The sequence below is a fragment of the Bradyrhizobium sp. Crot121 genome, assembly GCF_059512385.1.
Map to the genome: position 1 here is coordinate 1 of NZ_JCAMOR010000026.1, position 109,902 is coordinate 109,902.

Below are 109,902 nucleotides of genomic sequence, written 5' to 3' on the forward strand. Positions count from 1 at the left end.
GGTCCGTGAAAGGCCAGCATGCGCATGTTCCAGGCTTGGCATGCGAGCCGATCTGCGTCCTTGCGCGCCTTGGCCGCCTGCTCGGCAGCGGAGCGCACGGATGCGCCGTAGATGCTCTCGCGTGCTTGGTGCCCATGACATGAAAAATGCGCTGTGGGGTTCGCTGCGGCAAGCCGCTAGGGCTCGCGGCTGGCAGCATCACAAGCAACTAACGAGGTGTGCTCCGGCGATGGCCGTGAACGAAGTCCGAACGGGGGTTTGCCAACTCGGAGGCTGGAATTGTCGACCGTCAGCGCCGCGAACGGACCGAGAATAAGCTAAGTTGTTGATGATGTTTCGATTTGTGGTGAGCGCGGAGGGACTCGAACCCTCGACCCCATGATTAAAAGTTAGGGGTGTGCACACAAGCCAACTATTTCCAAACATGCATTTTCTGAGCAGGTCGCCAGAAAGCACAGCGATATCAGGCTTTTCTCGGCTTTCCCTGCGTTGCCGTACCTTTCCTTGCGTTTTCTCTCCGGTGTGTGCATAGAGTGTGCATGGTGACCACGTAACGAATCTGTGTGCACGGGGCAGATCATGCAAGCCAAGATAACCAAGACGAATGTTGACCGGCTGACGAAGGGGCAAATCCTCGCAGACAAAGAGGTGAGGGGGTTCGTTGCCCGCAAGCTCGACAGCGGCGCCGTGACGTTCGGGTATCGGTACCGGGACAAGATGACCGGCAAGCAGCGCTGGCTGGGCTTGGGGCTGCACGGGAGTATCACGGCCGAGCAGGCGCGCACCCTGGCCAAGAAGGCCGCAGGCGAGGTCGCCGATAAGCGCGATCCGGTCGCCGAGCAGGAAGATGCAAGGGCGGAAGCCAAAAAGGCAGTGCAGGCCGCAATTAACACGGTCGATGCTGTGCTGGATGCATTCGAAAAGGACCACGTCGACGGCCTGCGCAGCGGCGATCAGGTGAAGCAGGCATTCACGAACCACGTTCGCCCGCGGATTGGGGAAAGGTCGATTTACGACCTCAAGCGGAGCGACATCACCAGCATGCTCAACGCGGTGAAGGAAGAGGCCGGCCCGGTGATGGCCGACAGGGTGTTGGCCCATGTCCGCAAGGCGTTCAATTGGCAGATGACGCAGGACAACGAATTTAATTCCCCGATCGTGCGTGGCATGGCCAAGACCAAGCCGAAGGACAGGGCGCGGAAGCGCACCTTATCCGACGACGAGATCCGCGACATCTGGAAGGCGCTGGACGAGTGGGAGGGGCCGGCCTGCTATCCCCGGTTCGTAAAGTCGCTGCTGGTCGCCATGACCCGTCGCAATGAGTCCGCCAGATTGCACACCGAGGAATTGGAGGGCGACCTGTGGACGATACCTGCGAGCCGGTACAAAAATAAGCGGGATCACGTCATCCCGATTACGCCCACAATGCGCGCCCTGATCGATTGGAAACCCGCCGGCAGGCGCAATTCATGGTTTGTGTTCTCGACCACTGACGGCGAAAAGGCGTTCAGCGGGTTCAGCAAGGCCAAGAAGGAACTGAATAAGCTCATTGCCAAGATCAGGAAAGCCGAACGCCGGCCGGCCATGAAGCAGTGGCAGTTGCACGACCTGCGCCGCACCGGACGAAGCCTGATGAGCCGCGCCAAGGTCGACGCCGACCACGCCGAGCGTTGCATGGGGCATGTTATCGGCGGTGTGCGCGAGACCTATGACAGATACGAATATCTGGACGAGAAGCGCGCGGCGTTCGAGGCGCTGGCCGGCATGCTGGAGATGATCCTAAAGCCACCAGGCCAGACGAGCGCGGCGGAACTGGATGGCGGTAAGTCCGTCGACTCGCTTTGAGGAGAGTCGGCTAGCAAATTTTGCCTGCAGGGATCGCCGATTTACGCATTTGAGGCGCAAATATAAAAAATAAAAATGACGGGATCTTCCTTGTCGATTTTCGAGTATCTGGCCTATCTCCCTCCATCACCGCGACAATCGCGGAAACTGGAGGACGGGGAATGCATCTGAAAGTCTCTGAGGCGGCCGAACACCTTCGGTTGTCCCAATCAACTCTAAACAAGCTGCGCTGCCACGGCGGTGGTCCCACCTATTTCAAGCTGGGGCGTACGATCGTCTATTCACGGGCTGACCTTGATGCCTGGATGTTGTCTCGGCGTCGGGCTTCCACCGCTGTTGCGGCCAATGACAACACCGACAAGCAGGAGGCTGCGCGATGGAAACGGATAACAATGTGCCGAAACGGCACCTTATTAGCCGTTTGAGCAAGATGCAGAAGGACATCCTGGCTCACCTAGCCGCGGCACCGCAGCCTACCCCATCTCCACGTGGAGACGGCATGCTTATTGGTCACCTGTCGCGAACGGGCGACATCATCGACGCGCTCGGTCGAGAGAGAACGCCATCGAACTACGCCGCAGTATCGAAGGCCCTAGACCGGCTTAACAAGCGCGGACTGATTAATGCCCATCGCGCGCAATGTTGCTTGGTCGGCAAGGGCTATCGTTACGCCGTAAATCCAGATGCGCATGTGTTTGTGCAAGCCGCCTAGACTACCAGCACGATCGGCCCTTTCTGCCGAGTGCACACTGAAACCTCGTAAGAGGAACCACCCTTGAAAATCCTCGACATCAGACCGTCGCCTCCAGGCGAACGGAAGACACTTGCGCGGTTCGATCTTGAACTGACGCCCGAACTGCGAATGTACGACCTACGGCTTGTCCAGACTGAAAGCGGTCGTCGCCTTACGTACTCGCAGAATGCCGGCGGGAAGCGCACGGCAACCTTCGTCGGCACCTTGGCCGATGAAGTTACACAACTCGCAAGCAATGCATTGATGGGGGCTTGAACGCCAATGACCGCGCTCGCCGCAGCTAAGATTACCGACAATACCGATCCGATCCGCACGCACTGCGAAATGCTCCACGGCCTGGCCGAAGGCGTCGACGGCATTTTCGTTGTGTCTGTGTTTAACGCAAATCTTCCCAACGACAAGGGCACTATAACCCACCACAGGGTGGGTGACGTCGAATCCATGGTCGACGCTATAGCCGCTCATAGCGGCACGCCTGGCGCAAACCCCTACGTCGGCACGCACTTGATGAAACGCAGCCTTCCTCGGGGCAAGCGCGGCGGAAGAGAAGACATTCTGGCCGTGCTCGGTCTGCCGGCCGATATGGACAACGACACGGGTAAAGCCGGCGAACTGCCGCTTGAGCCCAGCTACATCGTAGAGACCTCTCCGGGCAACCAGCAACCAGTTTGGCTTTTCGATCAGCCCTTGACCGCGACCGAGGCCGCGCCGCTAGCTGCTGCTTTGCAGCGCGCGACAGGCTCGGATCATGGCACCAAAGATGTCGACCACGTCTGGCGCATCCCAGGGACGCTGAACTGGCCGAACGCCGCAAAACTCAAGCGTGGCCGACCCGCCGAGCCTGCGTCAGTGCGCTACCTGCAGGAATGGGATGGCGAACTGATCAAAGTGGACGACCTTCGCAAGGCGCTGGCGCCTTGGGCTTCATCACCCGCGACCGAGGCGAAGCCCATCGAGATTGGCGAACTACCCGATATTGCCGGAATCGTGGCGTCGGAAAAGCTGGCGGCGATGCTTGCCGCCAACGATGTTGGCAACCGTTCTGACTATGCGGCAGCGGTCGTCGAGCAGATGGCCTTCGACGGTCACAGTGCTGAGGCCTCCTGCGCGCTCTTCATGTCGGCGTCAGGCAATTGGTTTGCGCGCTATAGCTCCGAAGAACGCGCCCGCAAGGACTTTGCGCGTCTCTGGGGCAAGTACGGTGCGAGACACGCGGAGATGCATCGAACTGGAGCAGCGCTTGCGTCGTCACTGACGGCAGCCAATGACAATGTGCCTCCGGTAGATCTTTGGCAGCGTCGTGCACACCCGCCGCTCCCTGTGGGATTGCTGCCCCCTGTAATTGAGGAGTTCGCTCTGGCCCAGGGCGAACTAATGGGTGTCGATCCCGGTGGCCTCGCAGCTGCGGCGCTGGCGGTCTGTGCAGCCGCGATTCCCGACTCCATCAAGCTGAAAGTTAAGCGCCACGATCCACACTGGACGGAGTCCGCTCGGATTTGGGTTGCTCCAATAGGGGACCCATCAACGAAGAAGAGTCCTATGATATCAGCCGCAGCGGCGCCGCTGAAGCGGCTCGATCGCGACTTGTTCCGTGCCCATGAGGAAGCGAAAAGAAAGTACGAAGCCTTGCCGCCAGCCGAAAGAAAGGACGCGGCTCCTCCAAGGCATGCCCGACTCCGGCTTGAGGACACAACGATTGAGGCGGCTCAGGAGGTCCTCAAGGACAGCCCTGATGGTGTTCTGTGCCTGCAGGACGAGCTGTCTGGTTGGTTTGGATCAATGGACAAATACAGTTCCGGCCGAGGCGCGGCGAAGGATCGAGGGTTTTGGTTGCAGGCATATAATGGAGGGCCATACACGGTGAACCGCATCGGGCGCGGCGCCGTGCTGATTGAAAATCTGTCTGTCTCGCTCTTGGGCGGAATTCAGCCCGAGCCGATCCGCGCCCTAGCTGCCGAGGCACATGATGACGGTTTGCTGCAGAGGCTATTTCCCATCGTCCTCGGCGCCGCTGGCGCTGGCGCAGACAAGCCCATGCCAGATGCCGCCGCCGCGTATGACGCGATGGTGGCCCGCCTGACGCGCTTACGCAGGCCCACCGGAGACGGTACGCTTAGCAGTTACGTTGAGGTGCCGTTGCAGTTCGACGATGCCGCGCAGGATCTGCGTAGCTCGCTAGCGCAGAAATACTTCGAAATGCAGTGCGCCTGGGAGGCGGTGAATAAGAAACTTGCTTCGCACCTCGGGAAATATGATGGCTTGTTCGCCCGTCTTTGCATCGTGTTTCACTGCATTGAGAGCGAGGGCGCTCGACCCGCATCTGTAATCAAAGAAGACACTGCCAAACGGGCCGCGGCCTTCCTGGAGAAATTCCTCTTTCCGCACGCCGTTGCGTTCTATGTCGACATCCTCGGTCTCTCGGATCGGCATGACATGGTGCTAGCCGCGGCTGGATTTATTCTGGCGCACAAGCTGAATACCATTTCGGTGCGAGACGTTAGGCGCGGTGACCGCATAATGCGTGGAATGGACGTAGAGCGGGCACAGGCTGTTCTCGAGCAGCTAGACGCCTTTGGCTGGCTGGAACCGATGCAGACGGGCCGACGCGACTCCATGACGTGGCAGGTGCTGCCATCGGTCCACAAGCTGTTCGCTGACCGGGCCGAGGCCGAAAAGGCACGCCGTGAAGAGGTTCGCCGGATTATCTCCGGATCATTGCAGAACGAATAGCAACTGGCCGCAACTGGCCCTTGCGCGCGCGTCACATAGAGCAGATTCCGCCCCTTTCTATCTTCAAGGGACATTTCCAATCTTATTGACTCGCGCGCGCAAGGGACTCTCGCGGCCACTTCACAAAAGGAACGATCATGATTGATATCGACACGATTGAGGATGCCGATGAGTGCGACGGGGAGTCGTTGCACGCTTACGGTCGCGACCAAACAACTGGGCAATGGCAGTGGCAATGGGTGCCTGTCGAGGTGCTGATGGAAGCGGGTCGGAGCGACCTGGTGCCATGGCTGCAGACGTAGGGCACGGGGCCATGCAAAAGCGTACGGCATACCCGTCGACGACGGGCCGCATCGAGTAACGATGCTTTTCCATGACAAAAAAACCAATCGGGGTGGGGCCATTCCGAAGTTGCCAGCCCACCCCGTGCCTACCGGTGCTGGCCCTCGAACAAGCGCGATTGGTGCCCCGGTTCAACTAGTTGCGACCTATCTGCAACCACACGACGACCTATCAACCACTTCATTTCAAAGGATCTAGATCATTGACTCACGTTGTTCCCAAACATCTATCAACGCCCACGCGGCGCTGGATTAAGCAAATTCTTGGGGATTTTGACCTCGAAAGCTTTCATTTTCGCCTGCTGGTGAAGGCTGGTGAGGCCTGGGATCGAAGCGAACAGGCGCGCGAGCAGCTTGCGTCTGACGGCATCACCGTGCCCGACCGTTACGGCGTCTTGAAGGCGCATCCGGCCATTGCCATCGAGCGCGATAGTCGGCTGGCCTTCGCCAGGTTGCTCCGAGAGCTTGCGTTGGACGCCGCAGCGCCAGATAGCCGCCCGCCCCGGACGGCTGACTATGGGAGCCGCCGCTGATGCCGGTTCGCAAGCGGAAGGACAGGCGCAAGCAGGCTGCTGGTCTCGATGAATGGGAGACCGCCTTGGAGGCGGGCTTCGATTTATTCGGCGATCTCGCGGACGCTGGCGTTCAGACCGACGCCTATGGCCGCCCCGATCCTGAGGATGCGCGCCAGGCGTGGCAAAGGTTCGGGATGGAGATCATGCAACGTCCTCGTCACCCACTACTTGGACCTCCATGGGGACTCACCGAGTTCGGGGAACCGTGATGCCCGCAAGATTAAAGCGAGATAAGCGGCGCCGTTCAGCGCACATAACCCCCGAGGCGGTCCAGTTGTTCCGGCAAGGCCACGACATGCTGCGCGGGCCACATGACCCGTACGAACTCCGCGATCTAAAGGTTGCGCTTGCCGCAGCGCTCGGCCGTTCGAAGTTTGCTGCCAGCCCACTAGAACACGAGCCACGGTCGTTAATCGGTGGTGACCGCGAGGCGATGGAGGTCGTCTTAGAGCTGCAGGCGCAGCTGTTGGCGGCGATAGGCGAGGCGCGGATGCCATAAGGTGCCGGGGCCATCCGAACTGGCCGCGAAACGATCGCGGAAAACCAGCCCGGAACTCACCGGTAATTTTTTTGATATCGCCTGATTATCGAAATCAAAAAGGCCCTTGAAAATAGGGATCGGCGGCGAAAGCCGTACTAGCCAGATAGAGCCGCATAAGTGGCCAGCACACGTCACGTCACGAGGACCAACAATGCATCACGACAACGACAATTCGCCGCGCAAAACCATCGCGGCCATTCCGCTCGCCATTCGCCTATACCGCCAGAAGCGACCTGATGACCTAGCGCGCCTCGTCCGCTACGGCACCGTAGTCACAGTGCCGTCCTGGCTGAGTGCGGAGGGCGGCATGCCGGAGGCCGGCAAGCCACTGGCCGACCGCGTAGTGGAGTTACGCCCGAGTCCGGACGAATTGATGATGATAGCCGCGCGAGACGCCATCGAGGCCCGGACCACGATTGGGCCGATTACGCGCGCGGAACACACTGCCGCCGTGAAGCGTAACGTGCGGTGTGACTCTAAGGGCGTAATCACCGAATGGCGCGCCAGCAACGGCCGGTGGATGCCGGTTGCGGAGTTATTTCGGCAGCCAAAGGGCAAGCGGCGAAAGAGTGAGTCTGAGCGCCAGGATGATAACGAGCGGCACCTTGCTATCCCGGCGACGGGCGCATTCCCGGCGCGGTCAGGCTATGTGGAGCGGAACAGCGAAGGCGAAGATTACCGGCGTCAACGCGCCGCCCGCTGGGCGGAGACCTTGTGCGCCTGCAACGATAACCGGCGCCAAGAGATTGACCGCATGGGCTTGGGCGGCCGGCACACATTTGATGAGGCATGGGTTAATGCTGGTTTGCCGCCAGCATGTCGGATTCCCCGCTACACGACCGTGATCGCCCATGGAGCGGAATTCCTGGCATATCGCGTTCACTCTAACCCGCGCGCGATGCAGGGTGGAGTGGAGGGCGGCCACGACCTCGTCGAGCGGCAAATCGTCGAGACGATCGACGCGCCGCGTATCGATTCCACCTTGGGCGAGCACGGCAAGGTGTTGGACCTGAGCATTGCCGGCAAGACGGCGCGCGAGATTGCCCGCGATCTTGGCTGGGGCGATACGAAGCAGGCAGAGCGCAACGCTGTGGCCGCACAAGATAGAGCATTGCATGCACTGGCGAGCCTGGAAGAAAAGCTAGCCGCCTGACGTCCCTGGTATGGGGTGTTGGGCCGTATTTACTTGTAGGGATGCGCTGATCCCGACGTGACGAGCGACTTGAGAACGGGCTTCGGCCCGCTCTCTTTTTTCGGCAGCCTGCGGCTTCGGCCCGCTCTCTTTTATCATCTCAAAAAATCTGGATTTTCAAATTGAACAAGCGTTCCGCTGTTCGAGTCGTTGCGACGCGCTCGGGCTTGGCGTCAGTCGCACAGGCGGCCTGGTTCAGGCCGTGAGCGAGGCCGGTCTTTTGCCCTTCTATGCCGGCAAACACATTCGGCACCTATCACACCGCGAACTCGGCCGCGTGCTGTTGGCCGCGCTCACCGATCACGGTCCGGTTCACGAGGCGGGCAATCGCGTTCGCACCTTCGAGGCGCTGGAGGGTAGCGGAATCCAATTCGGGGATTTTTGTGAGAGCTTGATCTCCAGCCAAATCAATCCGGTGGGCATCCTCAGCGTCGCGATACAAAGCGCACCCGAGCCAGCCTGCACGGTCAGCACTTCGGCGACGCGACTGACATTCGGAGAGCCGGCAGGCGACACCGCGAGCGGGCGGGTTATTTCGGGTGACGTGTTGCGGGCAATCATCGAGGATTTTTCCGCATGAGTTGGGGAAAATTAGCGCGATGGAATGCCGAAAAAGCGTTTGGCTTTGTTGAGTTTGACTATCCTCCGGGGGAGGATGTCTTCTGCCACGCCGCCGTACTGCAGCGGGCCGGCATAGAACCAAGGGTTGGGACGCACCTCGAATTCGAGGTCGAGGAAAAAAACGGCAAGCCACGCGTCCGATGGGCGAAGCGGCTAAAGACCTGGAAAGACCCCGTCGAGACCGAAGATACCGCCGACCAGATGGTAAAACTGACGGGATCCATTGCGCATCTTAACGAAGAGAAGGGATTTTTGTTCGTCTCGCGCGATGACCAGCCTGGCGTGCGCGTCTATTGCAAATACAGCGTTTTGCGCCGCGCTGGCGTGCCTGCAGAAGTCGGGCAGCGCGTTGTTTTTGAAATCGGCGAGCGTGGCGGTCGGCCGTGCGTCGTCGCAATCGAAGTAGCCCCCAGACTGACCTAGCGCTGACCTATCGGTCATCGTCTTCCACCCACCAACCACCACTGCGCCACATGCGGCGCACCTAGGAGTAATTACAATTGGCCAAGGTTAAATCAGAACCACTATCCCAGATTGAGCGCGTTAGAGCCGTTCATCAAAAATATGCGGCACTGCTAGAAAAACAGCGTGAGCTTCTAGAGCGACAGGCCGCCGCACAAGCGGAAGCGAAACCGCTCAACGAACAAGAGCGGCGCACGATGCTGTCATGGATCACGCAATCGCCAAAACACAAACCGAAACCGGTTGTCCGGCATGAGGGCGCTGTTGCGTTGGTTGGCGAATTGTTGAGCCCGCAAGCACCGGAGGAGATTGATCCGCCGCCGCCCCGTCCTTCGTGGACCGGAGAGCAGCGACACCGCGAACTTGGTGCTGAACTCGAGTCGATTGCTGCTGCAATTGAATTGCTTCGACCGGAGATCACAAAGGCCCGCCGCGAGTACTCCAAACTGGTCTGGGCTCAGCGGGGTGGAGACTACAAGGCACTTGCTGAGAGAATCGCGGATGCAGCGCAGCGCCTCGGCGGTGCGTTGATGGAGCATCATGAATTCATCGACCGCTGCAGAAACGACGGCGTTGATTGGCGCTATCATAAGCCGGTCGACGTGAAGCCGCTCGGCAACATCGATGAGCCGCACAATCCATTGCGAGCGCTGATCGAAAGTTGCCGCGAGCAACAGGGCGTCGGTTCGCTGCCCGCGTGGCGGCTGCCGGCGAATATCGATTTAATTTCCTAAGGATTGAGTAATGACCAAAAAAGCTAAAGCAAAGACAGTGAACGAAACGCGCGCAGAGATGCGCGGCATGCTCAAGAAACTGGACGAGGTGTGTCGCGCCGATGTGCGCAAACACGCCGAAAAGAAGAAGCCAGCCAGCCGCAGCGCGCGCCTTCGGCAGGCAGAGAAAGAAGTGAAGGCCGCGAAGCCGCGTGACGCAAGGTTGGTTTGGAAAGAAATGGATCGGTAGCGTCGCGTCGGTGTTCCTTTCGGCCGGCGTGACAAGGTGGACACCGTAGGGGAACGCGGTGTCCACCACCAACATACTGAGATTTTAGAAATGAAATTTGGAACTTTACAGCGCATCGTCGCAGACGATGGCATTGGCAGGCTATGGCTTGTCGACCGTGATGGCGGCGCATTCAGCGTGTCGATGAAAATCCTACGCGATGCAGGCGTCGTGCACCCGTCAGTTGGCGACGCATTTGAATTCTTGGCTGCGAGGGACGGCTCGGCCGTGCAGCTACGAAAGGTTGCCGCGTGATTCCGGTTCCGAACTACGAAGCGGAATTCGCCGTTCACGACGGCTCCGGACGCAAGGCTTGGCGTCCGTGCACCGTTGTTGGTGTTTCAGTGGGCGAGGCGTTTAACCACCAGTTCGTGGTGATCATCCGGGGTCCAACCGAATATGTCGACACTGTTGACGAAGTTCGGCGGCGGCTACCGTCAGCCGAGCCGATCGGTTGACCGGGGAGGGGTGTTGCCACGGCCACCCTTAGAAACTGTCGCAACTTGCGACGGTTTGGCTAGGCCATGTACGCGCAGCGATGAGCGCATCTATTCCACCAACAAGGAATCCTATGACAAAACACAGCAAAGATGTGCCTGATGGCGCACGCCCACAGTCGCTTTCATTCCGCGAAGCAAAAGCGCGCCTTAAGGCCATGATCGCTGAAGCGAAAGAAAACGACGAAAGTCGCAAACGATATTTCGGTTTCTTCCAGACTAGTGATGGGGATCTATAAAGTTGACCGCAATCAATTCTTACTCCACCGGCACCGTCTCCGTCGCCAATGGCGACACGGTTATCGTCGGCAGCAGCACGATCTGGTCTGCAGCCAATGCGCGCGCAGGCGACGTCATTATCGTCGACGATTTGCCAGCCGTTGAAATCAAGGACGTGAGCGACACGACGCACCTCACGCTATGGTCGCCGTGGACTGGCGGCGCCAAGAGCGGTGTCAACTACAAGATCATCCAAAAATCGCCGCTGCGATTTGCCGGAGCCGATGCGATGGCGTCGGTCTCAAAGATGGTCGCCGCCCTCAACACTGACGGCTTCTATGTGTTCGTTGCGCCCGACCTGACCGAGCCGGATCCTTCGCTTGGTGAAGAGGACCAATTTGCGTTGCAGGTCAGCACCGGAAAACTGTGGCTCAAGACCGGCGGCGTGTGGGTGTTTCAGGGAGTCTATAAGGGCTTCAGCATAAAGGGGCCGTGGAGCGCGGCGACGGCCTATCAGGTCGGCGACGTCGTTTCTCTTGCTGGCACGTCGTATGTTGCGCTGCTGGCTAATACGAACCAGACGCCGCCGAATGCGACCTATTGGGATGTGTTGGCAGCGAAGGGCGACAAGGGAGACACCGGCGACACTGGCCCAGGCTATGGGGGCACGTCGGCGACGTCGAACGCGATTGGCACGGGTTCGAAGACTCTCGCAATAGGCACTGGTTACGCCTATCAACTCGGCGATTACGTGCGAGCCAAAAGCGCAGCCAATGGCGCGAACTTCATGGAGGGGTTCGTTCTCGCCTACACAGGTGGAAGTATTACCATCGGTGTCATCAAGACCGGCGGTTCTGGTACAATTTCAGACTGGAATGTTTCACTAGCTGGTGCGCCTGGAACTGGCGACCTGCTTTCGACGAACAATCTATCGGACCTGGCCAACAAAGCGACAGCACGTCTAAATCTTGCTCTCGCGGTTTATGTCGCCGATCGATCCGCATTGAAGGCACTAGACACCACAAAAGACACGGTGGCTTATCTGACCGAGCCCGGCCGTCAAGGTTTGTTCGTTTGGCGCTCTGGTGATTATTCGGGGCAGGTAACCAACGACCCGAATGAGGGCGTTTACATCAAGGCTACTGCGGTTGTCGCGACCTCTGGCGCATGGGTGCGCGACGGCGCGTGGCAAACTGATGGCGTAGATCCTCGCTGGTTCGGCGCGAAGTTCGATTGGAACGGCACGACCGGGACTGATGACAGTGCGGCAATTCAGGCGTGGGTTAATTTTCTGGTTGCCTCTGGCGCACCGGGGGCTGTGCCGGGGCTCACATCTCGCATCAATGCCACGGTTAATATTACCGCTCCAGTGTACTTCGCCGGCAATCCGCTGAAATCCGAGTTTCGCATCACCAATAATGGTGCTGGATTCAACATTACATCGCAGACCGTCACGCTGAAAGGCTTCCGGGTTACTGGCGACGATGATGCAGCCAAGACGGCTCAGGATGGCATCAAGATTAATGGCGTCAATCTTGTTGAGATGGACGGCATCACGTTCACCAACTGCTATAACAGCATCAATGCTAATGGCGTTGCCTTCTGGATGAACTTTAAAAGGGTGCGCTGGTTCGACTGCATCAACGCGCACATGGTCGCAACGGCTCCCGTAGTCGGGCCTGGATTTACTGTAACCGTCGATAACTGCGAAATGATACCGTCTAAGGGGAACTACGGATTTCTTTGGACTGGAGCCGGGTCCGCGCAGTTTAACCTTATGTTGGCGAGTCCAGCTAATCTGGCCTTCAACACATTGCGCATCATTTCGATTGCGTCTCAGGCTGGCGAATTCCGCTTCACGAATAGCGTATTCGAAGGGTCCGCTCAATCGTGCGTGTCGATCGAGGGAGACGTCAACAACAAGATCAACAACGTCTTCTTCACGTCATGCTACTTCAACCAGAATAACGCCAGCGGCGGCGCTATCAACGTAGCGTTTGCGAACAGGCTGCATCTCACGGACTGCTACCTCGGTGGTTTCGGGTACGGCGTGAACGTTTTGTCAACTGGTGGCCTTACCAACTCAACGATCAAGGGTGGCTTTGCCATCTGCGTGAAGGCCGCCGTCAATGCTGGTTCTGGATCTACGATTTCCGGGCTTGACGTGATGTCATTGGATGCCAGCGCTTGCGGTGGAAGTCTGATTGACCTTTCCGCAGCCTTGACGGCACTTAACATCACGGTTAGTTCGCCAAACCCCGGACCGAACACCAGCCCGGTATTGATGCCATCCGGGCAAGGGGGAAATTGCCGCGTCATTGGCAATCTTGGCGGTAAGAACAAGTACCATCAGTCCGGGAACTTCTCCATCGCCCTTAACGGCTCCACCAGCCTTGTTGTCATCCCGCATAGCCTTGTGACAACGCCAGGCTATTTCAATGCGCAGAACAGTTCATTTCTGGGCGGCACGGCTGCTATACGTGAGGTAACTGCGACATCCTCCGTTGTGAACGTGCAACTAACTGCCGCGCCGGCGGCTGGAACATATACGTTTTGCTGGGAGGCGAGGGTTTAAGCGTGCAGCCTGAAAATTCCTCTCGTCCTGTCCTCTCGGCAATAGTCGTTGTCAAGCAGTGGATCGCAGTGAAGGCCGTATGTGTCGGCAAGGCTGGTGATGGCAACAGCGTTAGGCAGGAGGAAATTGCTGATGCCGGCTAAGCCGACAGTGCTCTTTCCTTGTGGAGCGGACGTTGGGAATAGATCGCTTGCCGCCTCCCATATCGGGGCTTGGGACTCAATGTTGGTGAGGTGGCTTTCAAGGAAGATCGAACCGCCTGAAGAGAGCAGGCTTTTCAGAAGGCTCATACAGGAAAATACGTTCTCGACGTGATAGATCACGCCAAAGAAAATGATTACGTCGAACTTCTTTCCGAAGTCGTATGTTCTGAAATCAGCCGTTACGATCTCTATCGGAACGGACCACTGACCGGACAGATACTTAAGATTCTCGGGCCATGTGCCCCAGTTCGCGTCAATCGCTGTGACGTTCGCCCCGCGTTTTGCAGCCGCAACGCTAAAAAATCCGTCATTGGCTCCGATGTCTAGAACATTCGCGCCGTTGAGATTTACGCGATCGAGCTGCGCCGCGTCCCACATCTTGAATTGACGGTCAATGTCTTGATGTGTGCCCTTAATTCTCTGTCCTGATGGAAGCGGGGCGCTGTGCCACCACATCTTTCCGTTCGGGCTTGACAATAAGTCTGTATGTCTGCGGTCGAAAAAATCGTTCTTGTCGCCCCTGCCAACGAGGCTTTTCACCATGCTCGATGCTATTGACCGCACGACTTGCCTCCCATTCCAACCTCCAATTCCGGTCGAAGATATCCGCCACAACCATCCCGAGCAAGCGCAAGAAGTGGCACTAAAGCCACAGTTGCCGGCTTTTCCCGCCCTCAATGCCCGCTACCGGGTAACGCGTGCGGCCGAGACGTAGGATTTTCGGGCTGGGGTGCGGCTTCATCCACCAGCGAGGTACCGGATAGCTGCGAACGCGCCGACCGCCACGAAGGCGGTCACGGAGAGTGAAAATAGGAGTCGCATGGAAAAAGCTTTCAATCTGTTTCCGGGCCGCGCCCCGGCGATCAATCGCAATGCCGCGTCCGTCGCGGATCTGAAGGAATCTAGTGTGCCTGCCGCTTGGCCTTGATCGTTTTCTGCTGCCGGTGAGCCTTGAATTGAGCCAGTATCCGTTGAGGGTCCAGTTTTTCCGCTTGCCTAATTTGCTCCCTCAACCACTCCAACTCAGCAAGCTGTTCGCGTAGATCGGCCGACTGCTGCAAAAACGCACGTGTTAGCTTGGAAGTCCGGTCACTGTGCCGCATTTCTGAAATCCCCCCACTAGCAATAAACCGGCATTCTAGACGGTGGGCTGGGTCGGCCGGAGGTAGAGTGAAACCGCTCGCGAGGGGCACGCGCCGGGCGTTAAAAAATCAGCGCCCGCCAATCCATGCCCGCCTTTTCGCAAGCCTCGCGAATAGAAGGAAGTGCGCTCAATATCCCGACCGATGTATCTGGGCAGCGATGACATCGGGTTCGGCCGGCCGGTTCGTGTATCCGAAGGTCGGAGTGGCTTGAGGTAATGGAGCGCCTTCAGGCGCCTCGATAAGGCTTCGGTTTTAGATTCTTGTGCTCGGGCGATGAGGCGCCGGAAAGATACGCATGCCAACCACAGTCATGACAAACAAGGACGTTGCACCTGCCCGGGTTCCAGATCTGTGGCTGCAAGATAGACTTGAATGCGCCCAGATAGCAGCTTGGACAAAGGTAATGCTTTGGATCTCCGTTCTCCACGCCTTCTTTGAGCGAGTAGGCCGTAACTCCGGGAGCGATCTCGCAAAGTTGGTATCGCTCCTTATCTGCGTCCCATGCTTTAAGACGAGCCACTTCTGCTTCCAACGAGCTTACCGTCTTTAGAAGCTCCGATTGAGCCGACAATCCGTCGAGTATTTCTCTCTGAAGTTCAATAATGGCTCGATCTCGGACCGTCGTCTCATGCATGTTGGCGAGTGCCCGCGTCATATCGAACGCGGTCTTCAATGAACTCAGACCTGCGATTGTTTCTGCTACCACCATCGCGCCCCTCCCGCTGGTTGATGAAATGATCTTTGGTATCACAGGGCGAGTGAGTCAAGCCGCCGCCGTGCTTGCTACGAAAACTGTCATTGATCTCTCTTGAGCTTTCTCTTGCCCCAGTGGTGATCCTTGCGCGCTGGATTGAACTGTCGGACGTGGCCGCGGTTCAAAGCCCGCATGACCTTAGGCGATGGTCGGCACTCCATACGAAAACGGCGGGAGTCCGTCAGGACGATACCGCACGAGATTGGCCAGGTTTCTTTCAACAAACGGATCGCCGGTCTTCGCAAGAATCCAATTCTTCGCTCCATCTATTATAGTCTGGCAGAATCTCAGCACGTCTAAGTGAAGTATCCTTCCAGCAAGGCGCAGATCCATCGCGCTCATCCCACCGAACGATACGTCGTCGGTAACGGTCATAATTACATCATGTGCTTTGATTGGCGATTCCGGCCCGAGGAAGATCACTCGGTTGAATTTTGATTTGGGGTGTCCGAAGTGTCCCTGATGCAATACGCCACCGCGTAGCCGAGCTAGATCCGCACCCTCTAGGCTCGCAAATCTTAGGTTTGCGTCACACCAAGCGGTGTATTTGTCAACGGTGCCCCATATCGGTTTGTCGGGATCGCACTCCAAGCAGGCGCAAACGTCTGGCACCGACAGTGCGACCGCGATTGCAACATAGTAGAGTTTTGCATCAAGCGCTCGTTCGATCTCATGCAAAATGGCTGCTAACTCGGGACGCAACTGATCCACTCTCCATGATCCATCTCTCGCGAGGACGAGCCAGCCAAATACGGATTGCTTGACGTCAACGCCGCCGTCGTCTCCGCTCACCACCAATCCCCCCAGCCGCTGAATGGCTCCGTCTGAAGGTAGCTAGAGACCCGCGTGAACGAAAGCGCCCTTTTGGAGGGGCGCCGCCGTTCATGGCTCGTTCGGCCATTGTGATGCACCTCCCACCCTCACGTGGAGCGGGAGAGACGAGCGTCAACGCTTCGCGAGCCGCACCCCGGGCCCACCTTCGACCAACTGGCCGTCGCCCAAAAAGATGATGCCGTCCTCGCTAAGCGCCGCTTCTATGGCTCTTAATGTCGACGCCTTCGGGTCGGCGTTTCCGCGTTCAATGTTATTGAGGCCCGTGGTGGATATGCCTGCTCTTTCGGCTAGCTTGGATTGCGTTTTGCCGAGGAGGGCGCGGCCGGCGCGAATTTGTTCTGCTGTGATCATGTGGAAAACATAGCGTCTGATTGAATTTTTTTCAACTGCGCTTGATCTCCGTTCGAATCGTGGTAAATTCAAGTTCAGTTGAGGAATTTTCAAGCGGAGCAAACAATGCCCAACGTCTCGACCCAATTCGACGCCGCCTGCCTGACCACCAACGGCGCAACTACGCGCGAACTTATTGCAATCCATGACATCGCCCGCGCGCTGGCCGATGTGCTGACTGGGCTGGCCCAGGCCCCCCGCTGTAGCGGACCAGCCGCCGCATGGACGGCCAGCGTGCTGGATGGCCTCTACGATGCACAGAACGCGACTGCCGCTGCGCTGCTGACACGCACAGATGAAGGGCCTATGCGCGCGGTTGCGCTGGCACGAAGCCTAGAATGGGCTATGGAGCGCGAGGACTCGGAGGCGCTGCTTAGGGTGGTTCAGGATGTCGCCTCCCGGCCGGGGGCGGCGGCTTAGGCTTGCGGCGCAGCCCGCCTCACTCGCTGGGGCGGGCCGTTTCTTTGCGGTGTGCATAGAGTGTGCACGACCGGATTTTGAGCTTGATTTTGGATGCTTGAATTTCGGGCTAAGTGCTTGATTTTGCTTGGTGAGCGCGGAGGGACTCGAACCCTCGACCCCATGATTAAAAGTCACGTGCTCTACCGCCTGAGCTACGCGCTCACTTCCTGGAGGTAACGACGTTCTAAACCGTCACCCCGTTCCAGCTCTTGTCTGACCATGATCCCCGGAAACCGACTCCCGCCTTTCCGGATCATGCTCCAGCCCGCGCTGTGTAGGGGGCGGGGGCCGACGGGTCAATAGCGCAGAGGGCGGCAAATGCGTGGTCGTGCGGGCCCGGGATTGCCCTGAGATAGCTGGCGGTTAGTCCCGCTTCATCAAGCCCGGCCGCGAAATCAATCCACGGCCGGATAGCGCCTCAGTTGGCGTCGCGGCGGATTTCGGAGGCGGCCTGCTGGGAAGGAGCGGCGATCGTGGGCATGGCGACCGGGCGCAGACCGATCAGTTCCGCGGTACGGATGGCGCTGTTGCGCCAGAACGAGAACGAGTTGATGCGCGAATTCTCCAGGATCGCGATCGCGACCGCTGCGAGGAAAGGCAGGCTCTGCAGCACCAGCACGCCGGCGAAGATGTAGATCTCGCGGACCTGCTTGAAGCCGTTGGTGGCGATGAGGACCGCGGCGCCGACCAAGAGGAGGACGCCGATCACCGCTTCCCAGAACGCCTGGAATTCGATCGACATCCGCGAAAGGCCGCCCTTGGAGGTGCGGGCGAACGCCAGGTGCTCGGTGATCAGTCCCTGCGCCACGGCGCGCGACACCGTCCATTGCACGCTCATCGCCGCGATCATGGCGCCCAGCATCTGGCCGGCCTTCACCTTTACCCGCATCCGGTACAGCGCCACGAAATGCACGAGCGAGACGACGAAGGAGGCGATGATCGGCAACGTCAGGATCTTGTCGGGGATGGCGATGTCGGCAAAGGCGACGATCGGCACCCAGATCAGGTTGAGGATCGCGACCAAGACGCCGAGGCTCTCGGCGCCCAGCCAGTTCAGCCAGCCCAGCGAAAATTCCCGGCGCTGGTTGGACGAGAGCCGGCTCGCACCGGGCAGGAAGCGCCGCCAGTGCTTTTTCACGATCTGGAAGCCGCCATAGGCCCAGCGGTGTCGCTGCTTCTTGAAGGCCTCGTAGGTGTCGGGCAGCAGGCCTTCGCCGTAGCGCTGGTTGGTGTAATGCGTCAGCCAGCCGCGCTCGATGATGGCAAGCCCGAGATCGGTATCCTCGCAGATGGTGTCGCTGGACCAGCCGCCGGCCATGTCCATCGCGGCGCGGCGGATCAGGCACATCGTGCCATGCACGATGATGGCGTTGTGTTCGTTGCGCTGGACCATGCCGATGTCGAAGAAGCCGGCATATTCGCCGTTCATGATGTAGTGCATCAGCGAGCGGTCGCCGTCGCGATGCTCCTGCGGCGCCTGCACCAGGCCGACCCGCGGGTCGGCGAAGACGGGCACGAGGTCCTTCAGCCAGTCCGGATGCACGACATAGTCGGCATCGATGATGCCGATGATCTCAGCGTCCGCCGCGGTGCGGTCCATGGCGATGCGCAAGGCGCCGGCCTTGAAGCCCTGGACCTTCTCGGCATTGATGAATTTGAAGCGCTCGCCGAGCGCGCGGCAATGATCCTGGATCGGCTGCCAGAACGCGGGATCTGGCGTGTTGTTGATGATGCAGACGCATTCGAAATTGGGGTAGTCGAGCCGCGACACAGCATCGAGCGTCTGCTTCAGCATCTCCACCGGCTCGTAATAAGCCGGGATGTGGATTGAAACCTTGGGGAAGGTGACCTGCTCGCCGATCGTGGCGGGCGCCACCGCTGCGCTCTTCTGGATCAGGCGCCGGGGACCGCGGCCGAAGGCGACATCGGCGATCTCCTCGATCCGCGCCATCGCGATCAGGATCAGCGGGACGAGAAGGATCAGGCCGAGCGTCATCGCGAATGCCGAGCCGAACACGAAATAGTGCCCGGCCCAATAGGCGAAGACGGTCGCGACCCATGCGCCGACGCCGTTGGCGGCAGCCGAGAGTATTAGAGCCTGCATCACCGTCGGGCGTCCCAGGCGCAGGATCGGCAGCGACACCAGGATGCCGACGAGGAGGGCGATTACCGCGAGCTTCCAGTAGTTCTCGTTCACGATCGGCCCGGTCCAGGCGAATTTCGGCTCGCGGGACGCATTCAGGATGCCCCAGTACGGGCCGACGCCGCCTTCGAAGAATTTCCAGGGCTGATCGATCGCCTCGACGATGTTGTAGTCCATGCCGATGGCTTCGGCGCGGGTGACGAAATTGCGCAGCACCGAGGCCTGCTCGAACGGGCCGGGCTCCGCATTCCGGAGATTGTAGCCCGCACTCGGCCAGCCGAATTCGGCGATCACGATGCGCTTGCCCGGGAACTGGTCGCGCAAGAGCTGGAACATGGCGACCGCCTGGTCGACGGCCTGTTGGGCGGTGAAGTTCTCCCAGTAGGGCAGGACGTGGGCGGCGATGAAATCGACGGAATTGGCGAGCTGCGGATTGTCACGCCAGATGTTCCAGATTTCGCCTGTGGTGACGGGGACATTGACCGATTTCTTGACGCGCTTGATCATCTCGATCAGGTCGTCGATCTTCTGCTCGCCGCGGTAGATCACTTCGTTTCCGACGACGACGCCGATCACGTTGCTGTTGCGCCGGGCGAGGTTAATCGCGGCGTCGATCTCGCGCTCGTTGCGCTCGGAATTCTTGTCGATCCAGGCGCCGACCATGACCTTCAGGCCGAATTCGGCGGCGATCGGCGGAACCAGTTCAACGCCGCCCGTCGACGAGTACAGGCGGATCGCGCGCGTCATCGTCGACAGCTTCTTCAGGTCGGCGCGAATCTTTTCGGCTTGCGGGATATTGTCGACGTCGGGATGTGCGCTGCCATCGAACGGCGCATAGGAGACGCTCGGCAGCATGCCGCGGAAGTCAGGAGCCTGCTGCTTTTCCTGCAGAAGGCCCCAGAGCGCGGCATGCACGGCGGTGACAAGCAACAGAACGGCGGCGACAGCGCGCATCGCGGCTAAACCATACGGGGCTGCTATGAAAGGAGAAAGCGAACCCGTCCCCTAGGTTCGACCGACATGGCGGTAAACTGCAAGATAATCCTGCCACGCGATTCCACAACTGATATGACCGCATGGCGTTTTGAGGGCGCCACGCAGCTCAAATGACGGAAGTCGCGTTCGTTCCAAAGTCGAAGGCGGTTATTTCGCGGCCGGCGACGGCGAGGCCGTCGGCGCTGGAGAAGGTGAGGCGGCAGGTGCCGGCGCAGCGTTGCCAGCCGTGGCGGGCGGCGCTTGCGGGTTGGGCGCTGCCGCAGCGGCTGCGGCCGCCGGAGGCTGGGCGCCGGGGTTGATCCAGCAAGCGTGGATGCGGCCATCGAGGCTGCGCGGCACCTTGTCGTCGATCGTGGCGCCAAACCGGGTCAGGCAGCGGAAGGTCGCCTGCACATGGCCGCCGGGGCAGCCGAAACGATCGTAAAGGTCAAGGTGGCGGAAGGCGGTGTCGAGGTCATCAAGCCACATCAGCCGCACCACGCGCCGGCCGAGCCAGACGCATTCCGGGTTTCCGGCGGGGCCGTTGATCGCCTGCGTGGCCTCGACGAATTCGTCGGTCTTGCGCTGATTGTCCTTGGTGACGTCGGACGGAGCGTTTCCCTGCTTCGACTGCTCCTGCGGATTCGGCGTGCCGCTTTGGGAGAAAGCGGCACCGGTACCGATCAGAAGCGCGAGGCCGGCAGTGGCGAAATGGCGCAAGACCGCGATTTTGAACTGAAGCACCCGTCCACCCATACCTTCCCCGATCGATTTCCCGCCCAACAAATCATCTCGAACGGCCATGGCGTAATGCCGTCCAAATAGGTCTCCAGTGCGGCGGAGACGCTGGCGGAATCCCATGACCGGTATTTCAGATTTTGTCCAGCAAAGTCACAACTTTATCGCAACAGCGCAAAACTGTCGCAGGACAACCTTGCTATTGCCCGACTCGTGCTCTTGGCAGACGGTGCATGACCGGCTAATCGACGGTCCCCCGGAGGATGGAACCGATTTCTCTTCGTACGCCACTGGCGCTTCTCCTGATATCGCTGGGTTTGATTGCGGCCGTGTGGTGGTGGCTCGCCACGCCGATTACGCTTGCGCGCGCGCCGATCGACCCCAATGCAAAGCTGCAATGCGTCTCCTATGCGCCGTTCCGCGATACGCAGACGCCGCTGATCCCCACCACGCATATTTCGGCCGACCAGATCGCCCAGGATCTGGCTGATCTCGCCAAGGTCACCGAGTGTGTGCGCACCTATTCGATCGAGAACGGGCTCGACCAGGTGCCGGGCCTCGCGGCGAAGGTCGGGCTGAAAGTCATCCAGGGCATCTGGCTCGGCAGCGACCGGATCAAGAACCAGACCCAGATCGCGGTCGCGGTCGGGCTCGCCAAGCAATATCCGGGTGTGATCACGGCGCTGGTCGTCGGTAACGAAGTGCTGCTGCGCGGGGAGATGACGACCGCGGATCTCGCCGCCTATGTCCGCGCGGTGAAGGCCCAGGTCCAGGTGCCCGTGACCTACGCCGACGTCTGGGAATTCTGGCTGCGCAACCGCGAGGTCTATGACGCCGTCGATTTCGTCACCATTCATATCCTGCCTTACTGGGAAGACATGCCGGTGCGGGCGAAATTCGCCGCCGCCCATGTCGATGCCATCCGTAAGCGCATGGCGGTGGCATTCCCGAACAAGGAGATCCTGATCGGCGAGACGGGCTGGCCGAGCATGGGCAGGATGCGCGAGGGGGCGCTGCCATCGCGCACCAACCAGGCGCGGATCGTCTCGGAAATCCTCGATCTCGCCAAGCGCGAGGGTTTCCGCGTCAACCTGATCGAGGCCTATGACCAGCCCTGGAAGCGCCAGCTCGAGGGTACGGTCGGCGGCTATTGGGGCCTGTTCGACTCCGTCAATCGCGTGGTGAAGTACCCGCCCGGAGTCGCCATCAGCAATTACCCGCTTTGGAAATGGTACATGGGCGCTGGCCTTGGGCTGGGCTTCGTCACCTTCCTCGTGGCCTGGCTGGCGGTCCGGCGGCGGCCATGGGCGCCGCGGATCATGTCCTGGATCGCGGTTGGCGTCTCCGCAACCAGCGCCGGGATCCTGCTCGGGGTTGCCATCGACAAGATGATCTATGAGAGCTACGGGACCGGCGGCTGGGTGCAATGGGGGACGCTGCTTGCGGCAGCCATCCTCGCGCCGATCCTGTCGGCTCACGCGCTGATGGAGGGCAAGTCGCTGCCGACCTTCCTCGAACTGCTCGGACCGCGCCAGTACCGGCACGGCACCTTGCTCACAGCGCTGCTCGGCCTGTCGCTGATCGTGACGACCGTGATCGGGGCAGAAACCGCACTCGGCTTCACCTTCGACCCGCGCTACAAGGACTTTCCGTTCGCCTCGCTCACCATGGCGGTGGTGCCGTTTGCGCTGCTGATGCTGCTCAACCGGCCGCAGGAAGGGGTAAGGCCGATCGCGGAGGCCGTGTTCGCCGGCCTTCTGCTGGTTGCGGCCGGCTATACCTTCCTCAACGAGGGTACCGACAACTGGCAGTCGGTCTGGACCTGCGCGATGTATGTGTTGCTGGCGCTTACGCTGTGGCGGGCGCGGGTCGCGCAAAGCCCAAAATGAGCAGGCCGATCGCGATCCCCGACAGCGCGACATTGTAGAGCACGATCCCGAACCCCGCCGCGATCAGCCCGCCGGTCATCAGGACGATCGACGGCCGCAGCACGTGCAGTGTCGCGATCACGAGCGCGACGATGCCGAACACCGAGTTCCGGAACAGGGTCGTCGCCAGCGCGCGCACCTTGCAGTTCATGGTCTGCAGGCCCGCATCGCAGGCGAGCGCGACAGTTGAGAATTCGATCACGAGATAGCGCACGTAAAGTGCGTAACCGACGGTGAGGAAACCGACGATCAGCAGGAACTGCACCTGATAGGGCGTAAGGCGAAACGGGGTCTTTGTCATCGCGCGAATATGGTCGGGAAAGGGGACGAGGACAAGCCGCTTCGGGCGGTATGAAAGCGAGTGAAAATGTCGCCGCAACGTCTTGCGGTCACGCCATTATTGCTCCTTGCGACCGAACATTGAGGTGATCGCCGAGACTGCGGAAGGCGGCTCCGGCTTCTTCGGCGGCTCCTCGACCACCACTGGAGCTGCCGCTCGTTTCGGTGCCGCGTGCCGGCGTGGTGCGGGCTTGTTGGGAGTCGTCGCCGTCGGCTCCGGCTCGTCCTTGAGCGTCAGGCGCTGGCCGTCGAAAACAGCGGTCTCGCAAGGGCGGCCGTTCTCGGCGAGCACCGCGCAGATTTTCGCCGCGGCCCCGGCGTCGCGCAGCGGGCCGGCAACCAGGCGAAGCTGCATGCCGAGCCCGTTGGCGCCTTCCTTGATGACGATGATCGGGCGCAGGTTGAACAGTGGAGCGTTCGAGCGCGATTTCAACAGGCCTCGCCACAACGCGCGCAGCCCCGGCACCGTATTGGCGGTGCCGAGATCGACCCCGAATTCGGTATGCTGCACCTCGGCTTTCGGCGCGCCGGCGTCCTCTTTCGCTTTCTCCGCGTCACCAGCGGCAGGTGCCGCGGCGACCACCTCGGGCATGGGGCTGGCGGTGACCGTAGCAGCGGGCATGGCCGACTCGACTTGCTTGCTCGCGGCAGGAACGGGCGGTCCGATTATCGACGCCGCGCCGACGAGCGGCATCGCGGGGAGCGACGCTGCCGCGGCATCGGCCGCGTCCGGATTGCTGGCTGGCACGGGGGCGGCGGGTGCCGTGTTGGCAGCAACGACCGGCGGTTTCTCCACGGGCGGCTTCTCGCTCGCAGCGGCCAGTGGCTTGTCCGAAGCCAGCACCGGGGGCTTTTCGGCGGCTGGTTTCTCGGGCGCGGTTGGAGCGGGTGTCGTTGCCGCGACTGGGGCCACGACCGGAGCCGGGGCATGATGCGCTGCCGGCTCCTGCACCCACGCGGGATATGGCGAGGGGGCGGACTGTGGTGCAGCCGCCGTGCTCTGCTTCGCGATCGTGCCGGTAACCGAATCCAGTCCTTGCTCCAGCACGGTGACGCGGGTGTAGAGCCGGTCGCGGTCCGAATTGAGCGTCTCGATCGCGGACGCAAGCCGCCGCGCCTCGTTCTGGTTCTCCTTGGCGAGCATCTGGATCTGCTGCGCCTGCCGCGCCACCTCCGCGGCGGCACCCTGGTCGCGCCGCCACCCGAGCGAGGACTGGTTGGCGAGGACCGCGAGCGTGACGGCGCCGACCGCGGCAAAACCCCAGGAGCCGAGCCGCCACAGCGTGCGGCGGTCGAATTCGTCTTCCTCGGCAAGCAGGCCTGTAAACAAACCGCCGGTGCTTTCCGCGCCGAGATCGCCTGCCAGATTGTCAGGATCTTTGGCCAAAACCCCTTTGGCCCTCCTCAAGGCCCGCCGAATCACGCCGCAAAGATTAACAGGAAATGCGCGGGGAACCTGATCCGTAGCCAACCCGGAAGGCGAATAGGTTTCCTCGCCCGGGGAAACCAATTAAGACGGCTTGGCGCGATCCGCGGACAATATTTGAGGGTTTTGATGACTGCTCGATCCAGCCTGACGGTGGTGCTCGCGGCCGGCGAGGGCACGCGCATGCGATCCTCGCTGCCGAAGGTCCTGCATCCCGTCGCCGGAGAGTCGCTGTTGTCCCATGTGCTGCGTGCCGCGCCGAATGGCACAGGCGCTTCGCTGGCAGTGGTGGTCGGGCCGGACCATCAGGCGGTCGCGGATGAGACGCGGCGGGTCCGTTCTGACGCCAGTACCTTCGTGCAGCGCGAGCGGCTCGGCACGGCCCATGCGGTGCTGGCGGCGCGCGAGGCGATCGCTGATGGAGCCAACGATCTCCTGATCGCGTTCGGCGACACGCCACTGATATCGGCGGAGACCTTCGAGCGACTGCGCGCGCCGCTGAAGAATGGCGCCGCGCTCGCGGTGCTCGGCTTCCGCGCCGCCGATCCCACCGGCTACGGCCGGCTGGTGGTCGAGAACGGCAGGCTCGTTGCGATCCGCGAGCAGGCCGACGCCAGCGCCGAGGAACGCAAGATCACGCTGTGCAATGCCGGCGTGATGGCGTTCGACGGGCGCAAAGCGCTCGGCATCCTCGATGAGATCGGCAATGCCAATGCCAAGGGCGAATATTACCTGACCGATGCCGTCGCCATCGTACGTGAAAAAGGATTGGAGGCCGTCGTGATCGAGACCAGCGAAGACGAAGTGCGCGGCATCAACACCAAGGCGCAGCTTGCGGAAGCCGAAGCGGTGCTGCAGGCGCGGTTGCGCAAGGCTGCGATGGAGGCCGGCGTGACGCTGATCGCGCCGGAGACCGTCTATCTCGCCGCCGACACCAAATTCGGCCGTGACGTCACCATCGAGCCCTTCGTGGTGATCGGCCCCGGCGTGAGCATCGGCGATGGCGCGGTGATCCACTCCTTCTCGCACATCGTCGAGGCCACGATCGGCAACAAGGTCTCGATCGGTCCCTATGCGCGGCTGCGGCCCGGCACCTCGCTCGGCGACGGCTCGCGGATCGGCAATTTCGTGGAGACCAAGGCTGCGATCCTGGAGGCGGGCGTCAAGGTCAATCATCTCTCTTACGTTGGCGACGCCCATGTCGGCGCCAACTCCAATCTCGGTGCCGGCACCATCACTTGCAATTATGACGGCTTCCTCAAGCACAAGACCCTGATCGGCAAGGGCGCCTTCATCGGCACCAATTCCTCGCTGGTCGCGCCCGTGAAGATCGGTGCCGGCGCCTATATCGGCTCGGGCTCCGTCATCACCAAGGACGTGCCCGACGATGCGATGGCCGTCGAACGCAGCCCGCAATCCGTCCGCGAAGGCGGCGCTGCGCGCTATCGTGAGATCAAGATGAAAGCGAAGGCCGCGAAGGGAAGCTGACGCCGTAGATTGCTTGTCCCGTAGGATGGGCAGAGCGGAAGCGAAACCCATCGCTCTACCCATCCTACGATGTCGTGCTCTCTTTCGACGGAATGACTGCGGCGGTTTGTGGCGATAGGAAGGGGCAGGTTGGATCCGTCTGCCGCACCCGTTAATCTTCCCTTTAACACTGTCTCAATCCGCAATAATTATTGAGTTTGTTGGTACCCGCGTTTCCCGTTAAGGGAGCGTGTCGTCGGTTTGGCAAATTTTCGGCGATTTGGGGATTTTGATCCGCATGTGCGGCATTATCGGCATTCTCGGACGGGCACCGGTTGCGGAGCAGCTGGTCGATTCGCTCAAGCGACTTGAATATCGCGGCTACGATTCCGCTGGTGTCGCCACGCTGGAGGGCGACCATCTGGTGCGGCGGCGCGCGGAAGGAAAATTGAAGAACCTGGAAGCGCGTTTGCACGCCGAGCCGCTCGATGGTCACACCGGCATCGGGCATACGCGCTGGGCGACGCATGGCCGGCCGACCGAGGGCAATGCGCATCCGCATGCGACGGACAACGTCGCTGTCGTCCACAACGGCATCATCGAGAATTTTCGCGAATTGCGCCAGGAGCTCGAGAAGCAGGGCGCGAAATTCTCCAGCGAAACTGACACCGAGGTCGTCGCCCATCTCGTCAACTCCTACCTCCTGAAGGGCTATTCGCCGCAGGACGCGGTGAAGGCGTCGCTGCCGCAGCTCCGCGGCGCGTTCGCGCTGGCGTTCCTGTTCAACGGCCACAATGACCTCCTGATCGGCGCCCGCAAAGGTTCGCCGCTCGCGGTCGGGCATGGCGACGGCGAAATGTATCTGGGATCGGACGCGATCGCGCTGGCGCCGTTCACCGATACGATCAGCTATCTCGAGGACGGCGACTGGGTGGTGCTGTCGCGCGAGGTCGGCGTGATCTATGACGAGCATGGCGCGGTCGCCAACCGCGAGGTGCTGAAGTCAGGCGCATCGGCATTCCTGGTCGATAAGGCCAACTACCGCCACTTCATGGCCAAGGAAATCCACGAGCAACCGGAAGTGGTTGGCCACACTCTCGCCCGCTATATCGACATGGCGACCGAGCGGGTCACGTTGCCGGTCAAGCTGCCGTTCGATTTCAAGGATATCCAGCGCGTCTCGATCACCGCCTGCGGCACCGCGAACTATGCGGGCTATGTCGGGAAATATTGGCTGGAGCGGTTCTCGCGCCTGCCGGTCGAGATCGATATCGCGTCCGAATTCCGCTACCGCGAGGCGCCTTTGCGGAAAGGCGATCTTGCGATCTTCATCTCGCAATCCGGCGAGACTGCCGACACGCTGGCCGCGTTGCGTTACGCGAAAGAGCAGGGCGCGCATACGGTTTCGGTGGTGAACGTGCCGACCTCGACGATCGCGCGCGAGAGCGAGACCGTGCTGCAGACGCTGGCCGGTCCCGAGATCGGTGTCGCCTCGACCAAGGCCTTCACCTGCCAGCTCATGGTGCTGGCATCGCTCGCGGTCGCCGCCGGCAAGGCGCGCGGCGAACTGTCGGATGCGGACGAGGCCCGGCTCGTACACGGCCTCGTCGAGGTTCCCCGATTGATCGCGGCGGCGCTGACCACGGAGCCGCAGATCGAGAAGCTCGCGCGCGAGATCTCCAAATCGCACGATGTGCTCTATCTCGGCCGCGGCACCAGCTATCCGCTCGCGCTCGAGGGTGCGCTGAAGCTGAAGGAGATTTCCTACATCCACGCCGAGGGCTATGCCGCCGGCGAGCTCAAGCACGGGCCGATCGCGCTGATCGACGAGAACATGCCGGTCGTGGTGATCGCGCCTTTCGACAAGGTGTTCGAGAAGACCGTCTCCAACATGCAGGAAGTGGCCGCCCGCGGCGGCAACATCATCCTGATGACCGATGCCAAGGGGGCGGCGGAGGCGACCGTCGATTCCCTGGTCACGATCGTGCTACCGGACATGGCGGCGGCCTTTACGCCGATAGTCTATGCCGTTCCGGTGCAGCTCCTCGCCTATCATACCGCAGTGGTCATGGGCACGGACGTCGACCAGCCGCGCAACCTTGCGAAGTCGGTTACGGTCGAATAGCCGCAACCGCCCGGATTACGTTGGCCCTTCAAAAACCTGCTAGGATGGCTTAGCTGGGAGATTCTGGCTGCGCCCTGCGACCTGGAACCATAATGAGCCCCGAGAATCCGCCTCCGATCCCGCCCCCGGGCGAACACTCGCCAGACGGCCCGCGCGGCCTGATGGCCCGCTTTCGAAACTATTTCCTGACCGGGCTGATCGTCACGGGGCCAGTGGCGATCACCCTCTATCTGACCTGGTGGTTCGTGACCTGGGTCGACGGCCTGGTGCGACCGTTCGTGCCTTCGGCCTATCGCCCTGAAACCTACCTGCCATTCGGCGTGCCCGGTTCCGGGCTGGTCGTCGCGGTGATCGCGCTGACGCTGCTCGGTTTCCTTACCGCGAATTTGATCGGACGGACGCTGGTCGATCTCGGCGAGCGACTGCTGGGGCGGATTCCGGCGGTGCGCGCGATCTATCGCGGCCTCAAGCAGGTGTTCGAGACGCTGTTCTCGGGCAACGGATCGAGCTTCCGCCGCGTCGGCCTGGTCGAATTTCCCTCGCCGGGCATGTGGTCGATTGTCCTGATCTCGCAATCGCCGAGCGCGAACATCGCGGCGAGTCTGCCGGGCGAGGAGGAACACATCTCGGTGTTCCTGCCATGCTCGCCGAACCCGACCACCGGCTTTTTCTTCTACGTGCCGAAGAGCAAGATCATCGAAGTCGAGCTGAGCGCCGAGGATGCCGCGACATTGATCATGTCCGCCGGCGTCGTCCAGCCGGGCTCCGGCGATGCAAAGCGCGTCGCCGCGCTGGCCGGTGTCGCCAATGCCGCCCGCATCGCCAACTCCGCCTCCACGCTGCAGCCGAAGCCCGCGCCCGCGAAAGTGGAATAGGGCTCTCCCGATTTTGAAGGTGAGGCGAACTCGTGCTCGCCTTCGGATCGTTCTACAAATGCGGTCTCGCAAAAACCTTCAGGATCCATCATGTCCAATACGATCGCGATCCTCGCGCCGGGTGCCATGGGCAGCGCGGTGGCGCAACGCCTGGCCGAACACGGCGCCCGCGTCCTGACCTCACTTCACGGCCGGAGCGAAGCGAGCGCCAAACGCGCGGCGGCCGCCGGCATGATGGCGGCCGACGACGCTGATATCGCCGCTGCCGACATCATCTTGTCGATCGTGCCGCCCGGCGAGGCGATCGCGCTGGCCGAGCAGTTGGCGGCCAATATCGCGAAACACCGAACGAGACCTGTCGTCGTCGATTGCAATGCCGTCAATGTCGAGACGGTGCAGAAGGTTGGCGAAATCATCGCCGCTTCCGGCGCGCGCTTCGTCGATGGTGGCATCATCGGCCTGCCGCCGAAGCCGGGCTCGGCTGGACCGGCGTTCTACGTCTCGGGCGAACATGCGCAGGACCTCGCAGTGCTCAAGCAATTCGGTCTCGACTTGCGCATCGTCGAAGGGCCGGTCGGCGCTGCTTCCGCGCTCAAGATGTCGTATGCGGGCATCAACAAGGGCCTGACGGCCGTCGGCGCCGCCATGGTGCTGGCGGCCACGCGCGCGGGCGCCGCGGACGCGTTGCGCGACGAACTGGCACTCAGCCAGCCGCACATTTTGGCGCGGATCGGGAATGCGCTGCCCGATATGGTGCCGAAGGCGTATCGCTGGGTCGCCGAGATGCGCGAGATCGCCGCTTTCCTCGGCCCGGATCATCCCGCCAGTCTCGCCTATGAGGGATTCGCGCGGCTGTTCGAGCACATCGCTGCGGATGCGAGCGGCGCGGGCGAGGACGTCGCGAAGCTGCGGGCGTTCGCCGAGAGCTGCAAGGCGAAGAATAGCTAAAAAGCTACCACCGTCATTGCGAGGAGCGAAGCGACGAAGCAATCCATTGTCACCGCGTGCGTGGAGGCATGGATTGCTTCGCCGCGCTCGCGATGACGGGGTAAGAGCCAGTCAGATCAACGTGTCGTACAAATCTTTCCAATCCGGGTTCACAGCTTCAATCAGGGCGATCTTCTTCGCGCGGCTGCCGGCCTTGATCTGTTTTTCGCGCGCGATGGCGTCGAGCATGGTGTCGTGGAGTTCGTACCAGACCAGCACCTTGCAGCCGTATTTCGCCGTAAAGCCTTCTACGAGTCCTTCGCGATGCTCAAAGGCCCTCTTCGGCAGATACGATGTCACACCCGCATAGAGCGTTCCATGACGCTTGTTTGCGACGATGTACACGCACGGCTGCTTCATTCGTTCGCCCTCCACAACGCAAACTTACACCGTCATAGCGAGGAGCGAAAGCGACGAAGCAATCCATTGGCTTTCGAGAGCGCGGAAAGGTGGATTGCTTCGCTTGCGCTCGCAATGACGGCGGTTGGGGTTGCGCGGTCCTGCTGCCACAAACACCGTCATTGCGAGGAGCGAAGCGACGAAGCAATCCACGTCTCCGCTTGCCGTACCATGGATTGCTTCCCTGCGCTCGCAATGACGGGGAAGAACGTCACCCCGCGCCGATCAGGGGGATCGCTTCGTCACGTTCGAACAGGTAGAGCAGGCAGCGCAAGGCGTCGCCGCGCTCGCCTTTCAGCTTCGGATTGTCCTTCATAATGTGTAGCGCTTCGTCGCGGGCCTGCGCGATGAGCTGGCCGTGCACCTCAGGGCGCGCGATGCGGTAGCCTGGAAGGCCGCTTTGGCGGATGCCGAGCACGTCGCCTTCGCCGCGCAGCTTCAGGTCTTCCTCGGCGATACGGAAGCCGTCGGTGGTTTCGCGGATCGCTTTAAGCCGCGCTTTTGCGATTTCGCCGAGCGGCTCCTGGTAGAGCAGCAGGCAGGTTGACGCCTCCGAGCCGCGCCCGATCCGGCCGCGAAGCTGGTGCAGTTGCGCAAGTCCAAAACGCTCTGCGTTCTCGATCACCATGATGGTCGCCGCCGGTACGTCGACGCCAACCTCGACGACCGTGGTGGCGACCAGCAGCGTGATCTCATGCGCGGCGAACTGCGCCATCACGGCGTCCTTCTCCGCGCCCTTCATCTGGCCGTGGACGAGGCCGACACTGTCGCCGAAACGCTTCTGCAGGCTCTCGAACCGCTTCGTCGCGTTGGTCAGGTGTTCGGTGCCTTCGGCTTCGGATTCCTCCACCAGCGGGCAGATCCAGTAGACCAGCTTGCCCGCCGTCAGCGCGCGGCCGACGGCGTCGATGACGTCGCTGATGCGGCTCGCCGGCACGGCGCGGGTATCGATCGGCTGGCGGCCGGCCGGTTTTTCTCGCAATTCGGAGATGTCCATGTCGCCGAAATAGGTGAGCACCAGCGTGCGCGGGATGGGCGTGGCGCTCAGCACCAACACGTCCACCGCTTCGCCTTTCGATGTCAGCGCCAGCCGCTCGCGCACGCCGAAGCGATGCTGCTCATCGACGATCGCAAGCGCCAGCGACTTGAAGATCACGTCGTCCTGGATCAGCGCATGTGTGCCGACCAAAAGATCGATCCCGCCGGCCTCGAGCCTGGCCAGCAATTCGCGCCGCTCCTTGCCCTTCTCGCGGCCGGTGAGGATCGCGACACGAAGACCGGCGCGCTCCGCAAGCGGGGCGATGGTCTTGATGTGCTGCCGCGCCAGGATTTCGGTCGGCGCCATCAGCGCGGCCTGCTTGCCGACTTCGGCGACGGCCGCGGCCGCGAGCAGCGCCACCACGGTCTTGCCGGACCCGACGTCGCCCTGCAGCAGGCGCAGCATGCGCACCGGCTGGCGCAGATCTTCTGCAATCGCCGCCATAGCGGAGCGTTGCGAAGCCGTCAGTGCATAGGGCAGCGCGTCGATGATCTTGTTGCGCAGATGGCCGTCGCCTGCATTGCGGTCGCCGGCAGGCCGGCGGAGTTGGGCGCGGATCAGCGCCAGCGCCAATTGCCCGGCGAGCAGCTCGTCGAAGGCAAGGCGCGACCAGAACGGGCCGTCAGGCAGGATGTCGGTGAGCTCGACCGGCACATGGACACGCTGCAGCGCTTCCGCGATCGGCGGAAAGCTGCAGCGGCGCAGCACCTCGGGCCTGATCCACTCCGGCAATGCAGGAAGCTTCTGCAATGCCTGCGCGGTCGCGCGCCGCAGTGAGCCGATCGCAAGTCCCTCGGTCAGCGGATAAACCGGATCGATGCCGGAGAGTTTTGCAAAACCTTCTTCGTCGACGACGCGGTCGGGATGCACGATCTGCGGGATGCCGTCGTACATCTGCAAGGTGCCGGAGACATAGCGCTTGGTTCCGACGGGAAGCAGCTTCTCGACATAGCCCGGCTGGGCGCGGAAGAAGGTGAGCACCACATCGGCGGTGTCGTCGCTGGCATAGACGAGATAGGGCGCACGCGAACTGCGCGGCGGGGCCGGGCGATGGCGGTCGATCGTGACCTCAAGCGTCACCATCGTGCCCGGAACCGCGTCGCGGATCTTCGGCCGCGCGCGGCGGTCGATCACGCTTGCGGGCAGATGCAGCAACAGATCGACCAGCCGCGGCGTCTCGCTGCGGTCGAGCAGATAGCGGAGCAGCTTGTCCTGCTTCGGCCCGACGCCTGACAGGCTCGTGACCGGCGCAAACAGGGGATTGAGCAGAGCAGGGCGCATTCAGGTCTTTCGTCGTGCGAGACGCGTCATGCGCGGACTTGATCCGCGCATCCATCTTCAAGAGAGGATGGATTGCCGGGTCAAGCCCGGCAATGACGGGAGGCGTTGATAATTGGGAACAAGAAGGGCTGACATCGGTCATCCCAGTCGCTATATCACCCCCGCCCGGCACGTCCGGGCTTTTGGCGTTTGGATGGATTTGGCGACATGACGGGAACGACACGGTCGAGCGGCGGGCTCGACGACCGCCGCAAGCGGCTATTGTTTCGCTGCTGGCATCGTGGCACCCGCGAGATGGACCTCATCCTCGGCCGCTTTGCGGACGCCGAAATCGGCAACCTCTCGGAGGCCGAACTGTCCGAACTGGAGCATCTGCTCGAGGTGCCCGATCCCGACCTCTATGCCGCGCTGATCGGCGACAGGCCGCTTGACGAGGCAGGGGCGCTGTTTGCCCGCATCAAGGCGTTTCGCGCGGTGGAACACGACACATGAAACCACAAGCCAAATCGCCCGCCGCGCTGCTGGCCCCCGGGCGCGCGGTGACCTTTGCCAATGTCGCGGAGGGGGCCGAGGGGCTCATCATCGCCGATCTCGCGCGCGCGATCGCGGCGAAGCCGAAGCGGCCGGCGGTCAGCCTTGCCGTGGTCTGCCGCGACGGGGCGCGGATGCAGCAGCTTGCCCGCGCACTGGAATTCTTCGCGCCCGATCTTGCCGTGATGCAGTTCCCGGCCTGGGACTGCCAGCCCTATGACCGTGTCTCGCCGCATGGTGGCGTCCTGGCGCAGCGCCTGACCACGCTGGCACGACTGTCGCGGCTCGCCGGCAGCGACAAGCCTCTGATCGTGCTGACCACCGTGAACGCCATCGTGCAGCGGGTGCCGGCGCGCGAGGTGGTGGCGGCGCAGGCGCTGTCGGTCGCGCCGGGCCATGTCGTGCCGATGGACTCGATCGTCGCCTGGCTTGAGCACAATGGCTATACGCGCTCCTCCACCGTGCGCGAGCCCGGCGAATATGCGGTGCGCGGCGGCATCCTCGACCTGTTTCCGGCCGGGCTCGAGCAGCCCGTGCGCTTCGATTTCTTCGGCGATTCCCTGGAATCGATCCGCACCTTCGATGCCGAGACCCAGCGTACGCTCCTGGACATGCGCGGGCTCGATCTGGTTCCGGTCTCGGAATTCCAGCTCACCACGGAAACCATCCGTCGCTTCCGGATGGGCTATGTCGCCGCCTTCGGCGCGCCGGAGCGCGACGATGCGCTGTATGAAGCCGTCACCGAAGGCCGCCGCCATCCCGGCATGGAGCACTGGCTGCCGCTGTTCCAGGAGCGGATGGACACGCTGCTCGACTATCTCGACGGCGCGCCGATCGCGATCGAGCCGCAGGGCGAGGACGCCGCGCGCGAGCGCTTCAAGCAGATTGTCGACTACTATGACGCGCGGCGCGAGGCGATGGAGCATCCCGGTCGCGGCGCGATCTACAAGCCCCTGCCGCCGGACCAGCTCTATCTCACCGAGGCAGAATGGACGCAGCGCCTGAACGATGGCGCACTGGCGCGGCTGACGCCGTTTGCCGTGCCCGAAGGCAGCACGGAGGTGTTCGACGCCGGCGCGCGGCAGGGCCGCAACTTCGCGCCGGAGCGCGCCGATACCTCCATCAACGTGTTCCAGGCCGTCGCCGCCCATGTGCAGGCCCTGCAGGCGCAGCGCAAGAAGGTGGTGATTGCGTTGTGGAGCGAGGGCTCGCGCGACCGCATGGGCTCGATGCTTCAGGACCACAAGCTCCACAATGTCACCAACGTCAACACCTGGCGCATGGTGCAGGCGACGCCGCGCAACGAGGCAATGCTCGCTGTGCTCGGCATGGAATCGGGCTTCGAGACCGACGATGTCGCCGTCATCAGCGAGCAGGATATCCTGGGCGACCGCCTGGTGCGGCCGCGCAAGGCGCATCGCAAGCTCGACAACTTCATCTCGGAGGTCACGAGCCTGTCGGCCGGCGATCTCGTCGTCCATGTCGAGCACGGCATCGGCCGCTTCGTCGGCCTGCAGACGCTGGAGGTCGGGGGCGCGCCGCATGACTGTCTCGAGCTGCATTATGCGGCGGAGACAAAACTGTTTCTGCCGGTCGAGAACATCGAGCTGCTGTCGCGCTACGGCTCCGACAGCGCCAATGTCGAATTGGATCGTCTCGGCGGCACCGGCTGGCAGGCGCGCAAGGCGAAACTGAAGAACCGCATCCGCGAGATCGCGGGCGAATTGATCAAGATCGCGGCCGAGCGCATGCTGCATGAAGCGCCGAAGATGCCGGTGCAGCCGCATGTCTATGACGAGTTCTGCGCGCGCTTCCCCTATGAGGAGACCGAGGACCAGCTCGGCGCGATCAACTCGACGCTGAAGGACCTCGAGAGCGGCCGCCCCATGGACCGGCTGATCTGCGGCGATGTCGGCTTCGGCAAGACCGAAGTGGCGCTGCGCGCGGCATTTGCGGTCGCGCTCGACGGCAAGCAGGTTGCGGTGGTGGTGCCGACCACGCTGCTCGCGCGCCAGCACAGCAAGACCTTTGCCGAGCGCTTCCGCGGCTTCCCGGTCAATGTCGCGCAGGCCTCGCGGCTGATCCCGACAAAGGAGCTGACGCAGGTCAAGAAGGGGCTCACTGACGGCAGCGTCGATGTCGTCGTCGGCACCCATGCGCTGCTCGGCAAGTCGATCAAGTTCAAGGACCTGGGCCTTTTGATCGTCGACGAGGAACAGCATTTCGGCGTCGGCCACAAGGAGCGGCTGAAGCAGCTCCGGGCGCAGGTGCATGTGCTGACGCTGTCCGCGACGCCGATCCCGCGCACGCTGCAGCTTGCACTGACCGGCGTGCGCGAGCTCTCGATCATTGCCTCGCCCCCGGTCGACCGGCTCGCGGTGCGCACCTTCGTCGCGCCGCATGATCCCTTGATGATTCGCGAGGCGCTGCTTCGCGAGCGTTATCGCGGCGGACAGGCGTTCTATGTGGTGCCGCGGATCGAGGATCTCGCTGGTGTCAAGGACTTCCTCGACAAGAACGTGCCGGAGATGAAGGTCGCGGTGGCGCACGGCCAGATGCCGCCGACCGTGATCGAGGACATCATGTCGGCGTTCTACGACGGCAAATACGACATCCTGCTGTCGACCACGATCGTCGAGTCAGGGCTCGATATCCCCAATGCCAACACGCTGATCGTGCATCGCGCCGACATGTTCGGCCTTGCCCAGCTCTATCAGCTCCGCGGCCGCGTCGGTCGCTCGAAGCTGCGGGCCTATGCGCTGTTCACGCTGCCGGCGCAGCAGAAGATCACGGCGCAGGCCGAACGGCGGCTCAAGGTGCTGCAGTCGCTGGAGACGCTGGGCGCGGGCTTCCAGCTCGCTTCCCACGACCTCGACATCCGTGGCGCCGGCAATCTGCTCGGCGAGGAGCAATCCGGTCACATCAAGGAAGTCGGCTTCGAACTCTATCAATCGATGCTGGAGGAGGCGATCGTCAACCTCAAAGCCGGCGTCGCCGAGCCTGCCGCCGACCGCTGGTCGCCGCAGATCACGATCGGCATGCCCGTGCTCATTCCGGAGGATTACGTCAACGATCTTTCGGTGCGGCTGTCGCTGTACCGGCGGCTCGCCGATCTCGACACCGAAGAGGAGATCGACAATTTCGCAGTCGAGATGCGCGACCGCTTCGGCGTGCTGCCCGACGAGGTGCGCTATCTGTTCAAGGTCGCCACCATCAAGGCCTATTGCCGCCGCGCCAATGTCGAGAAGGTCGATGCCGGCCCGAAGGGCGCCGTGATCTCGTTCCGCGACAATGCCTTTGCCCAGCCGGACCGCCTGGTTGCCTTCATCCGCCAGCATGGCCAAGCCGCCAAGGTGCGGCCCGACATGAAGGTCGTGTTCTTCCAGGAATGGAAGACTCCGGAGGAACGGCTTGCAGGGACAACGGAAATCCTGCGGCAACTTGCCAATCTCGCCGAGAACAAGAAGGCGGCGTAAGCTTGCCTTCCCGTCCGCGGGATGCCGGTCGCGCAGCGCGGCCGATCCCGAGCTTTTGAGACAATAGCTGGCTGTTAATATTACTGCTTAACTACCAGTTAAGTATGCGTTGGCGGCACGAAAGCGCATGGCCTAGCGTGCGCCGAGTGCGGCTCCGTAATTGGCGAGTTGGTGCGTACCATGAGCTATCGAATCTGTGGCGCGTTGATCGCGTCTGTTGGCGCAGCAGCGCTTCTGTTCGCTGCGAATGATGCATCCGCGAGGTCGGGAGGAGCAGCGCGCGCCGGGGTTGCTTCGGCGCCGTCGGTTGTGCGCGGGCACGTTGGTCCTGCGTTCCGGCCGCATCGGCGAGGCTTTGTCGGTGGCTTCTGGCCGGGCACAGCAGGCTATTTCGATGCGCCAGCGGTCGGCGAAGGCATCGCCGGCATGCCGCAATCGCAATCTGTCTCGGGCGACTTCCGCAACACCTACACCTATGACGTCCCCTGGGACTGGGCCCATCGCTATCCGCCAATGGTTGAACCTTCCGATCGACCCTATGTCTCGAGCTGTCCCTCGGAGAGCGTGACGGTCCCCGGACGGCGCGGCGGTGAGCACACCGTCAACATCACGCGCTGCTACTGACCAAGAAGCTTACGGCTGCGCCTGGCTGCCCCACGCATCGAGGCCGAGTTTCCAGAGCGGCGGCAGATCGGCGAAAGGCGGTGTGGTGTGTGCGATGACGATGGCCGCACGGCGGCTGTCCGAGTCGATCTTGCTGTTGATCGCCTTGACGTGCGCGTTGATCGTGGCGACGCCCTGGCTCGCGTGATGGAACTCGGAAAAGCTCACAACTTCCGCGTCGATCAGGCGAATGATGCTCGTGAACGGCACGCTAGGCGGCGCGTTCAGATCGGGCTCGGACTCGGAAAGGCGAATGATCTCGGCGTCGAGATCATTGTCCCTGTTGTCCATGGGATTCTGCGTTGCAGTTTCTGGTTGAGATTGAATCTATTTTGCGCGCAGTTTGCAGCAATCGGGAACCCGATCTGTTGCAGCAAAGCCTCGCTCGTTTTCCTTATCGCTCACAGCGACGCCTGTATACCCCTTCGGGTAGTGGTCAGATCGTGATTCATCTAAGACTGTTCGCAACGCATCCGCGTGCGTCGTTTCGCTCGGTGTCATCGAGGAGCAAGCGCAAGTATGAACGTTGCTGTACTCCAATGTCGCGAACTCTCTCGTGAACATCGGCTTCGGCAATGGGCAAGTCGCAGCACAGATTGATGTGATCAGAAATCGTGCGGGTGGTTTCGCGACAACAGAGACGTGCGCGGAAAATTGGTAGTGGGTCGTGGGGGCTGCAATGACGTGGAAATGTTCGGACCGCCAGTCGCGGGGCCACGATTGTCATCGCCGGCACGTTCGGCGCGTCATGCGCGTCGGTTCCACCGCTTTTTGTGTGGTTGTCGGCTTCACCATGGCGGCGTGGGCTGACGGAGGTCAGGGCGGCGCCGGGTTCGGCTGGACCCCTGGGGGTGGCGGCGCTGGTTACACCGGGAATCCAGGCCATAGCGTACGTGCTGATTCGCTCGCTGGCGGCGGCGGCGGCGGCGCGGGGGGCGGTAACGGCGGTAGCGCGTTCAGCGGTCTCCCTGGTGGCACCGGAGGTACGGCGAGCGATCCGAACGGTCACGATGGACAGAGCGACTTCTTCGGGGGCAGCGGCGGCGGCGGCGGGTACAATGGCAACGGTGCCGGCACGGCAGTCTTGACCAACACTGGAACGATGATCGGCGGCCGAGGCGGCAAGGGTGGCGACGGCAATCTGGCGACGACGGGCGCGGGCGGCGGCGGCGGCGGGGCAGGTGGCTATGGTGCCGTGATCACCGGCAGCGGCGCCAGCAGCAATAGCGGGACCATCACCGGTGGCAATGGCGGCGACGGTGGCAAGTCGGGAAGGTACGGTGGCCCCCCGTATCCTGACACCGGCGGCGGTGGCGGCGGCGGCGGTGTGGGCGTTCAATTCAGTGCCACAGGCGCCAGCTTCACCAACACTGGAGGAATTGCTGGTGGCATCGGCGGGATGGCCGGAGCAGCCGTCGGCGCTGGAGGGGGCGGCGTCGGAGGCACTGGCGGTGCCGGCCTTGTCGGGGCCGCGCTTTCGGTTATCAACACCGGAAACATCGCCGGCGGTACCGGCGGCAGCGGCGCCGTGGGATATGGCGGCGTCCTGGCTCCCGCTGGGAGCGGCGGCGCTGGCGTGTCTCTGAGTGCCGCCTCGTCGCTCGACAACCGCGGCATCATTCGCGGCGGTCTCGGAGGCGGCAGCGGTGGGGCGGGGGGCAGTGGTGGCGGAGCCGGTGCCATTCTGTCGGGTTCATCCCTCAGCAACACAGGATCGATCATCGGGGGAGATGGCGGGAGCGGCGGCACCCTTGGCGGCGGCGCCGGCATCGTCGGCACGGATGCCACTGTCATCAACAACGGCACGATTTCAGGCGGCTTGTCCAACGACGGCGTGACACGTGCCAATGCTCTCACGTTTCTTGGTGGGGCAAACACACTCATCTTCGGCAGTTCGACGCCGGGCCTGACCGGCAATATTGCAATCCAGGCCGGCACGCTGACGTTTGACCAGTCGTCGGACATGACGCTCAGCAATGTGATCACCGGAGGCGGTGCTCTCATCAAGGCCGGTTTGAAGACCCTGGTTCTCAACGGCCAGAGCACCTACACCGGCCCAACCACCGTCAATGCCGGCAAGCTCGTGGTCGGCGATGACAACCACGCCGGCGCGAGCCTCGCCAGCACCGTCGCTGTGAACGGCGGCGGCACGCTCGGCGGCATCGGTACCATCGGTGGCCTCGCTGTTGCGAATGGCGGCGCCGTCGCGCCCGGCAATTCGATCGGCACCCTGAACGTCGCCGGCAATGTCAGCTTCGCGGCGGGCTCGATCTACCAAGTCGAGACCAATGCGGCCGGCCAATCCGATCGGATTGTCGCTACCGGGACCGCAAGCCTCACGGGGGGCACCGTGCTGGCGCTGGCGCAGAGCGGAATCTTTTCGCCGCAGACAGCCTACACCATCCTCACCGCGAACGGCGGCGTCACCGGCACGTTTGCGGATGTCAGCAGCAGCCTCATCTTCCTGACGCCGACTTTGAGCTACGGTGCCAACGACGTATTCCTGAGATTCGCCCGCAGCAGCACCGCATTCCCCGACGTCGCGGAGACCCCAAACCAGCGCGCGGCGGCCGGCGGCTTGCAGGAGAGTTCACTGACCAGCCCGCTGGTGATTGCCGTGCTCAACCAGAGTGCGGCCGGCGCGCGGCAGGCGTTCGATGCGCTGTCGGGCGAAGTGCATGCCAGCGCGCAGACCGCAATGATCGACGACGCCCGCTATCTGCGCGAGGCCGTGCTCGGACGGTTGCGGCAGGCTTCATTCACCGGCGACGCGGGGCCGATGGCCGCGCTCACCTCCGGAGGCCCGCAGTTGGCCGCATCGGCCAGTCCTGCGCTCGCCTATGCGGAGGTGGGCAAATCGGCTTTCCCGATGAAAGCGCCGCCCGCAGTGCCCGCAGTGCTTCCCGAGACGGCGGTCTGGGCGCAGGGCGTCGGCGCCTGGGGCCGGCTCGACGGCAACGGCAATGCCGCTGGCATGACGCGCGATCTTGCCGGCTTCTTCAGCGGCGTCGATCATCGCTTCGCTCCCAACTGGATCGTGGGCATCGCCGGCGGCTACACCAGTTCAACCGTCCGCGTCAGCGACCGGACGAGTTCCGCTGATGTCGAGACCGCCCATCTCGCCGGTTATGTCGGTGCGACCTACGGTGCGCTCAGCCTGCGCGGCGGTGCGGCGGCAAGCTTCAGCACGCTCGATACCAGCCGTTCGATCGTCTTCCCGAACTTCTTCGACACCGCGCGCGCCCGCTACGACGCCACCACGGCGCAGGTGTTCGGCGAGGTGGGTTATGGGCTGACCGTCGGACAGGTTGCGCTCGAACCGTTTGCGGGGCTCGCCTGGGTCCATCTCGACACCAACAGTTTCAATGAGACCGGCGGTAGCGGCATCGCCGCGTTGCTCGGCTCCGGCACCAAGGAAGACGTCGGCTACTCGACGCTCGGCGCGCGCATCGCCACCAGCTTCCGGCTGACGAACGGCATGTCGCTGACGCCGCGCGCCTCGGTGGCGTGGCAGTACGCGCTCGGTGATGTCACCCCGACGGCGGCGCTGGCGTTCCAGAGCACGGGCGCGAACTTCATGGTCGCGGGCGTGCCGCTCGCGCGCAACGCGGCGCTGGTCGAAGGCGGGCTCGACCTGCGGGTCATGCCGCAAGCCAGCGTCGGCATCTCCTATGTCGGCCAGCTCGCGGACCGCGTGCAGGATCATTCGGTCAAGGGCAGCTTCTCCTGGAGATTCTAGAGCCCGATCCGGAAAAGTAGAAACCGGCTTTCCCTCGCGACAACGCGAAGCGTTCGCGCGGAGATCATGATCTAGGAGCGCACTAGCAGAGGCGCGACGCAAACCCCACCACACGCGACGAGTGTCGTGCGGGGAACTTCGGCGTGGCGGCAGCCAGGGCAGCGCTCTCCACCCCGAAGGTTCCTGCCGCAACCATAAGAGCGCGATCACGATCAGCGGCGCATAGCGGTGGCGCTTCTGGCGCAATCCTATGTCCTCGGAGGTAAGGGTCCGTTTCGGAGACAACACGGAGATCATCCATGTCTCAGGCTGAACACTTCGATATCGTCATCCTCGGCAGCGGTCAGGGCGGCAAGCAGCTCGCATGGCATCTTGGCCGTTCCGGCAAGAAAGTCGCCGTGGTCGAGCGCCGCTGGGTCGGCGGCTCCTGCCCGGCAGTCGCCTGTCTCCCGTCGAAGAATGAAATCTGGAGTGCGCGGGTCGCTCACCTCGTGCGGAACGCTGCGCATTTCGGGACACTGACTGGCGCCGTCAAGACCGATATGGGCAAGATGCGCGCTCGCAAACAGGGCATGGTCGACCGCGAGATCGCATTCCACCTGAACGCCTACAAGGAGAGCGGCGCAGAACTCATCATGGGCAGCGGCCACTTCGTGGGTCCGAAGACCCTTCAGGTAGCGTTGAACGATGGGGGTACCCGCTTGCTCGCGGGTGACGAGGTTGTCCTCAATGTTGGTACGCACGCAGCCATTCCTGAGATCGCCGGTCTCAAGGCCGCGCGTGCGCTCACTCACATTGAAGCGCTTGAGGTCGACTATTTGCCGTCGCACCTGATCGTGCTCGGGGGCGGCTATGTCGGCGTCGAGATGGCGCAGGGCTTCCGCCGGTTCGGCAGCCGGGTGACGATCATCGAGCCAGGTCGCCAGCTCATGGGACGGGAAGATGCCGATGCGGCCGAAGAGATTCAGCGCATTCTGAGCGGTGAGGGGATTGACGTGTTGCTGAACGCCCAGCCCGTCAGTGTCCATGGTGTTTCCGGCGATACGGTCTCGGTGAGCGTGCGCACCCCCAAGGGTGAAGAGAAGATCGAAGGCAGCGACTTGCTTGTGGCGGTTGGCCGCGTCGCCAACACTGCCGGCATCGGGCTCGATGAAGCTGGAATAGAACTCGATGCCCGCGGCTTCATTCGTGTCAACGAGCGCCTGCAAACGACCGCGCCCGGTGTCTGGGCGATCGGCGAATGCTGCGGCAGCCCCCAGTTCACGCATGTCTCGATCGATGACTTCAGAATTGTAAGGGACAACATGGCCGGCGGCAGCCGCAGGACCGACGATCGCCTCATTCCCTATGTCGTGTTCACCGATCCGCCGCTCGCACGTGTCGGCCTCTCCGAGCAGGAAGCCAAGCGGCAGGGTATCCCTGCGCGTGTCGCGAAGCTGCCGATGAGTCATGTCCTGCGCACGGGGGCAACCGACGAGACCGATGGCTTCATGAAGGTGGTCGTCAGCGCGAATGACGACCGTGTCCTCGGCTTCTCAATGATCGGTTCCGAGGCCGGCGAGGTCATGGCCGTCATCCAGACCGCAATGCTCGCCGGCTTGCCGTACCCAAAGTTGCGTGATGCCGTCATCGCCCATCTCACCATCGCGGAAGGATTGGGGCCGCTATTCGCAAACGTGCCGCCGCGGTCTTGATCGGACGACGCGGGCGCTCCTTGCGCCGCTATGATGCCGCGCGGTGCGCCTCGTCGTGTAGCCGCGCGAGCAGCGATCTTGCCGTGTCGTTCGACAGCAGCGTAGCGACGCTCACGCTGGGATCGGAACGCATATCGTGCGTGCCATGGCTGGTGTGGCGCATGACGCTGGACAGGCGACGCGCGATGGCATGGGCGTTGCGCAAGTCGGCGCCCGCGAATACGACGATGACCGATCCGTCTTCCTGGGCCGCGCCGAAATCCATCTGGCGCATCAGGCGGCTGATAATGCGCGCGCCGTCGAATTGCGCGCGGGGATGGTCGGGATCGAAGGCGAAGCGCGCCACACTCAACGCGCCGCCGTGCTCGGTGGCCTGATAGACGGCGGTGGCGAAATCGCGCTCAAAGGCAATGCGGGTGAGCAGGCCAGTGCGCGCATCGATCAGGCCCTCGGCGTCGATCGCGCGCAACGTCCGGCTCAAATGCACTTCGAATGCGTGCTGGCGCACCAAGGGCAGAGCGATCGCGGCGACGTCGGCCGGCTCGCGGGCAACCAGCTCGAGATGGGGCAGTTCGTAGCTGGGGGCAAGCCCGTCCGGCGTTACCACGACCGGCAGATTGCGGAAGCGGGCGTCTTCGGCAAGCACCGTCAGGAAGGCATCGATCACACGCAGCGTAAAGCCTTCGCCGAGAACGATGCCATCGACGTCGCGAGAATTGAGATGCTTGGCGGCCGCCTCGATGCTGAGCGCGCCGACCACGCCGCAACGCTCGCCGAGCACAACCGAGAGCGCCGGGTAGGCGCCGCCGCGGCCAATCAAGAGCACGGTCGCGTCGCGGCTGGTGTCGATATCCGACAGCAGGATCGGCGAGGGCGGTACCAGGCGCCGCATCACGGTCGAATGCAGCGAGCGGATGCGCAGCACCGCGTTCAGACGCGCGACCAGGCGGCTGGGATGCTTCTCGGCATGAAAGAACGGAATGGCATTGTCGGGCAATGCCGCTTCGGGATTGACGGCGATCAGCGGCAGATAGGGCTGGCGTGGCGCGATCATCGCTGCCAATTCGGCAAGTCCCGCCTCATCTCTGCTCGAGGCAGCGGCGATCACGGCGGCTGGCTGTACCTGGGTGACGGCGCGCGCGGCGTCAGTCCATGTGGTCTCGATCACCGGAAACAGCCTGCTCTCATCGAGCGCGCGCGCAAAGGCTGGCCGACCCGTGGTCGAGGCAATCAGGATCGGGCCTTGCTGGGGCATTCGGCAACTCGGATCGGGCGGAAGCGTTGGCTGCGATGCTAGTTGCCGCCGCTTAATGCAGCGTCAACGTTAGTTCATGATCCGATTTGACGGAATCGGATCATGAACTCATCTCCTTGTTTGAGCATGATCTTTTCGGAAAACCGGTTTCCACTTTTCCGGATCATGCTCTAACGCGGGGTTTGCTCAGATGCCGCCGGTCCGATCGCGAAAGGCTTCGACCATCAATGGATTGAGGCCGAGTTCTGTCATGGCGTTGCGGGCGCGCGCATTGTCCTGGGCGCGCCCTGCGAGGCGATGGCCGGCGAGGCGGTCGGGCAGAGCGGTGAGCAACGCGCCCTGGCCGAGTCGGCGCGACCATTCCTGCAGGTCGTTGGCGAGGAAGCGGTAGCCACCAACCGCCATGATGCCGGACGGAGGCGCGGTGATATTGATGGCGCCGGTCGAACGGTCGAGCCGCGCTGCATATTCAGTGTCGACGTAGTCGCGGGGGGGCGGCGTTATCAACGTGTCGTTCGGCACTTGCGGCGGTGCGTAGGCTGCGGCGGGCACCATCGGCCCACGCAGGCCAAGCGTACCCGTTGGCGTCAGCAGGATCTCGCCGGCAATGGAGGAGCCCGGAAGCTCGCGCGGCGCGCCATGCGGACCCGGTTTGATCGGCGCTGGCGAACCGTCCTCGGCGGTCCGGCGCGCGCCAAACAGGCCGGCTTCTCCGAACAGATAGACGTCCGTCAGCGTCGCGCGCTGCGCGGTCCAGGACGCGCCGGCGGCGACCTGTTCGGGCGCCCGCCACAGCCCGATCACGTTGCGCACGCTCGGCATGTTGACGTCGAGGTCAAGTTCAGCCAGCCGCAGCGCCAGAGGCGCAGGCGTAATCAGCGTGTCGCAGGCATGGTCGTTGATCTGGGTCCGCAGCACCTCTTCATCGAAGGGGTGGTGCAGCACCAAAGTGCCGCCGGTGAGCAGCCAGACCGCAAGCGAAGAAGCCAGGCCAGCGAAGGACATCGGGGTAAAAGTTGACATGATGGTTGCGCCCTGCGGCACGTCGCTTTCCAGCGACATCGCAAGTCCGCCGGCGATCACGGCGAAATGGGCGCGCGGTACCGGACGGAAGCCATCGGCGGTCACATCGAAGGAGATCAGCGAGGCCTTGCGGCCGTCCTGGATCACCGCCCGCGTGGTCCAGGATTCCCGCAGGATAGCTTGGTCGAGCGACGCCATGCCTTCAGGCAGGTCGCTGCCGAAACCGCAGACATGGCGGATCGAGAACGCTTCCGCCGCCGCGTTCATCGCGAAGTCGGCGTAGATGACGCCGTCGATCCGGCTCGTCGTCACGATTGCCCGCGCGGCGGTGCGGTTCAATGCCGCGGTCAGTTCGGCGTGCCGCCAAAGCAGCGGCATCGGCGCGACCACCAGGCCGCAGCGATGGGCCGCCAGCACCGTCAGCGCGAATTCGACCGTGTTCGGCAATTGCACGGCCAGCACGGAATTGGCCGGCAATCCCGCTTCAATGAAATGCGCCGCTAGCGCCGAGATCGCGCGGTCGGCTTGCGCATAGGTCAGCCGCTTGCGCGTCTGGCCGGTGATGCGCTGCTTGTTGAGCGGATCGACCAGCGCCAGTGCGTCCGGCTGCCGCGCCAGCACGCGCTTGAACAGGGAATCAAGAGTGGGCGAAGCGGGCTGGGTCACGGGTTCAACGTCGGTTGCATCAACTTCGGTTGCATTACTTGGCCTGCGGCTACTTCGGTTGCGGCTCTGGCTTCTGCCACCAGGTCTCCGGCAGGTAGCCGGTCAGGGCAGTGCTCTCTGGTCGTTCTATCCGATTCCAGCGCGCGATCCATTGCTCCGCGATGTTAAACAGGGGAATTGCGTAGAAGCCGGACATCAGCGTGCGGTCCAGCCCCCGCACCGCCGAGACGAAGGCGGCCTGCTCCCGCGCCTCCAGCAGTGCGGCGATCAGGGCGTCGATCGCCGGATCCTTGGCGCCCATGTAATTCCGGGTGCCCGGGATATCGGCGGCCTGGCTGCCCCAATAGAACGACTGCTCGTTGCCGGGCGACAGCGATTGATCCCAGCGGTTCTGGAGCATGTCGAACTCGTAGCCGAGCCGGCGCTGGTCGAACTGGACCGGATCGACCGCGCGCACCCGCGCCTCGATGCCGGCACGCTTGAGGTCGCGCTGGTAGGCGAGCGCGATCCGCTCCTGGTCGCGGGTCGTCACCAGGATCTCGAATGCAAACGGCGCCTTGGTCGCGCGGTTGCGCAAGACGGTGCCGTTGAGCTCGTAGCCGGCCTCCGACAGCAATGCGAGTGCGCTACGCAGCGCGGTGCGATCGCGGCCTGAGCCGTCACTGACCGGCAGGTGATAACTGCCGTCGAGAATGTCGGGCACAATATGCGCGTTCGCCTGCTGCAGCAATTCTCGTTCGCGCTCGTCGGCAGGGCGGCCATAGGCGGACAGTTCCGAGCCGGCGAAGAAGCTGCCGCTGCGGGCATAGAGGCCGAAGAAGTAGTTGCGGTTGATCCATTCGAAATCGAACAGGAGCGTCAGCGCCTTGCGCACGCGGACGTCTGCAAATAGCGGACGGCGGGTGTTGAACACCAGGTATTCGGAAGGTTGCGGCGTTCCGGTCTTGATGGTGTGGCGGATCACCTCGCCGTTGCGGGCCGCGGGGAAATCATAGCCGTCATGCCAGCGCAGCGGCTCGGCCTCGACGCGGAAATCGTAGAGCCCGCGCTTGAAGGCTTCGAACTGGCCGTTGGCCTCGCGGTAGAAATCGAGCCTGATCTCGTCGAAATTGTAGAGGCCGCGATTGATCGGAAGGTCGCGGCCCCAATAATCCGGATTGCGCACCAGCGTGACGCTCGCGCCCGGCTTCACCGCGCCGACGCGATAGGGGCCGGAGCCGATCGGTCCCGTCAGTGTTGTGTCCTCGAAGGTCGCCGGATCGACCGCGTGTTTCGGCAACACCGGCATCAAGCCGAGAATCAGCGGCAGTTCGCGGTCGTTGGCGCCTGTGAGATCGAAGCGCACCGTGAGCGGATCGGGGGAATCGGCTTTCGCGACTTTCGCATAATATTGCCGGTGGTTGGGACGGCCGTGATCGCGCAGGAGCTCCCAGGAGAACAGCACGTCTTCGGCCGTGACGGGCTTGCCGTCGGAGAAGCGGGCGTGGGGATCGAGATGGAAGGTAACGTAGCTTCTCGCATCGTCGGTCTCGACGGTCTTGGCGAGCAGGCCGTAGAGCGTGAACGGCTCGTTGTTGCCGCGCGCCAGCAGGCTCTCGACGACGAAGCCCCTGATCTGCTGCACCGCGAGACCACGAACGATCAGCGGGTTGAGGCTGTCGAACGTCCCGAGAATGCCCCAGGTCAGTCGGCCGCCCTTGCGCGCGTCGGGATTGGCGTAGGGCATATGGGTGAAATCGGCCGGCAATGCCGGCGCGCCGTGCATCGCGATCGCATAACTTTCCGCCGCCTGCGCCGGGCTGGTCCCGACCAGCGCGAGCACCATGGCAAAACCCAGCGCGGCGAGGGCGCCACGCCCAGATGCAACCCAAGAAACGCGCGGAGCAACGCGTCGGTCTGATTCGCGAAATCTCACGGAACGAGCTTTACCACAGGACCCTGCAACTCGCCGTGACGTTGGGGCAAACCTGTTTGCCGGCATTGATCTTTTCGTCTGCCGCTGTATTGAAGGCGTGCAATTGAACAAGGCGGCAACGCCTGTCACGTATCCGCCTCAATTGACTAGGAGACAGCCGCCCCAAACGGCTAGGTGTCGGTGCCTGCAGCGGTTTCGGGCGCCGCCGTTGAGAAAGGGTTTTCCGCAATGAATTTCCGTATCTTGGCCGCGTCGGCCCGGCCGCGTGGGCGAATTTTCGCCGCCTTGGCAGCGACGGCCCTGTCCGCGGCCGTGCTTGTTCCCGAGGCCGGAGCTCAGCAGCCGGCGGCTCCCGCCGCGCCAGCGGCACCGAAGGCTGCTCCCAAGGCGGCGCCGAAGGCTGCCCCCAAGGCGCCCGCGCCGGCGGCCCAAGGTCAGCCGCCCGCCCAGGGCGCTCCGACCGCGCAAGCCCAGCCGCAGCAGCCGCCGCCCCAGGATCAGCAGGTTCAGCTCATCTACGCGCCCTGGACCAAGTTCTGCCTCAAGGGCCAGGATGCCAACGCCAAGCAAGTCTGCTTCACGGGCAAGGACGGCCGTATCGAGTCCGGCCAGCCGGTGATCGCCGCCGTGATCATCGAGCCCGAGGGTGAGCCGAAGAAGATCCTGCGCGTCACGCTCCCGCTCGGCATGCAGCTCGTGCACGGCACCCGCATCATCGTCGACAACAACCCGCCGCAGCAGGCGCCCTATGTGATCTGCTTCGCCAATGGCTGCATGTCGGACTATGAGGCAACCCCCGATCTGCTCAACAGCCTGAAGAAGGGCCAGAACCTGGTGGTGCAGGCGATCAACGCCAACGGCGCGCCGCTGACGCTGCCGCTGCCGCTCGTCAACGAATTCGCCAAAGCCTATGACGGTCCGCCGACCGACCCGAAGGTGTTCGAGGAAAACCAGAAGAAGCTGCAGGAAGAGCTGCAGAAGCGCGCGGAAGAGGCCCGCAAGAAGCTTGAGGCCAATCCGCCGGCGACGGGCGTCTCCAGCCCGCCCCCCGCGAAGTAACAGCGGGAAGCTTCCCGATACGTCAAAGGCGCTCCGGCAGGAGCGCCTTTTTTGCTACGGGAACGATCTGATCCGCGCCGCCGCGATGCAGCATCCGTGTCGCGTGCGAGCTAATTCAGCGAAGGATTGCGCGGACGGTAGCCGCCGGACTTGTCTTGGATAAATATCTCGGCCACTTGGGAGTGCCGGACCGGTTCGCCGGAATTGTCCGGCAGCAAGTTCTGTTCGGATACGTAGGCGACGTATTCGGTCTCGGCGTTTTCGGCGAGCAGGTGATAGAAGGGCTGATCCTTGTGCGGCCGCACCTCTTCCGGGATCGACAGCCACCACTCCTCGGTGTTGTTGAACTCCGGATCGATGTCGAAGATCACCCCCCGGAAGGAAAACACCCGGTGGCGGACGATCTGCCCAATCTGGAACTTAGCGGTACGCGCTTTTATCATAGCTCGTCGATAGACCATGATGGCGGCGGATGCTAGGGGCAAGCGCGCGAATTAACCTTTCGCCTCCTGCCGGATTTTCCAGCATTTCCCTTGGAAAATCCCCAAAAAGACGCCTTCCGTGGTCGATATCCTCAATCTTGCGCTGCCTTACTTCGGGCTGATCTTCATCGGTTTCGCCTGCGGCAAGGCCAAGGGTCTGCCCGAGTCCGGGCTCGCCTGGATGAATTTCTTCCTACTCTACGTCTCGCTGCCGGCGCTTCTATTCGGCATCATGTCGAAGACGCCGTTCTCGGAACTCAACAATCCGCCGTTCCTGGTGGCGACCACGCTCGGAACGATGATCGCCTTCTTCCTGGCGATGCTGGTCGCCAAGCTCCTGGGGCGGCTGTCGCTGCGCGAGGCGACGCTCGCGGGGCTCTCCGGCGCTTATGGCAACATCGGCTATATGGGGCCGGGTCTGGCGCTCGCGGTGTTGGGGCCGAAGGCTGCAGCGCCGACCGCGCTGATCTTCTGCTGTGACAGCATCTTCCTGTTCTCGATCGTGCCGCTCTTGATCGAACTGACGGACCGCGAGCATCCCTCGCTGTTGCACGCGCTGGGGGTGACGGCGCGCCAGATCGTGCTGAACCCGCTGATCATGGCGGCGTGCTTCGGCGCACTTGCCGCGGCCCTGCACCTGCGTTTTCCGGTTGCGCTGGATAATACGCTCTTGTTCCTGCAGAACGCGGCGGCGCCGGTGGCGCTGTTCGTGCTCGGCGTCACCGTCGCGCTGCGGCCGCTCGATCGGATTCCGTGGGATGTGCCGGGCGTGATCGCCGTCAAGCTTCTGGTCCATCCGCTGCTCGCGTTCGGCTTGATGCTGGCGTTCGGTCCCTTCGCTCAGCCTTGGGCTGCGACCGCGGTGCTGATGGCCTCATTGCCGCCGGCGCTCAACGTGTTCGTGATCGCGCGGCAGAACGACACCTGGGTCAAGCCGGCGTCAGTCGCCGTGCTGGTCGGCACCTTTGCCTCTGTCGTGACGCTGACCAGCGTAATGTGGGTGCTGCAGACGGGAAGGCTAAGCTCTCCCTAAAGAGCTTCAGCTCACGCGCCGCCAAGACGGCGCGAGTCCCTCGCGCATGGCGAGCCGCCGCAGCGGGCCTATCGATCCGATCAGGTGCAGGCCAGTGGCGCGGATCGACTGCATCGGGAGGAAATCGCTCAGCAGCGAGCGGTTGGCGAGATCGATGACGAAGGTCCGGCTCATGATATCGCCGCGCCGGGCCGACTGGTAGCGCGCCAATACCTGCGGCGAGCCGGGGTCCTCGCCATGCGCGAGCGCTTCGCCGGCGAGCCTGGCGATATCGGCTGCGTCCCGCAGCCCGAGGTTGAGGCCCTGCGCGCCGATCGGCGGCACCACATGGGCGGACTCGCCGACCAGCGCGACCCGGTTCCTGGCAAACTGCCTGGGCTGTTCGATCGCCAGAGGAAACAGATTGCGCCCCGGCTCGACCTCGACGCGGCCGAAAATCGAATGCGATTGCTTCTCGGCGGCGTCAGACAGTTCCGCATCGGAGAGCGCCTTCAGCCGCTCGGCTTCCGCGGCCGAGGAAACCCAGACCACGCTGCAGCGGTTGCCGGGCAGGGGCACGAACACGACGGGGCCGTGCTGTGTGTGGAATTCGGTCGAGATGTTCTTGTGCGGGCGCGAGTGGGCGATGTTGAAGGTGAGGGCCGACTGCTTCAAGTCGCGGCGGCTGATTTCGATGCCGGCCGCCTCGCGCGACTGCGACTGCCGGCCGTCGGCTCCGACCACCAGCCGCGCCGTCAGCGGCTCGCCGCGGCCGGTCCGGATCGTGACCATGGTGTCTTCCGGATTGATGATCTCGGCTTCGTCGTCGATGCGGGTCAGACCAGGCAGTTCGGCCGCACGCTGTTCGAGCGCCGCGACCAACGAGCGGTTGTCGATATTGAAGCCGAACTGCTCAAGATCGATCTCGTCGGACGAGAACCTCACTTCCGGGGCGCGGATCAGCCGCCCGGTGTCATCGACCAGCCGCATCACCTTCAGCGCCGCGGCCTTCTCGGCCAGACGCCGCCAGACATCCAGCCGCTCGAGCAGGTCGACGGAGGCGCCGAGCAGCGCCGTGGTGCGGTTGTCGGCGTAGGGCGCGCGGCGGGCGAGCAGGGCGGTCTTCGCCCCGGCATCCGCAAGCGCGATGGCGGCGGTCAGCCCAGCAGGGCCACCGCCGACGACCACGGCGTCATAGACATGCGGTGCATCACTCATATCGGAACATTTGACGGGATTGGCGGCATTTTCAAGCCATCAAATTCGCTAAAATCTTTCCACCGATTTGCGCGGCGGAACGCCGCAAGCGCGGATATGCAAACACAGTCGATTCCTGATAGCACTGCCCGGCGATGGAAATCGACCAAACCAGCCAGCCAGCTACGTTTCCGGCATCGCTGCGGATGCGGATGGCGGCGTTCTCCGTGCATATCTTCACGGCGATGGGGGCGGGCGTCGCGCTGCTCGCGCTGATGGAGGCCGTGCGCGAGCACTGGGCCAATATGTTCGGCTGGCTCGGGGTGGCGCTGGTCATCGATGCGATCGATGGTCCGATTGCGCGCAAGCTCGACGTGGTCCGGCTGCAGCCGAACTGGTCCGGCGAGGTGCTCGACCTCGTCGTCGATTTCGTCACCTATGTCTTTGTTCCCGCCTATGCGATCACGGCCAGTCATTTGCTGCTGCCGCTGGCGGCGCCGATCCTCGGCATCGGTATCGTGATCTCGAGCGCGCTGTACTTCGCGGATCGCAGGATGAAGTCCGCCGACAATCATTTCCGCGGCTTTCCGGGCCTTTGGAACGCAGTGGCATTCTACCTGTTCCTGCTGCATCTGCCGCCGGCGTGGTCGAGCCTTGCCGTGGCGATTATGATCGCGCTCACCTTCGCGCCATTCCACGTGCTGCATCCCCTGCGTGTCACGCGGCTGCGCTGGCTGACACTGTGGCTGATGGCCGCCGGAGCGGTGCTGGCGCTGTACACGCTCGCCCGTGACTTTGACGTCGGCACGCCGATCATCGTGGCACTCTGCGTGATCGCGGCCTATGTCGCCGGCAGCGACGCCGTCATCCGGTTGATGAGGTCACTCAGAGCATGATCGAACTTTTGGCCAGCCCGGAAGCGTGGGCGGCGCTACTCACGTTGACTGCGCTGGAGATCGTGCTTGGCATCGACAACGTGATTTTCCTGTCGGTGCTGGTCTCCCGCATCCCGCCGCACCAGGCAAAGCGCGCGCGTCAGATCGGATTGTTCCTGGCGCTCGTGTTCCGCATCCTGCTGCTCAGCCTCCTGGTATGGCTGATCGGGTTGACGGAGCCGGTGATCACGGTGAGGGGGCTCGCGCTGTCCTGGCGCGACATCATCCTGATCGGCGGCGGGCTGTTCCTGATCGCAAAGGCGACGCATGAGATCCACGGCGAGGTGGAAGCGCGGGAAGGTGACGAAGAGGCGGCGTCCGGCCGCAGCGCGTTCTTCTGGGTGATTGTCCAGATCATCATCATCGACATGGTGTTCTCGCTGGACTCGATCGTCACCGCGATCGGCATGGCGCAGGATCTGGAGGTCATGATCGCCGCCGTCGTGATCGCCTGTATCGTCATGTACGTCTCGTCGGGGCCAGTTGCGCGTTTTGTCGCAGAGCATCCGACCACCAAGATGCTGGCGCTGGCGTTCCTGCTGTTGATCGGCGTGGCACTGGTCGCCGACGGTTTCCACTTCCACATCCCGCGCGGCTACATCTATTTTGCGATGGCATTCGCAGCCGCGGTGGAGACGTTCAACGTGCTGGCGAGGCGTAACCGCAAGAAGGTGGTCAAGTAGCCGATCCAGCCCGTGAGTTGACAACAAGGCGCCGATGGCATTCGGTTCCGTGGCTACGGGATAAGTTGAGGAGAGCCGATATGACCAAGGCCGTGCGCGTGCACAAGGTGGGAGGCCCGGAAGTCCTCACTTACGAGGATGTCGAGGTGTCGGCACCTGCGGCGGGCGAGGTGCGGATTCGCCAGCACGCGATCGGGCTCAACTTCATCGATACCTATTTCCGCACCGGCCTCTATAAGGCGCCCGGTCTTCCCTTCATCGCCGGCAACGAGGCGGCAGGCGAAGTGGTGGCGGTCGGACCCGGCGTGACCAATTTCCATCCCGGTGACCGCGTCGCCTATTATTTCAACCTCGGCGGCTATGCCACCGAGCGCGTCATCCCTGCCGACAAGGTGGTGAAGCTGCCCGACCATATCACCTATGAGCAGGGCGCCGTGCTGATGCTGAAGGGGTTGACGGTCTGGTATCTCCTGCACAAGACCTTCAAGGTGGAGCCGCATCACCGCGTGCTGATCCACGCGGCGGCCGGCGGCATCGGATTGCTCGCCTGCCAATGGGCGCGCGCGATGGGCGCCCACGTCATCGGCACCGTCGGCTCAAAGGAGAAGGCCGATCTCGCGCTCGCCAACGGCTGCGATCACGTCATCCTCTACAATGAGGAGGATTTTGTCGCGCGGGTGAAGCAGATCAGCCGGGGCGAGCTCTGCGACGTCGTCTATGATGGCGTCGGCAAGACCACCTTCCCGGGTTCACTGTCGTGCCTGAGGCCGCGGGGCCTGTTCGTGAGCTTCGGCAACGCGTCCGGCCCGGTGCCGCCATTTGCGCTCGCCGAACTGAACAATCACGGCTCGCTGTTTGCGACCCGGCCGAAGCTCAACGACTACGTCGCCACCCGAAAGGAATTGCTCGAAGGCGCCGACACGCTGTTTGCCGCCGTGATCAACGGCAAGCTGCACGTGCCGATCAACCATGCCTACGCGCTGAAGGATGCCGCGCGAGCGCATATCGATCTGGAGAGCCGCGCGACCACGGGGGCGTCGATCCTGCGGCCGTAAGTCGCCGCCGTCATTGCGAGCGAAGCGAAGCAATCCATCCCTCCATGCGTGCGGACGGAATGGATTGCTTCGTCGCTTCGCTCCTCGCAATGACGATCGAGACGGTCACGCTACCCGCCGGGCGGCGCCCACTTGTGTCAGGATTGCGTCCAGTCCCTCGATCATCTCGGCGATCTCGGTCCGAGACACGTTGAGCGCGGGCATGAAGCGCAGTGCGTCGGGTTGCGGCGCGTTGATCAAGAGGCCTTTCGAGAACGCTTGCGCCACGATCGCTGCGCCGATCGGCAATTTTAGATCGAGCGCAAGCAACAGTCCGCGTCCGCGCACTTCGCCGAGGCCGTGCCGGGCCGAGAGGCGCTGCAATTCGCTGTCAAGGAACAGGCCGGCGTCGGCGGCGGACTTCAGGAATTCCGGCTTGCCGACCTGCTCGAGCACGGCGAGCCCCGCCGCGCACATCAGTGGATTGCCGTTAAAGGTGCCGCCCTGGTCGCCATGCTCGAAGCAGGCCGCATGCTCGGTCGCGAGCAGGGCGGCCAGCGGCACGCCGCCGCCGATGCCCTTGCCGAGCGTCATGATGTCAGGTGCAATCCCGGCATGCTCGTAATGGAAGAGCTTTCCGGTGCGGCCCATGCCGGTCTGGATCTCGTCGACGATCAGGAGCAGGCCCTGTTCGCCGGTCAGCGCGCGCAGCTGTTTCAGGAATTGATCGGTCGCGGGCCAGACGCCGGCCTCGCCCTGGATCGGCTCCAGCATCACGGCAACCGTATTCGATGAAATCAGCTCCTTCACCGAGGCAATGTCGTTGAGCCGCGCTTTGCGGAAGCCAGGCACCTTCGGCTCGAAGAGTGGTTCGAATGCTTTCTTGCCGGAGGCCGACATGGTCGCCAGCGTGCGGCCGTGAAAGCCGCCCTCGAAGGTGATGATCTCGAAGGCGCCGTTCTTGTATTTCGTACCATATTTGCGCGCGAGCTTGATCGCGCCTTCATTGGCTTCCGCGCCGGAATTGGCGAAGAACACCTCGTCGAAGCAGCTGTTCTCGACAAGCGCATTGGCAAGCTTGAGGCTGGATTCATTGTAGAAGGCCGGGCTCGGGGTCAACAGACACTTGGCCTGTGCGGCCAGTGCTTCCGCGACCGCAGGCGGCGAATGGCCGAGGCAGTTGACGGCCCAGCCCTGCATGAAATCGAGATAGCGGCGGCCAGAATCGTCCCAGAGATAGGAGCCTTCGCCGCGGACAAACACGGTGTTCGGGCGCGCGGTGATGTCCATCAGCGCGTCGAACGGAGGCAGGGCGTTGGGCATGTCAGGCTCCTTGATTGGCTGGGATGAAAGGGCAAGCGGCAACGCAAGAAGGCCGCACTTTTGAGGGTGCGGCCTTCTCGAAAACCTTAGGCTGAACTAGCTAGTCAGCGCTGGCGTCGGACATGGCGCAACCCATCATCGTCGCGGGTGCGACGACGGAAAGTGGCGCGGCGGATGGTCCGGTTCAGCTTCATGGCGATGGGCCATACAGCCCAAGGGCAGGGAATGTCAAGTCGCGCGCGGCGCCTCTTCGGTCTCCTCCTCGCCCCAATCGGCATCGACAATCGAGGTGTCGATCAGCTCGCCGCGGAGCAGGGCAAGCGGCGATTTGTAGTACAGCGCGATGTTGTGGAACGGATCGGTCAGGACCTTCCAGACCCAGATCAGCCCGGTCGGTACGTCCTTGATGACGAAGAGCTGAATCATGCGAGCGAGCCCGCCGGCGATGCCGATCGCGAGCCACACGGTACCGACGTGGCGGATGAAATCGAGCCTGGTGACCGGCGGTGAGAACAGGCCGAACAACGTCGGAAAGGCAAACAGCGCGACCGGCGCGAGGCCCCAGACGACCAGCAGGACGATCTTGCGGCTCTGGTTGTAGCCGACCTTGATCGCTTCCTTGTATTCGTTGGTGACCTTGTTCACGGCGTCATAGCCGTTGGGCTCGAAGAAGAAATGCCCGGTCTGCCGCGTCAACATCGCGAGCCAGCCGACCAAACCGGCCATCGCCGGATCGGTGAACAGCAGCCCGTAGCAGACCAGGAATATGAGAGCGCTGATCAGGTGCAGCGTCTGATTGATGCGGCTCTGGTGGTAGTAGCGGTAATCGTCCCAACGTTGCGTTCGCAGTGTGTCCGAGATGCGGCTCATCATTCACCCCTTAAGATTTGAAGGTGCGCGAGCCATAGGCCGAGTCCGTGAATGGAGCGTGACACCTTGAAGTTGTTATAATTACAGATGTAATCTAAGATTGGGCGCGCGAAAACGGCTTCGCAGGCTGCGAATTTATCGGGTGACGCCAATTCCTTGCCGCCGAGGTGGCAGCATGACTCTCTGAATTTTGAATATCGTTTCGCGGGCGCCCAACGAGCATTGCGCTGGATCAAAACATCCGAAGTGGCCGCAACTATTGATGTAGAAGCCGCTCAGAATCCGACGACGCTGCCGTGCAGGTCGTATTCGTCCGAGCGCTCGATCTTCGCTGTGACGATCTCGCCGACCTTGAGCGGGCGGCGGCTCGAGAGATAGACCGCGCCGTCGATCTCCGGCGCATCGGCCTTCGAGCGGCCTCGCGCGACGGTGGGGCCGACCTCGTCGACGATGACCTGCTGGCGCGTGCCGACCTTGCGCTTCAGGCGACGCGCAGAGATCTTCTGCTGGCGCGCCATCAGCGCGTTGTAGCGCTCCTGCTTGACCTCATCCGGCACGGCGCCGGAGAGCGCGTTGGAGGTCGCACCTGCAACCGGTTCGTATTTGAAGCAGCCGACGCGGTCGATCTCGGCTTCGTCAAGCCAGTCGAGCAGATAGGCGAAATCTGAATCGGTCTCACCAGGAAAGCCGACGATGAAGGTCGAGCGCAGCGCAAGCTCCGGGCACTGCTCGCGCCATTGCTTGATCCGTGCCAGCGTCTTGTCTTGCGCGGCGGGGCGCTTCATGGCTTTCAGGACATCCGGGCTCGCATGCTGGAACGGGATGTCGAGATAGGGCAGCACCTTGCCCTCGGTCATCAGGCCGATGACCTCGTCGACATGCGGGTAGGGATACACATATTGCAGCCGCACCCAGGCGCCGAGTTCGCCGAGCTCTTTTGCAAGGTCGAAGAATTTGGCACGCACGGCGCGATCCTGCCATGGGCTCTCGGCATATTTCAGGTCGACGCCATAGGCCGAGGTGTCCTGCGAGATGACAAGCAGTTCCTTCACCCCGGCTTTCACCAGCCGCTCGGCCTCGTGCAGCACATCGTTGGCAGGCCGCGACACCAGGTCGCCGCGCAGCTTCGGAATGATGCAGAAGGTGCAGCGATTGTTGCAGCCCTCGGAAATCTTCAGGTAAGCGTAATGGCGCGGCGTCAGCTTGACGCCCTGCGGCGGCACTAGGTCGAGATGCGGGTTGTGCGCGGGCGGCAGCGCGCGGTGCACGGCGTCGAGCACGCTCTCATATTGCTGTGGACCGGTGATCGAGAGCACGCCGGGATAGGCGCTCTCGATCTGCTCGGGTTCCGCGCCCATGCAGCCGGTCACGATCACCTTGCCGTTCTCCGCCATGGCCTCGCCGATCGCCGAGAGCGATTCCTGCTTGGCGCTGTCGAGGAAGCCGCACGTGTTGACGATCACGATATCGGCCCCGTCATGCTTGCGCGCGAGCTCATAGCCCTCCGCCCGCAGCCGCGTGATGATGCGCTCGGAATCCACAAGCGCCTTGGGGCAGCCCAGACTCGTAAAGGATATGCGTGGCGCTGGTTTCATGAGAGCCCCGAAACTTTACATTCGTTGTCCCAGGGACGTCCAAGCGAAACGAACGACATTTTTGGCGCGGCCGCCTGCTGCATATCTAGATCTGCCTGATTGATGGGCAGGAGCTAGTCCCAATTGTCCATAATTACAAGGCTTTGAGCTGGCTTCCATCGTGCTATGGATAGTTTTTAGAGAACACGAGTGAGCGATGGCCGCCGAGTCGTCTCCGAAAATCGTCATCGTCGATGAAAGTCCGATCCGCGCCGCGATCCTGGAGGAGGGCCTGCGCGAGGCCGGTTATACCAGCGTCGTGCATATCAGCGAGATGCACAGCCTGCTGGCGCGAATCTACGCCGTCGACCCCGATATCATCGTGATCGACCTCGAAAACCCGAGCCGCGACGTGCTGGAACAGATGTTCCAGGTCAGCCGGGCCGTGCGGCGGCCGATCGCCATGTTCGTCGACCAGAGCGACGCCGCCTCGATACAGGCCTCCGTCGAGGCCGGCGTGTCGGCCTATATCGTCGACGGGTTCAATAAGCAGCGTATCAAGCCGATCCTCGACCTCTGCGTGTCCCGCTTCAATGCGTTCGCGCGGCTGCAGGACGAACTGGACCGCACCAAGCATGCCCTGGAAGAGCGCAAGGTGATCGACCGTGCCAAGGGCATCCTGATGAAATTGAAGGGCCTCACCGAGGACGAAGCCTATGTGCTGCTGCGTTCCACGGCGATGCGCGAGAAAAAGAAGATCGGCGAGATCGCGCAGTCGATCCTGACCGCGTCGGAGTTGCTCAAATGACCACACCGCTTCGCATCGGTTTCATTCCGCTGGTCGACGCCGCCGCCCTGATCGTCGCCGCCGACAAGGGCTTTGCCGTCGCCGAAGGGCTCGACATCACCCTGGTGCGGGAGGTGTCGTGGTCGAACGTCCGCGACAAGCTCAATATCGGCCTGTTCGATGCCGCGCATCTGCTGGCGCCGGTCGCGATCGCCTCAAGCCTCGGCCTTGGCCACGTCAAGGTACCGATCGTGGCGCCCTTCAATCTCGGCCTCAACGGCAACGCGATCACGGTCTCGCCGTCGCTGCATGCTGCGATCATGGAGGAACTCGACGGCGACCGTTTCGACCCGATGGCGACGGCGCTTGCGCTTTCGCGCGTGGTTGCGAAGCGGCGCAAGAGCGGGGCGGAGCCGCTGATCTTCGGCATGACGTTCCCGTTCTCGACCCATAATTACCAGTTGCGGTTCTGGATGGCGGCTGGAGGTGTCGACCCGGACGAGGACGTGCGGCTGGTGGTGCTGCCGCCGCCTTACATGGTCGACAGCCTCGCCAATGGCCATGTCGATGCGTTCTGCGTCGGCGCGCCCTGGAACTCGATCGCGGTCGATCTCGGCATCGGCCACATCCTGCATTTCGTTTCCGACATTCTGGTCACCGCGGTCGAGAAGGTACTGGCGATCAGGCAGAACTGGGCGGAGAAGAATCCTGACGTCGTCGCGGCGCTAGTGCGGGCGCATCTGCGCGCCGCTGAATTCATCGAGCAGCCGGAAAACCGTGCCGAGGCGGCTGCGATCCTGGCGCAGCCGGAGCGGATCGGCGTCGACGCCGAGGTGATCCAGCGCACCCTCGACGGGCGGCTCAAGATATCGCCCGACGGCGCCAAGCGCGAAAGCGGTCGCTACCTGTTGGTAGGCCGGCACGGCGCAGCGCGGCCCGATCCGGCGCAGGCCGCGTGGCTCTATGCGCAGATGGTGCGGTGGGGACAGGCGGCCATGAAACCGGATGCCCTGAAGACGGCCATGGACGTGTTCCGGCCCGACCTCTACGACGCGGCTGTGGGACGTCGTCCGGCATCCACTGATGCGCCGCAGCCGATCGGCGCTTTCGCCGGGCCACCCTTCGATCCCAACGATATCCGGGGGCATCTGGCCGCGTTCAAGATCGGTTACTGGAAGCCGTAAGGCCTGTGCTGCGATCGTAGGCAGTAGCCGCAGCTCGGCTAAATTTTGAGCGGGCTGCTCGAAAATTCGCAACGAGGCGAGCCTCCAGCCAGCGGCCTGTTCCGCTAATAGACTGAAATAACGAGATATTTTCTCCGACAACGTCTGGCACGCAACTTGAATGTTGCAGTGCGGCCAGCCTGTCGCAGATGCCTGCTGGCTCACGTCCAAGATGGATTTCCGCAGCAACGAAGCTGATCGGACCGTTCCCAGGGATCAAGCAGGGCAGTCTTAGGCCTCGCCGGTTCCGAACGGTCGCTTTCCACCGTTGACGCCACTCGCCGTGGCCGCAGGAGCTTCGTCGCAGACCATGAAAATCGAGCCGCTCTCAGTTGACTTCTCCGACGAGCAGAAACGCTACCTCGAAGGCTTTGCCACCGGCCTGCAGATCAGCCGGGTCGGCCGCGGGCTTGGCGGGGGCGCCCCCAAAGCCAGTGCCGAGCCGACCGGCCCGGATGCCGCGCATATCAAGGCGCAGGACAAGGTCATCGCCTCAGGCAAGAAGCTCGTCGACCAGGAAAAATTCAAACGCGACGAGCATCCCTTCGATGCCTACCCGCGCCTGAAGCAACAGGCGCTCGACAACGCGCCGCCGTCGCCTGCCGATAATTTCCGCTGGCGCTATTTCGGCCTTTTCTACGTCGCGCCGGCGCAGGATTCCTACATGTGCCGCCTGCGCATTCCGAACGGCATCCTGAAGTACTGGCAGTTCGCGGGCCTGGCCGATCTCGCCGAAGAGCTCTGCGGCCCGTACTCCCACGTCACCACGCGCGCGAATTTGCAGGTGCGCGAAATCCCGCCGAAGAATGTGGTGAAACTGATCGAGGGCATCCAGGACCTCGGCCTGTGCTCGCGCGGCTCCGGCGCGGACAATATCCGCAACGTCACGGGCACACCGACCGCCGGCATCGATCCGCAGGAGCTCTTAGATACCCGCGCTTACGCGCGCGAGTGGCACTATCACATCCTCAACGAGCGCTCGCTCTACGGCCTGCCGCGCAAGTTCAACGTCGCCTTCGATGGCGGCGGCCGGATCGCAGTGCTGGAGGAGACCAACGACATCGCCTTCACGGCGGTGGAGGTGAAGGACGGGTTCGGCGTGGAGCGAGGGGTCTGGTTCCGGCTCGGCCTCGGCGGCATCACCGGGCACAAGGATTTTGCAAAATACTCCGACATCATCGTCAAGCCGGAGGAGGCGACGAAGGTGGCGGACGCCATCGTCCGCGTCTTCATCGATCTCGGCGACCGCACCAACCGCAACAAGGCGCGGCTGAAATATGTTTTGGACGGGATCGGCCTTGATCAGTTCCTGAAGCTGGTCGAAGAACGACTGAAGAAGCCCTTCACCCGCGTGCCGGCTGAGGCGCTGGCGCCGCGGCCTTTGACGGACCGCATGGCGCATATCGGTGTGCACAAGCAGAAGCAGGAGGGATTGAACTGGATCGGCGTATCGCTGCCGCTCGGCAAGGTCACCTGCGAGCAGATGCGTGGGCTGGCCAAGATCGCGCGCGATCTCGGCGACGGCGAGATTCGTCTGACCGTCTGGCAGAACCTATTGATATCGGGCGTGCGCGACGAGACTATCGAACTCGCGATCGCCGCGATCACGACGATCGGGCTCGGGGTCGAGGCCTCGCACATCCGCGCCGGGCTGATTGCCTGCACCGGCAATGCCGGCTGCCGCTTTGCCGCCTCGAATACCAAGCGCCATGCCGCCGAGATCGGCGATTGGTGCGAGCCGCGTGTTGCCATGGACAAGCCGGTCAACATTCATGTCACCGGCTGCCATCATTCCTGCGCGCAGCACTACATCAGCGACATCGGCCTGATCGCGGCGAAAGTGGATGTCGGCGAGGATGCCGATCCGGTCGAGGGCTATCATCTCTTCACCGGCGGCGGCTTCGGCCCCGATGCCGATGTCGGGCAGGAGCTCTATCACGACCTCAAGGCCGAGGACGCGCCGAAGACGATCGAGAAGCTGCTGAAGGCCTATCTCGCGCATCGTTCATCTGCTGACGAACCCTTCCTTTCCTTCGCGCGCCGCCATGATGGCGAGACGCTGCGCAAGCTCGCCGAGGCATCCGCATGAACCAGATCACGCCTCCACCGAAACTCGACATCATTCCCGCCAGCGCGCCGTTCTCCGACGCACAGCGCTCCTGGCTCAACGGCTTCTTTGCCGGACTGCTGTCGCCGGACGCCGCGACGCCATTACCGGCGGAGCAAGGCGCGGCCGTCATGCAGGGGGCAACCGGCGACGGCGATGACGGCGAAGCGCCGTGGCATGACCAGACCATGCCGATCGCCGAACGCATGAAGCTCGCCGAGGGACGGCCGCTGCGGCGCCGCATGATGGCGGCGATGGCGCAGCAGGATTGCGGGCAGTGCGGCTACAACTGCCACGACTATTCCGAGGCCATCGCCGGCAAGAGCGAAGCGCGGCTCAACCTCTGTGTCCCCGGCGGCAAGGACACCGCGCGGATGCTGAAGGCACTCTATGAAGAGATCGACAAGGCGCCTGCTGTACCGTCTGCACCAGCGGTGGCTGGCGCGCCTGCCGTCGCAACGCCTGCCGGCGAGCCCGGACGCTCGCGGGACAATCCAGTGCCGGCAAAGTTCGTCTCACGGCGACTGCTCAACAAGCCCGGCTCCGAGAAGGAGACCTGGCATATCGAGTTCGATCTCGCCGAGAGCGGGCTCGATTACGTGGTGGGCGATTCCTTCGGCATTTTCGCCAGGAACGATCTCGGCCTGGTCGACCAGATCATCGCATTGCTTGGCGCCTCGCACGTGACCGAAGTCCGCGGCAAGACATTGCGGGACGTGCTGCTCAACGACGTCTCGCTGTCGCCGGCGCCGGACTCGCTGTTCGAACTGATCACCTATCTGACCGGTGGCGCGCAGCGCGAGAAGGCGCGGGCGCTGGCGCAAGGCGAGGATCCCGACGGCGATGCCGCGACGCTCGACGTGATGGCGGTGCTGCAGAAATTCCCGAAGGTGCGGCCACATCCGGAAGCTTTCGTCGAGGCGCTGGAGCCGCTGCAGCCGCGGCTCTATTCGATCTCCTCATCGCACAATGCAACGCCCGGAAAATTGTCGCTGACGGTCGACTGCGTGCGTTACATCATCAACAAGCGCAAGCGGCTTGGGCTGGCCTCGACGTTCCTGGCCGAACGCATCAATCCCGGTGACGAGCTGAATGTCTACGTTCAGAAGGCGCACGGCTTTGCGCTGCCGCAGGATCCGAAGACGCCGATCATCATGATCGGGCCGGGCACCGGCATCGCGCCGTTCCGCGCCTTCCTGCTCGACCGCCGCGCCACCGGCGCGCAGGGGAAGAACTGGCTGTTCTTCGGCCATCAGCGCAGCGACTGCGATTTCTTCTATGCCGACGAGCTCAACGCGATGAAGACGGCGGGCCTGCTCACCCGCTTGTCGCTCGCCTGGTCGCGCGATGGCGAGAAGAAGTTTTACGTGCAGGACCGCATGCGCGAGGTCGGCCGAGAGCTGTGGACCTGGCTTGCCGAAGGCGCGCATGTCTATGTCTGCGGCGACGCCAAGCGCATGGCCAAGGATGTCGAACGCGCGCTGGTCGACATCGTCGCCCAGTTCGGCGCCCGCTCGGTGGACGAAGCGATCGCCTTCGTTGCCGACCTCAAGAAGAAGAGCAGGTTCCAGCTCGACGTTTACTGAGCGGTAAATCCGAGCTCAAATTCGAACGAATAATATTCTTCTCCGCCTGCCACGCGGAGAAGTTTTCCCTTCCGGGGAACTGGCTGGAAGTGCCGGCATCGCTATTTTTCGGCTCGTCTTGCGTTCGAGCGCGAACGCTATTCCATATGCGCCAAATGTTGCATTGGAGATCGACGATGCGCGAACTATCGGCGGAAGCCCGCCTGCATCTTTACGCGCGCAGCCTGTCGCGGAAATCGGGGACGGGGTTTCATACGGTTGCGCTCTACAGCGCTTTCGCCGTGATCGCAGCGATCGTGTTCGGCACGCTGTCGGTCCATCCGTTCTGAGAACATTGCTTGGCTCGGTCGTCTCCGGCCGTCATTGCGAGGAGCGATAGCGACGAAGCAATCCATGCCTCTGCAAGTGGTGAGATGGATTGCTTCGCTTGCGCTCGCAATGACGCAGACGGGCACGCCGGCACTTCAGCGGATTGTCACTTAGCCGTTTTGAACGGCGCGACTGCGATCCCGGCATCCTTCAAGGCCTGCCGCACGCCGCGCGCGATTTCGACCGCCCCGGGCGTGTCGCCGTGGATGCAGACGGTATCGGTGCGCATCTTGATGACCTTGCCTGACACCGAGACCACCGCGCCGTCCTGAACCATCCGCACCACGCGATCGGCGATCGCCTTGGGATCGTGCAGCACCGCGCCTGGCTTCTTGCGCGAGACCAGATTGCCGTCGTCCTCATAGGCGCGATCGGCGAACACTTCATGCGCCATGCGGAGGTTGGCTTCCTCGCCGGCGCGCACCAGTTTCGAGTTGGCGAGCACGACGAAGATCAGGCTCGGATCGACCGCCTTGATCGCGCTCGCGATCGCCTTCGCCGTCATGTCGTCCTCGCAGGCGACGTTGGAGAGCGCGCCATGTGCCTTCACATGGGTCACCTTGTGGCCGGCCGCGGTCGCGATCGCCTGCAGCGCGCCGATCTGGTAGGCGACGAGGTTCTCGATCTCCGATGACTTGAGGCCGGGAACCGGACGGCGGCCGAAGCCGTGCAGGTCGCGGTAGCCGGGATGCGCGCCGATGCTCACCCCGCGCGCCTTCGCCAGATCCACGGTGCGGCGCATGATGTCGGCGTCGCCGGCATGGTAGCCGCATGCGATGTTGACGGAGGTCGCAAGCTCGATCATCGCGGCGTCGTTACCCATCTCCCATGGGCCGAAGCTTTCGCCGAGATCGCAGTTGAGGTCGATGGTAGCAGTCATGGTGCTGGTCCCGCTTTGGGTCGGTTGGCTTCTGGTTAGCTAGTCGCTGATTCCGCGACCTGCCATGTCGCGGCATCGACGGCGTTGACGGCGTGGCCCGCGACGTTGGCCGCGCTCAGTGCTTCGAGGTTGAGATCAAGGCCTTCGAGCGGGCGCAGCCGATCCGGCAGGGTAGCGAGCAATTCGGCGAATTTTCGAGCTTCGGCCTGCGCCTCGGCCATAGTGACTGTCTTGAAGCGGAACGCGTGTCCGGCGGAAATCTGGGCGAAGCGACCTAAATCCGCGGAGATGACGGTGGCGATCTTGGGATAGCCGCCGCTGGTGCCGCGGTCCGGCATCAGCACGATCGGCTGGCCGTTGCCGGGCACCTGGATGCTGCCGTTCACGGTGCCATCGGAGACGATGTTGTGGCCGTGCAGATGCTTGATCACCGGACCTTCGAGCCGGTAGCCCATGCGGTCGCTGGTCGCGGAAATCTTCCATTCGCTGTCGAGGAACAGCTTTTTGTTGTCCTCGGAGAATTCGTCGTCCTGCGGACCGAACAGGATGCGGATCGGTGCGTCCGGCCGTTCGGGCAACGCGATCCGCCGCTCGGCCGCACCGCTGGCACGTTGCACCTGGAGCTCGTCGCCGCTCTGGAGCGGGCGCGGATAGGGGCTGCCGAGGCCTGCGCGCGCGTTCACGGCGAGGCTGCCGAACATCGGCTCTCCCGTAATTCCGCCCTCGATCGCGAGGTAACTGAACGCGCCGCGCTTGGCAAAACCGAGCATCAGCGTCTCGCCTTCGGCGAGGGTCGCCGAGGTATCGAACGCCACGGCTCGTCCCGCGATGTCGGCGCTACGCGAGGCGCCCGCAAGCGCAATACGTACCGCGCCGCAACGTGCGGTGAAGCTCGCACCGAACGGTCCGATCTCCACTGCAGCAGCGAAGGGCTCATTGCCGACCAGCGTGTTCGCGGCGGCGAGGGCGAGGCGATCCATTGCACCGCTCGGCGTCAGCCCATAGCGCTGCGAGCCGGGACGGCCGCCATCCTGCACGGAACTCGCCGGACCGATCGAGGAGACGATGAGCTTGCTCATGCGGCGACCAGTTCGGCGACGAACTCGCCAGCTTCCGCGGCGCGGTCCTGCTCGGCGAAGGTCTTGGCGTCGACCGCCGTGAAGCTGACGGTGTCGCCCGGCTCGAGCAGGAAGATCGGATCGCGGTGAAGCTGATAGGTGCGGACGGCGGTGCGGCCGAGCAGGTGCCAGCCGCTGGGTCCGGCGATGCACTGGATTCCGGTCTGCACGCCGCCGATTGAAATCGTGCCAGCCGGCGTCAGCACACGCGGATTCTGGCGACGCGGCATGTGCAGGAACTTGTCGAGGCCGCTGAGATAGGACCAGCCGGGAGTGAAGCCGATCATGGCGACGCGGTAGTCGCCGCCGACATGGCGCCTGACGATCTCGTCAGGCGTGGTGTCGAGGGTCTTGGCGACGTCCTCGAGGTCGATGCCATGTTCGCCGCCATAGGCCACCGGGATGCGCCAACGCCGGGTTCTTGCGGCGGCCGGATCGGGGCGCCGTGCCAGCGTGAGCAGTTGTTCCCCGAGCGCTTCGAAGCCGATCTGCACGGGATCATAGTGCACGAGCAGCGAACGATAGGTCGGAACGGTCTCGGTCACGCCGGCGATCGGCGCCGCGGCAAGGGTGCGGTCGAGCGCCAGCACCCGCCGATTGGCGGCGTCATCGATGTCGCGGCTGAATTCCACCGTGATGGCGCTGTCGCCACTCGGGAGAAGACGGGGTGGGGCTTCGCGCGCGGCCATGGCATCATCGCTCATCGAGCATCAAGCTAGCGTGTTTTGCTGCGCAGTGGAATTCGGCTAGCGAAAAATCACCAAGCAACTTCAATAAATTAAACCGAGGGCCGGCGATAAGATAGCGTAATCGATGATCGCATTCTCGCCCTTGACGCGAAGGCCGCGGCTCGCAAGATGCGCGCGCCAATTCATTCCCACCGGAGCCGATCTTTCAAGATGTCCCTCACTGCAGAAGCGATCGCGACGCTGTCGCACGTGTCCACCGCCACCATCACCACGGTCCTGCTCAAGAAGGGGCTGCGTAACGTCTGGATGCGCGGCACCAAGCCGCTCAAGCCGGGCCAAAGGCGGCTGGTCGGGTCGGCCTTCACGCTGCGCTTCGTGCCGGCGCGCGAGGATCTGGCGACGCCGGAATCCTGGTCGTCACCGATCTCGACCCGCACCGCGATCGAGGCAATGCCGGAAGGCTGCGTCGCCGTGGTCGACGCGATGGGCGTCAGCGACGCCGGAATCTTCGGCGACATTCTCTGCGCGCGGATGGTGAAGCGTGGCGTCACCGCGCTGATCACCGACGGCGTGGTGCGGGACCTCGAAGGCGTGCTCGGCACGGGACTGCCGGTGTGGTGCAACGGTTTTGCCGCGCCGCCATCCGTCGCCGGACTGACCTTCGTCGGCTGGGGCGAGCCAATCGGCTGCGGCGGCGTGGCGGTGTTCCCGAACGATGTCGTGGTCGCCGACCAGGATGGCGCGGTGCTGATCCCGCAGGCCTTCCTCGACCAGGTGCTGGCCGAGGGACCGGAGCAGGAACGGATGGAAGCCTGGATCGTCAATGAGGTGAACAATGGCGTGCAACTGCCGGGCCTCTATCCGATGAATGCCGAAACCAAGGCGCGCTACGCCGCGAGCAAGAAATAACTTCAGAAAAGCGAGGTAAGCCCATGGAAATCCATATCGCTGGCACGCGGCCGACCCGTCGCGGGCCGGCCGAATATTTCACCGGCACGGTGCTGCAGGATCCCGTCATCATGGCGCCCGCGCCGGCGCGGCTGAACTCGTCGCGCGTCTCCTTCGAGCCGGGCGCGCGCACGGCCTGGCACACTCATCCGCTCGGCCAGACGCTCTACGTGATCTCCGGCATCGGCCGGGTCCAGGCCGAGGGCGGTCCAATCAGGGAGATCAGGCCGGGCGACGTAGTCTGGATTCCGCCGAACGAGAAGCATTGGCATGGCGCGTCGCCAACCAATGCCATGACCCATATCGCGATGCAGGAAGCGCTCGATGGCGTCTATTCGAACTGGATGGAGCACGTCACCGACGAGCAATACAACGTGAAGGTCGGGTAGTTTTCCCAGGGACGCGAGAGTCCGTAGCCCGGGTGAAGCGCCAGCGTCACCCGGGACCGCTCGTGCCACACGGACACTTCACCGGATTGCGCTTCGCTTCATCCGGGCTACGCAGCATTCGTAAGGCTAGATCAGTTCACCCGCGTCCAGGTCTGGCCGCCGCAGAACATGCCGCCGAAGGCGCAGCCTTGCACGCGCAAGGTGTCGGAGCCCTTGAGCGCGATCGTCGAGTCATAGGTGCTGCCGGTGTTCGGATCGAGGATGCGGCCGCTCCATTTGTCCTTGGCAGGTTTCATGTTGATCAGGACCTGCTCGCCATTCTGGTTCGAGGTCTCGTCGACAGCATAGCCGCAGAGGTTGGCGCCGCACTGCTCGATGCGGATCTTGCCCTCCTTTTCCTCCGTCAGCCACATGCCGATCGGCGAATTGGCTTGGGCTGCCGCCGCTGGTGTCACGGGCTTCGCGACCGGCGCTTGAGTGGCTGTGGCGACCGTCGGAGCCGGGGCCGGAGCCGGCACTGCGGTCTGCTGGGTCTGCGGTGCTGGTGCGCTGGACGGTGAGGGCTGAGGCGCGGGCGCGCTATCGCTCGGCGCAACGGCTGCTGTCGTGGTCGAGGGGGCGGTGGAAGCTGCCGCCGGCGGCGCAGCAGGGACGGGCGGTGCGGCCGCCGGTGCTGCCGCTTGTCCGGACGGAGCGGGAGCCGCCGCAACCGGCGCGGATTGCGAATCGGTCTTCGCCTCCTGCTGCTGCGATTTCTGCTTGCGAGTGCCTTCCTCACCCTTGGCGCGCTTGGATTTGCGGCCGGTATTGTCGTAGACGCCGGGGATCGAGACGGTGCCGCGATCGGGATCGATGCGGATGGTGCGGCCGCCATATTCGAAGGTGTACTGGGCCTGCGCTGTGGAGCTGGCAAGCAAAAGCGCAGCGATAGCCAGAAGCTTCTTCATGATGACCTCCAGAACAGGAATCCCCGGTCAGTGAAGCTACACATCAGTAACTTGATGCAACGTGACCTAGATCACTTTCAATACGTAATCAAAACGTAAGTCGTGTACCACCAGCTTTGGTTCAAACGGCTGACCGACAGTCTAGTTAGGGCTCGCCTCGTGGTCAAACTTGCAGTCCGGTCGGATCATTCAAACCAGGCAGCATAAACGCGCTTGAAGGTGCCGTCCTTCATTGCGATGTCCAGCCATTGATCCACGAACAACTTCAGCGCGACGTCGCGCTGCAGCCAGTAGGCCTTTTCCGCAAAGTCGAACGGGTGATCGGGATGCACCGCGCAGAGCACGCCGGGGTGGAGTTTCTGCTGGTAGCGCGTCTCGGACGCATCCGTCATCATCAGGTCGGCATCGCCCTTGGCAATCTCGTCGAAGATCCTGGTATTGTCATCGAAGACCTTGATCTCGGCGTTCTTCACATGCGCCCGCGCAAAGCGCTCGTTGGTGCCGCCGGGATTGACGATGACGCGCGTGCCGGCATGGTCGATTTCGGCAAGCGTCTGGTATTTGTTGATATCGGTGCAGCGGGTGATCGGCGTCTTGCCTTCGCGCATGATCGGGATCGAGAAGAAGCCTTTCTTCTGGCGCTCCAGCGTGATCGAGATGCCGCTCATCGCAATGTCGAAGCGGTCGGCTTCCAAATCCTTCGTCATCTGCGGCCAGGCCGTTTTGACATATTCGACCCTGACGCCGAGCGCCTTGCCGAGCGCTTCCGCCATGTCGACCTCGAATCCCCTGAAGCCGGGCGTCGTCCGGTCGACAAAACTAAACGGCGCATAGTCGCCGGTCATGCCCACACGCAACGTCCCGCGCTGGATGATGTCGTCGAGCCGCGAAGGCGACGCCGCTGGCTGAGCATGGGCGGAAGCCATCATCAACGTGGCGGCCGCAAGGCCGACGAATCCGCGCATCATCAAAGTTTCCTCCATCGATTGCCTCGATGATAATCTGTTGCCACGGCTTTAGATGGAATGAGCGCGTCGAGCCAGTCAAAGGAAGTCAAATCGTGACAATCTCAGTTTACGAAGCATCGGTCGGCGTGTTCATGCCATATCTTCGCAATCTTTCCGGGCTGCTCGATCACGCGTCCGCCTACGCAAGGGCGCGAAACATCGATCCTGCCGTGCTGCTCGGCATGCGGCTCTATCCGAACATGTACAGTCTCAAGCAGCAGGTGGGCGAGGCCAATCGCCATGCGATCGCCTGTTGTGCGCTGCTGGCCGGGCACGAGCCGCTCAGCTTCGGCGACATCGAGCCTGATCTTGATGAGCTCAAGCTCAGGATCGCAGCCACGATCGATTTCGTCCAAAGCCTGCCGCGTGCTGCGATCGACGAGGCCGGTGACAAGGAGGTAGTGTTCACCTTCAAGAGCGGCGCGCAGCGCGCGTTCACCGGGCGGTCGCTGCTGCTCGGCTTCAGCGTGCCGCAGTTCTTCTTTCACGTCACGACCGCCTACGACATCCTGCGTCACGCCGGCGTCGATCTCGTCAAGAAGGATTTCCTGGGACCGCCAAGACCGGCGTAGAGCATGATCCGGAAAAATGGAGACCGGTTTTCGCTCGCGACAAACGCGAAGCGTTTGCGCGGAGATCATGCTCAAACAAGGAGACGAGATCATGATCCGATTTCGTCTAATCGGATCATGATCTCGATGCGGAAGCTAGATCTCGCCGCCTTCCTCGCGGATCAGGCTGGCGACGGCGGCGCGGCTGGCCATTTCCTGCTTCAAGACCTCAAAGCGATGATGTGCGTCGGCCTCGCGGTCATCCACGAACCTGATCGCGGCCTCCCGGTCCATCGGGCCGCTCACCAGGGGCTTCGAATTCTCGCCGATGGTCTCGTCGACATAATACTGGCCGTCCTGCTCGCGCACCGTCCACTTGAAGCGGAGGGCGGCCATCGGGCCGGGGCCGACTTTCGAATAGCCATGGGCTTCCTGCGGCAGCGGGCTCGCGGGCTGCTCTTCGGCCGCCCCCGGGTCGGCCTGCGGCTTCTCGATCGGCGCGGGCGCGTGCTGCTCGTCCAAAATGCTGGCGATGGCGGCAAGCGCATTGTCGGTAGGATCGCTCTGGCTCAAAATCTCTTTCCTTAGGGATTGGTCGGCAAAGATGGTTGCCGACACTTCCCATCTACTCAACCCCGGAATGAGGCTGAGTTTTGGCCCTGCTGTAGTTTTTCCCTTACGCAGATACCGGCGGACGCTTGTCCTTCCAGGGCCGTACCTGCTCAAGCTGGCCGGCCAGGCGGAACAGCGTTGCCTCGTCACCAAGCCTGGCGGCGAACATCATGCCGAGCGGCAGACCGTCCTTGCTCCACGCCAGCGGCACCGACATCGCAGGCTGGCCGGACATGTTGAACATCGAGGTACCCGGCATGTAGCGCCGCAGGATCGGCCCGATCTGTGCCAGGTCTTCCGACATGGTGTTGATCTCGCCGAGCCGGATCGGCGGCGTGCACAGCGTCGGACTGAGGAACACGTCGCAGCCCTCGAAGAAGATCGCGAGGCTGCGCGAGATCTGGAACGCCGCGAGCTGCGCGGCGATGTAGTCCGCCGACGTGATATTTTGTCCGTTGTGGGCGCTTGCCAGCGACAGGACTTCCAGGTCGTCGCCCGTCACGGTGCGGCCGATGCGCTGCTCGATCGCTCGGACGGCGACCGCGGTGTTGCCGCTGACAATCGTCGTCATCACCGTGGAGGGATCCGCTGGAAGGGTGGGGGCGCGCTCCTCGACATGATGGCCGAGGCCGGCGAGCAGTTTTGCGGTGTCGCGGACGGCTGCGGCGACCTCGGGATCGATCGCCTCCCCATTGGGCGATTTGTCCGTGAAGGAGATGCGAAGCTGGCCGGGATCGCGGCTGACTTCCTGCGAGAACGGCCGCGCCGGGGGCGGCGCGACATAGAGGCTCCACGGCTCCGGACCGTGGATCGCGTCCATCATCACGGCGCTGTCGCGCACACTGATGCTGACGACATGCGCGGTCGAAAAGCCGCCCCAGCCCTCGCCACGATCGGGACCGACCGGATTGCGGGCCCGACTCGGTTTCATGCCGAACACCCCGCAGGCAGAAGCGGGGATGCGGATCGAGCCGCCGCCATCGCTGGCATGTGCCACGGGCAGGATGCGTGCTGCGACAACGGCGGCGGCGCCACCTGAGGAACCGCCGGAGGAATGCGCGAGATTCCAGGGATTGCAGGTCGGCCCGAACAGACGCGTCTCCGTGGTCGGCATCAGCCCGAATTCGGGGCTCGCGGTCTTGCCGAAGATGGTCACGCCGGTGTCGATGAAGCGCTGGGTGAGGGTGCTGCTGTGGTCCGCGACGAAATCCCTGTTAACGCTGGCGCCGGAGGTCGTGCGCGTTCCCTGCAGGAGGTCGAGGTCTTTCAGAAGGAACGGCACCCCCGTGAAGGGTCCGTCCGGCAGCCCTTTGTCGATCTGCTGCTCGGCATAATTGTAGTGCTTGACGACGACGGCATTGATCTGCGGGTCAACCTTGGCCGTGCGGGCGATCGCTTCGTCGAGCAGTTCGCGCGGGCTGACCTGCTTGTTGCGGACCAGCTCGGCGAGGCCCACCGCGTCGTAATTGCCGAATTCCTTGAAAGCCATATTCCACACCTAGAGCGAACGGCGCATCTTCGGGCGCGCATTCGTCTCTATCCTCTATCCTCTTGCTGGAGCAATGACCTTTCGGAAGAAGTGGTATCCACAGGTCATGCGCTGATGACGGGCCGATCCTTGTCGGCCCGCCCGAAGATAGACGGTTTTATCGGATTAGTTTAGCACGTCCTGGTTGATGACGTTCTGCCGCAACGGCGCGCCGTCAAGGACGCTCAGGATGTTGCGTGCGGTCTGCTCGCTCATCCGGTCGACGGCTTCGACCGTGACCCCGGCAACGTGTGGGGCCATGATCACGTTCGGCAGGCTGTGGAGGGGCTGGCCGACCGGCGGCGGCTCCTGCTCGAACACGTCAAGGCCGGCGCCGGCAAGCCTGCCCGATACCAGCGCATCGTGCAGTGCCTTCTCATCGACGATGCCGCCGCGGGCGGTGTTGATGAGATAGGCGGTCGGCTTCATGAGTCTGAAGCGCGCCGCGTTGAACATGCCGATTGTTTCCGGCGTCTTCGGGCAATGGATGGTGACGAAATCAGCACGCGGCAGGGCCGCGTCGAGATCCGGCACCGCCTCGCAGCCGGCGGCCGCGATTTCGCTGGCCGGCTTGTAGGGATCGTAAACCAGCACCTGCATTTCCATCGCCAGGCACCGTTTGGCGGTGCGGGTGCCGATGCGGCCAAAGCCGACGATCAATACCGTCTTGCCATAGAGATCGAAGGGCAGCACGCCGAGCCGGTTCGCCCAAGTGCCGTCCTTGACCACGGCATGCATTTCCTGTGCGCGCTTGGCCAGCGTCAGCATCATGAACAGGGCCTGTTCGGCCACTGACGGCGAGTTCGCCGTGCCTGCCACCATCAGCGGTACCTTGCGGCGCGAGAGCGCAGGGACGTCGACTGCGTCGTAACCGACGCCGATCCGCGTCACCACCTGCATGTCTCCGGACGCCTCGAGCTCCGGCTCGCCGAATGGGGTGGGGCCAAGTGCGACACCATGGACCGGCGCATGCTGCTTCAGCAAGGCCGCGAAATCCCTGGCGGAGATCAGGTTGGGAAATTCGACGAGTTCGACGTCGTCCCGTTCGTTGAGGAGAGCCCGTGCTCCCGATGAGAGTGTCTGAGTGACAAAAATCTTCTTCTTGTTGGTGGCCATTTCCTGCCCTTGGCTAGTACGTGAATTGCGTCGTCAAAGGACGACGCCGGTCACCTCGTTTAGCAAATGCATGTTGTTGAGGTCCACAGCCAAGCGGAGCGGGGCACCATCCTGCGCGCCGGCGTTGGGATTGACCCGGCCGCAGATCGGGGTGTCCTCGAGGGTGAAATAGACCAGGGTCTCCATGCCCATCGGCTCGGTGACGTCGAGCACGGCCTCGAACGGCTCGACTCCCGGGTGCAGATGCGGTCGGGCCTCGGCGATGTGTTCCGGCCTGATTCCGAGCAGGAGCCTCTCGGTGCGCGGCACCGCCTGGTAGCGGGCGGAACGTGCCGGCGGCACCGGAAAGGCGAGGCGGTCGGTCAGGCGCAGATGCAGCCGGCCGTCGACATCCTCGAGCCGGCAGGGCATGAAGTTCATCGCGGGCGAGCCGATGAAGCTGGCGACGAAGCGGGTCGCCGGCTTGTGGTAGAGCTCATTCGGCGTGCCGATCTGCTCGATGCGGCCGTGGTTCATCACCACCACCCGGTCGGCGAGCGTCATGGCCTCGACCTGGTCGTGGGTCACGTACACCGTGGTGGTGCGGACCTTCTGGTGGACCTTCTTGATCTCGATCCGCATCTGCACGCGCAATTTGGCGTCGAGGTTGGACAAGGGTTCGTCGAACAGGAACACCTTGGGATTACGCACGATGGCGCGACCCATGGCGACGCGCTGACGCTGGCCGCCGGAGAGCTGCTTCGGCTTGCGGTCGATCAGGTCGGTGATGTCGAGCATGCGGGCCGCTTCCGTGACCCGGCTCTTGATCTCGGCTTTGGGATAGTGCTTCAGCCGCAGCCCGAACGACATGTTCTCGGCCACCGTCATATGCGGATAGAGCGCGTAGTTCTGGAACACCATCGCGATGTCGCGGTCCTTCGGCGGCACGTCGTTGACGATGTCGCCGCCGATTGTGATATCGCCGTCCGAGATGTCTTCCAGCCCCGCGATCATCCGCAGCGTGGTCGACTTGCCGCAGCCGGATGGACCGACCAGCACCACGAACTCATGGTCGGCGATGTCGAGATCGATGCCGCGCACCGCTTCGACTTCGTCATAACGCTTCACGACTTTCCGCAGCGAAACTTCGGCCATGAGTTCAACCCTTTGTCGCGCCGGCGGTCAGGCCGGCAATGTAATAGTCCATCAGGAAGGCGTAGATGATCAGCGGCGGCGCGGCGCCGAGCAGCGCCCCGGTCATGATCTGTCCCCAGTTGAACACGTCGCCCTTGATCAGGGTGGTGATGATGCCGACCGGCAGCACGAGCTGGTCGGTCGAGGTCGTGAACACCAGGGGATAGAGGAACTGGGCCCAGGAGACCGTGAAGGCGAAGATCGTCGCCGCGATCAGGCCGGGTAGCGCGACCGGAATGAAGATCCGCGTCAGCGTCTGGAACCAGGACGCGCCGTCGATGATCGCGGCCTCATCGAGCTCCTTCGGGATCGAGGCGAAGTAGCCGATCATGATCCAGGTGCAGAACGGCACCGTCAGCGTCGGATAGATGAACAGCAGCACGTACCAGCGGTTGATGAGCTGGATGCCGGTCCAGTCGCCGATCAGGACGAACATCTTGAACAGCGGGATGAAGAGCAGCGTGTCCGGAATAAGGTAGGTCAGGAACACGCCGGTCGCGAGCGTTGCCGAACCCCAGAACTTCATCCGTGCCAGCGCGAACGCCGCGGGCACGCTGATCAGCATGGTGATGGTCACGACGATGATCGAGACCCAGGCCGAATTCCAGAAGAAGCGCAGGAACTGGTTCGATGTCAGCAGCCCGATATAGTTCTCAAGCGTCGGATGATATACCCACCATGGATTGGTCGCCGCCGAGATCTCGGCGCTGCTCTTCAGCGAAGTGATGAGCATATAGAGCGGCGGTGTCAGCGAGAAGATCGCGAACAGCACCAGGAAGAAGTACGACCAGCGCAGCGCCCAGGCGCGGTCGCGGCTGATGCTGCCGTATTTCTTGACTTTACGGGTCGGTCCGGCCTTGTCGATCGTGATTGTGCTCATCAGGCTTCGTTCCCCCGCTTGGAGATATCGCGCAGGATGAAGATCGCCGCCACCGCGAGGATCGGCACCATGAACAGCGAGACGCTGGCGCCGAGCGGGATGTCGCTGCCCTCGATGCCGACCCGGAACGCCCAGGTCGCGAAGATGTGGGTGTGGTCGAGCGGGCCGCCGGCGGTGAGGATGCGGACGATATCGAAATTGGCGAAGGTGACGATCAGCGAGAACAGCGTCGTGATCGCGATGATGTTGCGCATCATCGGAAGCGTCACGTACCAGATGCGCTGCCACCAATTGGCGCCATCGATCGCGGCCGCCTCATAGAGCTGCTCGGGCACCGATTTCAGCGCCGCCAGATACATGATCATGAAGAAGGGCGCGCCATACCAGACGTTGACGAGGATGACGGAGAAACGTGCCCAATTCGCATCGCCGGTCCATGGGATCGGCCCGATGCCGAAGAAGGACAGGGTATAATTGAAGGCGCTATAGGAGGGATCAAACAGCCACAGCCAGGCGAGCGTGCTCATCGCCGGTGGGATCACCCACGGCACCAGCAACATGCCGCGCCATCTGCGCTGCTTGTTGGCGGGAACGTTGTGCACGAAATGCGCGACGATGAAGCCGATCAACGCTTTGAAGATCACGGCCGAAATCGCGAAGATGCAGGACTGCTTCACGACCAGCCAGAACGTGTCGCGCTTGAACAGGAACTCGAAATTGCCGAGGCCGATGAATTTCGTCATCGACTTGTTCAACGTCGCCAGATGCAGGGAGTAGAGCGCGGGATAGATGACGAACGCCGCGACGAGGAGGATCAGCGGCAGCGTCATCAGGAACGCGACCGTCGACTTGCGCCTCAGCGCATTGTGTAAACCGTTGCGCCTCCGTGTGGCTTTTGTTGCCAGGACACGGTTCGGGTGAAGGGCGACATCGGCCATGATCGATCTTCCTCGCGCGAGAGTTATTCCAACGGAGAATCCGGAACGTCGGACCTGATGCCGCCAACAGCGGTGACGGTCCGCGCCGCGGCGGCCGGTTACGGCCACCGCGACGACACGTTCGCTCTCAGCTCCGCATGAAGCCTTCACACTCGCCTTCGGCCCAGGCGAGCGTCTTTTCCATCGCTTCACCCTGGGCAAAACGCAGGCACATCTTGGTTAGGGTTGCCTGCGCATAGATTTGCTGCGCGACCTTGGGCGGCGCCGGCGAGGCCGCGATCGACAGCGTTTGCCTATGGTAGGGGTCCGGATAGCTGAAGAGAGTGCCCTTCGGGGGCCCTTCCTCCTCCCACACCTTCAGCTTGGTCAGATTCTCATAGGCGGGCAGGTCATAGCCGCCGCTCGCCACCACCATCTTCTCGACCGATGCCGGCTGCGACAGGTGGACCAGGAGGCTCTTGGCGGCTGCCTTGTTCTTCGAGAACGCCCAGATGTTCCAGAAGAAAGGCAGATAGGGCGCAAAGCGGCCTTTCGGTCCGGCCGGGAAGCCGTGCGTCCAGCACTGTTCGGCGATCTGCGGCGCGTCGCGTTTGGCGACGGCCCAGGCGCTGGGCGGATTCATGATCATCGCCCCCTTGCCCGAGACCAGCCACTTGTTGTTGGAAGCGTCGTCCCATGCCGACACATCCGGCGGCAGGAACGCGATCAGCTTCTTGTAGAATTCGAGCGACTGCCGCACCGCATCGGTCTTCACGGTCAGGTTGCCCTTGGCATCGACGAGCTCGGCGCCGTAGGACTGGAAGATCGCGCCCGCGGTGTCGACATTGTCGCTGGTCTCGCCGAGGCCGATGCCGAAGGGAACGCCGGCCTTGTGGCAGGCTTCGGCCGCCTTCAGGAACGTGTCCAATGTCCAGTTCTCATCTTTGGGCGGCGAACCTGCCGGATACATTTCCTGCACATCGATGCCGGCATGTTTCTTCATCAGATCGATGCGCGAGCAGGGGCCCTTGATCTGGCTGCCGACGCTGGCGGGAACGCCGAGCCACTTGCCGTTGGCTTGCCCCAGATAATTGACCGTTCCGTTGACCTTGCCGTTCTGCTTGACGAGCTGGTCCATGATGTCGTTGACGGGCTCGAGCAGTTCGGCGTGCGCATGGGGCCACCAGGTGGGCATCTGCAGAATGTCATGACCGGACTTCGCCTGGGCTTCGGCGGCGATCGTCAGCAGGTTCTTATTGCCTTGGCTCGGGATGTAATCGATCGTCACTTCGACCTTTTCTTTCGCCGCCCATTCATTGACGAGCTCGGTCGAAGCCTTGTTGGCTCCGGGCACCCAGTGATCCCAGAAACCAATCGAGAGCGTGCCCGCGGCATAGGCGCCGCGGATGTAAGGAGCCGTAACCAGCGCTGCCGATGACAGCGCTGTAGCCGCAACAAATTCTCGTCGAGACAGCTTCTTCCGTGACATGGCGTTCCCTCCCTGGTGAGCCGACGGTCAAAGACTTGCGAAATCTCGTTTTTGTTTTTTTGGCTCGCCGCATTCGAGGCGGCGGGGCGATTTCCTCGTTGGAGATCAGAGCAGAATTGTCGGCGCCTGTCGAGAAATCAGGTGAATGCTTTCGTAGAACTAACGTTGTGTGCAAATGGCTGGCAGTCGGATCTGTTAATCTTTGCGCTATGCCTGCCGCAGGGCGTTTTTTTGCGGCGCACGCGAGTGAGGGGACGCGACAGGTAGACCTGCTTGCGGGGAGAACGATAAAGTCCGGGGATCGGCGGCGCTTCAGCCGCGATCACGATCGATCATGGAGACTCCGATAATGCCAAGCTTGGTATCGAAGCAGCGTGCGCGCTTGAGGCTCTGCGCCGCGCTGGCGGCGGCTGCCATCCTGTTCTTCAATGCCTCCCCGCGCGCGGAGGCGCAGGGCTTGATCCAGGGCGTCCAGCAGGGGGCTCGTGAAGGCAACAAGGCTGCCGGGCCGGTCGGTGGCGTCTTGGGCGGCGCAATTGGAGGTGTGGTTGGCGTGGTCACGGGGGTGACCGGCGTGCTCACCGGCACCAACCCCAACAGCAACCCGGCGCCAGCGGACAGGCAAGGCGCTCCAGCCAAGAACAGCAAGGCCGCGAAGGCCAAGGACAAAGCCGCCAAGCAGCCGCAGATGCTGACCCAGGCGGGCGTGCCGCAGCTCACCGCCGAACAAATCGTCGCCACCAGCGACGCCAACATCGAGCGGATCAAGAAGGAGCTGAACCTCACACCCGAGCAGGAGAAGTATTGGGCGGGCTTCAATAGTGCGATGCACTATCTCGGTCATAACGGCGCCGATCGCGTGAATCTGCGCATTGCCCGCGCCAGGCGCGACCCGCCGGACGATATCGTGGAGCAGATGCGCAATGAGGCCCAGTTCCTCAACGACCGCGCCGTCGACCAGCGCAACGTCGCCGATGCCGCCGAGCCGCTTTATGCGAGCCTCGACGACAAGCAGAAGCAGATCTTCATCAACGAAATGGTCCGCCTAAGCCACGAGCGGGGGCTGGACTAAGTGGGAGGGCACTTCGACGGCCGCCACGAATAGCCGGGTAACCATGCCCTGGGGTAGGTTGAAGGCGCGGCACCCGGCTATTCTGCCGCAGCGGCGCGGCCTCCCCAATCGTCATGCAAAGTTGAAGAAACCTCGACTGATTCACGCCCGACTTATGGCTGATTGAAGGTCTTGTCGGGAACCCGTTGGCGCAGCGTTACAAAATGGCATCGGCCAGCGCAGGCTGGCCGATGAACCGCGTACGGAACTTATCGCCGGGAGCCTTCTAAGCCTTGGCGAAGTTGAGTTCCACGCCGACCCCGTCCGGGTCATAGAAGAAGAACTGGGTGTCGCCGGTGCGTGGCACGATGCTTTCGCGGAACTTGATGTTGTGCTGCTGCAGGCGGCGACGCACGCCATCGACGTCGGTGGCGGAAAAGGCGATGTGGTCGAGCCGGCCGGTGTCTTCGTATTTCTTCTCGGTGCCGCGGACCACGATGGCCTCACGCGGCTTGCGGGTGCCCATCAGGTGCACGGTGGCGACGCCGCCGGAATAGAGCCAGTAGCCGGGGAAATCGAGCGGCGGCCGCTCGCCGTTCTCAAGACCCAGCACGTCGCAATAGAAGTTCTTGGTCCTTTCGAGGTCCTGCGGTTCGATCGTGTAATGCTGCAGTCGGCCGAGCGGCATGGTGTTCTCCTTGGAAGCTAAACGAAGGTGAGGTCGCAATCGGCACCCATCATCCAGGCGCCGACGGTTTCGAAATGGCTGAGCCGGCCCTGCAATTGCTGGGTCACGGTGTGGATGTCGCGGAAGCGGCGTTCGAGCGGATGGCCGTCGAAGATCGCGGTTGCGCCCGCGGCATTGTAGGCGAAGTCGACTGCCTCGCGCGCTTTGTGGATGGCGTGGGTGGCGGCCATGCGGATGGTGATCCGCTGCTCGACCGTGATGTCGTTGCCGGCGACGAGGTCTTTCCAGATGTCGGCCATCGATTGCAGCACGAAGCCGCGCGCGGCGCGCAGGTGGACTTCGGCCAAAGCCAGGCCGGACTGCACCACCGCGTTGTCGCGCAGCGGGCTCTTGGCGCCGCGCGGCACCTTGTTGCGCGCCACGTCGACGAAATTGTCGAGCGCACCGCGAGCGATGCCGCAAGCGACGCCGGCAAAGCCGACCTGGTAGCAGGTGCCTGACCCCATCCGGTAGAGCGGGCCGGCCTCGCGGCGCTCGCGCTCGAACTCGCGGGTGATCGAATGGTCCGCGCGGACGAAGAAGTCGTTCAGCGTGAACTGGTCGCTGGCGGTGCCGCGCAGGCCGACCGTGTTCCAGATGTCGGTCCATTCGACGTCCTCGGTCCGCACCAGCATGGTGCGCTCGATCTGCGCGCCATTGGCGTCGCATTTCGGCGAGCCGTCAGCCGCATAGACCGGGCAATGCGCGCCGAGCCAGGTGGCGTGTCGCCCGCCGGAAGCGAACGACCAGACGCCGGTGACGCGGTAGCCACCTGCGCATTCGACTGCCTTCACCCTTGGGCCGGGACCCCAGGCCAGCACCGCGCGGGGATCGCCGAACACCGCATGCGCAACCGGCAAATCGAGATAGGCAGCCGCCATCGCGCAACCGCCGGCCTGGCTCAGACACCATGCCGTCGAGGCGTCGACCTGCGCGATGGTCTCCATGACATGGAAGAAGGTGAGGGGATCGGTCTCGATCCCCTGCGACGACCGCGGCAGCAACAGGCGAAACAGCCTGTGGTCATGGAGCTGGTCGAGCAGCGCCGGCGGCAACCGGCGCGTTTGCTCGATCTCGTTTGCGGCCGCTGCGACCAGCGGCTGGACCGCTTTCGCGCGGGCGATCACGGCCGGATCGCCCGCAAGTTCGGCAGATGTCGCGATCATCGTTCAAAGCTCCTCAGGCTTGCCGAACCGACGCGGTCGCCGCTACGTCGGCTTCGCCCGTCAGCTCGCGATCGATCTGTTCGATCGATTTGCCCCTGGTCTCGATGCCAAGGAAGTAATAGACGGCGCCCGCCATCAGGAACCAGCATCCGAGATAGACGAAGGCGGTCGGGATTTGCGTCAGCGGCACATCAGGCTTCAGGTAGTTGCTGGAGCCGACGATCAGCGCAAGACCGACCGGACCGATGATCTTGCCGATGCCGCCGAAGCCATAGGCCGAGCCCATACCGGTGGTGCGCAGATGCGAGGGCCAGACCTCCGCCGCATAAGGCCCGACAATGGCAAAGCCGCCATCGGCGAAGAAGAATGCCAGGGTCAACAGCAGCCAGAACGCGGAGACGCCGAACAGCGTCGCGTCGTAATGATAGCCCGCGATGATCGTCAGCGCGCCCGCGCCGAAACCGAGCAGCCCACCGGAGGTCCGCCGTCCCAGGAGCTCCGAGAGAAAGGAAAAAGAGATGCGGCCGAGGAAGCCCGACACACTGAGCAGGATCATCATCTTGGCGGCTTCCTGCGGCGTCACCTTCAGAAGCAGTACGAACAGCGCCGGCGCCCACAGGGTGATGCCGTAAACGCCGGTCTGCGCGCCCGCATTGCCGAGCCAGGAGACGATCAGGCTGCGCGGATATTTGAAGAGATCAAGCCAGCTCGTCTTGATCACCGGGCCGGCATCGGCCGCCGTCGGCAGCGGGAGGGAGGACGGCTCCACTTGCAGCGCCCAGGCGAGCGACTTGCGTGCTTCCTCGTAGCGACCCTGGCGGCACAGCCAGCGCGGGCTCTCGGGAACCCAGAGCCGGACCAGCAGCACCAGCAGGGACGGCAGCACGCCGATCGCAAACATGAGCCGCCACTGGTCGGAGCCCATGAACGCCCCAAGGACGGCGCCGAGCCCGACGCCGAGCGGGATCACGCAGGTGACGAGGCCGCCGACCCAGCCGCGCTTGTGCGAGGGCACGAACTCCTGCACCAGCGGCAGGTCCACGCAATAGAGCCCGCCGACGCCGGTGCCGACGAAGAAGCGCAGCACCGCGAGATAGATCCAGCCGTTATCGGGGGTAAAGTACAGAAGGCCCGTGGCGATGGAGAAGTTGAGTACGGTGCCGATGAATACGATCCGGCGGCCGACCCGGTCGGCGAGCCAGCCCCAGACATAGGCTCCGATGATGGCGCCGATGCCGGAGCTCATCAGGACGGTCGCCGACTGTCCGAAGGTGAGCTTCCACGGCCCGATCAGGAAGGCGAGCACGAAGCCGATCAGGAAATAATCGAAGAATTCCAGCGCGTCGCCGATGATGGCAGCCGAAAGGATCTTGATCTGGTTGCCGGTCAGACTCCTCCGGCGATCGAGAATCTCGAACATGGCGTTTCCCCTTGGCGCCTGTTCATTTGATTCAAGCGGGCGTCGCGCCCATCGCCCCGCCTATGGACGACGAAGCTATCCTTGAGCTGCGGCGAACGACAAGCCCACCAGCACGCGGAGCACGTCTGCGTTGTAACAATGAGGCGATGTATCCCGCTCTGCACAATCGCATGTGCGAGAGCGGGGCGTTCTAGCGCTTGAGCAGGGTCTTGAGCTTCGCGTCCAGCTCTTCGTAGGACATCGCGCCTTTCCATTGTTCGCCATTGACGAAGAAGGTTGGCGTGGCGTCGACCTTGAGCGTCTCCATTGCGTAGCGCTGGTCGGCGGCGATCTTGTCGAGCAGCGCTTGGTCGGTCTCGCAGGTTTCGACGTCCTGCTCGCTCAACCCGTTCAGCTTGCCGACCAGAAACAGCGTTTCCTTTGTTTGATCCATCAGGCGGGCCTGCTGCTTGAACATTGTCTCAATGACGGCGAAGTGCTTTTCGGCATCGTCCTTGCCGATGCAGCGCACCAACATCGAGGCGGCTGCGGCCTTGATGTCGAGCGGGAATTCGCGAAACACGAACCGGACCTTGCCGGTGTCGATATATTTCGAGCGCAGCATCGGAAAGACATTCTCGCCGAATGCCGCGCAATGCGGACAGCTCATCGAGGCATATTCGACGATCGTTACTGGCGCCTTCGGTGAGCCGATTGCGATGTCAGGCAATGATACGGGCTTGGCGAACGGCTGCAGCGGTCGCGCTTTGTGCCTTTGCCTCCCGATCTGTCGGCGGATCAAGGAAAGCAAGCAGGACAATGAACCCCAAGGCGGCGCTGGTCATATGACTGAGAACAGGCAACGAGATACTCCGCGAGTGAATAGCTTCTTCTGACAACCAGCCCGGTAGCCAGCTATGACCGGGCAAGCGGCAGGCCGAGCCGGCCGACGCCCGGGAACTTCAGGGCAGGGCGACGGATATCGATGCCAAGGACTCCGCCGAACAAGTTCAACTCGATCCCTTCGATCCAGCCGATCGTCAGACCGAGATAACCGCCCAATGTGGCGAAGACACCGGTGCGCGACGCGGTGACGCCGTACCACTCGCCCCGGTAAGGATAGTCCTTGCCGATCGCCGTCGGCGGTAGCACCGCTTGCAGTTCCGGCACGGCGTCGAGTGCCGCCTGAACAAACGTGTTCGAGTTCGGGCCCGGCCAGGCGCTGTAATCGCCATAGTCGCGAAACCTGTAATTCTCGATGACCGCCCGGATCTTCGGGATCAGCGGCTCGGCGTTCGCGCCGTCCACGCTGACGATTGCTTCCGGCACGGCACCGAACCATCGGCCGTCGGCCTCGAAGCCGTCGACCCGGATCGGTTGCCCCCACGCCGTGTAGTCATAGCGGCTGTAGCGCGGCGCATCCTGTTCCTTGACCACGATCCAGGTGTGGACCGCAAAAATCCCGCGCCAGCGCACGGTGCGCGCAGCATAAACTCGGACGACGGCGGCCGGATGCTCGGAGGCTTTCGGCAGCAGGCCGGCGCTCGATCGGTCGGCCGTCTGCCAATCGACGCGCCTGTCTCCTAGCAAATAGGCGACCGTCGAAAAGGCAAGCGGAACGACAATCAGAAGGACGAGAATGACCACGGATTTCTTCACAGAGGGACATCGGCGGAAGGATGGTCATGTCGATCTAGTCATTCTGGTCCGCCGGAACCAGATCGGGCCAGCGGGCATCAATATTTCTTCATCTCGGGGGCGAAGCCGACCCACAGCGCGACCGAGACCAGGCCGAGTGCGCCGAGTAGGACGAATGTCGGCGGATAGCCGATCCATTGCGCGATCCAGCCGCCGAGCGCGGGGCTGAGCGAAGCGCCGATGCCTTGAACGGTGATCACCGCGCCCTGTCCGAGATTGATACGGCCGGTCCCGTTCAGCGAGCGGGCGACCATTCCCGGGACCGCGACACTCTGCAGGCCGGCGCCGATGCCGTCGAGAATTTGCACGGGCACTACGCCCCACCAGCCCGTGAGGAAGAACGCGAGGATGCCGCGCAGCGGCAGTGCCAGGAAGGACGCGAGCAGCACCGGCCAATAGCTGCGGTTTTCCGCCGCGCGCATGCCGACGATCGAGGTCACGATCATGACGGCCTGCGCGATCACAATCGTGGTCGCCACGAAATCCGGCCCCTTGGCAAAGCCATCGGCAACCGCCGCCAACCCATACAGCGGAAGGATCGCGGCATTGCCGAGATGGAAGGCCGCCAATGCCAATGCGAGGACGAGCAGCGCCTTGTGCCTCGCCAGCACCGTGAAGCCGCTTGGCTGGCTCTCCGGATCATCCTCTTTGGTGCCACGCGCAGCCCTGTTGTCGATGGCGTCGGCAGGGATCAGAAGAACGCATGCGATCGCAATGGCGCCGAAGAGCGCCGCCAGCAGGAACACGGCCGTGTAGCCGTATTTCCAACCGAGATAGCCCGATACGGCCGCGCCGACCATGTTGCCGGCATGGTTGAAGGCCTGGTTGCGGCCGTTCTGCCGGTTGAAGCCCTTCTGCCTCACGATGCCAAGCGCGATGCCGGTGACGGCGGGAACGATGGCGGCGCCGGCAAGCGAGGTTGCGATTTGCGATGCGGCGACGGCCCAGAAGTTTTGCGACAGCAGAATGAGGGCCGAGGCGGTGACAACGGCGACGCCCGGCACGATCACCCAGGCGCGCTTGTGCCGGCTTGCATCGATGAAGCCGCCGATCGGCGTCGTGATCAGCATGCCCGCGACGTTGCCTATCGTCATCGCGGTCCCAATCCAGCCGCTCGCCCAGCCGTGCGCCTGCAGGAAGACGCCGACGAACGGCCCGATTCCGGACTGCATGTCGGCCATGAAGAAGTTCAGAGCGAGCAGGGGCCACAGCCGCGCCGCCTTGTCCGCTCGCTCATTCTTCTTGCTGACACGCATGACAAGTAGACTCTCGGCCGGTTAAGCGATCACCAGATGATTCTCCAAGACCGACGGCGGGCTTCCACCGCAGCGGTCGGAACAAAGCGCTGGATCATGAATTTGAAGGCGATGGTTCAAATCGACGTTCTTGAAAAACCGATCGAACGCATCAAGGAAACCTGCGTGATGATGGGCATCACGGAGAAGTTCGAGCGTGCGCTTCCGGAGCTCGAGACGTTCCTGGAAGGCGAAGTAGCGAAGGGCGAGACCCGCGAGACGCGGCTGACTTACGATGGACTCTGCTACCTCAAGCAGATCTTCGCGAGAAAGTAACAGCACGGCACACGGGAAGGTTTTCACGACTGCTCATCGGACGACGGCTCTGGCGCGGCTTCAGCATCCGCCACGGGCCATCGCAAAAGTTTTTGCACCTGGCATCGACGCATCAACGTGGCGCGGTAGCGATCGTTCCCGATCGCCGTCGCAGCTAGCGCCACATCCCGCGCATCTTGGCGCGGATGTCGACCGGCGCTGCACGATCTGCCGGCGCGGCGGTCGCCGGACGCGCAATCGGCCAGGTGGTGCGCTCGAACAGCGGCACCAGCCTCTCCGGGATGAAACGCGTGCGCGAGGCGTACATGTGCCGGTCGCCTTTGGCGCTCTGGCCGTGCACGAAGAAGCGCTGCGGCAGGATCAGGTGCAGATCATCCTTGGCGCGGGTCATGGCGACGTAGAGCAGGCGGCGTTCCTCTTCCAGCTCGGCGCTGGTCCCGGCGCCGAGATCGGAGGGCATGCAGCCGTCGACGACGTTGAGCACGAAGACCGACTTCCATTCCTGTCCCTTGGCGGAATGGATCGTCGAGAGGATCAGATAGTCCTCGTCGAGCAAAGGCGGGCCGGCCTGGTCGCTGGTCGCATCCGGCGGATCGAGCGTGAGCTCGGTCAGGAAGCGCTCGCGCGACGGATAGCCGCTTGCGATCTGTTCGAGCTGGATCAAATCCGCGCGGCGGACCTCGGCGTCCTCGTGGATGCGGTCGAGATGCGGCTCGTACCACAGCCGTGCCCGCTCGATATCGACGGGCCACTCGGAATAGCGGAGGTTCTCGATCGCGCGGACAAATCCCTTCCAATCTTCGCCAGCGCGCGGCGGCGAGGGCAAGGTGCAGAGTGCGGCAATCGGGTCGGCAGCCTCGGCCATGCGTTCGAGCACCCGCTGCGCCGAGCTTGGCCCGACGCCCGGCAGCAAATGCAGGATGCGGAAACCGGCGACGCGGTCGCGCGGATTCTCCACGAAGCGCAATAACGCCAGCATGTCCTTGACATGGGCGGCGTCGAGGAATTTCAGGCCGCCGAACTTCACGAAGGGAATGTTGCGGCGGGTGAGTTCGACTTCCAGCGGACCGCTATGCGAGGAGGTGCGAAACAAGACCGCCTGGTGCTTGAGCAACGCGCCTTCCTCGCGGTTCGCCAGGACCTGCTCGACGATGTAGCGCGCCTGATCGGCCTCGTCGCGGACGGCGACGAGCTGTGGCCTGCGCGACGATGTCCGCTCGGTCCAGAGATTCTTCGTGAAGCGCTCCTTGGCCAGCGCAATCACGCCGTTTGCGGCCGATAGGATCGGCTCGGTCGAGCGATAGTTGCGATCGAGCGTGATGAGCTCCGCCCTCGGCGTAAACTGATCCGGAAAATCCAGGATGTTGCGGACAGTGGCGGCGCGGAACGAATAGATCGACTGCGCGTCGTCGCCCACGACCGTAAGCCCGCTCCCTCCGGGTTTCAGTGCGAGCAGGATCGATGATTGCAGGCGGTTGGTGTCTTGGTATTCGTCGACCATGACGTGGTCGAAGCGGCCACCGATCTCGTCGGCAAGCGCAGCGTCGGTCACCATCTGCGCCCAATAGAGCAGGAGGTCGTCATAATCGAGTACGTTCTGTTGCTGCTTGGCGTCGACATAAGCAGCAAACAGGCGCTTCAGTTCATCCGCCCAGCCCGAGCACCAGGGATAGAACATGCCGAGCACGCTCTCGATCGGCGTCTCGGAATTGACGCAGCGGGAATAGATCGCAAGGCAAGTGCCCTTGGTCGGGAAGCGGCTCTCGGTTTTGGAGAAGCCGAGATCGTGCCGGACGAGGTTGATGAGGTCGGCGGAATCCTCGCGGTCATGGATGGTGAAGGCAGGATCGAGCCCGATCCGCTCGGAATATTCCCGGAGCAGCCGCGCGCCGATGCCGTGAAAGGTGCCGGACCAAGTGAGCGCATCGGTCATGACGCCCGCGTTGTCGCCGAGCACGCGGCGGGCGATTCGTTCGACGCGCTTGGTCATTTCCGCCGCCGCGTGGCGCGAGAAGGTCATCAGGAGGATGCGGCGTGGGTCAGCACCGCTGACGATCAGATGCGCAACGCGGTGCGCCAGCGTGTTGGTCTTGCCTGATCCGGCGCCGGCGATCACCAGAAGCGGCGCGCCAATGGTTCCATCCGGCCCGACGCCGTGTTCGACGGCGCGCCGTTGCGCAGGATTGAGCGCATCCAGATATGTGTCTTTGCTGTCCGCGAGCACGAATCACCCCCGGAGAAAGCTAACAGAGATCGGGCCTGTGGGGATGAAGGTCCAGGGCGGGAGATAGAATTAGATTGACTTTGGCTACGCCCGTTGCACAACCGCGTCATGGGTGACGTATCGAGTTCCGACACACCGCTGAAGGCGACGTTCAAGATCAAGCTGAACGGCGAGACCGTCACGATTGCGACCGTCGGCCAGGCCTATCGCTTCATCACCAATCTGAACTCGGTGGAGTGGATGGAATTCCGCACGCTGCACGACGAGGCGGTCAGCGCGCTGGAGAAAGCCGCCGACAACGCGATGCTGGCGATCCCGGCGACTAATGCGCTGCGCGCGCTGTTCGTGCGCGCAAAACTGCTCTGACAGGAAACGGGGCGCCTGGTCTCCAAGGCCACCCCGGATTGCCGCAGAGAGCCGCGATTCGGCCATGCCCCTGCGAACACGGTCACAGCGCGTCCTCCGCCAGCAAGCGGTCATAGGCGAGCGCGGAGCGCAGGTTGATGGCGGCGATCTTCAGATAGCGCGATTCCTTCATGGCATTGTTCAGCATCAGGATCGCCGTTCGCCAGTGAACGCGTTCGCGCTGATCCTCAGTGAGTGATGAAAAGAAATCCGCCACGTCGCCAACGGTCGCGATCGTCCGCCCGTCCCTCAACGCAAGCGGGAACGGGAGCGGCGAATTCCTTTCGATATCCAGCAAGAGACGCTCCGGGCAACGACCAACCGACGCTTAAGTCACCCGGCTATATCATTTGTTAACAGGAGGCGAGGGGCTGCCAGCATCGGCTAGAAGGAATCCGCCAGCGCGATTTCCGCCTCGAGCGCCTGAATACGCCGCTCGGCTTCTTCAAAGCTCAGATCCGCCGCGTATTGCCTGGGCTGGTAGGCCTCTTCCGCAAGACCCTTCAATCGCAATGCCTGAGCGCGGGTCATTTGAGCACTGGCGCGCTCGCGTACCCCGCCATATTTCGCCACCGGTGTCCTCATGGTCCGCTGCCTCGTAGTCTCAAATCCGTGACTTGACTTTATGTTCTATTTTTGTTCTAACAGGCCATGGATAATAGAATTAATGAAATCCGTCGCAAGATCAGTGCGCTACGGGACGAGATGATCGTTGCCGAGGGCGTGGTCCGCGATCAGGTCAATCACGATCACGATTGCACGGAGGCGGCGCGCCGGCTGCTTGCCATGCGCTCGGAGATGACTGAGCTGATCGGTCAGTGGAAAGCTGCCGGCGGCAGCGAACGGCTGCCCGACGTCAGAGAGCACCTGAAACGCCAGCCGGTTGTGCGACCGAAGAAGGATTGAGCGCGCCAACCAGCCTCGCTAGCCGCGTTTGCGGATAGATAGGCGGGCAGTTGCGCGACAGCACAGCACGATGTGCTCCCGCCCGCTTCCAACCAGGAACGGACGTCGTCTCCACGCGTTTTCACCGCAAGGAGACCATGACTGAGCCCTTGCCCATATTGATCGAAGATTCGGTGCAGATCGCCTGGGACTTTCTCCAGCGCGCCGGCGAGCTTGACGATGGCGCAGTCGCGAGCCGCTTTCTGGTCGACGATATCGAACTGATGGTGCGACGGGGAGAGCGGCGGCGCCTTCTGCTGGCGAACAGGGCGATCGACGACTATCGGCGCTTCAAGCACGGGCGCGCGATGCTGGTCGGGCGAGAGCTCGAACCTGCGACGTGACCGCGGCGGAGTGTCCGCGTTAGGAACAGATTTAGCGCTTGCGCTTGCTTCCTCCAGGAGGTGTCGCATGAGCAAGGAAACGCCACTCGATGATCCCCGGCAGCAGACCGACTGGGGTTCGCACAAGCAGACCGACAAACCGTGGAAGGAGAAGCCGGAGAAGGAGCAGCGATCCGGCGATCCGAAACCTGACCTCGAAAAGTGGCGGGAGAGCAATACCAGCTGAAGGCGGTCGCAGCCACGAGCATACCGATGACCCGCTATCACTTCTGGATTGTTGACCACGATCGGGCGCTCGATGCCATCGGACGACCGGTGGGTGACCGCGACCAGGCGCTCGTGCACGCCAAGCGGCTTGCGATCGATCTCGCTGAGAGCGGGCAGGAATATCTCGGCAAAGGTTATGCGGTCGTGGTGCTTGATGATGCCGGCATCGAGATTCATCGTGAAAGTATCGATACCGCCGAAAAGAGCGGCTGACGCGAACCAGGTCGATCTGCTCGGTGAACCGCGGCCGAGCAGTTGGCCGGTCTTTGGCAACCGGAATAGCGCAGCGAATATTGCGCCGCGTCGGCCCGATGCTCCCGTCCTTGGAATGTCAATCGACGATTGTTTCGGAAAGAGGCCGGTTCAGCCGGGAAAACCCGTGGAGGCGACCTTCCAGCAGGGCGTCCATGCCACGGCGGTGCAACAAGAGCAGTCCGACTGCAAGCTGGCGAAGATCGTTGCGGTCGGCGCCGACGGGGAGCCGGCGTGCGCGGCGCAGCGCGTCGGCCGCCTGTCGCTCCAATGGAGATCGCTTACGTTCCATAAGCTCGGCCCCCGGCGGCCATCGATAATAACTACATCGAATAGTGATAACATGGCCCATTTCAGCCGCCGCAACCGCCACATAGGTTAACTTCGGTGAGTTTTGTGTCGGACGGGAACGATGAATGACGATCGCAACCCGCTGCTCACACTGATCTCCTGCGTCATCTGCAGGAAGACAATGCGGCTCGAGCGGAGCGCGCCGGGCGAGGACGGCAAGGACGTCATTCAATATCGCTGCGAGCAATGCGGGCGCATCGAACGGGTCCGGCTCGTCCGGGGAAGCTGGCCGTCCACGAGTCAGGCCGGTTGATGGGGTCGCCAAGGCTTCAGATCAGGCCGCCGACGTGACCAACTCGGTGCCCGGATAGGCGACCATCCAATCGTCCAGCAATTCATCGGAGCTGGAATCGTCGAGCACGAGCGGACGGCATGCCGCCAAATCCCTCCCGTGCGCGAGCTTGCTGCGTTTCGGCGGTCTCCTGCGGGTGGTCATTGGCCATCAATGCTCCAGCGGCATTTCCCATGGCTGCCGCAACAACAGATCTGGGGGCGGGCAGGTTCCTGCGAGCCGCAAGAAATGGCCCGCGCCGCGGGGGTCAGTCGTGCCCGGTCAGCTTGGACAGCTCACGGCTGAGCTCGTGAAGCTGGTAGGGCTTGCGGAGGATTGGAAAATCCATCCTGACGTGCTTGACGGAATCGGAATAACCGGTCGTGAGCAGGACTGGCAGCGTCGGATTTCGTTCTCTGATCTCGCGCGCCAGCTTCAGTCCGTCCATCTTGCCGGGCATGATGATGTCGCTGAATACGAGGTCGACATCGTCAGCCTCGATCTCTTGCAGCGCCGTCTCGGCGTTAGGCACCCAGCGGACGGTGTAGCCGAGTTGCTCGAGCAGCCCGGCACTTGCGTCGGCCACAGCGGGATTGTCCTCGACCAGCAGGACGGTCGCGGAGGCTTGCTTGTTCAAGCTCCCCTGTTCGTGATGCTCGGCCGCGCTGCTGCGGGGCAAGCGGAGACGGACCTTGGTGCCCGTGCCAAGCGCGCTTTCGATCTCGATCGTCCCGCCGGCTTGGTGGACGAAGCCATGCACTTGGGAGAGGCCGAGGCCAGTTCCCTTGCCGATGGGCTTGGTCGTGAAAAAGGGATCGAACACCTTGCTGAGCACATCTTGTGGAATGCCCGCGCCGGTATCCTCGACTGAAATCAGAACCTGATCCTTGTCCAAATCATTGCGCGCCGAGATGGTGACGGTGCCGCCTTCCGGCATCGCATCGCGGGCGTTGATGACAAGGTTGAGGAGGGCGGTTTCGAACTCGGTGGGATCGAGGAAGACCGGCCAGACGTTGGGCTGGATATCGATCTGCAACGTCACCATGCTGCCGAGGGCACTTGCCAACACCTCGCGCACCGACATGATCTGGCGATCGACGTCGATGGTCCGCGGATTGACGCTCTGTCGTCGGGCGAAGCTGAGGAGCTGGCTCGTCAGGGACGCTGCACGTTGAGTAGCGTTCTCGATCGCGCTCAGCGCGCGCAGGGCCTTCACGCTTGTTAGCTCCTTTTTGATCTTATGCAGATTGCCTGAGACGATCATCAAGAGATTGTTGAAGTCGTGCGCGACACCGCCGGTCAGTTGGCCGAGCGCGTCCATCTTCTGGGATTCCGCAAGCTGTCGCTGTATCTGCTCCAGCTTGAGCTGCGCTTCGCGTCGCTCCGTGATGTCGCGGGTGATCTTGGCAAAGCCGATCAGGCGGCCGGAGCGGTCGCGAATCGGGTCGATCACAACGCTCGCCCAGAAGAAGGAGCCATCCTTGCAGACGCGCCAGCCTTCCTCCTCGTAGTGGCCGGTCTCCTCGGCGATCTTCAACGCCCGTGCTGGCTTGCCCGCCGCCCGATCCGCCGGGGTATAAAAACGCGAGAAGTGCTGGCCGATGATTTCCTCGGATGAATAGCCCTTGATTCGCTCGCCACCGGCATTCCAGTTCACGACGATGCCCTGTGGGCTCAGCATGTAAAGGGCGTAGTCCGTGACGGCCTTGACCAGAAGACGGAAATTGCGCTCGCTCTCGAAATAGTCCCGTTCGAGCTGTTTGGTCTTCTTGGCCATATGAAATCCTGCCCCGCCGACAGCAAACGCCAAAGTGCGACCTTCGTTCCCGCTTTAGGCTTGGTCTAACAGCTTGCTGAGCAGTCGCAAAAAAGTTCCCGAGGACCCGGAACCTTCCGTCAGATCTCTCATTGGTATCGTTCGGCTGTCTCCGCGTGTTATCGCTCATTTTTTCGGTCTTGATTAGATCGCAACCTATCCGTCTTATGCATCCGATGGTCCGGAACTTCGAAAATTTAAAGCCGGCCAACGTGCAGGGGGAATTTTATGAGCGATTTGGGTCCGGCTCCTCGTAGTCGTGGCGAACCCCGCCGTAACAAACAAAACGGCAAGATCGATCCCGCCCAGGACCTGTTGCAGTCGCTCCAGGCGATGCGGGCCGGTGACTTCACCGCGCGCATGCGCGGCGACTATCTCGGGATTGACGGCAAGATCGCGGACGCCTTCAACGAGATCGCCGCGGCGAACGAGCGCATGGCCCAACAGCTCGAGCGCGTCGGCCAGGTCGTCGGCCGCGAGGGACAGACCCGCCAACGGGTGAATCTCGGCCTTTCAAGTGGCTCTTGGGCGGACATGGAAGGCTCGATCAACACCCTGATCGACGACCTTTTGTGGCCGACCCGGGAAGTGACGCGCGCGGTCGCGGCGGTCGCACAAGGCGACCTGCTGCAGACCGTTCAGCTTGACGTCGAGGGGCGGCCACTGCGCGGCGAATTCCTGCAGTCGGCGAACATCGTCAACACGATGATCAAGCAGCTCGGCGTGTTCACGTCGGAAGTCACGCGCGTGGCACGGGAAGTCGGCGTCGAGGGCCGGCTTGGCGGGCAGGCCCAGGTGCCGGAGGTGACCGGCGTCTGGAAAGATCTGACCGAGAGCGTCAACTCGATGGCCAACAACCTGACAGGTCAGGTCCGCAACATCGCGGAGGTGACGATCGCAGTCGCCAATGGCGACCTTTCGAAGAAGATCACGGTCGACGTCCGCGGCGAGATCTTGCAGTTGAAGGAAGCGATCAACACCATGGTCGACCAATTGCGCTCGTTCGCGTCCGAAGTGACGCGCGTCGCGCGCGAGGTGGGTACCGACGGCAAGCTTGGCGGCCAGGCGATCGTGCCCGGCGTGGCCGGCACGTGGAAGGACCTGACCGATTCCGTCAATGCGATGTGCGGCAATTTGACCGCGCAGGTGCGCAACATCGCCAACGTGACGACCGCGGTGGCGCGCGGCGACCTGTCGCGGAAAATCACCGTCGACGTGCGCGGCGAAATCCTGGAGCTGAAAGACACCATCAACACGATGGTCGACCAGCTCAACGCCTTCGCGGGCGAAGTGACGCGCGTCGCGCGCGAGGTCGGCACCGAAGGCAAGCTCGGTGGCCAGGCCCAGGTGCCCGGTGTCGGCGGCATCTGGAAGGACCTGACTGATAACGTCAACTTCATGGCGTCCAACCTGACCGCCCAGGTCCGCAACATCGCCGACGTCGCCACTGCGATCGCCGGGGGCGACCTTTCCAAGAAGATCACGGTGAATGTGTCAGGCGAGATCCTTCAATTGAAGGAGACGCTGAACACCATGGTGGACCAGCTCAACGCGTTCGCGTCCGAAGTCACGCGCGTGGCGCGTGAAGTGGGCACCGAAGGCAAGCTCGGCGGTCAGGCCAACGTGCTCGGCGTTGCCGGCACCTGGAAGGACCTGACTGATAACGTCAACTTCATGGCGTCCAACCTGACCGCCCAGGTCCGCAACATCGCGGAAGTGACGACGGCCGTGGCCAATGGCGACCTCTCGAAGAAGATCACGGTCGACGTGCGCGGCGAAATCCTGGAGCTGAAGGACACTATCAACACGATGGTCGACCAGCTCAACGCCTTCGCGTCCGAAGTCACGCGCGTGGCGCGCGAGGTCGGTACCGAAGGCAAGCTCGGCGGACAGGCGCTGGTGCGCGGCGTTGCTGGCACCTGGAAGGACCTGACCGACAGCGTCAATTCGATGGCATCGAATCTGACGGGCCAGGTTCGCAACATCGCGGAAGTCGCAACTGCGGTGGCGAAGGGTGACCTGTCGAAGAAGATCACCGTGAATGTGTCAGGCGAAATCCTTCAATTGAAGGAGACGCTGAACACCATGGTGGACCAGCTCAATGCGTTTGCGGGCGAAGTGACGCGCGTGGCGCGCGAGGTCGGCACCGACGGCAAGCTGGGTGGCCAGGCGGAAGTGCCTGGCGTCGCCGGCACCTGGAAGGACCTGACCGATTCCGTGAATTCGATGGCGGGCAACCTCACGGCGCAGGTGCGCAACATCGCGGAGGTCGCGACCGCGATCGCCGGCGGCGACCTGTCGCGCAAGATCACGGTCGACGTGCGCGGCGAGATCCTGCAGCTCAAGGAAACGCTGAACACCATGGTCGACCAGCTCAACCGCTTTGCGGGTGAGGTGACGCGCGTGGCACGCGAGGTCGGCACCGAAGGGCGTCTCGGCGGCCAGGCCAACGTGCCCGGCGTGGCCGGCACCTGGAAGGACCTCACCGACAGCGTCAACTCGATGGCCGGCAATTTGACCGCCCAGGTCCGCAACATCGCGGAAGTCACCACCGCCGTGGCGCGCGGCGACCTGTCGCGCAAGATCACGGTCGACGTGAAGGGCGAAATCCTTGAGCTGAAGAACACCATCAACACGATGGTGGACCAGCTCAACGCCTTCGCTTCCGAGGTGACGCGCGTGGCGCGCGAGGTCGGCACCGAAGGCAAGCTCGGCGGCCAGGCAGAAGTGCCGGAGGTCGCCGGCACCTGGAAGGACCTGACCGACAACGTCAACTTCATGGCGTCGAACCTGACGGCCCAGGTCCGCAACATCGCGGAGGTCGCGACCGCGATCGCCGGCGGCGACCTGTCGAAGAAGATCACCGTGGACGTCCGCGGCGAGATTCTGCTCCTGAAGGAAACGCTGAACACGATGGTGGAGCAGCTCCGCTCCTTCGCGGCTGAAGTCACGCGCGTGGCGCGCGAGGTCGGCACCGAGGGCCGGCTGGGCGGTCAGGCCGTGGTGCCTGGCGTCGCCGGCACCTGGAAGGACCTCACCGACAACGTCAACCTGCTGGCGGCCAACCTCACCACTCAGGTGCGCAACATCGCGGAAGTCACCACCGCGGTGGCGCGCGGCGACCTCTCGCGCAAGATCACCGTCGACGTGAAGGGCGAAATCCTCGAGCTGAAGAACACCATCAACACCATGGTGGACCAGCTCAACGCGTTTGCGGGCGAAGTGACGCGCGTGGCGCGCGAAGTCGGCACCGAAGGCAAGCTCGGCGGCCAGGCCGAGGTGCGCGGCGTCGCCGGCACCTGGAAGGACCTGACCGATACCGTGAACGTGATGGCCGCCAACCTGACCGAGCAGGTGCGCGGCATCGTCAAGGTCGTGACGGCGGTCGCCAATGGCGATCTGAAGCAGAACCTGACCGTGAAGTCGAAAGGCGAGGTGGCCGCGCTCGCCGACACCATCAACAACATGACCGAGACCCTGGCGACGTTCGCCGATCAGGTCACGACCGTGGCGCGCGAAGTCGGCGTCGAGGGCCGGCTCGGCGGGCAAGCCAACGTGCCCGGCGCCGCCGGCACGTGGAAGGATCTGACCGGCAACGTCAACCTGCTGGCCGCCAACCTGACCTCGCAGGTCCGCGCCATCGCGGAGGTCGCAACCGCGGTGACAAAAGGCGACCTGACCCGCACCATTCAGGTCGACGTCCGCGGCGAGGTGGCCGAGCTCAAGGACAACATCAACACCATGATCGGTAACCTCCGTTTGACGACGGACCGCAATACCGAACAGGACTGGCTGAAGACCAATCTCGCCAGGTTCACCAATATGCTGCAGGGGCAGCGCGATCTGTCGACCGTGGGACGGCTGCTGCTGACCGAATTGGCGCCCGTGATCAACGCGCATATGGGCGTGATCTACCAGGTCGAGAGCGCCGAGATCCCGCAACTGCGTCTGTTGTCCGCCTATGCCGACGACGGCGCCAAACCGCATCCATCAATCGTGCGCTTGGGCGAGGGACTGATCGGCCAATGCGCACTGGACAAGCGGCAACGGCTGCTTTCGGACATTCCTGATGACGTGGTCCCGGTGAATTCGGCGCTGATGCGCGTGCTGCCCAAGAACGTGGTGGTATTCCCGGTCCTGTTCGAGAACCAGGTCAAGGCTGTGATCGAGTTGTCTTCGCTCGCGTCGTTCACCGCCTCGCAGATTACCTTTGTAGAGCAGCTCACCGACAGCGTCGGCATCCTGCTCAACAGTATCGAGGCGACAATGCAGACCGAGGGCCTGCTAAAGCAGTCGCAACAACTCGCGGGCGAGCTTCAGGCCCAGCAGCGCGAATTGCAGCAGACCAACGAGCAACTCGAACTGAAGGCGCAACAGCTCGCCGAACGCAACGTTGAGGTCGAACGCAAGAACCAGGAAATCGAGCAGGCGCGCCGTGCGCTGGAAGAAAAGGCGAGCGAGCTTGCGCTGACCTCGAAATACAAGTCGGAATTCCTGGCCAACATGTCGCACGAGCTGCGCACGCCGTTGAACAGCATCCTGATCCTCGGCCAGCAGCTTTCGGACAATCCCGAAGGCAATCTTGCGCCCAAGCAGGTTGAATTCGCCCGCACCATCCACGGCGCCGGCACCGACCTGCTCAATCTGATCAGCGACATCCTCGACCTCTCGAAGATCGAGTCCGGTACCGTGACCGTGGACGCCGAGGAAATCCTGACATCGAGCCTGCTCGAAACCGTCGGCCGACCGTTCCGCCATGAGGCGGAAAACCGTCATCTGTCGTTCAGCATCGAGGTCGACGAGACGCTTTCCCGCAGCATGGTCACCGACTCCAAGCGCCTGCAGCAGGTGCTGAAGAACCTGTTGTCCAACGCCTTCAAGTTCACCGCCGAGGGCGGCGTCAAGCTGACCGTCTCGGCCGCGGTCGGCGGTTGGAGCGCCGAGCATCCAATTCTCAACACCGCACCCGCGGTCGTCGCCTTCGAGGTGAGCGATACCGGCATCGGTATCCCCCTGGACAAGCAGAAGCTGATCTTTGAAGCGTTCCAGCAGGCGGACGCCGGCACCAGCCGTAAATATGGCGGCACCGGCCTTGGCCTTGCGATCAGCCGCGAACTCGCGAGCCTGCTCGGCGGCGAGATCCATCTGCGAAGTGCGCCGGGCAGAGGCAGTACCTTCACGCTCTATCTGCCGCTGAAATATTCCGGCCCGAGCGTTGCGCTTCGCGTGCCCCCCGCGCTGCCCTTATCGCAGGGCGGTGCGCCGGCGTTGCAGGCGCCCGCAACGCAGGAGCGCGTGGCGGAGGTGCTGGACGACCGGCTCAATCTCGAGCCCGGAGACATGATCCTCCTGATCGTCGAAGACGACCCGCATTACGCGCGGGTCCTGGTCGATCTCGCACGGGACAAGGGTTTCAAGGTCCTGGTCGCGAACCGCGGCGCCGAGGCATTGGACCTCGCCAAGCAGTTCCAGCCGACCGCGGTTTCGCTCGATGTGTTCCTGCCCGACATGCTCGGCTGGACCGTGCTGAGCCAGCTCAAGCACAATCCGCTGACCCGGCACATACCGGTGCAGGTCATCACGCTCGACGAGGACCGGCAGCATGCGCTGGCGCGCGGCGCCTTCTCGTTCGTCAACAAGCCCACGACGACCGAGGGCGTCAGCGCGGCGCTCGCCCAGATCAAAGAATATGCAAGGCCGCGACGCAAGCGGCTTCTAATCGTGGAGGACAATCCGGCCGAACGGCTCAGCATCAAGGAGCTATTGGATCATAAGGACGTCGAGATCGTCACCACCGGTACCGGAGCCGGGGCGCTCTCGACCTTGCGAAGCATCCCTTGCGACTGCGTCGTACTTGATCTGCGGCTGCCCGATATGAGCGGCTTTGAGGTGCTCGACGAAATCCGCAAGGATGAAAGCCTGTCCAATGTTCCGATCGTAGTCTTCACCGGACGGGAACTCTCGGCCGAGGAGGATGCCGAGCTTCACACAATGGCGCGCAGCATTGTCGTAAAAGGCGTCGAATCCCCGGAACGTCTGCTCGACGAAACGTCACTGTTCTTGCACCGTGTCATCACTGAATTGCCGATTGAAAAGCAAAGGATGCTCGAGAAACTTAACAGTTCCGATGAGGATCTCATTGGCAAGACGGCGCTTCTCGTCGACGACGACGCGCGAAACATCTTCGCGCTTTCCAGCGTGCTCGAACGGCGTGGTATGAAGGTACTGACGGCTACGACGGGCCACGAGGCGATCGCGCTAGTCGAATCCAATCCCAAGATTGCCATCGTCCTGATGGACATCATGATGCCGCAGATGGACGGCTATCAGACCATCGGCGTGATCAGGCAGAATGCGGCGCTTGCCCGTCTTCCGATCATCGCACTGACCGCGAAGGCGATGAAGGGCGACCGAGAGAAATGCCTGGAAGCGGGCGCGTCGGATTATCTGGCCAAGCCGGTGAACACCGAGCAATTGCTGCTCGCCATCCGCATGTGGCTACATCGCTGAAGCGGCATGAAGATGATGGACCATGAAAAGGTAAACATCCTTCTGGTCGACGATCAGCCGGCGAAGCTGCTGGCCTATGAAGTGATCCTGAAGGAGCTCGGCGAGAATCTGGTGGTGGCCGCGTCGGGGCGGGAAGCGCTCGAGTTTCTGCTCAAGAACGAAGTCGCGGTCATCCTGGTCGACGTCTGCATGCCCGAGCTCGATGGTTTCGAGCTCGCGGCCATGATCCGCGAACATCCGCGCTTTCAGAAGACCGCGATGATTTTCATCTCGGCGATCCAGGTCAGCGATTTCGATCGGCTGCGCGGCTATGAGATGGGCGCGGTCGACTACGTTCCGGTGCCGGTGGTGCCGGAAGTGCTGCGCGCCAAGATTCGTGTCTTCGCCGAGCTTTACCGCAAGACCCGGCAGTTGGAGCGGCTCAATTCCGAACTTGAGGACCGCGTCCGCGCGCGCACCGCTGAGCTCGAGCAATCGACCGCGCGGCTGGTCGAAAGCGAACAGCGTCGCAGCATGGCGATTGCTGCCGGCAAGATGGGCTCCTGGGACTGGGACTGGGTCAACGGCGACTGGATGTGGGACGATGGCCAGTACAAGATCTTTGGCGTCGATTCCAAGAGCTTCGAGCTGACATCCGCGAACATTCAAGCGCTGTTTCATCCCGAGGATTTCGATGGCTTGCGCGAGGCCTGGACCGAATTCGCGAAGGGCGTGAAATCATACGAAGCCGAATTCCGCATCATCCGCCCCGACGGCGAGGTGCGCTGGTGCGTCGGCACGGCGGCTGCGACCACCGACAAGAAGGGCCGCGTGGTGCGGGTCAGCGGCGTCACCGTCGACATCACCGACCGCAAGCGTGCCGAAGAACGGCAGAGCCTGCTCACGCGAGAAGTCGATCATCGCGCCAAGAACGCTCTCGCGCTGGCGCAGTCGATCGTACGGCTGACGCGCGCGCAGAATGTCAACGCCTATGTGCAGGCGGTCGAGGGCCGGATCACGGCGCTGGCGCGGGTTCACACCGTGCTGTCGCTGTCGAGCTGGCAGGGCGCGGAAATCCGGCGACTGGTGGCCGAAGAAGTAGCGCCGTATTCGGAAGCCGGACAAATCCAGTACGAGGGTGCGGAGGTCCAGCTTGAGCCTGCCACGGCGCAAACACTGGCGCTGGCGCTGCACGAGCTCGTCACCAACTCCGCGAAGTATGGCAGCCTTTCCTCGCTGTCAGGTCGGCTCGCCATCACCTGGGAAGTGCAGAGCGATAGGCTGATCCTGGCGTGGGTTGAAACAGGTGGACCGCGCGTGACCAAACCGACCTCCAAGGGATTCGGCACAAGGAGCGTGATCGCCAGCATCGAGACCCAGCTTGGCGGCAATGCCGATTTCGATTGGCGCCCTGAAGGCCTGGTCTGTCGCCTAACGGTGCCGTTGCAGGGAAAGCCGCGCACGGAGGCTGCTTCATATCGAGATATGAATGCGCCAGGATCGGAGCCGGCGCTCAGTTCGCGCACTGCGTAGCCGCGACGGATCAGGCATCGGAAGCCGCGATTAGGAACGTTCTCGTCACTGGCCGATTAGTTTCATCGACGTCTTAAGGATGGCTTGCGATGAAACTGACACGAATTGCATTGGCTTTCGGATTCATGCTGTGCCCCGCGCTCGCACTGGCGCAAACGGGTGGCGCACCGAGCGGGCGCGGATCGACCACGGGAGACCCGGCCGCGAGCTCCGCCACGCCAGGCTCCGCGCCGACAACCGGCAGTGCAACGAGACCGAGCCGGAGCGGTAGCGGGACATCGACTTCAGGCGGGCGGGACAACAATGGCGACGCCGGCCGGGACAGAATGCCCGAGAGCAACATGACCGTTCGCCCGAACGATCCAGACAAGAAGTAATCGCGAAGACGTTTGCAACGGAGAGGAAGATGGGACTTGCGCAATACGCCATCGTGCCAATTCGCGACCAATGGGGAGTGCTGCACGACGGCGTTGTGAACGGTGAATATGCGACCAAGGAATCCGCGTTCGAATCGGCCGTCGCTGCTGCATCTTTGGCGATTCGGCAGGGCCATGAAGTGCATGTGAGCGTGCCGGCGCGGGAGCAGGGCGAAGCCGCCATGCAGTCCAAGCCTTAGCTGCGGAGGAGCGAGGGTTGCCAAGAGAGGGCCGTTGGGCTGTTTTTCGAGTGATCCGTTCCCGCCTAGCCGTTTATTTTGTTCGCGCGAAGTAACCTGAGTTAGCGACGATAGATTGTTGGAAGCGCGATTCTATACTCACTTGCGAAGCGGGAGACTTCCATGACGGCAAAGCGCAATCGAAGAAAGAACAGCGTGCCGTTCGACGAGCGGCTCCAGAGAGCGGCAGACGAGGCACGCGCGGCAGCCGAGCAGTTGCCGCAAGGTGAGGCGCGCGACGCATTGCTGAAGAAGGCAAGGCAAGCGGAAACCGCCGCTCATCTGAACGAGTGGCTGACATCGCCCGGCCTGCAATCGCCGCGCTAAGATGACGATGGATCGCAAGGCTGCCTGTCTGGCGCAGGCCGATGCCTGCCGGGCGAGGGCGCAAGCCGATCCAGCAAATAGCGATCACTGGATCGAAGAATCGATCAAATGGCTCGAGCGAGCCATCGATCCAACGGGCGGCCTCTCGATGACTTTCGAGACGAAGGATGAGCAGCAGCTCACATCAGATGGCGCCGTCGCCCCGATCGCATCTTTCGACGTCCGAGCCTCGTCAACCAGAACCGACGGGACCTAGTCGGATTCGACATAAGCCATTCGCGAACAAGCGATCGCACCCAAGGCGATAACGACGCCAGCGGCGATCAGGAAACTCGGCAAGTATAGGGACACGGTCGGCGAACCGGCGGTCTGCCGCACATGGTTGGGACTGTTCATCCCAGCAGATATCTCAGCATCCCCGTGAGCAGTGCCGCGCTGACGATCGCCAATGTCGCGCAAAGCAGGTCTAGGTTGAGGCTGACTTTGTCGTGTTGATGCTCGTGCATCGCTATAGCTGTGCATGTTGGGCGCTGGGACGAGAAATCTCGCTCAGCGCCACGCCGGCGCTGTCACCGCCGTTGGCCTGCGCAATATCGCCGAGCGCAATGATACCGACCAAACGCTTTTCGCGATTGAGTACGGGCATGCGACGGACCTGAATCTCGCCCATAATTGCCGTCACTTCGTCGAGATCCTGATCTTCGAAGCAGTACTTCACCTCGGCAGTCATGACGTCCCGGATCCGCGCCTCCGGCCCACGGCCCATGCCGACGCCGCGAATAGCGATATCGCGGTCGGACACCATGCCGACGAGGCGGTCGTTCTCGGTGACCGGCAGCAGTCCGACGCCGAGTGCGCCCATAGCCTCTGCCGCATCCTTCAAGCTGTCTTCAGGAGTACAGAGCTGAACGTCGGGGGTCATCGCATCGCAAACTCTCATGGCAGACCTCGCTGTCGTCGTTTAGCGCCTAACCGATGTTGCGGATCGGCGTTCCTTCGGGCCGCAGGATTTTCAAGGCGGGACCGAACGGCGGCTACGACCGGGAACCAAGTCGGGCTGTCGTACGTAGTCTGGGGTGAGACGATGCCAGGCGGGAGCGAAAAATGCCGCTCTACCATTTCGATCTCGTCAACACCAAGACGGTTGCCGATCAAGGCGGCGCGGAACTCGCTGACGATATCGCCGCGATGGATTCGGCCGACAACATCGCACGGCGGCTGCTCGGCGAACACCCGGACCTGAAGAACAGGCACTACTCGATCCTTGTCACCAACGAAGACGGTGACGAGATTTGTCGATTGCCGCTAGACATCATCCACTAGGCAAGGCGCGCTGCGCCTATGACCGATCTTATCGCGAGATCAACGACAACTCGATGGTGCGTGCGCGCTTGTATTGCTGAAACGCGGAAATGGCGCGGTTTGACAGCACAAGCCTGTTGTGCTGGCCTTGGCTGATCATGAAGGCGACTTTCTCGATCAGGAAATGGTGTGCTTCCACCGGATCATCGATTTCGCCAGCCCGCCTGAGGTAGTCCCACGCGATCTGTACCGCGCTCTCCAGCAGCACGGGAAAGGACTCGTCCTTGAACCACGCCGACATGCCGGTTCCTCGAATTTACTGGGGAACCCGGTTTGCCGTATTTGGTTCCTAAGTGTTCTCGCGATCTATTGAGCGTGGATGGCGAAACGCACGAACTTGCGTCCACGGCGGTAGGAACCGGTTCGGGCGGCGCCGGGTTGTGCCGAAAGGTCAATCCAAGGAGATACCGATGAAGAAGATCATTCTGGCCTCTGCATGCGTTCTGGCATTGTCTGCCGGCGGCGCGCTCGCGCAGCAGGCCCAGCCCGCGCCCGGTGCATCGAGCGAGGGCAATGTCGGGCCTGGCGCGACACCGCGTACGAGTACGCACATGAACAAGAAGGGCATGACGACCGGCGCCGGCGGCGGCTCGAGCCGCGCGGCCCATCCTTCCAGCCATGGTGCCGGGACCAAGAGCGACAAGGGGACGCAATCGGGCGGCCGATATTAGACCGATGCGATCAAGAAAAATGCCGGCCATGAGCCGGCATTTTTCGTCAGGAACGTTGCCTGATCAACTGGCTGCAACTACTGATCGAGGGCGCTCGATCTGCTGGTTCCTACTTTCCCCCTTCAATCAATTGTCGCAGGGCGGCCGCGTCGGCGGGCGCGGCGCTCTTCTGGTCGTTGTCGAAATAGACGTAGACGTCGCAGCCCTGCTTCTTCCAGGAACGAATGCGCTTGGCCCACTCCGCCAGTGTCGCATCGCGATAATGGCCCTTATATCGGCCGCCGGGGCCGTGGCCTCTGACGTAGACGAAATCGGCGGTGCGCCTCCACGGTGCCGGCGCGTCGTGATGGTCCGAAATGCACAGCGAGATGTTCGCATCGGACAGTAGTCGCATGACCTTCGGGGCATACCAGCTTGGGTGCCGAAACTCGAAGCTGTAGCGGCGCTCTTTCGACAGGAGCTTGAGGAAGGAGGCGAGGCGATCCGGCTTAGCCTCAAACTGCGGCGGCAGTTGAAACAGGATGGGACCGACCTTGTTTCCCAGCAGCGACAGGCGAGCTTCGAGCAGCTCGAGACTGTTGACCGAGTTCTCCGACAGGCGCTTCCAATGTGTGATAAACTTGGACGCCTTCCAGGCGAAGACAAATTCCTGATCCGTCTGCTCGCGCCAGCCCTTCACCGCTTCGGGCGTTGGCGTGCGATAGAAGACGCCGTTCAATTCCGTGGTCGGAAATTGGCTTGCGTAGTAGCGAAGCTGGTTCTTGAGCGGCAGGCCCTTCGGGAAGAACGGCCCGCGCCAGGAATCGTAGTGCCAGCCGGATGTCCCGATCAGAATGCGCGCCATAAACTCGCGATGCGTTGGAGCGAAATGAAGCACAGAGAACCGGCACTCTGTGTGAGGGTTCCAATTCCAATCGGTAATCCCGGTCGTTCGCCGGAACCATGGTCTGACCGCGCGGTTAGCCAAATCGATTGCAAATGATCTCCTTCGCTTGAGGTGCTGTCGTGGATGCCATGACCCGAGAGCATGGGCCGTCCGCAGAAGAAACGCGGCCTCCGGAACGCGCTCCCGAACAGAAGCCTGAATTCAGGGATGTCGGCGAAACGCAAGACAGCCCGCCGACCGCGCCCGAGAAGCCATCGATGCGCGATCGGCTCCGCGAGCATTGGCTGTTGGCGATCGTGGGCGCCTGCGTTCTCCTGGCTGCGCTGATTGGCGGCGTCGTCTATTGGCTCGAGGTCCGTAACTACGAATCTACCGACGATGCTTTCGTCGCCGCCCGCAGCTTCTCGGTTGCTCCGAAGGTCGGCGGTTACCTTGTCGATGTGCCCGTTACGGATAACCAGCACGTCAATGCCGGCGATCTGCTCGCCCGTATCGACGATCGCGACTACAGGATCGCGGTCGACCAGGCCGAGGGGCAGGTTGCAGGAGCGCGGGCCAACATCGCCAATCTCGAGGCTCAGATCACCAGCCAGCAAGCCCAGATCGATCAGGCGCGAGCGCAACTCGCGCAAGCCGAAGCGCAACTGCAATTCGCGCAGCAGGAGGCCGCGCGCGCCGATGATCTGCTGCAGAAGGGCGCCGGCACACTGCAACGTGAGCAACAGACCAAGTCCGATCTCGAAGCGCAGCAGGCCAACACCACGCGTGCGAGAACGGCGGTAACGGTGGCGGAGCTTGGGATCAAGCCGCTGCAGGCCCAACGCGAGAGTGCCAAGGCCTCGCTGCAACAGGCAGAGGCACAGCGCGATCAGGCCAAGCTCAATCTCGACTATACCAACGTCACAGCGGCCCAGTCCGGGCGCGTCGTCAAGCTGAGCGGCGCGAAGGGCACATATGCGATGGCCGGGCAGAGCATCATGATGTTCGTGCCCGACGAGGTCTGGATCGTCGCCAACTACAAGGAGACCCAGCTTCGCGACATGCGTCCGGGCCAACCCGTCGAATTCAGGATTGACGCTTATCCGGACCGCAAACTGACCGGACGCGTGGACTCGGTGCAACCCGGCTCGGGTACGGCGTTCAGCCTGCTGCCGGCGGAGAACGCCACCGGCAATTACGTGAAGGTCGTGCAGCGCGTGCCGGTGAAGATCGTGGTCGATCATTGGCCCGCCGACGTCCCCGTCGGCCCCGGGATGTCGGTCGTGCCCTGGACGAAAGTGCGATGACCGACACGACGCAGGCCGGCGGCTGGTCGCCGGAGCGTTCCGCCGCCGGTGGACACAATCCCTATCTCATCGCCTTCGTCGTCTCGATCGCGACCTTCATGGAGGTGCTGGACACGACGATCGCCAACGTCGCGCTGCGCCACATCGCGGGCGGACTGGCGGTCGGGATCGACGAGAGCACTTACGTCATCACCAGCTATCTCGTCGCCAACGCGATTGTGCTGTCGATTTCCGGCTGGCTCGCCACCGTGATCGGACGCAAGCGCTTCTACATGATGTGCGTGGCAACCTTCAGCGTGGCCTCGCTTCTGTGTGGGTTTGCCTGGAGCCTGGAATCTCTGGTGCTGTTCCGCATCGTGCAAGGGCTCGGCGGAGGAGGCATGGCGACCTCCGAGCAGGCGATCCTCGCCGACTCTTTTCCGCCGGCCAAGCGCGGCCAGGCGTTTGCGATCTACGGCATCGCGGTCGTGGTGGCGCCGGTGATCGGGCCGACGCTCGGCGGCTGGATCACGGACACCTATTCGTGGCACTGGGTGTTCCTGATCAACGTGCCGATGGGATTGCTTTCGCTGTTCCTTGTGGGGACGCTGGTGAACGAACCCTCGGGTGCGGAGGAGGAGCGAAGGGCATTGCTCCGCAAAGGACTTCGCGTCGACTATGTCGGTTTCGCTCTGGTTGCGATCGGGCTCGCCTCGCTCGAATTCGTCCTCGACGAAGGCCAGCGCAACGACTGGTTCGGATCGAACATGATCCTGGTTTTTGCGCTGGTTTCCGCCTTTTGCCTGCTGGCGCTGATCCCCTGGGAATTGACGCGCGAGGAGCCCATTATCGAGCTTCGCCTGCTCGGCCAGCGGCAGTTCGCGGCTTGTTTCCTGGTCATGCTCGGCACCGGCGCAGTCTTGATTTCGACCACCCAGATCCTGCCGCAACTGCTGCAGGCGGACGAGAACTATACCGCGACGCTCGCGGGTCTCGCGCTGTCGCCGGGCGGCATCTTCACGATGGTGATGATGCCGATCGTCGGCAGGCTCGTGAGCGTCGTCCAGCCGAAGCACCTGATCATGCTCGGCGCCATGATCGTGACGCTCTCGATGTGGCATCTCACGGGGCTCACCCAGGATATCTCCTATGGCTATGCGGGGTGGTCGCGCATCTTTCTCGGCATCGGGCTGCCGTTCCTGTTCCTGCCGGTGACGACGGCCTCCTACGATGGCGTGCCGCCGGAGAAGACCAACCAGGCGTCGGCGCTGATCAATGTCGCGCGCAACATCGGCGGCTCGATGGGAGTCGCGCTGGCGCAGACCGTGCTGGCGCAACGCCAGCAATTCCATCAGAGCCGGCTGGTCGAGCATGCCGCGCCATCCGACATCGGTTACCAGCAGACCATCGATGCGATGACGCGCTACTTCCAGGCGCAGGGCTCCAACGCTTCCGAGGCGGCATCGCAGGCGATCGCATGGGTCGGCCAGACATTGCAGCGCCAGATCGACTTCCTCGCCTATATCGATGTGTTCTGGACGCTCGCAGTCATCGGCGCCCTGATGATCCCGCTCGCGCTGAGCATGCGCTCGATCGATCTCAACGCGCGGGCAAGAGGACATTGACGGCCAAATCGTCGCAACCACAGACGCGATTGTGAAATGAGCCAGCCAAGGTTCTGGGCTATGGATGCGTGTTCGCGAGATCATCGTCTCGCGTGAGGATATGAAATGCCCTGGAAGCCAGTTGCAGCGAGCGTCGTGCTGGCGGCCTTGCTTGAGTTGATGAATGCAGCTGCTGCAAGCGCACAGCCTGCTGTGCTGAAGGGACAGGAAGCCTATGGCGATTGGCGGCGCGACAAGCCCGGCACGTTGCGCCTGATCACGCCGCAGGATCTGCCCAAGCCCGGCGCGACGCCATCGAGCGCGAACATGTCGCGGGTGGTGCCGCCAACGGCCTCCGCAATTCCCCAAGTGCCGCCAGGGTTCAAGGCCGAACTGTTCGCCGACGGCTTGAACGGGCCGCGCATCATCAAGACCGCGCCGAACGGCGACATCTTCGTCGCCGAGACCCGCGCCGGGCGTATCCGAGTGCTGCGCGCCGCCGATGGGGCGACCAAGCCCACGATCAACGAAGTCTACGCTACCAGCCTCGATCGTCCGTTTGGGATCGCCTTCTTTCCGAATGGCGACAACCCGCAATGGCTCTATGTCGCCAACACTGGAAGCGTCGTCCGCTTTGCCTATCGCAATGGCGACCTCAAGGCTTCCGGCAAGCCGGAGACAGTCGTCGCCAAGCTGCCGCACGGCTCGGGTCACTCGACCCGGGACATTGTCTTTACGCCCGACAACAAGCGGATGCTGGTCTCGGTCGGCTCGGCAGGCAATTCGGGGGAGGGCATGGGTACCCCGCCGGGTGGCTTGGAAGCCTGGAAGCGCGAGCGCCCGCTTGGCGCCGCCTGGGGCAACGAGACCGACCGCGCGGCGGTGCTGGCCTTCGATCCTGACGGCAAGAACCAGCGCACCTTTGCCACCGGCATCCGGAATTGCGTCGGACTTGCGATCCAGCCGCAAACGGGCGTGCCCTGGTGCTCCACCAATGAGCGCGATGGTCTCGGCGACAACCTCGTGCCCGATTATGTGACCCGCGTCCGCGAGAACGCGTTCTATGGCTGGCCGTGGTTCTACATCGGTGCCAACCAGGATCCGCGGCACGCCGGCGCGCGGCCTGACCTGAAGGACAAGGTCACGGTCCCGGACGTGCTGCTGCAGGCGCATTCCGCTTCGCTTGGCCTCACGTTCTATGACGGCCAGAGCTTTCCCGCCGAGTATCGCGGCGACATATTCGCGGCCCTGCATGGCTCGTGGAACCGGTCGAAGCGCACGGGCTACAAGGTGATCCGCATCCGGTTGAAGGACGGCGTGCCGACCGGCGAATACGAGGACTTCGCGACCGGCTTCGTCATCAACGATTCCGAAGTCTGGGGACGCCCGGTCGGCGTCGCCGTAGCGCGTGACGGTGCGCTGCTCATTACCGAGGACGCCAATGGCACGATCTGGCGGATCAGCCGTTAGCCTCTTAGCCTTGCCCGTCGCTGAGCCCGTATTCCTCGTAGATCGCCAGCGGATCGGCGTCGGGAAACAGCCGGCACTTCGCTTGCGCCAGATGCAGGGTGACGGTTCCGCGATCGCAGCCGGCGGCAAGCAGCTTTCGGATGTCTTCCATATGCGGTCGCGGCTGGTGTTTGGGCGGAAGCTGCTCGAGGGCGACGAGCGCCGTCGCCAGCGCCTCGGTGATAACCCATTCGTCGTGGCCGGTGATTCCCTTTCTCGGCATCGCCACACCTCCCGCATTGGAGCAACGTACATTCTAACGTAAAGCCAAGGCGTACCGCCATTGTTGGATTGCATCCAGCGAGGCAGATACCTAGGACTTGAACACCATTTCCGGCACAGCATCATGCAGCAATTAAGGCTTCCGGCCGACGATCTCACCGGCGGGCTCAACACGTTTGCTGAATTTGTGGGCGCGCTGGGCCCGCTGGACGCAAGCCGCGGATGATGGGTTTCGCTGCGCTCTACCCATCCTACGCTGTCGTCCCCGCGAAGGCGGGGACCCATAACCACAGGCTGTGGTTGTGGCGGAAGCAAGCGGTGGTAGCGGAGCATACAACAAAGGCCTGGGGTTATGGGTCCCGGCTCCCGGCTACGCCAAGGGGCTTCGCCGAGGCGGGCAAGCCCGGGACGACGTGGGGAAGGTTAGGATTCAAATTTCAAACAGCGGAGAGGATGTGAGTTCGCGTTCTCGCGGCATTCGCTGCCCGAGCTTTGCATCACTTTCACCCTCTCATCGAACAGAGGGCGCAGGGAAAGCCGGGTGCTGGTTGCACCCGTGGGTCCCGTGCAACAAAAAGCAC

102 protein-coding genes, 1 tRNA gene and 1 pseudogene are annotated in these 109,902 nt (G+C 62.8%); 56 read left to right on the forward strand and 48 right to left on the reverse strand.

Features of this window, described 5'->3' with window-relative positions; genetic code table 11:
* Positions 1 to 561 precede the first annotated feature (561 nt).
* The 16 genes from AC5ZGW_RS22370 to AC5ZGW_RS22445 all read left to right on the forward strand — a co-directional run bounded on the left by AC5ZGW_RS22370 (position 562) and on the right by AC5ZGW_RS22445 (position 13,354).
* Positions 562 to 1,845 carry a tyrosine-type recombinase/integrase gene (locus tag AC5ZGW_RS22370; protein ID WP_245474994.1) on the forward strand — a complete coding sequence of 428 codons (1,284 nt, stop codon included), beginning with the start codon at positions 562 to 564 and terminating at the stop codon, positions 1,843 to 1,845.
* Positions 1,846 to 2,006: 161 nt separating this feature from the next.
* The gene (locus AC5ZGW_RS22375; protein WP_130229039.1) at positions 2,007 to 2,270 is read left to right on the forward strand and encodes a helix-turn-helix transcriptional regulator; all 264 of its coding nucleotides are present in this window, start codon (positions 2,007 to 2,009) and stop codon (positions 2,268 to 2,270) included.
* A complete protein-coding gene (locus AC5ZGW_RS22380; protein ID WP_130229040.1) occupies positions 2,222 to 2,557 on the forward strand; it encodes a winged helix DNA-binding protein in 336 nt (111 codons plus the stop codon). The genes AC5ZGW_RS22375 and AC5ZGW_RS22380 overlap by 49 nt, the downstream gene beginning before the upstream one ends.
* Positions 2,558 to 2,620: 63 nt before the next feature.
* Positions 2,621 to 2,854 (forward strand): hypothetical protein, encoded by a 234-nt coding sequence (locus tag AC5ZGW_RS22385; protein ID WP_130229041.1) that lies wholly within the window; start codon positions 2,621 to 2,623, stop codon positions 2,852 to 2,854.
* Positions 2,855 to 2,860: 6 nt separating this feature from the next.
* Entirely contained in the window at positions 2,861 to 5,329 is a 2,469-nt protein-coding gene (locus AC5ZGW_RS22390; RefSeq protein WP_130229042.1) for a DUF3987 domain-containing protein, read from the forward strand.
* Between the two features lie 137 nt (positions 5,330 to 5,466).
* Entirely contained in the window at positions 5,467 to 5,631 is a 165-nt protein-coding gene (locus AC5ZGW_RS22395) for a hypothetical protein (protein WP_165435489.1), read from the forward strand.
* Between the two features lie 179 nt (positions 5,632 to 5,810).
* On the forward strand, positions 5,811 to 6,203 hold the full coding sequence (locus tag AC5ZGW_RS22400) for a P27 family phage terminase small subunit (protein ID WP_245474995.1): 393 nt from the start codon (positions 5,811 to 5,813) through the stop codon (positions 6,201 to 6,203).
* Positions 6,203 to 6,454: a hypothetical protein gene (locus AC5ZGW_RS22405; RefSeq protein WP_130229043.1), complete on the forward strand. Its 252-nt coding sequence runs from the start codon at positions 6,203 to 6,205 to the stop codon at positions 6,452 to 6,454. The genes AC5ZGW_RS22400 and AC5ZGW_RS22405 overlap by 1 nt, the downstream gene beginning before the upstream one ends.
* Positions 6,455 to 6,937: 483 nt before the next feature.
* Positions 6,938 to 7,939 carry a hypothetical protein gene (locus AC5ZGW_RS22410; protein ID WP_130229044.1) on the forward strand — a complete coding sequence of 334 codons (1,002 nt, stop codon included), beginning with the start codon at positions 6,938 to 6,940 and terminating at the stop codon, positions 7,937 to 7,939.
* Positions 7,940 to 8,180: 241 nt separating this feature from the next.
* Positions 8,181 to 8,558 carry a hypothetical protein gene (locus tag AC5ZGW_RS22415; RefSeq protein ID WP_130229045.1) on the forward strand — a complete coding sequence of 126 codons (378 nt, stop codon included), beginning with the start codon at positions 8,181 to 8,183 and terminating at the stop codon, positions 8,556 to 8,558.
* Positions 8,555 to 9,022: a cold-shock protein gene (locus AC5ZGW_RS22420; protein ID WP_130229046.1), complete on the forward strand. Its 468-nt coding sequence runs from the start codon at positions 8,555 to 8,557 to the stop codon at positions 9,020 to 9,022. The genes AC5ZGW_RS22415 and AC5ZGW_RS22420 overlap by 4 nt, the downstream gene beginning before the upstream one ends.
* Before the next feature lie 77 nt (positions 9,023 to 9,099).
* Positions 9,100 to 9,795 (forward strand): hypothetical protein, encoded by a 696-nt coding sequence (locus tag AC5ZGW_RS22425; protein ID WP_130229047.1) that lies wholly within the window; start codon positions 9,100 to 9,102, stop codon positions 9,793 to 9,795.
* A 10-nt stretch (positions 9,796 to 9,805) separates the two neighbouring features.
* Positions 9,806 to 10,024 carry a hypothetical protein gene (locus AC5ZGW_RS22430; protein ID WP_130229048.1) on the forward strand — a complete coding sequence of 73 codons (219 nt, stop codon included), beginning with the start codon at positions 9,806 to 9,808 and terminating at the stop codon, positions 10,022 to 10,024.
* A gap of 90 nt (positions 10,025 to 10,114) precedes the next feature.
* Positions 10,115 to 10,318 carry a hypothetical protein gene (locus tag AC5ZGW_RS22435; protein ID WP_130229049.1) on the forward strand — a complete coding sequence of 68 codons (204 nt, stop codon included), beginning with the start codon at positions 10,115 to 10,117 and terminating at the stop codon, positions 10,316 to 10,318.
* A 316-nt stretch (positions 10,319 to 10,634) separates the two neighbouring features.
* A complete protein-coding gene (locus AC5ZGW_RS22440; RefSeq protein WP_165435490.1) occupies positions 10,635 to 10,799 on the forward strand; it encodes a hypothetical protein in 165 nt (54 codons plus the stop codon).
* A gap of 2 nt (positions 10,800 to 10,801) precedes the next feature.
* Complete coding sequence (locus AC5ZGW_RS22445) at positions 10,802 to 13,354, forward strand: hypothetical protein (RefSeq protein ID WP_130229050.1); 2,553 nt, start codon at positions 10,802 to 10,804, stop codon at positions 13,352 to 13,354.
* Here AC5ZGW_RS22445 and AC5ZGW_RS22450 read toward each other — a convergent pair.
* From AC5ZGW_RS22450 to AC5ZGW_RS22465, 4 genes are all read right to left on the reverse strand, one after another.
* On the reverse strand, positions 13,351 to 14,100 hold the full coding sequence (locus AC5ZGW_RS22450) for a class I SAM-dependent methyltransferase (protein ID WP_130229051.1): 750 nt from the start codon (positions 14,098 to 14,100) through the stop codon (positions 13,351 to 13,353). The two genes, AC5ZGW_RS22445 and AC5ZGW_RS22450, sit on opposite strands and share 4 nt — an antisense overlap.
* Before the next feature lie 828 nt (positions 14,101 to 14,928).
* Positions 14,929 to 15,411 carry a hypothetical protein gene (locus AC5ZGW_RS22455; protein ID WP_130229052.1) on the reverse strand — a complete coding sequence of 161 codons (483 nt, stop codon included), beginning with the start codon at positions 15,409 to 15,411 and terminating at the stop codon, positions 14,929 to 14,931.
* 183 nt (positions 15,412 to 15,594) lie between these two features.
* The gene (locus AC5ZGW_RS22460; RefSeq protein WP_130229053.1) at positions 15,595 to 16,167 is read right to left on the reverse strand and encodes a hypothetical protein; all 573 of its coding nucleotides are present in this window, start codon (positions 16,165 to 16,167) and stop codon (positions 15,595 to 15,597) included.
* A 234-nt stretch (positions 16,168 to 16,401) separates the two neighbouring features.
* Positions 16,402 to 16,641 (reverse strand): helix-turn-helix domain-containing protein, encoded by a 240-nt coding sequence (locus AC5ZGW_RS22465; RefSeq protein WP_130229054.1) that lies wholly within the window; start codon positions 16,639 to 16,641, stop codon positions 16,402 to 16,404.
* A 105-nt stretch (positions 16,642 to 16,746) separates the two neighbouring features.
* Between AC5ZGW_RS22465 and AC5ZGW_RS22470 the strand changes: the two genes are divergently transcribed.
* Positions 16,747 to 17,100 (forward strand): hypothetical protein, encoded by a 354-nt coding sequence (locus AC5ZGW_RS22470; RefSeq protein WP_130229055.1) that lies wholly within the window; start codon positions 16,747 to 16,749, stop codon positions 17,098 to 17,100.
* Positions 17,101 to 17,228: 128 nt separating this feature from the next.
* Here AC5ZGW_RS22470 and AC5ZGW_RS22475 read toward each other — a convergent pair.
* The 3 genes from AC5ZGW_RS22475 to AC5ZGW_RS22485 form a co-directional block, all read right to left on the reverse strand.
* Positions 17,229 to 17,304 (reverse strand) — tRNA-Lys (locus AC5ZGW_RS22475).
* A 256-nt stretch (positions 17,305 to 17,560) separates the two neighbouring features.
* Entirely contained in the window at positions 17,561 to 20,239 is a 2,679-nt protein-coding gene (locus AC5ZGW_RS22480; RefSeq protein ID WP_130229056.1) for a glycosyltransferase, read from the reverse strand.
* Positions 20,240 to 20,428: 189 nt separating this feature from the next.
* Complete coding sequence (locus tag AC5ZGW_RS22485; protein ID WP_028165526.1) at positions 20,429 to 21,016, reverse strand: hypothetical protein; 588 nt, start codon at positions 21,014 to 21,016, stop codon at positions 20,429 to 20,431.
* Positions 21,017 to 21,261: 245 nt separating this feature from the next.
* Between AC5ZGW_RS22485 and AC5ZGW_RS22490 the strand changes: the two genes are divergently transcribed.
* Complete coding sequence (locus tag AC5ZGW_RS22490) at positions 21,262 to 22,887, forward strand: glycoside hydrolase family 17 protein (protein ID WP_130230677.1); 1,626 nt, start codon at positions 21,262 to 21,264, stop codon at positions 22,885 to 22,887.
* Here AC5ZGW_RS22490 and AC5ZGW_RS22495 read toward each other — a convergent pair.
* Positions 22,847 to 23,227 (reverse strand): hypothetical protein, encoded by a 381-nt coding sequence (locus AC5ZGW_RS22495; protein ID WP_028165524.1) that lies wholly within the window; start codon positions 23,225 to 23,227, stop codon positions 22,847 to 22,849. The two genes, AC5ZGW_RS22490 and AC5ZGW_RS22495, sit on opposite strands and share 41 nt — an antisense overlap.
* A 96-nt stretch (positions 23,228 to 23,323) precedes the next feature.
* The gene (locus tag AC5ZGW_RS22500; protein ID WP_463327422.1) at positions 23,324 to 24,652 is read right to left on the reverse strand and encodes a hypothetical protein; all 1,329 of its coding nucleotides are present in this window, start codon (positions 24,650 to 24,652) and stop codon (positions 23,324 to 23,326) included.
* Positions 24,653 to 24,820: 168 nt separating this feature from the next.
* Between AC5ZGW_RS22500 and glmU the strand changes: the two genes are divergently transcribed.
* From glmU to AC5ZGW_RS22520, 4 genes are all read left to right on the forward strand, one after another.
* Positions 24,821 to 26,179 (forward strand): bifunctional UDP-N-acetylglucosamine diphosphorylase/glucosamine-1-phosphate N-acetyltransferase GlmU, encoded by a 1,359-nt coding sequence (glmU, locus tag AC5ZGW_RS22505; protein WP_130230675.1) that lies wholly within the window; start codon positions 24,821 to 24,823, stop codon positions 26,177 to 26,179.
* 277 nt (positions 26,180 to 26,456) lie between these two features.
* Positions 26,457 to 28,283, forward strand: a complete 1,827-nt coding sequence (glmS, locus tag AC5ZGW_RS22510) for a glutamine--fructose-6-phosphate transaminase (isomerizing) (RefSeq protein WP_130230673.1) — start codon at positions 26,457 to 26,459, stop codon at positions 28,281 to 28,283.
* Positions 28,284 to 28,375: 92 nt separating this feature from the next.
* A complete protein-coding gene (locus tag AC5ZGW_RS22515) occupies positions 28,376 to 29,158 on the forward strand; it encodes a DUF502 domain-containing protein (protein WP_165435607.1) in 783 nt (260 codons plus the stop codon).
* 90 nt (positions 29,159 to 29,248) lie between these two features.
* Positions 29,249 to 30,106: a DUF1932 domain-containing protein gene (locus tag AC5ZGW_RS22520; protein ID WP_463327423.1), complete on the forward strand. Its 858-nt coding sequence runs from the start codon at positions 29,249 to 29,251 to the stop codon at positions 30,104 to 30,106.
* A gap of 111 nt (positions 30,107 to 30,217) precedes the next feature.
* Here AC5ZGW_RS22520 and AC5ZGW_RS22525 read toward each other — a convergent pair whose 3' ends face one another.
* Positions 30,218 to 30,505 (reverse strand): GIY-YIG nuclease family protein, encoded by a 288-nt coding sequence (locus AC5ZGW_RS22525; RefSeq protein ID WP_130229499.1) that lies wholly within the window; start codon positions 30,503 to 30,505, stop codon positions 30,218 to 30,220.
* A 250-nt stretch (positions 30,506 to 30,755) separates the two neighbouring features.
* Positions 30,756 to 32,864, reverse strand: a complete 2,109-nt coding sequence (gene recG, locus AC5ZGW_RS22530) for an ATP-dependent DNA helicase RecG (RefSeq protein ID WP_130229498.1) — start codon at positions 32,862 to 32,864, stop codon at positions 30,756 to 30,758.
* Between the two features lie 207 nt (positions 32,865 to 33,071).
* On the opposite strand from recG, the gene AC5ZGW_RS22535 reads away from it, so the two are divergent.
* The 3 genes from AC5ZGW_RS22535 to AC5ZGW_RS22545 all read left to right on the forward strand — a co-directional run bounded on the left by AC5ZGW_RS22535 (position 33,072) and on the right by AC5ZGW_RS22545 (position 37,495).
* Positions 33,072 to 33,356 (forward strand): FAD assembly factor SdhE, encoded by a 285-nt coding sequence (locus tag AC5ZGW_RS22535; RefSeq protein WP_028163490.1) that lies wholly within the window; start codon positions 33,072 to 33,074, stop codon positions 33,354 to 33,356.
* Positions 33,353 to 36,871 carry a transcription-repair coupling factor gene (mfd, locus tag AC5ZGW_RS22540; RefSeq protein ID WP_130229497.1) on the forward strand — a complete coding sequence of 1,173 codons (3,519 nt, stop codon included), beginning with the start codon at positions 33,353 to 33,355 and terminating at the stop codon, positions 36,869 to 36,871. The genes AC5ZGW_RS22535 and mfd overlap by 4 nt, the downstream gene beginning before the upstream one ends.
* Positions 36,872 to 37,051: 180 nt before the next feature.
* Positions 37,052 to 37,495, forward strand: a complete 444-nt coding sequence (locus AC5ZGW_RS22545) for a hypothetical protein (protein ID WP_130229496.1) — start codon at positions 37,052 to 37,054, stop codon at positions 37,493 to 37,495.
* A 9-nt stretch (positions 37,496 to 37,504) separates the two neighbouring features.
* Here the strand turns inward: AC5ZGW_RS22545 and AC5ZGW_RS22550 are convergent, their stop codons facing one another.
* On the reverse strand, positions 37,505 to 37,825 hold the full coding sequence (locus AC5ZGW_RS22550) for a hypothetical protein (RefSeq protein ID WP_245475040.1): 321 nt from the start codon (positions 37,823 to 37,825) through the stop codon (positions 37,505 to 37,507).
* Between the two features lie 457 nt (positions 37,826 to 38,282).
* Between AC5ZGW_RS22550 and AC5ZGW_RS22555 the strand changes: the two genes are divergently transcribed.
* A complete protein-coding gene (locus AC5ZGW_RS22555) occupies positions 38,283 to 41,273 on the forward strand; it encodes an autotransporter outer membrane beta-barrel domain-containing protein (RefSeq protein ID WP_496113961.1) in 2,991 nt (996 codons plus the stop codon).
* 299 nt (positions 41,274 to 41,572) lie between these two features.
* Positions 41,573 to 42,967: a mercuric reductase gene (locus AC5ZGW_RS22560; RefSeq protein WP_130229493.1), complete on the forward strand. Its 1,395-nt coding sequence runs from the start codon at positions 41,573 to 41,575 to the stop codon at positions 42,965 to 42,967.
* Between the two features lie 28 nt (positions 42,968 to 42,995).
* Here AC5ZGW_RS22560 and AC5ZGW_RS22565 read toward each other — a convergent pair whose 3' ends face one another.
* The 3 genes from AC5ZGW_RS22565 to AC5ZGW_RS22575 all read right to left on the reverse strand — a co-directional run bounded on the left by AC5ZGW_RS22565 (position 42,996) and on the right by AC5ZGW_RS22575 (position 47,736).
* Complete coding sequence (locus tag AC5ZGW_RS22565; RefSeq protein WP_130229492.1) at positions 42,996 to 44,222, reverse strand: GGDEF domain-containing protein; 1,227 nt, start codon at positions 44,220 to 44,222, stop codon at positions 42,996 to 42,998.
* A 186-nt stretch (positions 44,223 to 44,408) separates the two neighbouring features.
* Positions 44,409 to 45,911: a class I adenylate-forming enzyme family protein gene (locus AC5ZGW_RS22570; protein WP_130229491.1), complete on the reverse strand. Its 1,503-nt coding sequence runs from the start codon at positions 45,909 to 45,911 to the stop codon at positions 44,409 to 44,411.
* Between the two features lie 49 nt (positions 45,912 to 45,960).
* Positions 45,961 to 47,736: an extracellular solute-binding protein gene (locus tag AC5ZGW_RS22575; RefSeq protein WP_130229490.1), complete on the reverse strand. Its 1,776-nt coding sequence runs from the start codon at positions 47,734 to 47,736 to the stop codon at positions 45,961 to 45,963.
* A gap of 318 nt (positions 47,737 to 48,054) precedes the next feature.
* On the opposite strand from AC5ZGW_RS22575, the gene AC5ZGW_RS22580 reads away from it, so the two are divergent.
* Positions 48,055 to 48,885: an invasion associated locus B family protein gene (locus AC5ZGW_RS22580; protein ID WP_463327427.1), complete on the forward strand. Its 831-nt coding sequence runs from the start codon at positions 48,055 to 48,057 to the stop codon at positions 48,883 to 48,885.
* A gap of 110 nt (positions 48,886 to 48,995) precedes the next feature.
* Here the strand turns inward: AC5ZGW_RS22580 and hspQ are convergent, their stop codons facing one another.
* Positions 48,996 to 49,328, reverse strand: a complete 333-nt coding sequence (hspQ, locus tag AC5ZGW_RS22585) for a heat shock protein HspQ (RefSeq protein WP_028166473.1) — start codon at positions 49,326 to 49,328, stop codon at positions 48,996 to 48,998.
* Positions 49,329 to 49,446: 118 nt separating this feature from the next.
* On the opposite strand from hspQ, the gene AC5ZGW_RS22590 reads away from it, so the two are divergent.
* On the forward strand, positions 49,447 to 50,400 hold the full coding sequence (locus AC5ZGW_RS22590; RefSeq protein WP_130229324.1) for an AEC family transporter: 954 nt from the start codon (positions 49,447 to 49,449) through the stop codon (positions 50,398 to 50,400).
* A gap of 6 nt (positions 50,401 to 50,406) precedes the next feature.
* Here AC5ZGW_RS22590 and AC5ZGW_RS22595 read toward each other — a convergent pair whose 3' ends face one another.
* The gene (locus AC5ZGW_RS22595) at positions 50,407 to 51,597 is read right to left on the reverse strand and encodes a UbiH/UbiF family hydroxylase (RefSeq protein ID WP_130229325.1); all 1,191 of its coding nucleotides are present in this window, start codon (positions 51,595 to 51,597) and stop codon (positions 50,407 to 50,409) included.
* Between the two features lie 134 nt (positions 51,598 to 51,731).
* Here AC5ZGW_RS22595 and pcsA point away from each other — a divergent pair, with 134 nt between their 5' ends.
* The 3 genes from pcsA to AC5ZGW_RS22610 all read left to right on the forward strand — a co-directional run bounded on the left by pcsA (position 51,732) and on the right by AC5ZGW_RS22610 (position 54,249).
* Complete coding sequence (gene pcsA, locus AC5ZGW_RS22600; RefSeq protein WP_051397005.1) at positions 51,732 to 52,472, forward strand: phosphatidylcholine synthase; 741 nt, start codon at positions 51,732 to 51,734, stop codon at positions 52,470 to 52,472.
* Positions 52,469 to 53,194 carry a TerC family protein gene (locus tag AC5ZGW_RS22605; protein ID WP_130229326.1) on the forward strand — a complete coding sequence of 242 codons (726 nt, stop codon included), beginning with the start codon at positions 52,469 to 52,471 and terminating at the stop codon, positions 53,192 to 53,194. The genes pcsA and AC5ZGW_RS22605 overlap by 4 nt, the downstream gene beginning before the upstream one ends.
* An 80-nt stretch (positions 53,195 to 53,274) precedes the next feature.
* A complete protein-coding gene (locus AC5ZGW_RS22610) occupies positions 53,275 to 54,249 on the forward strand; it encodes a quinone oxidoreductase family protein (RefSeq protein ID WP_130229327.1) in 975 nt (324 codons plus the stop codon).
* A 105-nt stretch (positions 54,250 to 54,354) separates the two neighbouring features.
* Here AC5ZGW_RS22610 and AC5ZGW_RS22615 read toward each other — a convergent pair whose 3' ends face one another.
* From AC5ZGW_RS22615 to rimO, 3 genes are all read right to left on the reverse strand, one after another.
* Positions 54,355 to 55,551, reverse strand: coding sequence for an acetylornithine transaminase (locus AC5ZGW_RS22615; protein WP_130229328.1), 1,197 nt, complete (start codon positions 55,549 to 55,551; stop codon positions 54,355 to 54,357).
* A gap of 228 nt (positions 55,552 to 55,779) precedes the next feature.
* Complete coding sequence (locus tag AC5ZGW_RS22620; protein ID WP_130229329.1) at positions 55,780 to 56,421, reverse strand: hypothetical protein; 642 nt, start codon at positions 56,419 to 56,421, stop codon at positions 55,780 to 55,782.
* Between the two features lie 275 nt (positions 56,422 to 56,696).
* Positions 56,697 to 58,016 (reverse strand): 30S ribosomal protein S12 methylthiotransferase RimO, encoded by a 1,320-nt coding sequence (rimO, locus tag AC5ZGW_RS22625; protein WP_028166465.1) that lies wholly within the window; start codon positions 58,014 to 58,016, stop codon positions 56,697 to 56,699.
* Positions 58,017 to 58,212: 196 nt separating this feature from the next.
* On the opposite strand from rimO, the gene AC5ZGW_RS22630 reads away from it, so the two are divergent.
* The 5 genes from AC5ZGW_RS22630 to AC5ZGW_RS22650 all read left to right on the forward strand — a co-directional run bounded on the left by AC5ZGW_RS22630 (position 58,213) and on the right by AC5ZGW_RS22650 (position 64,027).
* Positions 58,213 to 58,803 carry an ANTAR domain-containing response regulator gene (locus tag AC5ZGW_RS22630; RefSeq protein WP_027578578.1) on the forward strand — a complete coding sequence of 197 codons (591 nt, stop codon included), beginning with the start codon at positions 58,213 to 58,215 and terminating at the stop codon, positions 58,801 to 58,803.
* A complete protein-coding gene (locus AC5ZGW_RS22635; RefSeq protein ID WP_130229330.1) occupies positions 58,800 to 59,966 on the forward strand; it encodes a CmpA/NrtA family ABC transporter substrate-binding protein in 1,167 nt (388 codons plus the stop codon). Before AC5ZGW_RS22630 ends, AC5ZGW_RS22635 begins: the two co-directional genes overlap by 4 nt.
* 349 nt (positions 59,967 to 60,315) lie before the next feature.
* Positions 60,316 to 62,094, forward strand: coding sequence for a NirA family protein (locus AC5ZGW_RS22640; protein ID WP_130229331.1), 1,779 nt, complete (start codon positions 60,316 to 60,318; stop codon positions 62,092 to 62,094).
* Positions 62,091 to 63,698 (forward strand): sulfite reductase subunit alpha, encoded by a 1,608-nt coding sequence (locus tag AC5ZGW_RS22645; protein ID WP_130229332.1) that lies wholly within the window; start codon positions 62,091 to 62,093, stop codon positions 63,696 to 63,698. The genes AC5ZGW_RS22640 and AC5ZGW_RS22645 overlap by 4 nt, the downstream gene beginning before the upstream one ends.
* A 176-nt stretch (positions 63,699 to 63,874) precedes the next feature.
* Positions 63,875 to 64,027 carry a hypothetical protein gene (locus AC5ZGW_RS22650; RefSeq protein ID WP_165435523.1) on the forward strand — a complete coding sequence of 51 codons (153 nt, stop codon included), beginning with the start codon at positions 63,875 to 63,877 and terminating at the stop codon, positions 64,025 to 64,027.
* Between the two features lie 146 nt (positions 64,028 to 64,173).
* Here the strand turns inward: AC5ZGW_RS22650 and AC5ZGW_RS22655 are convergent, their stop codons facing one another.
* Genes AC5ZGW_RS22655 through pxpB form a run of 3 tightly spaced genes read right to left on the reverse strand, consistent with a single transcriptional unit; the run spans position 64,174 to position 66,754 of the window.
* Complete coding sequence (locus AC5ZGW_RS22655) at positions 64,174 to 64,947, reverse strand: LamB/YcsF family protein (protein WP_130229333.1); 774 nt, start codon at positions 64,945 to 64,947, stop codon at positions 64,174 to 64,176.
* 35 nt (positions 64,948 to 64,982) lie between these two features.
* The gene (locus AC5ZGW_RS22660) at positions 64,983 to 66,026 is read right to left on the reverse strand and encodes a 5-oxoprolinase subunit C family protein (RefSeq protein ID WP_130229334.1); all 1,044 of its coding nucleotides are present in this window, start codon (positions 66,024 to 66,026) and stop codon (positions 64,983 to 64,985) included.
* A complete protein-coding gene (pxpB, locus tag AC5ZGW_RS22665; protein WP_130229337.1) occupies positions 66,023 to 66,754 on the reverse strand; it encodes a 5-oxoprolinase subunit PxpB in 732 nt (243 codons plus the stop codon). Before pxpB ends, AC5ZGW_RS22660 begins: the two co-directional genes overlap by 4 nt.
* Before the next feature lie 210 nt (positions 66,755 to 66,964).
* Between pxpB and AC5ZGW_RS22670 the strand changes: the two genes are divergently transcribed.
* Entirely contained in the window at positions 66,965 to 67,663 is a 699-nt protein-coding gene (locus AC5ZGW_RS22670) for a ribonuclease activity regulator RraA (protein WP_130229335.1), read from the forward strand.
* 23 nt (positions 67,664 to 67,686) lie between these two features.
* Entirely contained in the window at positions 67,687 to 68,091 is a 405-nt protein-coding gene (locus tag AC5ZGW_RS22675) for a (R)-mandelonitrile lyase (protein ID WP_028166457.1), read from the forward strand.
* Between the two features lie 131 nt (positions 68,092 to 68,222).
* Here AC5ZGW_RS22675 and AC5ZGW_RS22680 read toward each other — a convergent pair whose 3' ends face one another.
* Both AC5ZGW_RS22680 and AC5ZGW_RS22685 read right to left on the reverse strand, forming a co-directional pair.
* Positions 68,223 to 69,038, reverse strand: coding sequence for a DUF2147 domain-containing protein (locus AC5ZGW_RS22680; RefSeq protein WP_130227510.1), 816 nt, complete (start codon positions 69,036 to 69,038; stop codon positions 68,223 to 68,225).
* Between the two features lie 185 nt (positions 69,039 to 69,223).
* Complete coding sequence (locus tag AC5ZGW_RS22685) at positions 69,224 to 70,006, reverse strand: transporter substrate-binding domain-containing protein (protein WP_245474842.1); 783 nt, start codon at positions 70,004 to 70,006, stop codon at positions 69,224 to 69,226.
* 92 nt (positions 70,007 to 70,098) lie between these two features.
* Here AC5ZGW_RS22685 and AC5ZGW_RS22690 point away from each other — a divergent pair, with 92 nt between their 5' ends.
* Positions 70,099 to 70,617: a DUF1993 domain-containing protein gene (locus AC5ZGW_RS22690; protein WP_283813282.1), complete on the forward strand. Its 519-nt coding sequence runs from the start codon at positions 70,099 to 70,101 to the stop codon at positions 70,615 to 70,617.
* Positions 70,618 to 70,752: 135 nt separating this feature from the next.
* Here AC5ZGW_RS22690 and AC5ZGW_RS22695 read toward each other — a convergent pair whose 3' ends face one another.
* The 7 genes from AC5ZGW_RS22695 to AC5ZGW_RS22725 all read right to left on the reverse strand — a co-directional run bounded on the left by AC5ZGW_RS22695 (position 70,753) and on the right by AC5ZGW_RS22725 (position 78,311).
* Positions 70,753 to 71,169, reverse strand: a complete 417-nt coding sequence (locus AC5ZGW_RS22695) for a hypothetical protein (protein ID WP_130227513.1) — start codon at positions 71,167 to 71,169, stop codon at positions 70,753 to 70,755.
* 103 nt (positions 71,170 to 71,272) lie between these two features.
* Positions 71,273 to 72,697 carry an amidase gene (locus AC5ZGW_RS22700; protein WP_130227514.1) on the reverse strand — a complete coding sequence of 475 codons (1,425 nt, stop codon included), beginning with the start codon at positions 72,695 to 72,697 and terminating at the stop codon, positions 71,273 to 71,275.
* A 165-nt stretch (positions 72,698 to 72,862) separates the two neighbouring features.
* The gene (locus tag AC5ZGW_RS22705; protein ID WP_130227515.1) at positions 72,863 to 73,852 is read right to left on the reverse strand and encodes a hydroxyacid dehydrogenase; all 990 of its coding nucleotides are present in this window, start codon (positions 73,850 to 73,852) and stop codon (positions 72,863 to 72,865) included.
* A gap of 33 nt (positions 73,853 to 73,885) precedes the next feature.
* Entirely contained in the window at positions 73,886 to 74,986 is a 1,101-nt protein-coding gene (locus AC5ZGW_RS22710; RefSeq protein WP_130227516.1) for an ABC transporter ATP-binding protein, read from the reverse strand.
* A gap of 4 nt (positions 74,987 to 74,990) precedes the next feature.
* On the reverse strand, positions 74,991 to 75,905 hold the full coding sequence (locus AC5ZGW_RS22715; RefSeq protein WP_028166449.1) for a carbohydrate ABC transporter permease: 915 nt from the start codon (positions 75,903 to 75,905) through the stop codon (positions 74,991 to 74,993).
* Entirely contained in the window at positions 75,905 to 76,843 is a 939-nt protein-coding gene (locus AC5ZGW_RS22720) for a carbohydrate ABC transporter permease (RefSeq protein ID WP_130227517.1), read from the reverse strand. Before AC5ZGW_RS22720 ends, AC5ZGW_RS22715 begins: the two co-directional genes overlap by 1 nt.
* 127 nt (positions 76,844 to 76,970) lie before the next feature.
* A complete protein-coding gene (locus AC5ZGW_RS22725) occupies positions 76,971 to 78,311 on the reverse strand; it encodes an ABC transporter substrate-binding protein (protein WP_028166447.1) in 1,341 nt (446 codons plus the stop codon).
* A gap of 334 nt (positions 78,312 to 78,645) precedes the next feature.
* Here AC5ZGW_RS22725 and AC5ZGW_RS22730 point away from each other — a divergent pair, with 334 nt between their 5' ends.
* On the forward strand, positions 78,646 to 79,383 hold the full coding sequence (locus tag AC5ZGW_RS22730) for a Spy/CpxP family protein refolding chaperone (protein ID WP_463327430.1): 738 nt from the start codon (positions 78,646 to 78,648) through the stop codon (positions 79,381 to 79,383).
* 265 nt (positions 79,384 to 79,648) lie between these two features.
* On the opposite strand, the gene AC5ZGW_RS22735 is transcribed toward AC5ZGW_RS22730, so the two are convergent.
* The 6 genes and pseudogenes from AC5ZGW_RS22735 to AC5ZGW_RS22760 form a co-directional block, all read right to left on the reverse strand.
* On the reverse strand, positions 79,649 to 80,050 hold the full coding sequence (locus AC5ZGW_RS22735) for a VOC family protein (RefSeq protein WP_130227519.1): 402 nt from the start codon (positions 80,048 to 80,050) through the stop codon (positions 79,649 to 79,651).
* Between the two features lie 17 nt (positions 80,051 to 80,067).
* A complete protein-coding gene (locus tag AC5ZGW_RS22740; RefSeq protein ID WP_130227520.1) occupies positions 80,068 to 81,255 on the reverse strand; it encodes an acyl-CoA dehydrogenase family protein in 1,188 nt (395 codons plus the stop codon).
* A gap of 13 nt (positions 81,256 to 81,268) precedes the next feature.
* Complete coding sequence (locus tag AC5ZGW_RS22745) at positions 81,269 to 82,675, reverse strand: MFS transporter (RefSeq protein ID WP_028166443.1); 1,407 nt, start codon at positions 82,673 to 82,675, stop codon at positions 81,269 to 81,271.
* Between the two features lie 190 nt (positions 82,676 to 82,865).
* Positions 82,866 to 83,499: pseudogene (locus AC5ZGW_RS22750) on the reverse strand (DsbA family protein).
* 70 nt (positions 83,500 to 83,569) lie between these two features.
* Positions 83,570 to 84,301, reverse strand: a complete 732-nt coding sequence (locus tag AC5ZGW_RS22755; RefSeq protein ID WP_130227522.1) for a DUF3750 domain-containing protein — start codon at positions 84,299 to 84,301, stop codon at positions 83,570 to 83,572.
* Between the two features lie 89 nt (positions 84,302 to 84,390).
* Positions 84,391 to 85,608, reverse strand: coding sequence for an MFS transporter (locus tag AC5ZGW_RS22760; RefSeq protein WP_130227523.1), 1,218 nt, complete (start codon positions 85,606 to 85,608; stop codon positions 84,391 to 84,393).
* A gap of 36 nt (positions 85,609 to 85,644) precedes the next feature.
* On the opposite strand from AC5ZGW_RS22760, the gene AC5ZGW_RS22765 reads away from it, so the two are divergent.
* Positions 85,645 to 85,923, forward strand: coding sequence for a hypothetical protein (locus tag AC5ZGW_RS22765; protein WP_028166440.1), 279 nt, complete (start codon positions 85,645 to 85,647; stop codon positions 85,921 to 85,923).
* A gap of 154 nt (positions 85,924 to 86,077) precedes the next feature.
* On the opposite strand, the gene AC5ZGW_RS22770 is transcribed toward AC5ZGW_RS22765, so the two are convergent.
* Positions 86,078 to 88,147 (reverse strand): ATP-dependent helicase, encoded by a 2,070-nt coding sequence (locus tag AC5ZGW_RS22770; protein ID WP_463327432.1) that lies wholly within the window; start codon positions 88,145 to 88,147, stop codon positions 86,078 to 86,080.
* A 108-nt stretch (positions 88,148 to 88,255) separates the two neighbouring features.
* Here AC5ZGW_RS22770 and AC5ZGW_RS22775 point away from each other — a divergent pair, with 108 nt between their 5' ends.
* On the forward strand, positions 88,256 to 88,513 hold the full coding sequence (locus AC5ZGW_RS22775) for a hypothetical protein (protein WP_028166438.1): 258 nt from the start codon (positions 88,256 to 88,258) through the stop codon (positions 88,511 to 88,513).
* Positions 88,514 to 88,595: 82 nt separating this feature from the next.
* On the opposite strand, the gene AC5ZGW_RS22780 is transcribed toward AC5ZGW_RS22775, so the two are convergent.
* Positions 88,596 to 88,850 carry a hypothetical protein gene (locus AC5ZGW_RS22780; RefSeq protein ID WP_130227524.1) on the reverse strand — a complete coding sequence of 85 codons (255 nt, stop codon included), beginning with the start codon at positions 88,848 to 88,850 and terminating at the stop codon, positions 88,596 to 88,598.
* A gap of 86 nt (positions 88,851 to 88,936) precedes the next feature.
* Positions 88,937 to 89,125, reverse strand: coding sequence for a DUF3072 domain-containing protein (locus tag AC5ZGW_RS22785; protein ID WP_245474843.1), 189 nt, complete (start codon positions 89,123 to 89,125; stop codon positions 88,937 to 88,939).
* Positions 89,126 to 89,203: 78 nt separating this feature from the next.
* Here AC5ZGW_RS22785 and AC5ZGW_RS22790 point away from each other — a divergent pair, with 78 nt between their 5' ends.
* From AC5ZGW_RS22790 to AC5ZGW_RS22805, 4 genes are all read left to right on the forward strand, one after another.
* Positions 89,204 to 89,458: a hypothetical protein gene (locus AC5ZGW_RS22790; protein ID WP_245287457.1), complete on the forward strand. Its 255-nt coding sequence runs from the start codon at positions 89,204 to 89,206 to the stop codon at positions 89,456 to 89,458.
* 137 nt (positions 89,459 to 89,595) lie between these two features.
* Entirely contained in the window at positions 89,596 to 89,841 is a 246-nt protein-coding gene (locus AC5ZGW_RS22795; protein ID WP_130227525.1) for a hypothetical protein, read from the forward strand.
* A 67-nt stretch (positions 89,842 to 89,908) separates the two neighbouring features.
* Positions 89,909 to 90,067 carry a hypothetical protein gene (locus tag AC5ZGW_RS22800; RefSeq protein ID WP_165435335.1) on the forward strand — a complete coding sequence of 53 codons (159 nt, stop codon included), beginning with the start codon at positions 89,909 to 89,911 and terminating at the stop codon, positions 90,065 to 90,067.
* A gap of 26 nt (positions 90,068 to 90,093) precedes the next feature.
* On the forward strand, positions 90,094 to 90,321 hold the full coding sequence (locus AC5ZGW_RS22805; protein WP_035691254.1) for a DUF6894 family protein: 228 nt from the start codon (positions 90,094 to 90,096) through the stop codon (positions 90,319 to 90,321).
* A 118-nt stretch (positions 90,322 to 90,439) separates the two neighbouring features.
* Here AC5ZGW_RS22805 and AC5ZGW_RS22810 read toward each other — a convergent pair whose 3' ends face one another.
* The 3 genes from AC5ZGW_RS22810 to AC5ZGW_RS22820 all read right to left on the reverse strand — a co-directional run bounded on the left by AC5ZGW_RS22810 (position 90,440) and on the right by AC5ZGW_RS22820 (position 92,759).
* The gene (locus AC5ZGW_RS22810) at positions 90,440 to 90,883 is read right to left on the reverse strand and encodes a hypothetical protein (RefSeq protein WP_207231066.1); all 444 of its coding nucleotides are present in this window, start codon (positions 90,881 to 90,883) and stop codon (positions 90,440 to 90,442) included.
* A gap of 102 nt (positions 90,884 to 90,985) precedes the next feature.
* The gene (locus AC5ZGW_RS22815) at positions 90,986 to 91,147 is read right to left on the reverse strand and encodes a hypothetical protein (protein ID WP_165435337.1); all 162 of its coding nucleotides are present in this window, start codon (positions 91,145 to 91,147) and stop codon (positions 90,986 to 90,988) included.
* Between the two features lie 103 nt (positions 91,148 to 91,250).
* Entirely contained in the window at positions 91,251 to 92,759 is a 1,509-nt protein-coding gene (locus tag AC5ZGW_RS22820; protein WP_130227527.1) for a PAS domain-containing hybrid sensor histidine kinase/response regulator family protein, read from the reverse strand.
* 267 nt (positions 92,760 to 93,026) lie between these two features.
* Between AC5ZGW_RS22820 and AC5ZGW_RS22825 the strand changes: the two genes are divergently transcribed.
* From AC5ZGW_RS22825 to AC5ZGW_RS22840, 4 genes are all read left to right on the forward strand, one after another.
* Entirely contained in the window at positions 93,027 to 99,308 is a 6,282-nt protein-coding gene (locus AC5ZGW_RS22825; protein ID WP_130227528.1) for a HAMP domain-containing protein, read from the forward strand.
* A gap of 15 nt (positions 99,309 to 99,323) precedes the next feature.
* Entirely contained in the window at positions 99,324 to 100,820 is a 1,497-nt protein-coding gene (locus AC5ZGW_RS22830) for a sensor histidine kinase (RefSeq protein WP_035691260.1), read from the forward strand.
* A gap of 406 nt (positions 100,821 to 101,226) precedes the next feature.
* Positions 101,227 to 101,436 (forward strand): hypothetical protein, encoded by a 210-nt coding sequence (locus AC5ZGW_RS22835; protein ID WP_028166427.1) that lies wholly within the window; start codon positions 101,227 to 101,229, stop codon positions 101,434 to 101,436.
* Between the two features lie 162 nt (positions 101,437 to 101,598).
* Positions 101,599 to 101,802: a hypothetical protein gene (locus AC5ZGW_RS22840; RefSeq protein WP_028166426.1), complete on the forward strand. Its 204-nt coding sequence runs from the start codon at positions 101,599 to 101,601 to the stop codon at positions 101,800 to 101,802.
* 508 nt (positions 101,803 to 102,310) lie between these two features.
* Here AC5ZGW_RS22840 and AC5ZGW_RS22845 read toward each other — a convergent pair.
* Positions 102,311 to 102,742: a CBS domain-containing protein gene (locus tag AC5ZGW_RS22845; protein ID WP_028166425.1), complete on the reverse strand. Its 432-nt coding sequence runs from the start codon at positions 102,740 to 102,742 to the stop codon at positions 102,311 to 102,313.
* A 164-nt stretch (positions 102,743 to 102,906) separates the two neighbouring features.
* On the opposite strand from AC5ZGW_RS22845, the gene AC5ZGW_RS22850 reads away from it, so the two are divergent.
* Positions 102,907 to 103,125, forward strand: coding sequence for a DUF6894 family protein (locus AC5ZGW_RS22850; protein ID WP_028166424.1), 219 nt, complete (start codon positions 102,907 to 102,909; stop codon positions 103,123 to 103,125).
* 28 nt (positions 103,126 to 103,153) lie between these two features.
* On the opposite strand, the gene AC5ZGW_RS22855 is transcribed toward AC5ZGW_RS22850, so the two are convergent.
* A complete protein-coding gene (locus AC5ZGW_RS22855) occupies positions 103,154 to 103,405 on the reverse strand; it encodes a hypothetical protein (protein WP_035691250.1) in 252 nt (83 codons plus the stop codon).
* Positions 103,406 to 103,574: 169 nt separating this feature from the next.
* Between AC5ZGW_RS22855 and AC5ZGW_RS22860 the strand changes: the two genes are divergently transcribed.
* Positions 103,575 to 103,835, forward strand: coding sequence for a hypothetical protein (locus AC5ZGW_RS22860; protein WP_463327435.1), 261 nt, complete (start codon positions 103,575 to 103,577; stop codon positions 103,833 to 103,835).
* A gap of 109 nt (positions 103,836 to 103,944) precedes the next feature.
* Here the strand turns inward: AC5ZGW_RS22860 and AC5ZGW_RS22865 are convergent, their stop codons facing one another.
* Positions 103,945 to 104,679: a DUF72 domain-containing protein gene (locus AC5ZGW_RS22865; protein WP_130231374.1), complete on the reverse strand. Its 735-nt coding sequence runs from the start codon at positions 104,677 to 104,679 to the stop codon at positions 103,945 to 103,947.
* A 299-nt stretch (positions 104,680 to 104,978) separates the two neighbouring features.
* Here AC5ZGW_RS22865 and AC5ZGW_RS22870 point away from each other — a divergent pair, with 299 nt between their 5' ends.
* The 3 genes from AC5ZGW_RS22870 (at position 104,979) to AC5ZGW_RS22880 (ending at position 109,060) form a co-directional block, all read left to right on the forward strand.
* Positions 104,979 to 106,007, forward strand: coding sequence for an HlyD family secretion protein (locus AC5ZGW_RS22870; protein WP_463327436.1), 1,029 nt, complete (start codon positions 104,979 to 104,981; stop codon positions 106,005 to 106,007).
* Positions 106,004 to 107,611, forward strand: coding sequence for a DHA2 family efflux MFS transporter permease subunit (locus AC5ZGW_RS22875; protein ID WP_130231370.1), 1,608 nt, complete (start codon positions 106,004 to 106,006; stop codon positions 107,609 to 107,611). Before AC5ZGW_RS22870 ends, AC5ZGW_RS22875 begins: the two co-directional genes overlap by 4 nt.
* A 159-nt stretch (positions 107,612 to 107,770) precedes the next feature.
* Positions 107,771 to 109,060 carry a PQQ-dependent sugar dehydrogenase gene (locus tag AC5ZGW_RS22880; RefSeq protein WP_463327457.1) on the forward strand — a complete coding sequence of 430 codons (1,290 nt, stop codon included), beginning with the start codon at positions 107,771 to 107,773 and terminating at the stop codon, positions 109,058 to 109,060.
* Positions 109,061 to 109,064: 4 nt separating this feature from the next.
* Here AC5ZGW_RS22880 and AC5ZGW_RS22885 read toward each other — a convergent pair whose 3' ends face one another.
* Positions 109,065 to 109,322 carry a hypothetical protein gene (locus AC5ZGW_RS22885; RefSeq protein ID WP_130231366.1) on the reverse strand — a complete coding sequence of 86 codons (258 nt, stop codon included), beginning with the start codon at positions 109,320 to 109,322 and terminating at the stop codon, positions 109,065 to 109,067.
* Positions 109,323 to 109,902 lie beyond the last annotated feature (580 nt).

What these genes read in the sequence shown, in the direction of transcription:
- AC5ZGW_RS22375 (WP_130229039.1), top strand. Translation starts at nt 2,007, where the DNA reads ATGCATCTGAAAGTCTCTGAGGCGGCCGAACACCTTCGGTTGTCCCAA.
- AC5ZGW_RS22380 (WP_130229040.1), top strand. Translation starts at nt 2,222, where the DNA reads ATGGAAACGGATAACAATGTGCCGAAACGGCACCTTATTAGCCGTTTG.
- AC5ZGW_RS22390 (WP_130229042.1), top strand. Translation starts at nt 2,861, where the DNA reads ATGACCGCGCTCGCCGCAGCTAAGATTACCGACAATACCGATCCGATC.
- AC5ZGW_RS22395 (WP_165435489.1), top strand. Translation starts at nt 5,467, where the DNA reads ATGATTGATATCGACACGATTGAGGATGCCGATGAGTGCGACGGGGAG.
- AC5ZGW_RS22405 (WP_130229043.1), top strand. Translation starts at nt 6,203, where the DNA reads ATGCCGGTTCGCAAGCGGAAGGACAGGCGCAAGCAGGCTGCTGGTCTC.
- AC5ZGW_RS22410 (WP_130229044.1), top strand. Translation starts at nt 6,938, where the DNA reads ATGCATCACGACAACGACAATTCGCCGCGCAAAACCATCGCGGCCATT.
- AC5ZGW_RS22420 (WP_130229046.1), top strand. Translation starts at nt 8,555, where the DNA reads ATGAGTTGGGGAAAATTAGCGCGATGGAATGCCGAAAAAGCGTTTGGC.
- AC5ZGW_RS22430 (WP_130229048.1), top strand. Translation starts at nt 9,806, where the DNA reads ATGACCAAAAAAGCTAAAGCAAAGACAGTGAACGAAACGCGCGCAGAG.
- AC5ZGW_RS22435 (WP_130229049.1), top strand. Translation starts at nt 10,115, where the DNA reads ATGAAATTTGGAACTTTACAGCGCATCGTCGCAGACGATGGCATTGGC.
- AC5ZGW_RS22440 (WP_165435490.1), top strand. Translation starts at nt 10,635, where the DNA reads ATGACAAAACACAGCAAAGATGTGCCTGATGGCGCACGCCCACAGTCG.
- AC5ZGW_RS22450 (WP_130229051.1), bottom strand. Translation starts at nt 14,100, where the DNA reads ATGGTGAAAAGCCTCGTTGGCAGGGGCGACAAGAACGATTTTTTCGAC.
- AC5ZGW_RS22455 (WP_130229052.1), bottom strand. Translation starts at nt 15,411, where the DNA reads ATGGTGGTAGCAGAAACAATCGCAGGTCTGAGTTCATTGAAGACCGCG.
- AC5ZGW_RS22465 (WP_130229054.1), bottom strand. Translation starts at nt 16,641, where the DNA reads ATGATCACAGCAGAACAAATTCGCGCCGGCCGCGCCCTCCTCGGCAAA.
- AC5ZGW_RS22470 (WP_130229055.1), top strand. Translation starts at nt 16,747, where the DNA reads ATGCCCAACGTCTCGACCCAATTCGACGCCGCCTGCCTGACCACCAAC.
- AC5ZGW_RS22480 (WP_130229056.1), bottom strand. Translation starts at nt 20,239, where the DNA reads ATGCGCGCTGTCGCCGCCGTTCTGTTGCTTGTCACCGCCGTGCATGCC.
- AC5ZGW_RS22485 (WP_028165526.1), bottom strand. Translation starts at nt 21,016, where the DNA reads ATGGGTGGACGGGTGCTTCAGTTCAAAATCGCGGTCTTGCGCCATTTC.
- AC5ZGW_RS22490 (WP_130230677.1), top strand. Translation starts at nt 21,262, where the DNA reads ATGGAACCGATTTCTCTTCGTACGCCACTGGCGCTTCTCCTGATATCG.
- AC5ZGW_RS22495 (WP_028165524.1), bottom strand. Translation starts at nt 23,227, where the DNA reads ATGACAAAGACCCCGTTTCGCCTTACGCCCTATCAGGTGCAGTTCCTG.
- glmU (WP_130230675.1), top strand. Translation starts at nt 24,821, where the DNA reads ATGACTGCTCGATCCAGCCTGACGGTGGTGCTCGCGGCCGGCGAGGGC.
- glmS (WP_130230673.1), top strand. Translation starts at nt 26,457, where the DNA reads ATGTGCGGCATTATCGGCATTCTCGGACGGGCACCGGTTGCGGAGCAG.
- AC5ZGW_RS22515 (WP_165435607.1), top strand. Translation starts at nt 28,376, where the DNA reads ATGAGCCCCGAGAATCCGCCTCCGATCCCGCCCCCGGGCGAACACTCG.
- AC5ZGW_RS22520 (WP_463327423.1), top strand. Translation starts at nt 29,249, where the DNA reads ATGTCCAATACGATCGCGATCCTCGCGCCGGGTGCCATGGGCAGCGCG.
- AC5ZGW_RS22525 (WP_130229499.1), bottom strand. Translation starts at nt 30,505, where the DNA reads ATGAAGCAGCCGTGCGTGTACATCGTCGCAAACAAGCGTCATGGAACG.
- recG (WP_130229498.1), bottom strand. Translation starts at nt 32,864, where the DNA reads ATGCGCCCTGCTCTGCTCAATCCCCTGTTTGCGCCGGTCACGAGCCTG.
- AC5ZGW_RS22535 (WP_028163490.1), top strand. Translation starts at nt 33,072, where the DNA reads ATGACGGGAACGACACGGTCGAGCGGCGGGCTCGACGACCGCCGCAAG.
- mfd (WP_130229497.1), top strand. Translation starts at nt 33,353, where the DNA reads ATGAAACCACAAGCCAAATCGCCCGCCGCGCTGCTGGCCCCCGGGCGC.
- AC5ZGW_RS22545 (WP_130229496.1), top strand. Translation starts at nt 37,052, where the DNA reads ATGAGCTATCGAATCTGTGGCGCGTTGATCGCGTCTGTTGGCGCAGCA.
- AC5ZGW_RS22550 (WP_245475040.1), bottom strand. Translation starts at nt 37,825, where the DNA reads ATGGACAACAGGGACAATGATCTCGACGCCGAGATCATTCGCCTTTCC.
- AC5ZGW_RS22555 (WP_496113961.1), top strand. Translation starts at nt 38,283, where the DNA reads ATGCGCGTCGGTTCCACCGCTTTTTGTGTGGTTGTCGGCTTCACCATG.
- AC5ZGW_RS22560 (WP_130229493.1), top strand. Translation starts at nt 41,573, where the DNA reads ATGTCTCAGGCTGAACACTTCGATATCGTCATCCTCGGCAGCGGTCAG.
- AC5ZGW_RS22565 (WP_130229492.1), bottom strand. Translation starts at nt 44,222, where the DNA reads ATGCCCCAGCAAGGCCCGATCCTGATTGCCTCGACCACGGGTCGGCCA.
- AC5ZGW_RS22575 (WP_130229490.1), bottom strand. Translation starts at nt 47,736, where the DNA reads ATGGTGCTCGCGCTGGTCGGGACCAGCCCGGCGCAGGCGGCGGAAAGT.
- AC5ZGW_RS22580 (WP_463327427.1), top strand. Translation starts at nt 48,055, where the DNA reads ATGAATTTCCGTATCTTGGCCGCGTCGGCCCGGCCGCGTGGGCGAATT.
- hspQ (WP_028166473.1), bottom strand. Translation starts at nt 49,328, where the DNA reads ATGATAAAAGCGCGTACCGCTAAGTTCCAGATTGGGCAGATCGTCCGC.
- AC5ZGW_RS22595 (WP_130229325.1), bottom strand. Translation starts at nt 51,597, where the DNA reads ATGAGTGATGCACCGCATGTCTATGACGCCGTGGTCGTCGGCGGTGGC.
- pcsA (WP_051397005.1), top strand. Translation starts at nt 51,732, where the DNA reads ATGGAAATCGACCAAACCAGCCAGCCAGCTACGTTTCCGGCATCGCTG.
- AC5ZGW_RS22605 (WP_130229326.1), top strand. Translation starts at nt 52,469, where the DNA reads ATGATCGAACTTTTGGCCAGCCCGGAAGCGTGGGCGGCGCTACTCACG.
- AC5ZGW_RS22610 (WP_130229327.1), top strand. Translation starts at nt 53,275, where the DNA reads ATGACCAAGGCCGTGCGCGTGCACAAGGTGGGAGGCCCGGAAGTCCTC.
- AC5ZGW_RS22615 (WP_130229328.1), bottom strand. Translation starts at nt 55,551, where the DNA reads ATGCCCAACGCCCTGCCTCCGTTCGACGCGCTGATGGACATCACCGCG.
- AC5ZGW_RS22620 (WP_130229329.1), bottom strand. Translation starts at nt 56,421, where the DNA reads ATGAGCCGCATCTCGGACACACTGCGAACGCAACGTTGGGACGATTAC.
- rimO (WP_028166465.1), bottom strand. Translation starts at nt 58,016, where the DNA reads ATGAAACCAGCGCCACGCATATCCTTTACGAGTCTGGGCTGCCCCAAG.
- AC5ZGW_RS22630 (WP_027578578.1), top strand. Translation starts at nt 58,213, where the DNA reads ATGGCCGCCGAGTCGTCTCCGAAAATCGTCATCGTCGATGAAAGTCCG.
- AC5ZGW_RS22635 (WP_130229330.1), top strand. Translation starts at nt 58,800, where the DNA reads ATGACCACACCGCTTCGCATCGGTTTCATTCCGCTGGTCGACGCCGCC.
- AC5ZGW_RS22640 (WP_130229331.1), top strand. Translation starts at nt 60,316, where the DNA reads ATGAAAATCGAGCCGCTCTCAGTTGACTTCTCCGACGAGCAGAAACGC.
- AC5ZGW_RS22645 (WP_130229332.1), top strand. Translation starts at nt 62,091, where the DNA reads ATGAACCAGATCACGCCTCCACCGAAACTCGACATCATTCCCGCCAGC.
- AC5ZGW_RS22650 (WP_165435523.1), top strand. Translation starts at nt 63,875, where the DNA reads ATGCGCGAACTATCGGCGGAAGCCCGCCTGCATCTTTACGCGCGCAGC.
- AC5ZGW_RS22655 (WP_130229333.1), bottom strand. Translation starts at nt 64,947, where the DNA reads ATGACTGCTACCATCGACCTCAACTGCGATCTCGGCGAAAGCTTCGGC.
- AC5ZGW_RS22660 (WP_130229334.1), bottom strand. Translation starts at nt 66,026, where the DNA reads ATGAGCAAGCTCATCGTCTCCTCGATCGGTCCGGCGAGTTCCGTGCAG.
- pxpB (WP_130229337.1), bottom strand. Translation starts at nt 66,754, where the DNA reads ATGGCCGCGCGCGAAGCCCCACCCCGTCTTCTCCCGAGTGGCGACAGC.
- AC5ZGW_RS22670 (WP_130229335.1), top strand. Translation starts at nt 66,965, where the DNA reads ATGTCCCTCACTGCAGAAGCGATCGCGACGCTGTCGCACGTGTCCACC.
- AC5ZGW_RS22675 (WP_028166457.1), top strand. Translation starts at nt 67,687, where the DNA reads ATGGAAATCCATATCGCTGGCACGCGGCCGACCCGTCGCGGGCCGGCC.
- AC5ZGW_RS22680 (WP_130227510.1), bottom strand. Translation starts at nt 69,038, where the DNA reads ATGAAGAAGCTTCTGGCTATCGCTGCGCTTTTGCTTGCCAGCTCCACA.
- AC5ZGW_RS22685 (WP_245474842.1), bottom strand. Translation starts at nt 70,006, where the DNA reads ATGATGCGCGGATTCGTCGGCCTTGCGGCCGCCACGTTGATGATGGCT.
- AC5ZGW_RS22700 (WP_130227514.1), bottom strand. Translation starts at nt 72,697, where the DNA reads ATGGCTTTCAAGGAATTCGGCAATTACGACGCGGTGGGCCTCGCCGAG.
- AC5ZGW_RS22705 (WP_130227515.1), bottom strand. Translation starts at nt 73,852, where the DNA reads ATGGCCACCAACAAGAAGAAGATTTTTGTCACTCAGACACTCTCATCG.
- AC5ZGW_RS22710 (WP_130227516.1), bottom strand. Translation starts at nt 74,986, where the DNA reads ATGGCCGAAGTTTCGCTGCGGAAAGTCGTGAAGCGTTATGACGAAGTC.
- AC5ZGW_RS22715 (WP_028166449.1), bottom strand. Translation starts at nt 75,905, where the DNA reads ATGAGCACAATCACGATCGACAAGGCCGGACCGACCCGTAAAGTCAAG.
- AC5ZGW_RS22720 (WP_130227517.1), bottom strand. Translation starts at nt 76,843, where the DNA reads ATGGCCGATGTCGCCCTTCACCCGAACCGTGTCCTGGCAACAAAAGCC.
- AC5ZGW_RS22725 (WP_028166447.1), bottom strand. Translation starts at nt 78,311, where the DNA reads ATGTCACGGAAGAAGCTGTCTCGACGAGAATTTGTTGCGGCTACAGCG.
- AC5ZGW_RS22730 (WP_463327430.1), top strand. Translation starts at nt 78,646, where the DNA reads ATGGAGACTCCGATAATGCCAAGCTTGGTATCGAAGCAGCGTGCGCGC.
- AC5ZGW_RS22735 (WP_130227519.1), bottom strand. Translation starts at nt 80,050, where the DNA reads ATGCCGCTCGGCCGACTGCAGCATTACACGATCGAACCGCAGGACCTC.
- AC5ZGW_RS22740 (WP_130227520.1), bottom strand. Translation starts at nt 81,255, where the DNA reads ATGATCGCGACATCTGCCGAACTTGCGGGCGATCCGGCCGTGATCGCC.
- AC5ZGW_RS22745 (WP_028166443.1), bottom strand. Translation starts at nt 82,675, where the DNA reads ATGTTCGAGATTCTCGATCGCCGGAGGAGTCTGACCGGCAACCAGATC.
- AC5ZGW_RS22760 (WP_130227523.1), bottom strand. Translation starts at nt 85,608, where the DNA reads ATGCGTGTCAGCAAGAAGAATGAGCGAGCGGACAAGGCGGCGCGGCTG.
- AC5ZGW_RS22765 (WP_028166440.1), top strand. Translation starts at nt 85,645, where the DNA reads ATGATTCTCCAAGACCGACGGCGGGCTTCCACCGCAGCGGTCGGAACA.
- AC5ZGW_RS22775 (WP_028166438.1), top strand. Translation starts at nt 88,256, where the DNA reads ATGGGTGACGTATCGAGTTCCGACACACCGCTGAAGGCGACGTTCAAG.
- AC5ZGW_RS22790 (WP_245287457.1), top strand. Translation starts at nt 89,204, where the DNA reads ATGGATAATAGAATTAATGAAATCCGTCGCAAGATCAGTGCGCTACGG.
- AC5ZGW_RS22795 (WP_130227525.1), top strand. Translation starts at nt 89,596, where the DNA reads ATGACTGAGCCCTTGCCCATATTGATCGAAGATTCGGTGCAGATCGCC.
- AC5ZGW_RS22800 (WP_165435335.1), top strand. Translation starts at nt 89,909, where the DNA reads ATGAGCAAGGAAACGCCACTCGATGATCCCCGGCAGCAGACCGACTGG.
- AC5ZGW_RS22805 (WP_035691254.1), top strand. Translation starts at nt 90,094, where the DNA reads ATGACCCGCTATCACTTCTGGATTGTTGACCACGATCGGGCGCTCGAT.
- AC5ZGW_RS22815 (WP_165435337.1), bottom strand. Translation starts at nt 91,147, where the DNA reads ATGACCACCCGCAGGAGACCGCCGAAACGCAGCAAGCTCGCGCACGGG.
- AC5ZGW_RS22820 (WP_130227527.1), bottom strand. Translation starts at nt 92,759, where the DNA reads ATGGCCAAGAAGACCAAACAGCTCGAACGGGACTATTTCGAGAGCGAG.
- AC5ZGW_RS22825 (WP_130227528.1), top strand. Translation starts at nt 93,027, where the DNA reads ATGAGCGATTTGGGTCCGGCTCCTCGTAGTCGTGGCGAACCCCGCCGT.
- AC5ZGW_RS22830 (WP_035691260.1), top strand. Translation starts at nt 99,324, where the DNA reads ATGGACCATGAAAAGGTAAACATCCTTCTGGTCGACGATCAGCCGGCG.
- AC5ZGW_RS22835 (WP_028166427.1), top strand. Translation starts at nt 101,227, where the DNA reads ATGGGACTTGCGCAATACGCCATCGTGCCAATTCGCGACCAATGGGGA.
- AC5ZGW_RS22840 (WP_028166426.1), top strand. Translation starts at nt 101,599, where the DNA reads ATGACGGCAAAGCGCAATCGAAGAAAGAACAGCGTGCCGTTCGACGAG.
- AC5ZGW_RS22845 (WP_028166425.1), bottom strand. Translation starts at nt 102,742, where the DNA reads ATGAGAGTTTGCGATGCGATGACCCCCGACGTTCAGCTCTGTACTCCT.
- AC5ZGW_RS22850 (WP_028166424.1), top strand. Translation starts at nt 102,907, where the DNA reads ATGCCGCTCTACCATTTCGATCTCGTCAACACCAAGACGGTTGCCGAT.
- AC5ZGW_RS22855 (WP_035691250.1), bottom strand. Translation starts at nt 103,405, where the DNA reads ATGTCGGCGTGGTTCAAGGACGAGTCCTTTCCCGTGCTGCTGGAGAGC.
- AC5ZGW_RS22860 (WP_463327435.1), top strand. Translation starts at nt 103,575, where the DNA reads ATGAAGAAGATCATTCTGGCCTCTGCATGCGTTCTGGCATTGTCTGCC.
- AC5ZGW_RS22865 (WP_130231374.1), bottom strand. Translation starts at nt 104,679, where the DNA reads ATGGCGCGCATTCTGATCGGGACATCCGGCTGGCACTACGATTCCTGG.
- AC5ZGW_RS22870 (WP_463327436.1), top strand. Translation starts at nt 104,979, where the DNA reads ATGCGCGATCGGCTCCGCGAGCATTGGCTGTTGGCGATCGTGGGCGCC.
- AC5ZGW_RS22875 (WP_130231370.1), top strand. Translation starts at nt 106,004, where the DNA reads ATGACCGACACGACGCAGGCCGGCGGCTGGTCGCCGGAGCGTTCCGCC.
- AC5ZGW_RS22880 (WP_463327457.1), top strand. Translation starts at nt 107,771, where the DNA reads ATGAATGCAGCTGCTGCAAGCGCACAGCCTGCTGTGCTGAAGGGACAG.
- AC5ZGW_RS22885 (WP_130231366.1), bottom strand. Translation starts at nt 109,322, where the DNA reads ATGCCGAGAAAGGGAATCACCGGCCACGACGAATGGGTTATCACCGAG.